Raw genomic sequence first — 115343 nt, forward strand, 5'->3', positions numbered from 1 at the left:
TGCTTCCTAAATTCTGCCGATTGGAAAAATAATGTTCCATCTTATCATGAAGTTCTTCTGCTTCATGTTGTATTTTAATCAACTCTTCTGTATCAAGCGGTTTCCGCTGCATATTATCCATTAAACTAGAAAATTTATCAAGTTTTTTCCATATATTCTCTTCTTTTTGAACTTGTTCTGATTCTAATAATTTCTTTAAATGTTCATTCCACACTAACACTTCTTTTACATAATCATTGTAGCTGCTCAATCTTTTCACACCTCATTTCAACAGTACTCTTCCTTAAATGATATGATGAAACGTACAAGAACATGTTATTTTTGTATGGAAAAGGGGACGGAGCTACGCCTACTTTATGGAAGGAAACAAGTAATCATGCTTTGTAATTAGTTTTTATCCTATATATAGCACCGCCTTTATTTGATTAGTATTTGCCTATTCTAGTTAGATAGTGCGGACGAGAGGTTAAGTCCCAATGTCATCAATCTAAACTTCAAAAAACAGGAAAATAAGCAACTAAATAGGAAATAAGGGTTTCCTTTCTGTTCTCCGAGGCTTACCGCTCGCTTTCCACGGGGGACACCTCTCCAAACAAATGAGGTATTTCTTTTAAATAAAGGGTATCCCATAAATAGGATCATAAATACTGAAAAAAATCAATGGATGGATATCCACGATCAAATAGGAAAAGATCCTTATTTGATTGGAACTTTTTAAAACCCTCCAACAATCGAATGGCGACGGAACGCTCACTATCATTACAATTTGTAATTAGGGCTTTCACAATTAGATTATTTTCGATATCATAAATACAGGATGCCATTGTACGGGCAAGTTCTACAGACGAGCCTTTCGCAACCCCAAAGGCATCCTTTAACCTTTTCGAATTGTTCATTTCAAGAATAGACGTATCAATCCAATTATTGTGGTGTTTTCGAAAAATCAAGTATCTTTATGCTTAAATTCTAACTATTTCATGACATTTTTAAAGTTTGCAATTTATGAATTTAAGTTGATGACATTGGGTTAAGTCCCCAGGTAAGTTTTATATAAAACTAGCATGAATCCCTATTTACAACCTGAATATATTTATAAATTCTTAAAAAGTCTGTTATTGTACTTTAACTAAAAAATTTGTGTTAAAATAATGAGCAAAGGAGGTAATACTTAATGAATAACGATTTAAAAGAAATCTTACGTTCAGTTTTAAAAGAAGAGTTGGAACCGATAAATAAACGTCTTGATGGATATGAACAACGTTTTGATGGATTTGAACAACGTTTCGATACTTTGTCAGAAGAAATAAAAGAACTTAAAGATGGACAAGCACGACTTCAGAAAAACATTATTGAAAGTCTTGGTCAATACACGGAGAAAATTGCTGAGCACGTTGATAATAAAACGGAAGCACTAAATAAAAGAGTTTATGCTTGTTAAACAGACATTCAACGATTAACTAGCAAATTCATTTGATTGGAATCAAGTATAGCACTTTCTCTTAATATAGGAATATCCGTTCTTTTTATCATTGTATTTCTTTCACCTCTCTCCTCCATTTATCATTCACAAACTATTTCTTCGCACTTTTCATCCCCCTATTCTTATTGTAAAAAAATAAAAGCATGAATTCTTATAGGAATCCACGCTAAAAACTTATTTTTCCCGTCTCGGAACCGGCTGATAAAAAGTTACTTACCTTTTATCAGCCATACCATTTTTACCAACTATTCTTCTATTTTTTGCTGAAATGTTTCAAAAAACAAATCGGCTTCTTCTTGGTTAAATTCTTCTTCTTTATCAGCGAGCGGCGGCAGTTCTGCTAAATCCTTTAAACCAAAGTGATCTAGAAATTCTTTTGTTGTTCCATATAATATCGCTCTTCCTGCCCCTTCTGCTCTGCCTACTTCTTTAATCAGCGCTTTAGCAGCTAAAGTATGAAGAGGCTTTTCTGTTTTTACGCCTCTCACTTCCTCTATTTCTGCTCGAGCTATTGGCTGTTTGTATGCAATAATTGCCAATGTTTCTAATGCTGCTTGTGACAACGTGGATGCATGTGGAGACTCTACCAACTTTTTCAAATAGTTGGAATGCTCTTTTTTTGTTGCCAATTGATACGTCCCGGCAATTTCAATAATCGTAATCCCACGATTTTGATTATCGTTATAATCGTCTTTTAGCTGCTGCAGAATTTGCTCTGCTTCGCCGCTTTCTATTGATAATACATGGGTTAATTGCTTTACAGTAATACCTTCATCTCCAGCCGCAAACATTAAGCTTTCAATGATTCCTTTCCATTTGTTAACCTTCAATTCTTGCTTCAACTTCCTTTCCAATAACAAAAATATTTGCAAAATTATGTTCTTGTTCTACAAATATTTGCTGACGTTTCATTAATTCTAAAATTGCTAGAAATGTAACCACAATATGTGTTTTATCATGGATGGGAAAAAGTTCTTCAAAGGATGTTCTTCCTTTTTTATTTCGTACTAACTTTAAGATGTCATCCATTCTATTTTCAATCGGTATTTCTTGTCGAGTAATTTTTGTTGTTAACGGTGCTTGGAGTTTTTTTCTTTTTATTAGCTTTTGAAAAGCAGCTAACATATCATATAATGTAACATCCAATTCCTTTTTGGAAGCTTCTTCGATTTCTGCCGCAAAGTCCGATAGGTCACTAGGAGGCTTTGTAAAGATTAAACCACGTTCTTGCTCCATTGCTTTTAAACCGCCGGCAACTTCTTTAAATTTTCGATACTCCACTAATCTTTCAATTAATTCATCTCTCGAGTCTTCTTCCGGTTCCATTAATATATCTTCATCTAATAATTCTTCATCATGTTTCGGCAATAACATTTTACTTTTAATTGCGAGCAAAGTTGCTGCCATCACAAGAAATTCACTGGCAATGTCGAGCTCCAGCTCTGTCATTGCATGAATATAATCTAAATACTGTTCAGTAATCTCCGCTACATTTATATCATATATATCTATTTCCAATTTATTGATTAAATGAAGAAGCAAGTCTAAAGGTCCTTCAAAACTATCAATTTTCACATTATACTGCATTTATCTCACCAAAATCCTAATAGAATAACAATAATGCTTGCCAAAAGTTTGCAGTTTTATACTTTGCCTACCTCTGAACTATGATAGTACTAGTATAGATGATTTAAAACCGTTATCCAACAGAAAAATCATCCAAACAGATTGGAAAACAAATATTTTACTGTACACCGAGCATTTTTTTGTATAATATAACCGTTAAAGTTGAATCTTAGCATGATTGATCATTTTCGATCACATGTTTAAGTACGTATTCAAAAAGGTGGACAAAAAGATCCGAGAAATTCAAGGAAGTGAAGCTTTAAGCACCACAGCGAATGCCATTAATATAATTCGACAGCTATTTATCCCGGACTTTTTGGACAACCTATTAAAAAAATAGGCTGTTTTCGTATAGATTGTTGCTTTTAAACCCGCAGCCTGAATACACTTCGTCCGTTTAGCGAGCGTCGAGCCTCCTCGTCGCATACGCTCCTGTGGGGTCTCGTCTTTCTCGCATTCCCACAGGAGTCTACGTGTATTCAGTCTGCTGAGTACTTCTTCTCCTATTTTTTTACGAAAAAAAAACAAAAAACTTTGAGAAAACAGCCAAAAAGTATTACAAAAAGAAAGTGTGGAAAGTATGTATTCAAAACCGTATATCCTTTTTTTAGTCCATTTTCATGCAGACCGTGATTACTTTGAATGTCACGAAATACTAGAAGAATATTGGAAAAAAGTTGATGCAAACAACAAAGAATCCATATGGGTTGCATTCATTTTATTAGCAGTTTCTTGTTATCATCATCGAAGAGAAAATTTTGCTGGAGCAATCAAAACGATAAAAAAAAGTTATTCCCTTTTTAAACAAAATAAACACCAACTTCCTTCATATGGTCTCGATACAGTTCTATTATTCTCTTTACTTGAAAGTAATCAGACAAATATAGAGAACTTACTTTCTTATAAATCGTTTATTCTTCCTATCGATGATGCTGAATTAGAAAAGCAATGCCAAAAATATTGTGAACAAATGGGATTAATATGGAAAAACAATAACTTAGCTGCTGATGATATCATTCACCGTCACCTGACAAGAGATCGCAGTATCGTCATACAAGAAAGAGAAGCAGCGATTATGGCTAGAATGCATCATAAATAGCCAGTATCCTTGTATAATTTGGTTGAGTAAAACGACTTTTATATTCACCCCAAAAAACCATCTCATTAATGGCTGTCTTTTCTGTTTTTCAAAAAAGACAAACAACGAGATGGTTTTTAAAATAAATATATACAATTTCTAAAGTCGGAAAGGATGTCTAGCTTCAGAGTCTTCCAAAACGATTGTGCTTTCTTATCCATATCTTTTTAAACGATATCTTGACATTTGGATAAAAAAGAGATAATTAAATCATTTGCTTCAATGTTTTTATCTGGATACATCCCTTTAATTCCTTGGACCATGGACTTCCCTACTCCTTGGAGTCGATGTGACGGATTAACGGAAATATGCTGAATTCGAATTGTATTTTCCTCTACAAAGACGATTCCGATTAAACCGATAATATCTTCATCCTCTTTCCATAATAAAAGCTGCCATTTTTCGTTTATTTCATACTCTTTCATCGTTTGCTGCAGTACTTTTAAATCTTTTTCAGCTGGCATAAAGGAAAGAAGTCCCATAGCAATTTTTTCAAATGATTTCTTATATCGAATGATCATGTATATCCCTCATTATTATTAAAACATATTTACTTATTATTTTTCCCATCTTCCAAAATTCTCAAACTAGGTAAAGCATAATATAGTAGATAATATCTTGCTTTGACGAATGATGTTATATCATTTATCATACAGAAATTATTCTTATACTTCAATGATAATGTTAGAAGCAATTATTTTCAATATATTCCCACAACTTATAATACCATCTATTTCCTATCTCACTGTACTCGCGGTAACATGTTTTGCTCTCTATATAAGTATGCAATTAAAACGAAATAAGCTACTTTTTTCTATTGTCCAATTTTTCTTTAAAAAAATACACTTAATTTATGTAGGTTGTTTTAAGTAAAGGCTGTTTTCGTATAGATTGTTGCTGTTAAACTCGCAGCCTGAATACACTCGCTTTCCGTGGGCGAGCGTCGAGCCTCCTCGTCGCATACGCTCCTGTGGGGTCTCGTCTTTCTTGCATTCCCACAGGAGTCTACGTGTATTCAGTCTGCTGAGTACTTCTTCTCCCATTTTTTTACGTAAAAAACAACAAACTTTGAGAAAATAGCCTAAGTAAAAAACTAAGTGCAGTTCATGCACTTAGTTAAAGTGTTGAAAAAGTATAATTTAGAAACTTTTCAGGCTGATTAGTTTTTTATTGTCGCCGTTTCCTTTAAAGGCAAATCTAATTTTATTAAATCTTCATAAGATTCTCTTTTTACAACAAGGGTTGCTTTTTTATTTTCTACAAATACAACAGGCGGTCTTGGAATTCTATTATAATTATTTGCCATAGAATAGCCGTATGCTCCAGTACAAAATACAGCTAAGACATCTTCATCACTTGCTTTTGGCAATGGAAGATCCCAAATAAGCATATCGCCTGATTCACAGCATTTCCCTGCTATAGATACGACCTCATCCGTTTTATGCAGGGGCTTATTTGCTAATACCGCTTCATATTTAGCCTGATATAAGGAAGGACGTAAATTATCTGTCATCCCACCGTCAATTGCTAAATAATTACGAACGTTTGGAACTTCTTTACGAGAGCCAATTTTATAAAGGGTCGTTCCTGCATCACCAACCAAGGATCTGCCTGGCTCAATCCAAATCTCTGGCATATTCATTTGATGTGCTGCTACTTGATTTTGTACTTCATGGATAATCTCTTTCACATATTCTTCCGGTTGAATCGGTTGATCTTCACTAGTATAGCGAATCCCAAATCCACCGCCAAGATTTAACACTTTCGTTTCAAAACCATGGTTTTGCTGCCATAATTTCAAATGATCAATAATTTTTTTCGCGGCAAGCACAAAGCCTGTTGTTTCAAAAATTTGTGAACCAATATGACAATGCAATCCTAGTACGTCAAGCCATTGCGAATCGATTCCTTTTAGTAAAGCTTCTTCTGCTTGACCATTTTGAAGGTCAAAACCAAATTTAGAATCTGCTTGACCTGTTAATATATAATCATGAGTATGCGCCTCAATACCTGGTGTCACACGCAATAAAATATTCATTTTCACTTGTTTCATTTCACATAATTCATGGAGTAATTGCAACTCATAAAAATTATCAACTACAATGCAGCCAATCTGATGATCAATTGCCATCAGCAATTCTTCGCGGCTTTTATTATTTCCATGAAAATGAATACGCTCAACTGGAAATTTTGCAGCAAGAGCAGTATATAATTCTCCACCTGAAACAACATCCAGTGATAATCCTTCTTCCTCAGCAAGCTGAACCATTGCAATCGTTGAAAAAGCTTTGCTTGCGTATGCTACTTGTGCAGTAACACCCATATTATCAAAAGTTTGTTTAAACCCTCTTGCTCTTTCACGAATTAACGCAACATCATACACATACACAGGAGTTCCAAATTTTTCGACTAATTGTAATGTATCCACCCCGCCGATTTCTAAATGACCTAATTCATTTACTGTAGACGTCCCATAATAATGCATCTTTTCCCCTCTATTCTCTATATTATATAAATTAGTAATCCCATATACTATCAATAGATGAAGGGATACTCCTATTTTTTTCATACAAGCTATAGCTAATTAATTAAAGACAGCTACCCATTTAGAGAGCTGTCTTTTCGTTTCATTATCATTAACAGCCCACTTAATTAAACAAATGTACCATAAAAAACTATATTTCTCAATCCTCTTTTTACCTCTTATTTTTAAAGAATGAGAAGTTTCCGCTTACTATAACAAACTCATTCGCTTGGCTGCTTATAGCGATTCTGCGGATGCAGATGACTAGGTCTTATTGTACTGCCAGGAACCGTTCTACGTAGCATAATTTGTGCTAATGCCCTTGGATAAAAAGGAATAAATGGCCATAGATACGGTACATTTAATGTACGAATACGGATTAATAACAAAAGATATAAGGTACATCCGATAAGGAAACCTGGGGTATGGAATATCGAAACCACTATTAATAATAGTAATCGAACTATTTTATTGGCAATTCCTAGTTCATAACTTGGTGTTGCAAAGTTTCCAATTGCTGCTACCGAAACATATAGGATAACTTCTGGTACAAACAAACCGACATCAATAGCTATTTGCCCTATCAATACGGCTGCTATTAGCCCCATTGCCGTTGATAATGGAGTTGGCGTATGAATCGCAGCAATTCTTAAGAATTCCAACCCGAGATCCGCAATAAACAACTGCACAACAATTGGGATATTTGTCCGCTCATTTGGGCCAATAAACGCTAATTTTTCAGGCAATAAAGAAGGTTCTAGTGTAACTAAAAACCATAATGGCAAAAAAAACAAAGATGCTATGACACCTATAAAACGAACCCATCGAATAAACGTTCCTACTACAGGTGCTTGTCGATACTCTTCGGCATGCTGCAAGTGATGAAAAAAAGTTGCCGGTGTAATAATAACACTTGGTGATGTATCGACATAAATAATGACATGTCCTTCTAGTATATGCGTTGCGGCTACATCTGCTCTTTCTGTATATCTTACTAAAGGATAGGGATTGCCGCCTTGTTGCAGGAGAAATTCTTCAATCGATTTATCTGCCATCGTAAGGCCATCTGTTTTAATCGCATTTAATTCTTTTTTGATTATTTCGATTAAATCAGGATCTGCAACATCTTCTAAATACCCGATGGCAATATCCGTTTTCGATCGTTCCCCTACTTTCATAATTTCAAATCGCAATCTTTCATCACGAATTCTTCTTCTTGTAATCGCAGTATTAATGATAATATTTTCGACAAAACCGTCTCTCGAACCTCTTACTACTTTTTCCGTATCTGGTTCTTGCGGTGATCTTCCTGGATAACTTCTAACATCAATAGCAAGACCTATTCCATAACCATTTACAACAATAACAATTAGACCAGAAAGAACTTGGTCTACAAGTTCATCCATTGTCTTGATTGGTTGAACAGACTGATGAACAAGTTGATTTTCCACCACTTCAAAAATATTGCTGCCTTGCAGTGTTCTATCAGTATCGTTAAGAAAAAGCAGATGTTCTAATAATTCCGCGATTAAAATACTATCACATAAACCATTTACATAATATAATTGAATTTCTTTATTTAAAACGGTCAGTTTTCGTACACCTAAATCAAAGCTTGTTCCTAAACCGACACGATCTTTCATATATTGTTCAATTGAATTGATATTATCATATATCGGGATCATATTGTTTTTTTGCTTTTCCATGATAAAAACCACTTCTTTCTAATATATATTCTACTGCTATTTTTGTTATTGGAGCACCTTTGTCATATGCATCTTTTTTGCCCATTTTTCCAATATCCCCAATGCCAACAACTAACGGTAAATCTAACTCATCTAGGTTATATACGGTATCTCCATTTAAACGGCCTATTTCATATTCTGGTACCCCATATTTATCTACGCCATATGGAGTTAATTCACCATCTTGATCGATGCTAACATCAATTCTCGTCCATTCTTCTCTTCTTGATTTGCTTGCAACAGCAATCACACCAAGTATTTCCACCTCTTCATGTGCTGCTATGTATCTTAATATCGTTTCTCCTGCTCCTTCTCCTATAAATCCACTATCATCAACCATCACTAATACTGGATCGTTTTTTGCTTTTTTGATGCTGTTGATCACTTCAGGGCCTGTATGATTACTTGGATTGCCAAAAGTCATACAACTTCCACCTACTTCTGTTGCTACAACTTCTACAGCACGTCTTGCATATTCATCACCATCTGTAATTAATATTACTTTTCTCCTTTTTTCCATTTTATTTATTTCCTTTCTTTTTTGAATACCTATGAAATAAAGAACATCCAATGAAACAAGGAGCCAAAGATTTTACCAAATACAATGGCCATCATTAGCATTAATAAACGATCATCCATTCCAATCCTTTTTGCTAATAAAGGGAAAACATTTAGTACTTCTGTTAATGCAGCTGCTATCATTCCAACATAAATTCCTTCTGCTATTCCCATAAAAATAAGCAGCGCTGATGGCAAAGAAAAGGTCGGTTCACTTAAAAAAGCGAATGTTCCACATACAGCACCAAAAACAACAGACCATTCATATGCATAAATTTTACTTCCTGTTTTCGTTAATTGTGTTAGGCGTGGAATAATGCCAAAAACGGTTAAAAAAGCAACATACCCAGCACCTACTGTTGTCCCCCATGCCAAAGCGATAAAAATAATCAGCAGGATATTAATGATCATCTAGATCTTTCATACTTTCTTTATTTTCATGCATAATGACGTACTGATCTAATGACTGTTGATAATTAAACACTTCCACCTCTAACGGGCTCGGCTCCTCATTTAAACGCTTTTTAAAAACATGATTAAAAAAGATAATCATGCCTAATCCTAATCCAATCGAATATGGAATTTGAAATAGAAGTGGTTTTTCGACTTCTTTCCCTGTTATCAACCTATATAGGCGCTGATGCACATATTGCATGCTTACATCTTCATGAAAGTTCATAATCGTTAATGCAGAACCAACAAATAAAAACAACCACACTAATAGAAACAAGGGTGTCGACACTCTTTTTTTCTTGTACACTACTTCAATAATCGTTTGGGCTGGACCAATCAGTTGAATTTCAATATCTTCGCTTATCGTTCGTATCTTCCTAATAAGCTGTGTACTATCAATAATGATAATATTTCGGTCTTTTTCAGAAATCTCATAAATACAGACATCTTTAAGGCTGTTGATCAAGGTATCAGTAGCGACTAATTGTGCGAGATCCTTTAACAATACTTGATCATGTAACTTCTTCTGAATGCGATGCCTCATGCGTATATAAATAATCTCCCCCATCGTTACCCCTTCCTATCACATTGTTTTACCTTTAAAGGTAGTATTTGTTTATATTGCAAAATATATAATGAACTATTCTATGGAAATTTTTCCAAACGCAAAAAAGCAAATGGATGACTAATCCATTTGCTCCCTCATCTGCTTCAATATCTTCTTCTCCAGCCGTGAAACCTGCACTTGAGAAATGCCAAGCCTTTCTGCAACTTCTGACTGTGTTTGGTCCTTATAGTACCTTAAATAAACAATAAGGCGTTCTCTTTCATCTAATTCTCTTATAGCCTCTTGCAAAGCAATTTTATCAAACCATTTCCCTTCTTCGCCATCATCGATCTGGTCTAAAAGGGTTATAGGATCTCCATCGTTTTCATAAACTGTTTCATGAATAGAGGAAGGTGTTCTGGATGCTTCTTGTGCAAGCACAATATCTTCTGGAGGTAGCTTTAAGTATTCTGATAGTTCTCCTACAGTTGGTGTTCTTCCGAATTGTTTAGAAAGCTCATCTTTTGCTTTCCGGATTTTATTGCTTAATTCTTTTAACGACCTGCTTACTTTCACTGTTCCATCGTCGCGAATAAAACGCTGAATCTCGCCAATTATCATAGGAACAGCATAAGTGGAAAATTTCACATCATAACTTAAATCAAATTTATCGACGGACTTTAACAAACCGATACAGCCGATTTGAAATAAGTCGTCAGGATCATAGCCTCTATTAAGAAACCTTTGGACTACAGACCATACAAGGCGCATATTTTTCTGAACAATCGTATCTCTTGCAGTTTGATCTCCATCTTGGCTTTTTTTAATTAATTCTTTCACTTCATGATCCTTTAAATACGGTTCTTTTTTGTCTTTTTTTACCTCCACATCCATAGACGATTCTCCTTAATTGCTTAGCATTTTGCTCTTAATTAAATGCTTGCGCAGACGGATCTCAGTTCCATTCTCAGGGCTTGACTGCACTTCAATTTCATCCATAAAGTTTTCCATAATGGTAAAGCCCATTCCGGATCTTTCTAATTCAGGTTTTGTTGTAAACAACGGTTGTCTCGCTTCCTCTACATCTAGGATTCCTTTGCCGTCATCTCTTATTATTAAGTCAGCGTATGAGTCATTAAGAATAACAGAAATATAAACAATTCCATTTGGATCGTTTTCATATCCATGAATAATACTGTTTGTAACAGCTTCGGAAACGACTGTTTTAATTTCTGTTAATTCATCCATCGTTGGATCTAATTGCGTAATAAATGCTGCAACCGTTACACGGGCAAACGATTCATTTTGGCTTATCGCACTAAATTGAAGATGCATCTCATTTTTCATGTTATGCTACCCCCAATCGTTGAAGGGCAAATTCCTCATTCATTTCGAGTCTCATAATTTTAAACATTCCTGACAAATCAAACAGCCTTTGTACACTTGGAGAAATAGCACAAATCACCATCTCTCCGCCTAATTGTTTAATTTGTTTATACCTGCCTAATATAACACCTAGACCAGAACTATCCATAAACGAAAGATTTTCTAAATTAAGCACTATATGACGAATATCATAATGTTCAATCGCATTCGTTGCTTTTGAGCGCAACTCTTCTGCGTAATGATGATCTAATTCCCCAGATAAACGAATACAAAGGACATTATTTTTCACTTCTAGATCAATACTCAGACTCACTATCCATAACCTCCTCATTTGGTTTAGTGAGTCAATTCTAGGCTGTTCCTTTCAATTCCTTCATGAAAGACAAAACTAGTGGTAATTCGCTAAAATAAGTAAAAATGATCATTCCTTCGACAAAAGCCGCTTCCGCTTTTCTTTGATCTAGCTCCAGCGTCTAGCCCCTGTGAAAGATAACCTCTTGTCTCTAAAAGTAAAAAACACTTTTTGAGTCAAGAGAACATTTTTCTTCGGGGCTGCCCAAGCCGCTTCCGCTTTTCTTTGATCTAGCTCCAGCGTCTAGCCCCTGTGAAAGATAACCTCTTGTCTCTAAAAGTAAAAAACACTTTTTGAGTCAAGAGAACATTTTTTTTCGGGGCTGCCCAAGCCGCTTCCGCTTTTCTTTTTAATTTGTTTTCGTGAACATTCCAGTAGCTCGTTTAAATAACTGCCACCAATTGGCTTCCTTAATATCTTTTTGAGCGACTAATGAACTTTCTACTAATATTTTGCCGTCTTTCGTAAACTTAATGGTTCCAATTTGCTGCCCTTTTTCAATAGGTGCTTTTAACTTTTTATTCATTGTTATTTCTTTGTTCACTTTGTCAACTTGTTCACCTTTTTTTGTCAGAAGAGAAATCGATTCACTCGTTACAGCAGTTACATGTTTTTGTTCACCTTTGCTTACCTTTACTTTTCCAATTGGCTCATTTCGTTTATACATAGGATGTGTTTCATATTGACTAAACGCATAATCCAGCATTTTTGTTACTTGTGCATTGCGTTCTTTTGAGGTTGGAGCACCAAAAACAACGGCAATTACACGCATGCCATTTTTTTCAGCAGTTGCCGTTAAACAGTACTTCGCTTCATTTGTAAAGCCTGTTTTTAATCCATCGACACCTGGATAAAATTTCACCAGTCGATTTGTGTTAACAAGCCAAAACTTTTTATCACTATTTTCTCGTAAATACGCTTCATATGTACCAGTGAATTTTGTAATATCTTCGTATTTAAGAAGTTCTTTCGCCATAATAGCCATATCATGTGCTGTACTATAATGATCTTCTATCGGCAAACCGGTTGTATTTTTAAACATTGTATTTTTCAACCCTAATTCTTTAGCTTTCGTATTCATCATTTCGACAAATGCTTCTTCTGAACCGGCAAGTCTTTCTGCCATTGCTACAGCAGCATCGTTGCCTGACCCAATGGCAATGCCTTTTAACATTTGCTCTGTTGTCATTTCTTCTCCAGGTTCTAAAAAGATTTGCGAGCCGCCCATTGAGGCTGCATATTCACTTGTTCGTATCTTTTCATCCATCTTAAGCTTTCCTTCATCAAGTGCTTCCATAATTAAAAGCATAGTCATTACCTTTGTCATACTTGCAGGAGGAAGTTTTTCGTTGCTGTTTTTTTCGTACAAAGTGGTTCCTGTATCTCTATCAATTAAGATCGCTGACTTCACATTTTCTACTAACTCACTTTTTTTTTCAGCTGCTAATGTTGGTGATGTCAGTGTTAAAGCAAATAAAAGCGTTGTTAATGCCATTGATATGATGCGTTTCATTTCTATGACCCTCCATTCTATATGACTCCATTTTTTCCAAAGGAGGATTTTTTATACAATCAACTATTGAATATTTTTTAGACAGCTTTTTAATCTGTTCCATCACTTATAATTCTAATTAAGTAGTAAAAATTGGTTTTCCCTTCGCAGCTAAAAGGAATATACTAATGGAAGGAGGGAAAGAACAGTCAAAGGTAGTTTATAAAAGTTCATAAAAACTTCTTATTTTATTATAAACATTATTTTTATAATAAAACTAAGAGGTGATATAAATGAGATATTATTTAATAAGTGTATTTGCTGAATGGATAGGAAAAATAACACAAACATTAAGAAATTGGGAAAAACAAAATACTTTCAAACCATATTATGTGATAGAAGGGTATTGTACAATTATTTCGCAACAAAAAGATGATAAAGAAGTTGATGGAAAGTGATTCTTGCAAAGAAAATAAGGATAAAACCAACGAAAGAACAGGAACATCAGCTTTGGAAATCAGCAGGAACAGCTCGCTGGGCGTATAACTGGACATTAGGGAAACAAGAAGAAAACTATAAGAACGGTAGTAAATTTTTATCTGATGAAACCCTGCGTAAAGAATTGACTGTTTTAAAACAAACGGAAGAATATGCTTGGTTGTATGATGTATCAAATAATATCACAAAACAAGCGATCAAAGATGCTTGTGATGCGTATAAGAAATTCTTTAAAAATCAAGCAGAGAAACCACGTTTTAAAAGCAGGAAGAAATCAAAACCGTCTTTTTATAATGATAACGTAAAACTCAAAGTTAAAAAGGATGAAGTCTTGATTGAAAAAGTTGGTTGGATTAAAACGTCTGAACTTTTGCCAATAGGTGTAAAGTACTTCAACCCAAGAATCAGTTTTAATGGTAAGTACTGGTATTTGTCTGTTGGAATGGAAAAAGGAATACAATCAACGGAATTAACAAATGTTTCACTTGGAATTGATGTTGGTGTGAAAGAATTAGCAATATGTTCAGATGGTAGAAAGTTTAAAAACATAAACAAAACAAATGTAGTAAAAAAGGCAGAGAAACGCCTTCGCAGGTTGCAGCGTCAAGTTTCTCGAAAATATCAAATGAACAAGGAGGGAGACCGTTTCGTCAAAACCAGCAACATTATAAAAATCGAAAGGAAAGTGCGGAACCTATATAGAAGATTATCGAATATCAGAACCAATTATCTTCATCAAACGACAAACGATATTGTGAAAACCAAACCATATCGAATTGTAATGGAAACCTTAAACATCAAAGGAATGATGAAGAATAAGCATTTATCAGAAGCGATTGCCAAACAAGGATTATACGAATTCAAACGGCAAATCCAGTATAAGTGTGAGAAGCATGGGATTGAATTTGTGGAGGCTGATAAATGGTATCCATCTTCTAAAATGTGTTCATGTTGTGGGACTGTTAAAAAGAATCTAAAGCTATCTGACCGATTATATCAATGTGATTGTGGTCTTGTAGTGGATAGGGATTTGAACGCTTCTATCAACTTATCACATTATCAATTAGCAAATTAACACCAAAACGTTAACTGCTAATATGTAGGATTCGTTGTATCCGAATTTACGCCCTCGGAGTGTTATATCAAACGAAAGTAGCTTCGGCAAAATCGGACACGAAAAACAGGGAAATAAACAAACTTTATAGATTTTTATAAGGTTTTGGCAACGGAGAAAAGATGATTATTATTAAAACACCTGAACAAATAAAAAAAATGAAAAAAGCTGGCGAAATATTGGCTGATTGCCATAAAGAAATAGCAGCAATAATCAAACCTGGCGTAACAACCGAAGCGATTAATGCGTTTGCAGAAAACTATATTCTTAAAAGAGGAGCAATTCCTGAACAAAAAGGATATCATGGTTATCCTTTTGCAACATGTGCATCTGTTAATGATGTTATTTGTCACGGATTTCCTAATAAAACCCCATTAAAAAATGGCGATATTGTGACCATTGATATGGTTGTCAATTTAGATGGCTGGCTCGCTGATTCCGCATGGTCTTATGCTGTCGGCACCATTTCTGAAGATGCAAAAAAATTATTAGAAACAACGGAGGCTGCTCTTTACAAAGGAATTGAGCAGGCTGTAGTAGGAAATCGAGTGGGAGATATTTCTCATGCTATTCAAACATTTGCTGAATCTCAAGGTTTTTCAGTAGTCCGTGATTTTGTAGGTCATGCGATTGGGAAAAATATGCATGAAGAACCGCAAATCCCACACTTCGGACCACCTAACTTTGGAAAAAGATTAAAAGAAGGGATGGTCATTACGATTGAACCAATGCTTAATATCGGTATGTATCATGCTAAAGTTGACTTAGATGGCTGGACAGCAAGAACTGTTGACGGGAGTCTATCTGCACAGTATGAACACACATTAGCTATCACTGCAAATGGGCCTGAAATATTAACTAAACAGTAATTTTTATTTTTGATTATTCTAAAGCGAGGAATAGTATTTTTTCTCGCTTTTTTATAGAAAAGGGGTCGGAGCTGCGTGATTTAGATGGAAATAAACACGATTCTGTCCTCATTACTTTGTTTTTTATTCGTATGAATAATGTGCTTTTTTCGCTCGCGCCGCCTTAATTAGGTTTTCTAAAATTGAAGGAGACGACATATATACGATTGCATAAACAATTTATTTTGAAAAATGACTTAAAATCAAAAAAATTGTATAGTAAAAGAGAACGGTGAAAAAGTTAAAAAAGAGGGGTATTTTATGGGTCGAAAAGAAAGGTTAAAAATGAAAGATGTTCAACTAGAGCATCTAGAACAATACAACCAATTACTTCGATATGTTTTTCAAGTAACAAATCATGATCTACAAAAAATCGGTTGGGAAGAACGAGAAATAATATTGGCGAAATCACCAGTATTAGAACAAGCAGATGTAATCGGTTGGTTTGATGGCGATAAATTAGTATCTCAGCTTTCCGTTTATCCTTTTCAAGTAAGAATATTTAATAATACATACGACATGGGCGGTGTAACAGGTGTCGGCACATTCCCAGAGTATTCAAACTTAGGATTAATGGACAAATTGTTGCGGAAAGCACTTGCCAACATGCGGGAAAAGAAACAATCCATCAGTTATCTTTTTCCATACTCTATACCTTATTATCGCCGAAAAGGGTGGGAAATTATTTCAGATAAAATGACCTTTGAAGTAAAAGACTATCAATTGCCGAAAATGAAGCAAGTTTCAGGAGAAGTGGAACGTGTTTCTACTGAAGACAAAATACTCAAAACTGTTTATGAACGATTTACATCACAAACCCATGGAGCCATGCTTAGAAATGATTTAGCATGGGATGAATATTGGCGCTGGGATTTTGAAGATCTTACTGCAGCTGTATATTACAGTGAAGACAGACAGCCAGATGGATATGTTCTTTATTGGATTGCGGATGAAATATTTCATATTAAAGAAATGGTATTTGTTAATGAAGAAGCAAGGATTGGACTATGGAATTTTATTAGTGCCCACTTTTCGATGGTATCACAAGTTGTCGGCAATACATTCACAGATGAGCCACTTGCTTTTCTATTGGAAGATGCTGACATCAAAGAAACGATTTCTCCTTATTATATGGCTCGTATTGTGGATCTGGAGCAGTTTATTTCTCAATATCCTTTTAAACCGCAAAGAATGGACCGAAAATTAACTTTTACATTAGATGATCCGTTGCTGGCATGGAACCAAGGTACTTTCACTCTTTATATATCTAAAGATGGACAAGGAAAATTAGTACGTGATGGCAGTCAAAGCGAATTAAAGCTGGATATTCAAACGATAACAACGATGCTTCTTAGTTACAAAAGCCCAGACTATCTTTATAAAATTGGACGACTTTCCTGCAGTCTGGAAACGGTTGAGCTCCTTGAAGATATTATTGAACAGCAAACTCCTTATTTTTCTGATTATTTTTAAGTGTATTTTAGATAAAAGATTTGGCAAATCCATTTGCTATTTATCGGATTCAATTAAACGTGCCAACTTCATCTAAAATTCATCGTAAAACAGAAGAGTTGTACGATTTTTATAGGTATCATACAACTCTTCTGAAATTTTATTTTGTTATTACTTCATGTATTAATACAGGTGCTTCTACCCGATCGCTGCTAATTTTTATATGCTTATAAAGCCTCTTTTTGACATCTTCTATATCTTCTGAATTACTATATATGGTGACAAGTGATTCACCTGCTTCTATTTGATCGCCGATTTTTTTACGGAGAACTAAGCCGACAGCTAAATCAATTTCTGATTCTTTTGTTGCTCGCCCTGCACCAAGCAACATTGCAGCAGTTCCAATGCTGTCTGCTGTTATTTCAGCCACATATCCAGCTTCCTTAGCAGGCAGTTCAGATATATACTTGCTTTGCGGCAGTTTATCTGGTTGGTCTACAACTGAATCATCTCCACCTTGCGAACGTAAAAACAGTTTAAACGTTTCAAGTGCTTTGCCATTGGCAATTGCTTCTTCCAGCATTTTTCTAGCATGTTCAATACTGTCCGCTTTTTCTGCTAGATAGACCATATGACTTCCAAGGGTTAAGCATAGCTCTGTTAAATCTTTTGGACCATTGCCTGTTAATGTATCGATTGCCTCTTTTACTTCTAATGCGTTGCCAACCGCAAATCCCAGCGGCTGGCTCATATCAGAAATAACAGCCATCGTTTTTCTGCCGACATTATTGCCTATCCGTACCATTGCTTCTGCTAACTCTCTTGAATCTTCTAATGTTTTCATAAATGCACCAGCGCCTGTTTTAACATCCAAACAAATAGCATCTGCACCTGCAGCAATTTTTTTGCTCATAATGCTGCTTGCAATTAAAGGAATATTATTAACCGTTGCTGTTACATCTCTTAAAGCATATAATTTTTTGTCCGCAGGCGTTAAATTCCCACTTTGGCCAATGACTGCAACTTTATTTTTATTCACAAGCTGAATAAACGCTTCTTTATCTATTTCGACATGAAATCCTTGAACTGATTCTAATTTATCAATGGTTCCACCAGTGTGCCCCAATCCTCGGCCGGACATTTTTGCCACTGGAACACCAAGTGATGCTACTAATGGCCCTAATACTAAAGTAGTAGTGTCGCCAACTCCACCTGTAGAATGCTTATCTACTTTTATTCCTTCTATTTCCGATAAATCAATGACATCACCGGAATGTACCATAGACATCGTTAAATCTGCACATTCCCTTTCTGTCATTCCCTGAAAAAAAACAGCCATCGTAAAGGCACTCATCTGATAATCTGGAATGGAGCCATCTGTATATCCGTTAATGATAAAAGAAATTTCTTCTTCCGTTAGTTCGAATCCATCTCTTTTTTTCTCGATTAAGTCAACCATTCGCATTTTCATAATTAGTATCCCCTTTGCGATATATTAGCCAATTTGTTTAATAAGTTCTTTTACATACAGAAGAAAATCATTTTTTACTTTTTCCGTTGTTTCGATTACTTCTTCATGATTTAGCGGTTGATCCAAAATGCCAGCTGCCATATTCGAAATACAAGATATTCCTAGCACCTTCATTCCCGCATGTCTTGCCACGATTACTTCCGGAACCGTTGACATCCCAACAGCATCACCGCCAAGTGTTCTTATCATGCGAACTTCAGCTGGTGTTTCATAAGAAGGACCTGTGTTGCCGACATATACTCCTTCTTGAATCGTCAATCCAATTTTAGTCGCTATTTCTCTAGCTGTTTTTCGTAATTCTTTGCAATACGCTTCTGACATATCAGGGAAACGTACGCCTAAGTTAGCATCATTCGGACCAATCAATGGATTGGTCCCCATATTATTTATGTGATCAGAAATTAGCATTAAATTTCCTGGCAAATATGTTTCATTCACTCCACCTGCTGCATTCGTAACAATTAATGTTTCTACCCCAAGTTCTTTCATTACACGAACAGGAAAAGTTACTTTATCAAAAGAATATCCTTCATAAAAATGAAAACGTCCTTGCATCGCTACAACATCAATGCCAAAAATACTGCCAAATACTAATTGACCAGCATGTCCTTCAACTGTACTTACAGGAAATTCAGGTATATCACTATATGGAATTTTCACAGCTTGATCAATTTCGTCAGCTAAAACGCCTAATCCAGATCCTAAAATAAGTCCGATTTTTGGTGAAACATTGTTGTTTTTCTTTAAAAAATCTGCAGCTTGTTTAATCTTTGTATAGTTCATATTATACTCTCCCCTACTTTAACTCATCTAAAAAGCTTTTTCCGTACTTTGGCAATGTGACATGAAAATTATCAGCAACTGTTGCACCAATATCGGCAAATGTTTCTCTTAGCGGCAGCTCGTTTCCAGCAGCCATCTTTTTGTTATACACTAATAAAGGTACATATTCTCGTGTATGATCTGTTCCGTGATGTACAGGGTCATTGCCATGATCGGCGGTAATAATTAATAAATCATCCTTAGTTAATAGTTCCAATACTTCCGGCAATCTTGCATCAAACTCTTCTAACGCTTTCCCATATCCGATTGGATCTCTGCGATGGCCATAAAGAGCATCAAAATCTACTAAGTTTAAAAAGCTTAGACCAGTAAAATCCATATTTAGTGTTTCTATTAATTTATCTATTCCATCCATATTGCTGACTGTTCTTAAAGACTTTGTAACACCTTCTCCATCATAAATATCCGAAATTTTCCCGATGGCAATGCAATCTAATTCGTTATCTTTTAATTCATTCATCACAGTCCGTTCAAATGGCTTTAAAGCATAGTCATGACGATTGGCTGTTCGTTTAAAGTTTCCTGGTTCTCCAACAAATGGCCTTGCAATAATTCTTCCAACCATATATTTTTCATCCAAGGTTAATTCTCTTGCCAACTCACAAATTTTATACAGTTCCTCTAATGGCACAATTTCTTCATGAGCAGCAATTTGTAACACAGAATCTGCTGAAGTATATACGATAAGAGCACCCGTTTTCATATGCTCTTCCCCTAACTCATCGAGAATTTCTGTTCCGCTCGCCGGTTTATTTCCGATAATTTTTCGACCTGTTTTTTCTTCTATTGTTTGCAATAGCTCATCTGGAAATCCATCTGGAAACACTTTAAATGGTGTGGCAATATGCAGACCCATAATCTCCCAATGACCTGTCATCGTGTCTTTGCCGTTAGAAGCTTCCTGCATTTTTGAATAATAAGCAAGTGGCTTTTCCGCCTTTTTTATCCCTTTTATTTCTTCAATATTACTTAATCCTAATTTACCTATATTCGGCATCAGAAGTCCATTCATTTTTTCTGCAATATGCCCCAACGTATGTGAACCGACATCCCCAAATTTTTCAGCATCCGGCGCTTCGCCAATACCAACTGAATCCATAACAATAAGAAATATTCTTTTATATGTATATGAAGACATGTTCCTTCCTCCTTCATAAAGAAATAATCAAACTATTTTACCCATAATTTAATATATTTAATCTTAAAAATTATATCATAATCGTTAGAAGTCTGACATCTTTTATCTTTCTTTTTTTGTGGAAAAGAGAACGAACATTCGTCTTCATTCTACTGTACTAACTCTAGCGTAACAAAAAATCAAAAGTTAAACGCTGGTTTCTGGTTCTTTTTTTAACGTTTCACAATTTGTATTGAAAATTGTAAGTTCTAGAAGTATCATATATATATATTCAAACATTTGAATATGTATATGATACTTCCTAATTATTTAAAATCAATGGAGGCGTTTTAATGGGAGACGAAATGCAACAATTTAAGGCTGATTTTTTTAAAGCCTTATCACATCCTTTACGAATACGTATTCTCGAATTATTGTCAGAGGGCGAAAAAAGTGTAAATGAAATTCAGAGCATTCTTAACAAGGAAGGTTCAGTTGTTTCCCAACAGTTAAGTGTACTACGTGCTAAAAATATTGTTGTTGGCACAAAAGATGGAAAACGAGTTTTATATTCTCTTCGAGATCCTATGATTATGAATTTACTGGCAGTTGCTCGAAAGATTTTTAATAACCATTTAATCGACACGATTTCAATGTTTGAAGAACTAGATGAAACAGAACGTGAAACGATAGTTAAGGAGGGTTAGGTTGAGCATTGAAGTTGAGAAAGAAGATATCATCCAACATGGAATTGAAATATTTCGCTCAATAGGAGCTCATCACGTTTGTAATGTTTGTATTAAAAGTGGAAATTCTTGTTGTTTATCATGTCAGCATTTACAGGATGGAGTAGGATGTCAAAAGAGAAATACAGCTTGGTTATGCGGAATTCAAAGTTTTTTATTTGATCAAAAGGGATTACTAAACGAATGGAATAGTTTCTGGAGTGAAATCCCAGGACAAATGTTTCGTAGAGACAATACCCCAGATAAAGTAAAGATTAAATCGTTTATAGATATGAAAAAGCTTGATAGTCGAGATGGATTACTTCTAGCAGAAGGGTTAAATTCTTATATACTCGAAGGCGGAGATATAAACAAATTAGAACGTCATTTAAGTAAAATGTATAACCAATATTAAGCTGATGCTCCTCTTGTAAAGAGATAAAATGGGGCTGTATAAGGGTATGGGAAATGTATTTGTAATTCAATTTCATCAAATGCTAATATTCTTACAAAAAAGCAAGATTTATTAAAAATAGAAAAGAAGGGTTTGTAATGAGAGGGTTATTTACGGGAAGGTTTGAAGGTTATTCGTTGGGATATTTTCAAAAGGATCTTCTTTCAGGAATGATTGTCGGAGTTGTTGCGATTCCACTTGCTATGTCTTTTGCTATAGCCTCTGGTGTTAAGCCGGAGTTTGGGATTTATACAACATGTATTGCTGGGATACTCATTTCGCTATTTGGTGGTTCGAAGTATCAAATTGGAGGGCCTACAGGTGCTTTTGTTCCTATTCTTTTAGGCATTGTAATTACATATGGGTATGAAAATTTACTACTTGCTGGTTTATTAGCTGGAATTATCTTATGCCTTATGGGAATTTTTAAACTGGGATCTTTAATTAAGTTTATCCCACGTCCTGTAACTATTGGCTTTACATCAGGGATTTCTGTCATTATCTTCACGGGACAAATTGCTAGTTTTTTGGGTCTAACAGGTATAAAAAAGCATGAGGAATTTATAGCAAACCTGAAGGAAATCTTCACTCATATCGGTACCACCAATTTTTACAGTCTTATAACTGCTATGATTTGCTTTATTGTTATAATCATAACACCAAAGATTTTGCCCAAAGTACCAGGTTCATTAGTAGGTGTTGTTATTTCAACTTTAATTGCTACCGTATTTTTCTCAGGTCATGTACCTACTATTGGTACAGCATTTGGTACGATTCCAAATACACTTCCTCAGTTTGATATACCAGAAATCACATTAGAGCGAATAAAACAATTAATTGGTCCTGCATGCGTTATTGCAATGTTGGGTGGTATTGAATCTCTTTTATCCGCTGTCGTGGCAGATGGTATGACAAATAGTAAACACAACAGTAACAAAGAGCTTATTGGTCAGGGAATTGCCAATATTGTTACACCGTTATTTGGAGGAATTCCGGCAACTGGAGCGATTGCTCGAACAGCAACCAATATAAAAGGTGGAGCTGTATCTCCGATGTCGGGTGTTATTCATGGAGGATTTGTGTTATTCACGCTTCTACTATTTGCTCCATATGCTTCACATATTCCGCTTGCTAGTATGGCTCCCATTTTAATGGTGGTAGCTTGGAATATGAGCGAACAAAAACATTTTGTTCACATACTTAAAATGAAGACAGGAGACTCTCTTGTATTACTTGTAACATTTTTACTCACTGTTTTTACTAGTTTAACAACGGCTGTGGAAATCGGACTTATTTTAGCTGTTATTTTATTTACAAAACGTATGAGCAATATGCTTGTCATATCTAAAGTGCTTCCAGATCATACAAGAAAGAACGAAAGAATGCTACCACATGTAGTAAATAAAGCTCATGATTGCCCACAAATTAGTATCTATACAATAGAAGGTCCATTGTTTTTTGGTGCCGCTCAAACGTTTGAACAAAACATTTTAACAACCATTCATTACAAACCCCAAGTTTTGATTTTACGTATGGGAAAAGTTCCTTTTATTGATACAACAGGAGAATCCTATTTTAGAAATATTGTTCAGCATTTAAAAAAACAAGGTGGCGTACTTCTTGTTTCTGAGATTCAATTTGAGTTAAAAATAACCCTAGATAAAAATGGATTGTACGATGAGATTGGAGAAGAAAACTTTTTTGATCATACAGGGGAAGCTATTAACTACGCGCTTGGACATTTAAATACAAAAAAATGTATGGGGTGTACACATTTCGCTTTTCATGAGTGTACCCAACTTTCTCAGCAATCCCAGAAAGCGAATACAGTAAATAATAAAGTAAATGCATTAGATTTTTAGAATGATAACAAGTGGAGGAAATAAATATATGTCTAATTTACCAAATTGCCCAAAATGCAAATCAGAATACACTTACGAAGATAGAAATCTTTTTGTATGTCCAGAATGTGCTCATGAGTGGACTTTAAAATCAGAAACTGAAAATAGTGAAGATACGAAGGTAATCAAAGATGCAAATGGAAATGTATTAAACGATGGTGATTCTGTAACAGTAATTAAAGATCTTAAAGTAAAGGGAACTTCATTAGTCGTAAAAATAGGTACAAAAGTAAAAAGTATCCGTTTAGTTGATGGAGACCATGATATTGATTGCAAAATAGATGGTTTTGGAGCTATGAAATTAAAATCTGAATTTGTTAAAAAGGTATAAATGCGATTTTAACGCAACAGAACTAATTTGATTTAATTATTTAAAGCCAATAAATGTACAACATTTTCAAGATAGAAAGTAAGCAACTTTTAAAATAGAAAGATCTCATTCAAGAATACTTATCATGAATGAGATCTTTCTATTTTTTGAACTTATCTCGAACATATCCATATATTTTTAAACCTGCCGTTTGCGACAGGAGTGCTCCAGTAAGATTGCAGCAGCTATGCTCTCGGATGAAACTTCGTATACACATCTTTTAATCTTGTTTTTGTTACATGTGTATATATTTGGGTTGTCGAAATATCCGCATGACCCAACATCTCTTGAACTGCCCGCAAGTCTGCCCCATTCTCTAATAAATGAGTGGCAAAAGAATGTCTTAATGTATGCGGAGTAATTTCTTTGTTTATTTCCGCCTCTTTGCCAAGACGTTTTAAAATTTTCCAAAACCCTTGTCGTGTTAATCTCTTTCCGTGATGATTGAGAAAAAGGGCATTGTCTTTTTCTTTTTTATTGATGAAAAGGGAGCGTCCCTCCTCTAAATAAAGCTGAAGCGCACTCGTAGCAGCTCCACCAATAGGTATGATGCGTTCTTTATTGCCTTTGCCAATACAACGAACAAATCCCATTGTTAAATGAATATCTTCTTCATTTAAACTAATAAGCTCACTAACTCGTATTCCCGTTGCATATAACAGCTCTAACATTGCTTTATCTCGTTTTCCATAATGATCGGTTATTTGCGGGGAATCTAACAATTTTTCTACATCCTGCATGGAGAGGACTTTTGGCAGCGTTCTTTCTGCTTGAGGAGTCTCAATATGTACAGTCGGATCTTCTTCTAAAACACGATCTCTTAATAAAAACTGATGAAATGCCCGAATAGAGGCAATATGTCGAGCAATTGTTTTCGACGATTTCCCTTGATCCTTTAAAAACGCTAAAAATCGAATAATATGCGCTCGATTTATTTGTTGCAAGGAACAATGTTCTATGTTTTTTATATATTTATAGTAAGCCTTTAAATCTCTTTCGTAAGAAACTAAAGTATTTTTTGCTAAGCCTTTTTCAACTAACAAAAAATGCATAAAGTCTTGTAATTGGTCGTCCATTTGCATTACTCCCCATTTAAATAAAACAATAATATTCGATCTTTCCAGGAATATTCCTCTTTCGCTACCGTACTATTTACTTTTACAGCTGCCCCTGAAGGTTCATCATAACGATGAAGATCCTGATATTCTTCATTAAACCATATTAGTGCATAATAAAAAAGAATCGTGCATCCTGTAAACAAAATAAACACTTTAATTGTGCGAAAAACGATTTTTGACCATTGTAGCATATTATTTCCTCCAAACTTGCATCTTACTAAAAGCTATGCCAGTTTGGACAGGTTTTATACCTTCTAAAATGAAAGGTTGAAAAAAACTTCTCAAAAAGAGAAGAGAATTGTTGAAAAGTTGCAGTTTCTTTTACCTTCAACCTATATTGAAAACCTTCTCCAAAAAGAGAAGGTTTCATTATTCTTCGACTGCACCCTCACTTTTTTCTGTGCAGCGATGACATATTCCATGAAAAGTTAAGCGGTGATCTTTTATTTTGAAATTCCAATCACGTTCGACTATTTTTTCAACATCCCCTAATAAATCCTCTTGAATTTCATCAACAGCACCACATTCTATGCATACTAAATGATGATGAAAGTGTGCCGCTCCTTCTTGTCGTAAATCGTATCTTGAAACACCGTCTCCGAAATTTATTTTATCAACAATTTTAAGTTCAGTTAACAATTCTAACGTACGATAAACGGTTGCTAATCCAATTTCTGGAGATTTATCTTTAACAAGGAGGTATACGTCTTCTGCACTTAAGTGGTCTTCTTCATTTTCTAGTAGTACTCTTACCGTTGCTTCCCTTTGGGGAGTTAGTTTATAACTCGATGAGTGCAACAGCTTTTTTATTCTATCAATTCTACTTTCCATTCCGAAAGTCCCTCCCTAGCCACTATCCATCTCATTATAACAGATGTAGGAAAAGAATCCTAATAAAAATTATTATAATTAAGAATCAATAATTATTATTAAATAATATTAATTATACCATTCCTTTTTTCGTTTTTCCACCATTTTATTCTCCCCCCTTGCTTACATTCCAAAGGGTATGATAAATGATTGAACCATATTAATGATGGACTTCATCAGCATAGGTGAAATATAGGCCTCAACTCCGGCAGCTGCAGCCAAAAAAAGAAAAGCAACCACTAAAAGAAACATATATCGTCCGAATAAAGGAAGTATCGGCTCCCCCCTTTTGTTTATAAACTGTTGTCTTATCATTTTAAATGAAAATGCTACGGAAAGTGTGGCAGAAATAATAAAAATCGGGATTACAATGATATTTTGTGGCAAGATAGACACAAAGGAAAGCAGAAATCCATTCCACCCCATCTGATTTACTAAAAAACCTACTGTAAAACCAACAACCATTCCTTTAATAAATAATAGAATAAGAATAACTGGCAATCCGATAATAGAAATACCGAGTAGCCACATTAAACCAATAAACTTACTATTATGTGAAAAGCTCTGTATAAACAGATCCTTACTACTTGCTATTTTTCCATCTGAAACTTGGCCAAAAAATTGGGATAAATAATCATATAAATCTTCCTTTTGCGTTAACGTTAAACTATTGACAACAACCGCACCAAAAATAACCCCCATCAGAAACAAAACAACGATAAATAAATAAATTGAGGAATGCTCCCGAAAATGATTGGCCACAATGTTCTGGTACTTTTTTTTCTTCATTGCTCTTCCTCCTACAAATCAGTTAGTTTATTCTATGCAAGAGAGGAAGGCATATGACTAGGAAATCTAGTATTTTTTCTAGTAAATTCTTTTTGCATAAGAAAAGCACAGGCGCCTTGCTCAGCCCCGAAGAAAAATGTTCTCTTGACTGAAAAAATGTTTTTTACTTTTAGAGGCAGAGGTTATCTTTCACAGGGGCTAGGCACCGGCTGGCTAAATGCGCACAGAGGAAAATCGACTAAGTAGTACGCCACGTCCTGTGGCAGCGTCGATTGACTCGCATCCTGCGAGCCTGTGGCAACGCCGGCACTAGACACTAAACTAGGTTCGAAATTTTATACTTTCTTATCTTTTGAAAAAAATAGTGCTGTTCCAAAAGAAAAAAGAATCTAATGGACAGCACTAGGTGCTATTTATGAAATAAATTTTCTGCAATCTTTCCATATTTCCCGCCGCCGCCAACAGAAATTAATAGCTTTCCATTTCTTGCAGCAGAAATATAATCTGCGATTTTTTTTGGCAAAACTTCTGCTAGTTTTTCGTATGGAACTTCATGAATAACTTGCATTTCTGTGGAAAAATGCTGCAAAAGCTTCTCTAGCGTTTTTCTCCCGAGGCCTGGGATAAATTCAAGGGGCACTTGGTAGATGTAAGGGGGTCTTTTCGTTTGTGTTACCGCATTTTTTAATTCCTCTATTCTTGCTGCAACACCCTTCACTCCTTTTTTACTACCACAAATAGAACAGGACTCTCCTATTTTTGAAAGTTGGTTCAAACATTTAGCACAAACAGTTTCATGATACTTCCCCAGTAAAGGATTCAATCCGTAATTTGCACGTATACCTCTTCCTTCTTCACCCTTTATTGCCTTTTTCAATTCTAAAAAGGAAGGTTCTTTCATCTCAATTATTTGATATTCACGAGCTATTTTTGCTAACGAATGAGCATCTGAGTTCGTAATATATGTATAACGATGCAATTCTTCGATACAATCTGCCATTTTTGAATCGGCACTCAAGCCAAGTTCCACTGCATCAATTAATTCAGGATCAAAGATTTCTGAAAGAGACTGCTTGACACCGCTGCCATAAAGGCTTTTAAAAGGTGTAAAAATATGTGCTGGAATAAATAATCCTCCCATGCTCTTTATCTTTTTTTGCAATTCAAATCCTGTTACATAAATTCTTTGTGAACTTAATGTAATGTTTTTTGTATTGGAAGAAAGCCAATAAGAAAATTCCTTCATTTTCTCTAATGTCGGCAAAAACACTAATACATGGACCGGACCGTTGCAATGGTCATCGTATAGTTCCAGTTCTGATCCTAAAATAATCGTTAATCCATTCATATCCAAACCGCCGTTTGTTTTTGGAGCAATCACACCTTCTTCCACCTTTTGTTCAATTTCGGCAAGCACTTCCGGTGAATGAGAATCAATGATGCCTATCATATGCATTCCTTTTTGAAATTTTGCATATTGAATTATATTCGAAAAAGTTAATGTGCGGGATCCGGTGATTTTTACTGGTTTTCCGCTTTTTGTACGGCCGATATGGATATGAAGATCTGTATAATATCGATTCATTATTTTTTCAAGGCCTGAACAAGCTGCATATACTGAACCGCATACATCGTTTTCGCATCAAAAATGCGTTGATTTTTGACCAATTCCTGTGCCTCTTCCAACGATACTTCCATTAAGTTGACAAATTCGTCTTCATCTAATCCTGCTGCGTCTTCGATTTTATGTAATCCTTTTGCAATATAAAGATGAACAATTTCATCTGCAAATCCGGGAGACGTGTAAAAAGATGTTAGCAATTCTAGGCTTTTACAGCCATAGCCTGTTTCTTCCTCTAACTCCCGTTTCGCACAAACTGCAGGATCTTCCCCTTTTTCCAGCTTCCCTGCTGGTATTTCGACAATTTCTTTTTCTAATGGTTTTCTAAATTGTTCCACCAATACTAATTTTTCTTCATCGGTTACCGCAATAACTGCAACGGCACCAGGATGTTTTACTAATTCTCTTGTTGATGTCTTTCCATTCGGAAGTTCTACCTCATCCACTTGGACCGTGATGATTCTGCCATCAAATATTTTTTCTGAACGAATTGTTTTTTCCTGTAAATTCATTTCAAACCCTCTCCTGTTCTCGTTCTATTCGCATCGTCTAACTACATATAGTTTTATTATCTGCCTGTCGAAAAAATTTTTTTATGTCTCCCAGAAAGATTATTCATTTCTTTTTTGTCTATCCTAAGATTATTATACTTTTTTTTCTTTTATAAAGACAGGAAAGGAGCTGCATATGAAGATTTACTTACATGATAAGGGCATCATTTGCACAGGAAAGGCGTGGCAAATTCGGCACCTTTTAAAAAAATACACTAAAGATTATACGTATGTAAAAGAGTGGCTGGAATATGTTGAAAAACAAACCAAAAAATATCCTTCTTCTAAAAAATAATAATCCAGATAGTAAAAAAATCAATTTTACTAAATAAGGCGATATTTTTGAAAAGCCGATTATTTTTTCGGTACAATGAAGGAATAAACGACAAAAAGAGGTGCCTTATTTTGAAAAAAAGACAGTTAGGATCATCTGATCTATATGTTTCAATACTTGGATTAGGATGCATGAGTTTAGGGACGGATGAAAAAACGGCATTCCCCATTTTAGAAGCTGCTCTTGAACAAGGAATTAATTATTTTGATACAGCAGATTTATATGATTTTGGAAAAAACGAGCAGTTATTGGGGCAATTTTTCAAACATAATCGGGAAGATATTATTATTGCAACAAAGGTGGGAAATAAATGGAAAGGTGGACAAACTAACTGGTCATGGGATGCGAGCAAAGACTATATAAAAGAAGCCGTTAAACAAAGTTTAAAGCGATTAAATACCGATTATATCGACTTGTATCAGTTACACGGTGGTACATTAGAGGATAATATAAAAAAAACGATTGAGGCCTTTGAAGAATTAAAGGAAGAAGGGTTTATCCGCTATTATGGCATTTCCTCTATTCGTCCAAATGTCATTCGTGAATATATAAAACATTCCTCGATTGTTTCTGTCATGATGCAATACAGTATGTTAGACAGACGACCAGAGGAAGAAGTGCTGTCACAATTATATCGAAACGGGATTAGTGTAGTTACAAGAGGGCCAGTTGCAAAAGGCTTATTAAGTGAAAACTTTCGAAACAAACTTACTGCTGGATATTTAGATTATACTTTAGAGGAATTACAAGATATCTTGCCAAAACTTAAAGACATTTTTGCAGATACTCACTCTTTAACGGAAGCAGCACTTCAATTTAATTTAGCCGCCCCAGCGGTTAGCTCTGTCATTGCCGGAGCAAGCAGTGTAAAACAGATCGTGGAAAATGCAAAAGCTATAAATAGTGAACAGTTATCACTTAAAGAAATAGAACTTGTACAAAAAATAACAAAAGCAAATACGTATCTTCAGCATCGTTAAAAGTTTGCGACCTTTTCCGTGAAAAAAAGGAAAGGTCGCGTTCTTTTTTATCTTCGTTCATTACTTAAATTCTTTCCAATTAAGAGGATTTTCATTTAATAATTCTTCAAAAGATTTATTTTTTTCTTTTAATCTTTTTTCTTCTTTCATTCTTTCTTCTTCCGCTTTTTGTTTTACTTGTTCTTCTGCCTTTAGTGCCTGTTTTTTGTCTTGCAGCTGTTTCATTAGCTGGTCATTAAGCAAGTCCTTTAATGTTGTCGGTTTATCTTGCTGGTTCTTAGTTACTGGTTTACGCTGTTTTTTCATCGTAAATTCCTCCTTGTGCTTATTCATTTATTTATCATCTAATTGCTTTCATCCTGGATGCAAATAGTTTCCACCAATTTCACTTCCACATTCCCTTTTATCGCTCTTGTAATCATACAAGATGCTTCCGCTTTATGTGCTAAACGGCGGACTAAAAGCTTGTCTCTGTCTGTTGCACCGATTGGCAAAACAATTTTAGGACGATGTATAATTTGCTTATAAGTAATTACGCCATTTGTAACATCTACAATTCCTTCAGACTTCAAGCTTAAACTTTCCTTTTTTATCTTACTTCTTTCCAGCATTGCTGCTAAAGTGATGATAAAACAAGTGGCTGCGGCTCCTAAGAGCATTTCATCCGGATTTGTGCCAATTCCTGGTCCATCCATTTCTTTAGGAATGGAAATTTCAGTTTTCAAATTTCCGCTTTGTATTGTACCAACATCATTTCTTAATCCAGGCCAGTCTGCATGTAAATAAAAGTGATGTTCTGCCATTCTTATATTCACCCTCTCCTTATGTTAATCCCCCAATTTAGTGGGATGAATAAAAATCGTGCTAATAACTTATGTTATGATTGTAGTTTATTTTGGAAAGGAGCATTAAAATGAGCCAAAAAAGAGACAAAGGATATAGCCAAGCAGGACAGCCAAATGGTGATACAGTAAAAGAAACGATTGCAGTAGAAGAATTAGAGAAAGCCATTCATCCAACAAAAAGACAAAACACAAAACAATGAACTCGTTTTAAAGCAAGCTAAAACTTCAACTAAGCAGGTAAAGTTATTATTTAACGTATTGGAAAAACCCCACCTATAATTCGCTTAAAGGTGGGGTCTTACCCCAATGTCATCAAGCTAACCTTCAAAAAACAGGAAAATAAGCAACTAAATAGGAAGTAAGGGTTTCCGCTCTGTTCTCCGAGGCTTACCGCTCGCTTTCCACGGGGCGAGCGCCGAGCCTCCTCGTCGCTTTGCTCCTGTGGGGTCTCGTCTTTCTCGCTAATCCCGTAGGAGTCGAGCGGACGCCTCTCCAAACAAATTGGGTATTTCTTTTACATAAAGGGTATCTAATTCCATGATATTAAAAAGTTTGTAATTTATGGAATCTTAAGTTGATGACATTGGGTCTTACCCACAGAATCTATTTTCCTTTTTTTCCTTTATTCTATACCAATAACGGTAGCTCTCTTGGAAACCACATGTTTGATATAAGGTTATTGCCGGTTTATTTTTTACCATAACTTGCAAGTAGGCATATTCTGCACCTTCGTTTTTTCCCCATTGCAGGATCGATTGAACTAAAGCTTTTCCATACCCTTTGCGGCGATAATCACTATTTGTAACAATATCAAATAATCCGATATACTTTCCTTGCCTTACACCTAAACCGCACGAGACTACTTCCGAACCTTCCTTTAGCAAAACATAACATGTGTCTGGAATAATAGTACGCAACATATGTACTAATGTCGAATGATTCGTCTTGTTTACTTTATTCAAGCGGCAATAATGCTCAAGCCACTCTTCTGTAAAATAATCATACATCTCTACAGCATTCGTTAAAGAGGAGACAGGAGATATATCGTGCAAAGATCTTGTTTGTACACTTGTTTCATCTAGGAATCCATATCCTTTTGTTTCAAGGATTCCATCTAGCTCCTTAGGACAAGCTTCTTCTGTCATCTTAAAAATAACAGGCATCTCTTTCTTTACATATATTTGTTCCACTTCCTGTATTTTTTCCTCAAGACTCATGGAAGAAAAATACAATGGCTGCACTGAATTGCCACGTTTTGTATAACCATCATTAAAACGAATAATCCACCCATCCAGCAGCATTGTAACTGCACAAGGCTGAGCATTCATCGCCAATTCCTCTAACATTGTCGTAGTATGTTTCACTTAGCCATTTCCCCTCTTCTTTTTTTCACTATTCTAACTTTTAACTCAATTACTATCAATAGTCTTTACCATTAGGTTTGAACCGATGAAAAATTAAAGAATCTATCCCTTTGCTTTCCTGAAAAAGAATGGTAAACTACAAATGATTTTTACAGATATAGGAATAGGTGGGATTTGATGAAAAGATTCTTTCGGTTCTTTCGTTATATCTTTTCATGTTTGCTTTTTTTAGCATCTATTGGTGTATATAGCACCAACCGATTAATGTACATGAAGACAAAAAAAGATCAATTTATTTATAATCGAGAACGAGATGCAGGGCGTTTCGATCCTGCGTCATTCGAAGCATTACGTAAGCAAGAAGTTACCATTCCTTCTCCCTATGGTTATCATTTAAAAACCATTATAGTGGAACCGTTTGAAAAAAAACACTATATTATTATTTCACATGGCGTTACCGAAAACAAAATCAATTCCATTAAATATATGAATCTTTTTCTAAAAAGAGGATATAATGTCCTAATTTACGACCATCGCAGACATGGAGAATCTGGAGGTAAAACAACTAGTTTTGGTCATTATGAAAAATTTGATTTAAAAGCAGTGGTTGATTGGGTTCATGAAAATAGAGGGAAAGATATTCTTCTCGGCATACATGGGGAATCAATGGGCGCTGCAACCATGATTCTTTATGCAGGCATGTTGGATGATGGGGCCGATTTTTATATTGCAGATTGTCCTTTTTCTGATTTTAAAGAGGAAATTCAACATTTAATTTCTTCTGAAGTAAAATTACCTGCAAAACTTCTATTGCCGATTGCTGATTTGTTTATCCGACTAAGAGAACATTATTCTCTTCGCGATGTTTCTCCTATCACCGTTATTGATAAAATAACAAAACCAATGTTGTTTATTCATAGTGAAAAAGATGATTTTATTTTGCCAAGTATGACCCAAAAGTTATTCGAAAAGAAAAAAGGACCCAAAAAATTGTTTTTTGCAAGCAACGGTCTGCACGCTCAATCCTATAATGAAAACAAGGAAGCCTATGAACAAGCAATTGATGATTTTTTACAAGAATATGTCCATGTTAAGGAAACATAATCGGGATTGTCTAATAGGAGCAATCCCGATTATGTTTCCTATTCTACTGCCATTTTTCTTTAATATATTCATCTCTTCCAGATTTTTGACGATCTTCTTTATAATGCTGTTTATTCTTTTTATGATAATCTTGATGATATTCTTCTGCCTCGTAAAAAGCGCTTGCTGGCTCAATAGCAGTGACAATTGGTTTATGAAAGCGTCCACTGTCAATGACTGCTTGCTTTGATTCTTCCGCAAGTTTTTTTTGTATTTCATTATGATAAAAAATAACCGTACGGTATTGCGATCCTCTGTCATGAAATTGACCACCAGCATCCGTTGGATCAATTTGCTGCCAATACAATTCTAATAACCTTTCATATGGAAAAAGATCTGGATTAAACGTAATTTGCACGACTTCCGAATGACCTGTATTTCCTGATTTCACTTCTTCATATGTTGGATTTTCTTTCGTTCCACCCATATATCCAGAAATAATCCCTTCAATCCCAGGCAGCTCGTCAAAAGGTGTTACCATACACCAAAAGCATCCCCCTGCAAATGTAGCTTTCTCCATAATTTCCATCCTCTTTCTTCGTTGAAATTCATCTTATCTATTTTCCCTGCTTTATGTAGGCAAATTTTCAAAATACTTTATTCTATTGAGATATAGTATATAATATTTTATAAAACCATTCTATCTTTTCATTTTTAAAAGTTCTAAATTAAAGTAGGTTATGTCATGAATAAAGTTTTTATTAACAAAATGATTAAAAATGCATTAAAACAATACCATACAGAAAGTACTATTCTGAACGATCATGATTTCGAAAACATGTATAAAAAAATTATATATAGTAAAAAAGAATCGCCTGAAGTAGATATTTATGATCTTGTTCAGGATGTTGTTTATGGGTATATTACAGATTCGCCTTATTTTTAGAAGAATCTGTTTTATTTTTTGGCTACCCTGAAAAGAAGTTCCGCAGCGTGAATACACTACGCTTCTTGCTTAGCGAGCGCCGAGCCGCTTCGTCGCTACGCTCCTGCAGGGTCTCGTCTGTCTCGCTTTCCCGCAGGAGTCTTCGTGTATTCACGCTGCTCTGCGCTATAAATGTGGAGACTGCTTCTTTCCATACGCCATGATGCGAATTTTATTAGCATGGGTGTCTACCCTGAAAAGTGTGGTGTTCTTGTGAGTAGTCCGCAGCCGGCATACACTTCGCTAAAAAATAGGGAGACTGCTTCTTTTCATGCGCCATGGTGCGAATTTTATTAGCATGGATGTCTACCCTGAAAATAAGCTCCTGATAAAAGGGGTTTTCCGAAGCTTATCGCTCGCTTTCCGTGGACGAACTGGCAATCCTCTTAGCTTGTACCCCCGTCTTGCGGGGTCTTGCCAGCCCATTTTCCCACAGGAATCTCGCATATTCCCTTCCAAAATCAACATAATCGTTTAACAGAGCCTATTTTTTATTAAACATTTTCGTCATTACTTTATCTGCAGTTTTTGGAAATAAATGATAAAGCATATTTCCCCAATTCATCCAGTTTGGTATATTCAACTCTCTTTTTGGTTTTAACATTAAGTTCGTTACCTTATTTGCCACATCATCAGAAGAAAGCATATGTTTTTTGATATTTTTTACATAATCCCCTGACTTATCAGCAATTGTAAAAAAATTAGTGGCAATTGGTCCCGGATTAACGGCTGAAACATGAATATTTGTTTTTGCGAGTTCCATGCGCAAGCTGTTAGTGAAACCTAATACGGCATGTTTTGTAGCAGAATAGCCGCTTGACTTCGCTGTCGCCAGTTTCCCTGCGATTGATGCAATATTGATGATATGCCCACTATTTCGTTTTAACATCGAAGGCAACACTTCTTTTGTACACGCCATTACACCTAAAACATTTACTTGAAACATTTTTTCTAAATGGTCAAAGCTTGCTTCATGCAAATAATCAAACACTCCAAATCCAGCATTATTTAATAAAATATCAATAAAGCCTACTTCTTCATAAATTTTTTTAAAAACTGCTTTTATTTCTGCTGAATTACCAACATCAAGCTGAAAAAAAATCGCATTTACATTTGAATGTTGATTAATTTCTCTACATATTTGCTCTAGCTTATCAACAGAACGAGCCAAAAGAATCGGTCTTGCTCCTAAAGCCGCTACATTGTGAGCGATTTTTTCTCCAATGCCAGACGAAGCTCCAGTAATGACGATATTTTTATTTTTTAATATTTGCATGATACACCTCTTATTACTTTCTCTTATCATTGATTTATTTCTTGATTTGAATAGGCTGTTTTCTTATGGATTATTGCTTTTAAATTCGCAGCCTGAATACACTTCGCTTTCCGCGGGCGAGCGTCGAGCCTCCTCGTCGTATACGCTCCTGCGGGGTCTCGTCTTTCTCGCATTCCCACAGGAGTCTACGTGTATTCAGTCTGCTGAGTATTTCATTTCCAATATTTCATGTGAAAAACAACAAACTTTGAAAAAACAGCCTTTGAATAAAATCATTTTCACATATCTTCCATTGATTCACAATATTATGTTTTTGTTTTGCATTGAGCATTCCTCTCAGCTTTCCCGTCATCACAATACATTTTTTTTAAATTGTCTCTTGACAGACAAGCCTTTTTTCTTGCATAATCAAAGCAATTTCATAGATAAATAAATGATGACTAAGAATAGTAAATGAGATAGATACATTAAGAGAGTGAAGTTCTTGGCTGGAAAACTTCATCGTCCCTCATCTCATTGAACCTACCTTACGAGTTGATAGGCAAACCTACACGTATTCCGTCGTTATCCGGATAAAAGAATAGTATGTAATAAATTTTATATACTGAACTAAGGTGGTACCGCGAAATAAAACCTTTCGTCCTTTATTGGATGAAAGGTTTTTTTATGATAATAATGAATATATAAAGAAAAATAGTTGGAGGCAAATATATGACAAAACTCACTTTTATTGGCGCTGGTTCTATGTGCGAAGCAATAATTTCCGGAATAGTAAACAGTAAAATGATTAATGGGGAAGATATTTTTGTTACAAACAGAGCTAATCAAGAAAGATTGGAAACACTTCAAAATCAGTATGGCGTGAACTATTCCTATAATATGGAAACACTTTCAGCAAATGCTGATGCAATAATCCTTGCTATGAAACCAAAAGATGTAAAAGAAGCTATTACAGAAATAAAACCATTTTTAGCCGATAACACACTGCTTATTTCGGTTTTAGCAGGTGTCAGCATCAAAAGTATGGAATTATTAGCCGATAAAGCACTGCCAATTGCCCGAGCGATGCCTAATACATCTGCAACGGTTGGCAAATCTGCAACGGGAATTGCAATGAATGCGTACGTTAATGAAAACCAAAAACAATTTGTATTAAAAATATTTGAAACGATTGGATTATCAACAGTAGTCGAGGAATCTCAGCTAGATGCAGTTACGGGACTTTCTGGAAGCGGTCCTGCTTATATTTATTATATTGTTGAAGCGATGGAAAAAAGTGCAGTCGAAATTGGACTAGACCATCAAATAGCAAAGGAGCTAATTGTGCAAACTTTAAATGGAGCGGCAGAAATGATTGCTACCTCTTCTAAAACTCCTGCTGAACTTCGCAAAAATGTAACAAGCCCTGGAGGCACAACAGAAGCCGGCATTAAAGTGTTAGACTCTTTTAACGTGCAAAATGCTTTCATCCAATGTATTCAAGAAGCAGCAGCCAAATCAAAGCAGCTTGGAAATACACTAAGTGAAGAGTTGAAAATCACTAATTAAGAAAAAGAAAGTCAAAAAGGATACATTCCATTTTGACTTTCTTTTTTTAACAAAACCATGTTAATTAGACGGAATATACATTAAAATCTTCTGCTATATCCGTGTTAGGAAAAACTTCTTGTGCTTCTGTTAACAACTCGTGAATATCATTACTATCATATCTGGCACTTATATGGGTTAAAATAAGCTGTTTTACATTAGCCTCTTTCGCAATTTTTGCAGCTTGTACCGTTGTTGAATGAAAATATTCCTTTGCAAGCGCTGCCTCATCTCTTGCAAAAGTCGCTTCATGAACGAGCACAGATGCATCTTGTGCTAAAAGACTCGCCGATTGACAAACCCTTGTATCCCCTAAAACGGCCACAATCCGCCCCTTTATTGGAGAACCGACAAAATCCTGGCTTTTTATAAAAGTGCCGTCCTCCAGCGTGACGTCTTCCCCATTTTTGATTTTTTTAAATAACGGGCCTGGTGTCAAGCCAATTTTTCGCAGCTTATCAATGAGTAATTTTCCAGGACGGTCTTTTTCCGTGACACGATAGCCAAAGCAGGGAACACCGTGCTCTAATGCCATCGCTTCGACTTGAAAGGATTCGTCTTCAAAAATGATGCCTTCTTCTATTTCAACTACTTGCAATTCATATTTTAAATGCGTTTGACTAATAGTAAAACTTGTTTCAATATAAGTCTTAACCCCTTTTGGACCATATACGGTCACTGAAGTCTCTCCTCCTTGAAAAGATCTGCTTGCAAGCAATCCAGGCAATCCATACAAATGATCACCATGCAGATGAGTGATAAATATTTTTTCAATCCTTTTTGGTTTAATAGACGTATGTAAAATTTGGTGCTGTGTCGCTTCTCCAACATCAAACAACCAGATGCTTCCTCTTTCTTCTAAAAGTTTTAATGCGATACAGGTAACATTCCTTAATTTTGCTGGAAGCCCAGCACCCGTTCCTAAAAACTGCAATTCCACTGTTATACACTTCTTTCTATCTATTTTTGCAATGCCAATTATTAGATAAAATCTAATTCAAACGAAAGCTTTTTTTAGATAAATGCTGTTAATCTATAAAATACTAATTAAATATACATGTTCCAAAAAAAAGAAAATTAAAGCGGAGAATGCCTTAAGTATAAGGGAAAAAGAACAACTTACCAAATTATTTTTTCTTTTTTTCCTAGTAAGTTTCTCGAATTTATTGTATTATCTACAATAACGAATAATAAAGTAAACACACTGCTAAAGTTTTAAAAATTAATTTTTCTAAAATTTCAGTAAAAAATGTTTTATTAAAACATTTTGTTTGCTTAATTAGCAGGAAACAGATAAAATTTTATATCTGAACAGATACTTTTTCACAACATAGTAGAAAAAAGAAAGAATATTATGTTTTCATCTTCTTTAATACCTGTTATTCTTTTATAAAGTTTGTTTTAAAGTGTCTTAAAAAAATTCAAAGCTAATTTGAACTATTTATACATACTTAATGAAAAGAGGTCCATGAAAGTGAATCAAAATCAACAACCCAATGCACTATTAATGATTTTTGGAGCAACAGGAGATTTAGCAAACCGCAAGCTGTTCCCTTCCCTATACCGACTATATGAAAAAGGCAAATTATCACGCTTTGCTGTGGTCGGAGTTGGAAGAAGAACATTAACAAATGAACAATTTAAAAAGAATGTTGAAAAATCTGTAGCAGAATCTATTGCGAATACAAATCCAACTGAAGTTGAGACATTTGCTTCCTATTTCTGCTACCATTCACATGATGTAACAGATTCTAATTCTTATCTTACATTAAAAAATATCGCAAATGAGTTAGATGAGAAATATAGCTTAGACGGCAACAGAATATTCTATTTGGCAATGGCTCCAGAATTTTTCGGTCCAATTGCGATCCATTTAAAAGAAGATGGTCTTACAGATGTCACTGGTTTCAAACGTCTGATTATCGAAAAGCCATTTGGACATGATCTGGAATCTGCTAAAGAGCTAAATGAGCAAATAAGAACAGCATTTTCTGAAGATGAAGTGTATCGAATTGATCATTATTTAGGAAAAGCAATGGTGCAAAATATTGAAACCATTCGTTTTTCTAATGCCATTTTTGAAAACTTATGGAATAACCGTTATATAAGCAATATTCAAGTGACTTCTAGTGAAACTTTAGGGGTTGAAGAGCGTGGCAGATACTATGAAACAAGCGGCGCGTTACGAGACATGTTTCAAAACCATATGCTGCAAATGGTCGCATTGCTTGCAATGGAACCGCCGATTCGATTAACACCTGATGAAATTCGTTCTGAAAAGGTAAAAGTCTTCCGAGCTATGCGCTCAATCAAAGGAGATGAAATAAACGAATATTTTGTTCGTGGACAGTATGGTAAAGGAACAGTAAATGATAAAGAACTGCCTAGTTACCGTGAAGAACAAATGGTAAATCCGGAATCGAATACAGAAACATATGTTGCTGGTAAAGTGATGATCGATAATTTCCGTTGGGCTGGTGTGCCATTTTATATTCGTACAGGTAAAAGAATGGAATCAAAATCAACAAAAATTGTTGTGCAATTTAAAGATATTCCAATGAATTTATATGATCATCCTGAAAAAGAATTAACGCCAAATCTTTTAGTAATTCACATTCAGCCGGAAGAAGGTATTACTTTACATTTAAATGCTAAAAAAGCTGGACAAAATATGGAAGCTACACCGATTAAACTAAGCTATGCAAATACAGGTGTTGCAGGCATTAATACACCTGAAGCATATGAAAAGTTAATTGATGACAGTTTAAATGGTGATGCAACAAACTTTACACACTGGGATGAAGTGGCTCTTTCTTGGAGTTTTGTAGATGAAATTTCTAAAGTTTGGGAAAATACAGCTGCTGCTAATTTTCCAAACTATGCATCTGGATCAATGGGACCAAAAGAGGCAGATGAATTATTAGAACAAGATGGTTTCTTCTGGTGGCCAATAAATCAATTTGATGTGGATGTTTGCTAACAACAATAAAAACGTGGGATCTTTATGATTTCACGTTTTTTATTTACGCTCTTTTCGTATAGATTGTTGTTATTTACCCCGCAGCCTGAATACACTTCGCTTTCCACAGACGAATGCCGATCCTCCTCGTCGTTTTGCTAAGGTCACTGAAAAAGTGGATGCTATGAAATATAGATAGTAAAAATCCAAGCATTCAGAGGTTTTCGTTCGGTTTTCCGAGGCTTACCACACGCTTTCCGCGGGGCGAGCGCCGAGCCTCCTCGTCGCTTTGCTCCTGTGGGGTCTCGCCTTTCTCGCTAATCCCGCAGGAGTCGTGCGGACGCCTCTCCTAACCAACAAGATGGTCGTTTTCAAATTCCTTATACCATTTTCATCCACTAAATATAAGGGTTTTACATATAATTTATATAATAAAACACTTCTACAGTGGCCACGCTATGCTCCTATGAGGTCTCGTCTCTCTCGCTTTTCTAAGCAGGAGTCTACGTGTATTCAGGCTGCTCAGTGCTTCAGCCATGTTTATTATTTTATTCAAAAACAACACACTTTGAGAAAACAGCCTTTTTTATTGATTATTTACAGCTTGGAAGAAGTAATCAAACTTTTTTATCAGAATACTATTTTAATATAAAGGTGATGCGTTGTAGTTTTTGTTCCAATCGGAAACTAAATAATACATAATCAAAAGGAGTACATTATGAAAAATTATTTCACTTAGTAAACATTCACATTATACCGCAAATAAAAAACATCCATTTTATTAAAAAGTTTAATCATATTCGGTTTATGTTATTGAATAATAATCCCTATAATCACAAATAAATAATGTTTAATTACCACCCTGAACGTTCTTTAAGTGAAGCAATTTGTGCGATATGATGTTGGCCATGCCAAACATATCTTTGAGTTGCAACATCAAGACTCATTTCGCCGTGAGTGGGACTCGTAAATGTCCTCTTAAAATCATTCGGACTTAATGAACAAAGTAATACTACAAATCGACTGTGAAGTGATTCAAGCAGAACCAATGATGTTTCAACGGGTGTATTTCGATAGTCGCTCAGCTCTGCCCATAAATCTTCTCTATACGTACTTGAAGTAGGGTTATGTTCAGTCAATGCTTTTTTGAAACGAATAAATGCGTTTATATCGTTATCAGCCATATGGTGAATTACCTGTTGGATAGTCCAACCACCAGGACGATATGGTGTAAGTAGTTGTTCCCTTGTTAGGTTTTGAACGGTCTGCCGAAGGATTTTTGATATCTCTGAAATATCCTTAATCCATCTGTTACGTTGTTCTGGAGTAGGATTATGTATTGGCTCGAATTGCCCGATAGGAAAGCTTAAATGGTCCATCTACTCACCCTCTTTGCAGTTATTTTTACTTAATAAATTCGAAAGCATCGATTTATTTCTTTTTTTCATGTTTTTTATCTAGCATTACTGCGGAGCTAATCCAATAAGAAAAATTAAATCCATATATACGTAAATGTGTTTCCGTTGAACTTTTTCAAAAAGGAACGACTTTTATTATGCTTTCTTATAATGAAAAAAGTCATTCTTAGACTTCCCTTCGTATAAACAAACTTGTTTATACAAATTGAAGCTAAAGAATGACTTTTATTATATAATTATTTCATCCAATTTGTATGGAATACGCCTTCTTTGTCAATACGATTATACGTATGTGCACCAAAGTAGTCACGTTGTGCTTGCAGAAGGTTCGCTGGAAGTGTTTCTGTACGATAGCTGTCATAATAAGATAATGCAGCAGCAAAGCTTGGTACAGGAATACCGTTCATAACAGCGCCTGCAATTACTTCACGTAATGCAGCTTGATAATTTTCTGCAATTTCACTGAAGTAAGGGTCTAATAATAAGTTGTTTAAGCCTGCATCACGATCGTATGCATCTTTAATTTTTTGTAAGAATTGTGCACGGATAATACAACCGCCACGGAAAATCATCGCGATTTCTCCATAATTTAAATCCCAGTTATATTCTTCAGAAGCTGCTTTCATTTGTGCAAATCCTTGAGCATAAGAAATAATTTTGCTTAAATAAAGTGCTTTACGAACAGATTCGATAAATGCAGCTTTATCGCCAGTAAATGCTTGAACAGCAGGACCAGATAAAACTTTGCTTGCAGCTACACGCTCTTCTTTAATAGCAGAAATGAAACGAGCAAATACAGACTCAGTAATCATTGGAAGCGGTACACCTAAGTCTAATGCACTTTGGCTTGTCCATTTTCCAGTTCCTTTTTGACCAGCAGTATCTAAAATTAAGTCTACTAATGGTTTTCCTGTTTCTTCGTCTACTTTCGTAAAGATATCTGCTGTGATTTCGATTAGATAGCTGTCAAGCTCTCCTTTATTCCAATCAGCAAATACTTCATGAAGTTCTTGTGCATCTAATCCAAGCACGTTTTTCATGATAAAATATGCTTCACAAATTAACTGCATATCCCCGTACTCGATACCGTTATGAACCATTTTTACATAATGTCCAGCTCCATCTGGACCAATGTATGTTGTACATGCTTCATCGTTTACTTTTGCAGAAATATCTTTAAAAATTGGCGCAACAAGCTCGTACGCTTCTTTTTGTCCACCAGGCATAATAGATGGTCCTTTAAGTGCTCCTTCTTCTCCTCCAGATACACCAGTACCGATAAAGTGAATGCCTAATTCACTTAATTCTTTGTTTCGTCTTTGCGTATCAACAAAGAAAGTGTTACCGCCATCAATAACAATATCCCCTTTATCTAATAAAGGCTTTAATTGTTCGATCGTTGCATCCGTTGCTGGACCTGCTTTTACCATTAACATAATTTTGCGTGGAACTTCTAAAGATTGAACGAATTCTTCTAATGTATAAGTTCCAACGATGTTTTTGCCTTCTGTTTCTTGAAGCATTTCTTCTGTTTTTTCTTTTGAGCGGTTAAAAACAGATACAGTGTAGCCTCTGCTTTCAATGTTCATTGCAAGGTTTTTCCCCATTACTGCTAAACCAATAACGCCAAATTGCTGTTTTGTCATTTTTCTTACGTCCCTTCTAACTTTATGTATATAGTAGAATTCACTTTACTTTAGCAAGATTCTGTTATATATGCAACTATTCTAACTGAAGTTGCATCACTTTTGCTACTAGTTTTATAAAAAATTTTTTCTTCTGCTTGTTTAATTTAAAAAAATTTATTTCTTTCGCAAAAAATCTTTGTTAAAGCTCGTTTGCGTACCAATATGATCCGTTGTGTTTACATTTTGAATATCGCTTGCGTGTTCAATTACGGATGTCCCATATTTTTCTTTTAGTGCGGCAATTGTCAGCCAAAGAGGCTCTTTTTCCACCTCTTTTTCAAACGAAAATAAATCCAATTGCTTTACTACAATATTATTGTCGATTAACTCCGTTGCTGTAATTCCAAGCAAACGAACGGGATTCCCATTCCATGCCTTCAAGAATATTTCCTTGCTTTTGTTTAGGATGTCTTGTTCTGTTTTGATCGGGTTGTCTAACTTCATACTTTTCGAATAATTTTTTCGATTTCCATAACGAATCGTAATACTTAGCCCTTTAGTATGAACATGCTTTTTCTTCATTCTTGTCGCCACTTTATATGATAAAGCTTGTAAAACTTGAAAAAGTTCCTGTTGATTGGATACGTCTTTCGGCAAAGTTGTAGAATTGCCAATGCTTTTAAACTCATTTGCTGCGTTAGGATCTACTTCTCTATTGTCTTCACCATTCGCTCTCGCTTTTAATCGTGCTCCATTTACCCCTAAAACAGCTTTTAACTGCAAAGTGTCAGCATTAGCCAAATCTTTTATCGTGGAAACACCGAGGGATCTTAGTTTTTCTCCCGTCTTTTTTCCAACTCCATGCATTTCTTCCACCTCTAAAGGCCATAAAATGGTGGGAACATCTCTTTTTCTTATGATCGAAATACCCATCGGTTTTTTTAAATTCGAAGCCATTTTTGCTAAAAATTTATTCGGTGCAATTCCAATGCTGCACGGCAAATCCAACCGTTCCACCATACATTTTTGAATCGTTTCGGCTATGGCAATCGGACTGCCCAAATCATAACTGTTTGTAATATCCAGATACCCTTCATCAATGGAAACAGGTTCGACTACTGTTGTAAACTCCTGTAAAATCGAAAACATGCCAAGAGATGCTTTTCGATATCGATCAAAATGTGGCTTCCTAATAATTAAATTTGGACAAAGCTTTTTGGCTTCCCATATTGGCATTGTCGTTTTGACCCCATACTTTCTTGCTTCATAACTACAAGTAATAATAATCCCTTTTCGCTCCATTTCATTGCCAGCAATGGCTAAAGCTTTTCCTTTTAATGTAGGGTCAAATGCCATTTCAACAGCAGCGAAAAAACAGTTCATATCTACATGTAAAATAACTCGTCCCGCTTTAGGATAAAACTCTTTCATAATAGCCCACATCCTAATATAAATGAAGTAGCTTATGCAGGTTGATTTTTCATATAATCTTTAATTTCTTTTAAACCTGCCAAAGAATGAATAAATATAGCAGGATCAATTACCATCATTAAACGGTTTTCTAATTGAATTACCTCGGTGAAATAGCTTGTTTTTTGGTAGGCAGATATTGCTGTCTGTTTCATTGACTCTTCTGGTACTACTAGTATTTCTTTTGCATCGCATACTGATACAGCAAATGTTAACTCGTCTGTTTTAAGAACAATCAATCTGTTCCGTTCATTTTTAGTCATAGCTCGATTGTAAAATACTTGTTCCAAATCAATTATCGGCAGCAATTCATCTCTCACTTTTTTAATTCCAACAACATGAGAAGGGAGCGCAGGAACTGCCGTAATTCCTTCTTCTTTTTCAATTGAAATGACATAATCTATAGAAATAGCGTATTCTCCTTCTGCTACTTGAAAAACAACCACTTTATTAGTATCTTTCATTTTCCTATCAACCCCTAATTTTTCCCACAGCTAATTCCCTATTTTTTCTCTTGGCTCCTTAAAGCAATTAATTATATTATACTAATTTTTTTTACAGTTCTCTATTAAAAAGGGAATCTCTTTAGAAAATATTCTATTTACGATTAGGCTGTTTTCGTATAGATTGTTGCTTTTAAACTCGCAGCCTGAATACACTTCGCTTTCCGTGGGCGAGCGTCGAGCCTCCTCGTCGCATACGCTCCTGTGGGGTCTCGTCTTTCTCGCATTCCCACAGGAGTCTACGTGTATTCAGTCTGCTGAGTACTTCTTCTCCCATTTTTTTTACGTAGGCTCTGTTAAACTTGCCTGTTGATTTCCACTCCAGGCGTTCGCTTTCCGCGGGCGGTCCGGGAGCCTCCTCGGCGCTGTGCGCCTGTGGGGTCTCCCTCCGACTCACTTTTCCCGCAGGAGTCTCACGCCTTCCACTCCAATCAACATAGTGCCAAAACCAACAATGAGCTTTAACATAGCCTTTACGTAAAAAACAACAAACTTTGAGAAAACAGCCTACGATAAAAAAAGCACTCTCCCTAATGATTGGAATGAGTGCCTTCAAATAGATTAGATTTAATTGTCTGCCGCTACTTCTTCAATAATTGCTATTACCATTTCTGCTAATTTATTTAATTCTTCAATTGGCATTTTTTCATTTGTTGTATGTATCTCTTCATAACCTACTGCAAGGTTTACGGTTGGAATGCCTAATCCACAAATAACATTGGCATCACTTCCACCGCCGCTTTGCTGCAATTCACAGCTTCTTCCGATTTTTGCAGCAGCTTTGCGGGCCACTTCCACTACATGATCCCCTTCTCCAAACTTAAAGCCAGGATACATCACTTCCACTTCAACAATCGCTTCGCCGCCCATTTCTTTTGCTGTGCTTTCAAATGCATCTTTCATTTTTGCCACTTGATTTTGCATTTTTTCTTCTATTAAAGAACGAGCTTCAGCCAAAATTTCCACATGATCACAAACAATATTTGTTTGCTTGCCGCCTTCAAAACGACCAATATTTGCTGTTGTTTCACTGTCTATTCTTCCTAATGGCATTTTAGCAATCGCTTTTGCAGCAATAGTAATAGCAGAAACCCCTTTTTCAGGTGCAACACCAGCATGTGCTGTTTTTCCTAATATAGTTGCTTTTACTTTTGCTTGTGTTGGAGCTGCCACAATAATATTGCCGACTTTTCCATCACTATCGAGTGCATAACCATATTTTGCTGTTAAAAGAGAAGGGTCTAATGCTTTCGCTCCAACTAACCCTGATTCTTCCCCAACAGTAATAACGTATTGAATCGTACCATGTGGGATATTATTTTCTTTTAAGACCTTAATCGTTTCCAATATAACTGCTAAACCAGCTTTATCATCCGCTCCTAAAATGGTCGTACCATCTGTTACAACATATCCATCTTGAATAGAGGGCTTCACCCCTACCCCAGGCACTACCGTATCCATATGAGACGTAAAATAAATAGGATCAGCACTCTCCACATTACCTTTTAATGTACAAATTAAATTGCCTGCCCCATGTCCGGTAACAGAGGTTGTATCGTCTTCAATAACTTCTAATCCTAACTCAGAAAATTTGCTTTTTAATAAAGCAGCTATTTCTTTTTCAAACTTTGTTTCAGAATCAATTTTCACTAGTTCTAAAAATTCGTTTAACAAACGTTCTTGATTAATCATTTATCATTCCTCCAAGTTAGACTCTCTATTTTAGTATAACGGTAGCAAGATTTAACAGCAAATGAAACCATTCACCTTTTCACAATCATTCGCATTTTTGAAAAAAATAATTCAATCTACTATTTTAGTTGTGACAATGCCTATTTCTTAGTAAAATGAAAGTAATAGTTAAGAAGTTAATGATGGAGGATAAAATGCGTAACCGTAATTTTAGAAAATTAGTTGTTTACTTAATGATTTTTATTATGCTAGTTTCGACCTTTTTAATGGGTTTAGAATTATTATTTTCTTAAAATAATAGTAAAACAACGGAAAATCATATACTTTTCCGTTGTTTTTTTCTATTGAGTTCTATAGTTAATGTATCTTTTTGTTCTTCTTAATATAAAAAAGAGCAATCCAGCAAAGTTTCTATAACTCAACCGAATAACTCTCTTCTCTTTATTATAACATTTTTTCCAAAAATTCTTTTGCTCTTTCACTTGTAGGATTCGTAAAAAATTGAGCAGGTGGCGCATCTTCTACTACCGCTCCTTGATCCAAAAATAACACTCTGTCTGCCGCTTCTCTAGCAAAGCCCATCTCATGTGTTACGATCAGCATCGTAATGCCTGTATTTGCTAATGATTTCATTACTTCCAACACTTCTTTGACCATTTCAGGATCAAGTGCAGATGTCGGTTCATCAAACAAAATGACATCTGGATTCATCGCTAATGCTCTTGCAATCGCAACCCTTTGTTTTTGACCACCGGATAATCTGTTTGGATACTCATTTGCTTTATTTGCTAGTCCAACTTTTTGCAGTAACTCTAAGCCGATTTTCTCTGCTTCTTGTTTGCTTAGTCCTTTTACTTTTACCGGAGCATATGTGATATTCTGAAGGACTGTTTTATGTGGAAATAGATGAAAATGTTGAAATACCATGCCGACATTTTCTCTTATTTTTTTAATATTCGTTTTTTTATCGGTTATTTCTACTTCTTCAATAAACACTTTGCCTGAAGTAGGAACTTCCAATAAATTCAAACACCGAAGAAATGTCGATTTACCAGAACCTGAAGGACCAATAATTGTAACAACTTCCCCTTTCGTTATTTCCGTTGTAATTCCTTTTAAAACTTGCAACGAACCAAATGACTTATGCAAATCTACCACTTTAATCACTGCGTCTCATTCTCCTTTCTAGAACCTTTGCCAACATCGTCAACAACATAACTAAAATATAATAAACTAGTCCTGCCAATAACAACGGTTCAAAATAAGAGAACTTTTCTCCACCCATAATATAAGCGCGTCTCATAACATCTGTTACACCAATTACCGTTACAATCGCAGATTCCTTTGTTAACGTTACCGCTTCATTTATAAGTGCAGGAAAAATATTTTTTAACGCTTGAGGCAAAATCAAATCAAACATTGCTTGTTTATTTGAAACACCAAGAGCTAATGCAGCTTCATTTTGCCCTTTATCGACGGCAAGAATTCCAGCTCGAATAATTTCTGAAATATAAGCAGCTGAATTAAGACCAAAAGATAAAATCGCAGCAACCGAAGGCTCGATTTCAATACCTGTAACCTGTGGCGTTCCATAATAAATTAACATTAACTGAAGTACTAATGGAGTACCTCTAAATATAGATGTATATGCATCAGCGATCCAGCTGAGGACAGGAAATTTGCTGATTTTGAATACGGATAGGATAATCCCTAACACAAACCCTAATACCCCTGCAACAAAAACAATTTTTAATGTTACAATAATTCCTTGTAATAAATAAGGAATAGATGGGATAAACTGGTGAAAATTCAACTCCATTCTTTAACAACCCTTTCAAAATTAGAAATACTATCAGAAAAGCGGAAGCGCCTTGTTCAGCCCTGAAGAAAAATGTTCATTTGACTCAAAAAGTGCTTTTTACTTTTAGAGGCGAAGGGTTATTTTTCACAAGGTCTAAGCGCTGAAGCTAGACTCTCGTATTACTTCAGAAATTTATACTTTCTTCACGCACTATAAAGCAAGAAAACGTTAAAGGAGGTTTTCCTTAAACGTTTCTTATTTACTACTATTTTTAATTGCCAAACCATTTAACAATTAGTTTGTCTAACTCGCCGTTTTCTTTCATTTTTTTAAGCTCTGCATTAAACTTTTCAGTCAGCTCACTGTTTTTTGGAAATGCAATAGCAGAACCTGCAGCATCAGTCGGCTCAGTAGCTGCAAAAGATGTTAAGCTGTCATCTTTTTTCAAATATCCTTGTGCTACCACATCTTCAACGATTGCTGCATCAAATCTTCCAGCTTTAATTTCTTGAATTAATTGAGGGATGCGATCTCTGTTTTCCACGTTTATTTTTACTGTTTTAGCAATTTCTTTAGCTGCATCTTCTTGAATAGATGATAATTGAACACCAACTGTTTTCCCTTTTAAATCTTCTACACTTTTAATGCTACTGTCTTTTTTTGTAATAATTAAATCTTTTGCTGAATAATAAACATCACTGAAGTCTACATTCTTTTTTCTTTCTTCTGTTGCAGACATACCAGCAAGCACTAAATCTACTTGTTTTGCTTGGATTGCAGGAATTAAACCACTAAAATCCATATCTTTTATTTTTATGGTATAACCTAATTTTTCGCCAAGAGCATTTGCTAAATCGATGTCAAATCCGATAATGTCCTCGCTTTTTGCTGAATCAATATATTCAAACGGTTTATAATCTGCTGATGTTCCCATTACTAATACTTTCTCATCAGATTTTGCTGTTTTATCTCCATTGCTTGTCCCACATGCTGCAAGTACTACTATCGCTAACAGCATCATTGCTATTAATTTTTTCATATTATATTCCTCCTATAATTTCTTACACGCTGTAATCTTTCTTAATATGCCTTTTTTTTCAAAAAAAAATATACTAAAATGACGATTATATTCATACAACACTATGCATTTTATCATATCCGAATAATTATTCAATAGAATTTATACAAATCCATACAATGAATTATTATTTTGAAAAAATATAATTATTTGATTTTTCTGACTACTTGGATGGATTAGATTATTTCTGAATAGTAAAACCCATTTTCCAGCGTAATAAAAAGGACAACAAAGATTTCGATCTTCATTGCCCTACATTAAAAAAGCTTTTTTAAGATAATTATTATTTATTCTTCACAATAAGTTTCAAATGCCTGCTGCAGCTTTTCCACTACTTGAATTGGTTCATGACCTTCGATTTCATGTCTTTCAATCATTGTAAGTATTTTCCCATCTTTTAATAAAGCAAATGATGGGGATGAAGGTGCGTAGCCAGTAAAATAAGATCTAGCTTTTTCTGTTGCTTCTTTATCTTGTCCTGCAAAGACAGTAACTAATTGATCTGGTTTTTTATTATATTGCAGAGAATATTTTGCAGCAGGACGAGCAATTCCTCCAGCACATCCGCATACAGAATTAATCATCACAAGGGTAGTTCCTTTTTGAGCAAGTGTTTCATCAACGGCTTCAGTTGTGGTTAATTCCTTATATCCTGCTTCCACTATCTCTTCACGGGCTCGGCGGACAACATCATTCATAAAAAAATTGAAATTCATATTCATATTCATTGGTTAGCTCCTTTGTCTGCATAATTATCGAAAAACACTTGTTCTGATTTGCAAAAATTTTATCTGTACATTCATTATTATCAATAATCGGAAAAGTTTCAATAAATCTGTTTTTAAATGAGACCTCTTTTATCATTAATAAATTGGAGTGCTTTTTTCATCGGTATTTTCTAATAATTCTTTTACTCTTTGTAAAAATCTCCCACAAACTAATCCGTCTAAGACGCGATGATCCAACGATAAACATAAATTTACCATATCACTTATCGCAATCATACCATTTTTTATCACTGGTCTTTTCACAATCGATTCTACTTGTAGAATTGCAGCTTGAGGATGATTAATGATTCCCATTGATTGGATAGAGCCGAAAGAGCCTGTATTATTGACCGTAAATGTACCACCTTGCATTTCATCTAATGAAAGATTGCCTGTCCGTGCTTTATTAGCAAGTTCTACAATTTCTTTCGCAATGCCTTTTATTGATTTTTCATCTGCATTTTTAATGACAGGTACAAATAAAGCATCTTCTGTTGCAACTGCGATAGAAATATTCACATCTTTTTTGCGGATAATTTTATCTCCTGCCCAAGTAGAATTCAATTCTGGAAATTCTTTTAAACTTCGTGCAACTGCTTTTACGAAAAAAGCAAAAAATGTTAAATTAAATCCTTCTGATGCTTTAAACGAATCTTTTATTTGATTCCGGTAATTTACGAGGCTAGTAACATCCACCTCTATCATCGTCCAAGCATGCGGAATATCATGTTTACTTTTCAGCATATTTGCAGCGATCGCTTTGCGCAAGCCTGTTACAGGGATTTCTGTATCTCCTGTGTTTAGCGGCTGTTGAATCACAGCTTCTTGTGGAGCTGGTGGTAATGATTCTACCTTTGTTTCATGTTGAGGTGCTTTTGGCGTGCTATCATTGGCAGGTTCTAGTGTTTTAGTCTCTATTGCCTTTAATACATCTTTACGAGTAATTCGTCCTCCTGCACCAGTGCCATTTACAGTCGTTAAATCAATACCTTCTTGCTGTGATAATCGTAAAACAGCCGGAGAATACCGAAGTTTATTATCTAACTTCTGTTCTGATTTTTCTTCTTTTGCCGCTACTTTTTCTTCCAGAACTTCTTCTACTTTCGTTTCTTCTTCTGCTACTTCCATTGTACAAATCACTTCTCCGACTTGTAGTGTTTCCTCTTCTTTAGCAATTAACTCTGTAATAACGCCCGTAAAAGAGGATGGAATTTCAGCAGTCACTTTATCTGTTATAACCTCAGCTAAAGGATCATACTTATTTACTTGATCTCCGCTTGAGACGAGCCATTTGCTAATCGTACCTTCTGTAACACTTTCCCCCAATTGAGGCATTGTTATTTTTTCAATCGACATCCTATTACCCTCCATGTTAGTTTTGTAAGAAAAGTGTAAGCACCCGTTTAGAGTCGTATGCTTTCCACTTTCTTTCCTATTTAAAATTCAGCTAACTTTCTCATGGCATGTTCGACTTTTTCCGGATTGACTAAAAAATATTTTTCCATTGTTGGAGCATATGGCATAGCTGGAACCTCATCTCCAGCAAGTCGCATAATCGGTGCATCTAAATCAAATAAACAATGTTCAGCAATGATTGCAGAGACTTCACTTATAATACTTCCTTCTTTATTGTCTTCTGTAATTAATAATACTTTCCCCGTTTTAGAAGCAGCTTCGATTATTGCTTCTTGATCAAGAGGATAAACAGTTCTTAAATCTAACACATGAACAGAAATACCATCATCTGCTAATTTTTCTGCTGCTTGAAGGGCAAAATGAACACATAAACCATATGTAATAACCGTAATATCTTCTCCATTACGTTTAACATCTGCTTTGCCGATTGGCAAAACGTAGTCTTCTTCTGGCACTTCCCCTTTTATTAAACGATAGGCACGTTTATGTTCAAAAAACAGGACAGGATCAGGATCACGAACTGCCGCCTTTAATAAACCTTTTACATCATAAGGTGTCGATGGCATCACGATTTTTAAACCAGGTGTATTCGCAAACATCGCTTCTACCGATTGTGAATGATACAATGCGCCATGAACCCCACCGCCATATGGTGCTCGAATAACGATTGGACATGTCCAATCATTATTGCTTCGATAGCGGATTTTTGCTGCTTCTGATACGATTTGGTTAACAGCGGGCATAATAAAATCAGCAAACTGCATTTCAGCGATTGGTTTAAGGCCATACATTGCCGCGCCTATTCCAACACCAGCAATCGCAGATTCTGCAAGTGGTGCATCTATTACTCTTTCTTCCCCAAATTTTTCATATAACCCCGCAGTCGCTTTAAACACGCCGCCTTTTACGCCAACATCTTCCCCTAAAACAAATACTTTTTCATCTCTTTCCATTTCTTCATGAATTGCCATTGTAACAGCATCAATATACGAAATTACTGCCATTTACCTTTCACCTTCTCCATAAACATATTTAAGTGTATCTTCCGGCTGTGCATACGGTGCCTTTTCTGCATACTCGGTTGCTTCATTAATTATTTGCATAAGCTTATCATTTAGTTCTTTGTCCATTTCTTCTGTCAACACGTTAGTATTTAATAAATATTCTTTAAATGTAATAACCGGATCATTCGCTTTTGCAGCTGCTACTTCTTCTCTGCCTCGATAGCTTCTATCATCATCATCCGAAGAATGAGGCGTTAACCGGTAAGAAACCGTTTCAATTAGTGTAGGCCCTTCTCCTCTTCTTGCCCTATCGACCGCTTCTTTTGTTACTCGGTATACTTCAATCGGATCATTTCCGTCCACCGTGAAACCTGGCATGCCATAACCTATTGCACGATCAGAAACTTTTTCACATGCTAGCTGCTTTTCGATTGGTACAGAAATGGCATATTTATTGTTTTCACAGACAAAGATTACTGGGAGTTTATGTACGCCAGCAAAATTTGCCCCTTCATGAAAATCGCCTTGGTTGGATGAACCTTCCCCAAAACTTACAAAAGTAACAAAATCTTTTTTTTCTATTTTTCCTGCAAGCGCAATGCCGACTGCATGAGGAACTTGTGTCGTTACAGGAGAAGATCCTGTTACGATTCGATTGCTTTTTTGTCCAAAATGACCAGGCATTTGCCTTCCACCTGAATTCGGGTCTTCCGCTTTGGCAAATCCAGATAACATAATATCTTTAGCCGTCATCCCAAATGATAAAACAACACCTAAATCACGATAATAAGGGAGGATATAATCTTTGCTGTTATCAAAAGCAAACGCCGCCCCAACTTGTGCAGCTTCTTGACCTTGGCAAGATACTACAAATGGAATTTTTCCTGAGCGGTTCAATAACCACATTCTTTCATCTATTCTGCGTGCAAGCAGCATTTTTTCATACATTGCTAAAACTTGCTCATCCGTTAATCCTATTTCTTTATGGCGATTTGTGACCATAACCATTTTAGTACCTCCTATTTTTTCCATACTTAATTTTTCACCCATGAATGGCATTACCATCGACTGCAAGTGCCGCTTCTCCAATTGCTTCTGTTAAGGTTGGATGGGCATGGATAGTGGAGCCGATTTCCCAAGCAGTTGCATCCAACACACTTGCCAAAGCTGCTTCTCCAATCATATCCGTTGCATGTGGGCCAATAATATGTACCCCAAGCAGATCATCTGTTTTACTATCTGAAATGATTTTGACAAATCCTTCATGCTCACCGTAAACTAACGCTTTACCTATCGCTTTAAATGAAAATTTTCCTTTTTTGATGTTATAGCCTTTTTCTTTTGCTTCTTCTTCAGTTAAACCAATGCTTGCAATTTCTGGGCTTGTATAAATACATTTCGGCACTTTTTTATCATCTATTTTCTCAGGATTCAGCCCAGCAATATGCTCGATTGCTTTTATCGCCTCATGAGAAGCAACATGGGCAAGCTGCAGACCACCAATAACATCTCCTACTGCATAAATATGGCTTTCTTTTGTTTGATAAAATTTATTTGTTTGAATGACATCTTTCTCTATGACAACCTCTGTATTTTCTAAACCAATGCCTTCAGTATTGGCTATACGTCCAACTGATACCAATAGCTTTTCTCCATAAAAAGTCTGCTGCTCTTGTTGATATTCTGCATGAATGGAGACGGAACCGTTTATTGATAATGTATCTGGCAAAACTTTTGCACCTGTTACAACTTTTACGCCTTTTTTCTCTAATAGTTTCTGAAGTTCCTTTGAAATCTCTTTATCTTCTGTAGGAATCAGATGACTACTGTATTCTAAAAGCGTAACCTGTACACCAAAGTCGGAAAGCATGGACGCCCACTCGACTCCAATCACACCACCGCCGACAATAATAACCGATTTAGGCAATGTTTCCATTTGCAGTGCTTCTTCGGAACTGATTACATATTCACCATCCACCTTAAGACCATTTAGTGTTTTTGGTCTTGAACCAGTTGCGATAATCACATTTTTTGGAACAAGCAATTCATTTTCTTCTCCATTGTTCATTTCAACAGATATCGTTCCAGGAATAGGAGAAAAAATAGACGGCCCTAATATTCTTCCTGTTCCTTCGTAAACATCGATTTTTCCTTTTTTCATTAAATATTGAACACCTTGAAACAATTGCTGAATGATGGCATTTTTACGCTCTTGTATTTTCGTAAAATTGATGCTTACATCTGACGTCAATACCCCAAAATCTGCACTGTTTTTTGCCGTACGGTATACTTCTGCACTGCGAAGCAACGCCTTACTAGGAATGCAGCCGTGATGCAAACAAGTTCCACCAAGCTTTCCTTTTTCAACAATCGCTGTTTTCAACCCTAATTGTGATGCTCGAATTGCAGCAACATATCCACCTGTTCCACCACCTAAAATTACTACATCGTATTCATTTGCCATTTTTCCCACACCCTTCTCTTATTTATGATGATACTTTTTGGCATCTTCTACTTTTCTTAACACTCGTAAACAGCCTTCCGCTAACGACTGCAATTCGTTTTCTCCAGGATATACAAAACAATCTGCAATCCACATTATTTTATTTATTATTTTTTTCACTAACACTTCACTATTTGCAAGCCTTCCTGTCAAAACAATCGCATCTACTTTTCCGTCTAGTACGGTGCTAATACTGCCAATCTCTTTTGCGATTTGATACGCCAACGCAGTTAGGATGAAAGAAGCATTTTGATCACCTTCCTCAACTGCCTTTTCTGCTGCTGTTAAATCATTTGTATATAAATAACCTTTTACTCCTCCATTATAAAGAAGCTCTTGTTTCATTTCTGAATAAGTAAAATTCCCTGAATAACATAAATCGATTAAATCACCTGGAGGAATGGTGCCAGTTCGTTCTAATGTGAAAGGTCCTTCTCCATTTAAACCATTATTCACATCGATGACTTTGCCATTTCGATGGGCACCCACTGTAATCCCTTCCCCTAAATGAGCAACTATCAGATTCACTTCCTCATAATGTTGGCCAAGTTCTGATGCAGCTCGTCTGCCGCATGCTTTATGATTAAGCGCATGAAAAACACTTCTTCTTTCAATACCCGGATATCCTGATATTCTAGCAACGTCTTCTAACTCATCGACTACGACAGGATCTACAATATAGGAAGGAATATTTAAGCCAGAAGCAATCTCATACGCAATAATCCCACCTAAGTTAGAAGGATGATCTCCTCCATAACCTGTTTTTAAATCTTCAAGCATTTTTTCATTTATGTGATAGGTTCCACCTTCCATTGCACATAACAAACCGCCTCTGCCACAAACTGCATCCAGCTTCGAAAGATTTATTTCTTTTTCAACCAAATAGTTTAAAATCATTTCTGTTCGATCTTTGTATTGTGCAGCAACAGGTGAATACGACTGCCCATGACTATTAGAATGATAAACAGTACCTGTTAATAAAGGAATTTCATTTTGATACAATGCTATATTGGTGGAAGACGTTTTCGGATTAATCACTAAGATTCGGAATTTATTTTGCGTCACCCCACTTCCTCCCTTTTAACCAAGTCCATATTTTTCTAACTTGTAATATAAATTACGTACAGACAGCCCTAATGACTTTGCCGTTAACGTTTTATTGCCATCATTTTTTCTTAACGCTTTTTCAATAATCACTTTTTCGTAGTTTTCCACTAAAATCGACAGCGGCTTGTCTTCTACACTTTCTTCCTCTTCGATAAATAAAAGATCTTTGTCTTTTGTAGGTTGTTGAGGAGCAAAACATAAATTGTTTTTCGTTAACACAGTTTCGGTTTTATCCATCTTTGCCATCGAAAGCTGAAGAATTGCCTTTAGCTCTTTCACATTGCTAGTAAAATGATATTGCTCAAGCGCTTGAAATACTTCTAGTTCTACCGAGATGGAACGGCCATATTCATGATTCAACTGCTGAACAAAGTTTTTTGTTAACAGTGGAATATCTTCTTTTCGGTTATTCAATAAAGGCAAGTGAATGCTTATTCTGTTCAACTCATAATATAATTGCTCTAAAAAATCGCCTTTTATCATTGATTTTTCCATATTTTCAGAAGATCCAGCTATAATTCTTATTCTGTCATTGCTTTGTAAAAATTGCAGTAATTTTTGCTGCAATTTTATTGGAAGGAAACTAATTTCATCTAAATATACGGTTCCATTCCATTCTTTTTGTAAAATAGTATTCGTTTCTTCCCTATCATTTCCATTAATTGTTCCGAATAATATGGATTCTAGTTCTTTTTCAGAAGTGTTGATGCAAGGAATGACAACAAATCTATTGTATTTTCGGTTACTTGCATGATGTATTACGCTTGCAAACATTTTTTTCCCCGTCCCAGCAGCTCCTCTAATAAGAACTGGGCAATCTGTATCACATGCGATTTTTCCTTGTTGAAGTGGGAGTTGCATGGTTAGAGCATCGCTAATGATATCATCAAATATGTATTTTTCTTCTAAGGCACGAATAAAACTTCGAACCATTTTCAGTTCATTTTGTAATTGCAATAGATGTGATTGATCTTGAATAATTTGCATGCTTCCTTTTAATTTCCCATCGATGATAACAGGGAAGTCATCCATTTTTATGGACTGTTGATGATTTTTTTTTACAATTTGTTGGCTTCTTCGTGTTTGTAGAACTTTTTGATGCATCGATTCTGAAAGCTTGCTGTATATTTCTGACTGCTTATCATCGCCATCTGCATTTGTATTTTCGGTTAATTGGCTGTATGCAGTATTTTTCATCATACTGTTTGCTTTTTCATCTGTTATTGATATGGCCGCTTCTGTATTTTGAATAAGCATTTCTACTATAGCTTGCAAATTTTCTTGATCATACCAATCTTCTTTATCGTTCCAAACATTTGTAAAGTAAGCAATCGCACCTATCGTTTGTTTCTGTTTATTAAATAAAGGAATTCTTGATATGCGTACTTTACAGTTAGATGCTAAAACAAATCCTTTTCCTATTTCCTTTTTTCCTGTTTGTAAAACACGTGGTAAACCACTGTTTGCTACAACCTCTAATATATGTTTTCCGAGCGCGTTGCTTTTTGTTGATCCAATTAGTTTTGCCGCTTCCTCATTTAAAAGAATGATTGTACCGTTTTTATTCACCAGAATAATACCTTGCTTTATTTCATTAAAAATACAATCTATTTGTAAAGAATATTGCATCGTGCAAAAGCCTCTCTTTTTGCATAGATTTTCTAATTCATTATCCACCGTGCAATTTATTTCATAGTTATACTATAATCACTTTCAAGCTTACATGCAAATTTTTTCTCAATTGCAAAATATTCAGTCTTATCAAGAAAAGTGCAGGTGCCTTGCTCAACCCCGAAACTAGGCACTAAACATAGGTTCGAATTTTTATACTTTTTTATCTTTACAAAAAAAACCTTCTTTTGATAAGAAGGTTTTACGTATTTTTTAGTCTACTCATGACATTCTTTGCAAGTACAGGATCGTCTGTTATCACAGCAGAGATGCCGCTTTCTAAAAGATATTGCAATCTTTTTTCATTATTTACGGTATATGCTCTAACTTTTATGCCATAATTCTCCGAGGCTTTTATTATTTGACTGTTTAATAAACGATGATTCGGGTGGATGCCTGTTGCTTTAATTGCCTCTGCATAAATCCAAGGTTGATATATACCGTCGGAAAATAATGGTGCTGTTTCGATTTCAGGTGCTAGTCGATAGCTATTAACAATACTGTAATGATTAAAAGATGAAAAAATTACTCGTTCACTAAGTCCATACCGTCTAACTAGTTCAATTGCTTTGTCTTCCATTCCCGCATAAACAAAAAGATTATTCTTAAATTCAATGTTGCAAGTTAGCGCTGTAGGCTTTATCCATTCCAAAAATTCCTCTAATGCAGGAATTTGCACTTTGTGTAGCTTTCCTTTATATTTATAAGCAGCATCTAGTGTTCGAATTTCTTTAAAAGAAAGCTCTTTCACATAACCGGATCCACTTGTTGTTCGATCCACTTTTTCATCATGAATTATTACTAACTCACCATCTTTTGTCATTTGAATATCTAATTCAATTCCATCAGCATTAGCTTCTTTTGCTTGCTGAAATGCAATCATTGTATTTTCAGGAAATTGAGCTGAATATCCACGATGAGCAAAAATAAGTGACATGAAGACACATCCTAACATTTTATTATCGGGGGAAATGTTTATGAAACCATTACAATTATCACCAGAAACAGCATTAAAACTTGCAGAAAAACTAAACGTACCTTTAGAACAGATTATGCACATGCCTCAGCATATACTTGTTCAAAAACTTATGCTGCTGCAAAAGGATGAAAATAAATAAATCATTTAAAACAAAGGATCTGTTAAATTCCATTGTTGATTTTCAAAAGGTCAGGGAATCCACTCCCTTAAACATTATTATCATTTAAAAGAGCAAAGACAAAAAAAAACAGACACTAACCAATGGATAGCGTCTGTTTTTTTGTTCAGATCAGTAAATTAAGCTTTAACAACGTTAGCAGCTTGAGGGCCACGTTGACCTTCTTCTATATCAAAAGATACTTCTTGACCTTCTTCTAATGTTTTAAATCCATCAGTTTGAATAGCGCTGAAATGTACAAATACATCGTTTCCTTCAGAAGATTCGATAAATCCGAAACCTTTTTCTGCATTAAACCATTTAACTTTACCTGTAGCCATGTTTATTTTCCTCCTATGTGTTTCACACACAATATAATAACACTATCCTTGTTCTTATGTAGAAAAGAAACCTTCTCTTATAATGGAACAAAAATAATACAATCTAATCATAACAGTTTAAAGTATGGAAAGCAAATTTTAACAGTCATTGTTTTGTAAAACATTTTTATAGAACTAGTGAATCGAACTCATTTCATCAATTTGAAACATCAGGAAATCAGGTGGGGATTTTATACCAGCTCCCTCTAAACCATAACAAATCATACCAAAGTATTATTTATCGTAAATTTCTCGAGGTAAAGGATAACTCCTTTTAGAAACATTGAAAAGATCTATCCGACCCTTCGCTGGCAAGGATCTAGCACGACACCTATGTCTTTCGGTCTCTAGAGGAGCTCACCATAGGGCTGGAGTTACCAGGGCTACCTGTGATCCCCTACGCAGCAATCCTTCCATTGGAATGTTCACATCTCTCTAGTGAGAGGTTGTCCGCGCAGAATCACAAGCTTAAAAATTACCGTTATAAAGGTATACCCATCGTTTTATAGGTAAATACGTCTTTAAAAGCCCGGGCATCCTATTGCCTTTTTTAATATCCTATTTATTGGATATCCTTTATGTCAAAGAAATACCCCATTTGTTTGGAGAGGCATCCGCTCGACTCCTACGGGATTAGCGAGAAAGACGAGACCCCACAGGAGCATAGCGACGAGGAGGCTCGGCGCTCGCCCCGTGGAAAGCGAGCGGTAAGCCTCGGAGAACAGAACGGAAACCCTTACTTCCTAATTAGCTACTTATTTTCCTGTTTTTTGAAACTTAACTTGATGACATTGCGCCACTAACCCTCTCAACTAGCCTTATGTTCCAGCCTTAATTTATCTGCAACCATTGCAATGAATTCACTATTTGTAGGTTTTGCTTTTGACATAGATACTGTATAGCCAAACAAAGAAGAGATGCTGTCGATATTGCCGCGACTCCAAGCAACTTCAATGGCATGGCGGATGGCACGTTCGACACGGCTTGCTGTTGTATTGTATTTTTTAGCGATATCCGGATACAATACTTTCGTGATCGATCCTAATAATTCAATATCATTATATACCATGGAAATAGCTTCTCTTAAATATAAATAACCTTTAATATGAGCAGGCACTCCTATTTCATGAATAATGCTTGTAATGCTTGCATCAAGATTTCGCGGTTTTGATTCTTGCTGCTGCGGTCTGTAAGATGGTTGACTTTTTCTTATAAATCCGTTTGATTTTCCGCTTACTTGACGGATATGACTTGCTAAATAATCCATATCAAATGGTTTTAGAATAAAATAGGATGCACCAAGCTCAACCGCTTTTTTCGTTACGTCTTCTTGGCCAAATGCTGTTAACATAATAACATTCGGAATACTGGCTAATTTCATCTCTCTCATTCTTTCCAATACTGCTAACCCGTCAAGATGAGGCATAATAATATCCAAAACCATCACATCTGGTTCAATCTGTTCAATCAACTCTAAGCATTCCTGGCCATTGTGCGCAACTCCTACAACTTCCATGTCGTCTTGAGAATCTATATATTCTTCTAATAATCCAACTAATTCTCTATTATCATCAACAACACATACTTTTATTTTTTTCAATTATAATTTCCTCCCTCAGTCCATCGTCACTTTTTTTTAAAAGGTAAGATAGTATAAAATTTTTCAATTTAGATGAGTGTTTAGCTACGACGTACAGGACGTACAAGTGCCGGCGTTGCCACAGGACGTGGCGTACTTAGTCGATTTTCCTCTGTGGGTATTTAGCCGGCCGGCGCCTAGCCCCTTTGAAAGATAACCTCTTGCCTCTAAGAGTTAAAAACACTTTTTGAGGCAAGAGAACATTTTTCCTCGGGGCTGATTAAGGCGTCTGTGCTTTTCTTTATTCTAATTGACAATTTCGACAAAGTAACTAAAATTCCTTTGCGTTTATTAAAATTTCTTGAAAAATTTAGAAAATCATTATTTTTCCCTTATTTTCTATTGTTTTCGACCTCATTCGATCATTTCATCTTTCTTCATAATCGTTTTTGTCGAATAATCTTTACGAGTATATTTTTATACTTTATTTCTATACAATATGCGAATAAAATACAACAATAACTTATAAAATATATTGTCATAAAAAAATTATGGCGAAATGATGAATAATTTCTTGTTGAAAAATAGATTCTTACGTTATTATAAGAGTTGGACTTTAATCACTATTTTTGTTTTAAATAATTATTTTTTACTTATATAGAAAGGATTTTTTTATGGAAAATGTTACAAGAGAACTTCAGCCTAGACGTAAAGTGCTGTGGCAGCTGACAAGGCCCCATACTTTAACCGCTTCCTTTATTCCTGTTTTAATTGGAACCGTATTAGCTATGCAATATGAACCGATTAATATAAGCATATTTCTAGCTATGTTATTTGCTTGTTTGTTTATTCAAATCGCCACAAACTTGTTTAATGAATATTATGATTTTATCAGGGGTTTAGATACAGTTGATTCAGTAGGTATTGGTGGAGCGATTGTTCGCCATGGGATGAAGCCCAGAACCGTATTACAATATGCACTGATGTTATATGGTGTCTCCTTATTGCTTGGCATTTATATATGTATAAGCAGCAGCTGGTGGATTGCCCTCGTTGGACTTTTCGGAATGGCTATCGGTTATTTATATACAGGAGGGCCGCTGCCAATTGCCTATACCCCTTTTGGTGAATTATTTTCAGGTGTTTGTATGGGATCTATATTTGTTTTAGTATCATTTTATATTCAAACAAATATGATTAATATACAAAGTATGCTTATTTCTGTACCGATTGCGTTTTTAGTTGGTTCCATAAACTTAGCTAATAACATTCGAGATATCGATGAAGATATTTTAGGTGGACGCAAAACAATTGCCATTTTGATTGGTTATGACAAAGCAGTCACTTTATTAGCTGTCCTTTTTGCCTTATCCTATATTTGGATTATTGCCCTAATTTTATTTGGTCTCTTTAGTCCTTGGGTACTGATTGTGTTATGCAGCATTAAAAAGCCAATTCAAGCTATTATCGGTTTTAAAGGAGACCGCAGTCAAACACCTGTTGCAATGAAATCCACTGCATTAACGAACACATTATTTGGTTTTTTTCTATCCATCGGGTTGATACTCCAATACTTGACTTTATAAAAACGGTATTAAAAAAGGTAAAAAGTGCTGGTATTCAGCATTTTTTACCTTTTTTATTGTGTTAAAGCTAATTGTTGATTTTGATACTTTGTTGATTGGAGCGGAAAGCGTGAGACTCCTGCGGGAAAAGCGAGTCAAAGGGAGAGCCCACAAGCGCACAGCGCCGAGGAGGCTCCCGGACTGCCAATGCCTCTCGCTGCAATCAACAGGCAAGTTTAACACAGCCATGATTTAAGAGGCTTTCTGCTTTCCATTTTCGTAAATATTAATGCCTGCTTCATTTAACATCCATTCAATATGAACGCCATATCCACTCGTTGGATCATTAACAAATACATGTGTAACAGCTCCAATTACTTTGCCGTCTTGAATGATCGGACTTCCACTCATTCCTTGCACGATTCCGCCAGTTTTTTTCAATAATTCTTTATCAGTTACTTTAATAACTAATCCTTTTGTTGCAGGGAATTTCTGCGGAATAGAACTAACTACTTCAATATCAAATAACTTTACTTGATCATTATCCACTACAGTTAATATTTGTGCTGGACCTTCTTTCACCTGATCTGCTAAAGTAATCGGCATTGGAGTATCCATTATGCCATTAGACATTTCTTTATTTAGTTCGCCAAAAATCCCGAAAGGACTATTTGTCGTAATATTCCCAATCACTTCTTTATCTGAGGAAAAACGGGCTAATTTTTCACCTGGGTTTCCACTGCTTCCTTTTTCAATGCTTGTTACAGTAGAACGTACAATCTCTCCGTCATCTACTACAATTGGTTTTTTCGTATCCATATCGGAAATAACATGTCCTAAAGCTCCATATTTTTTTGTTTCTGGATGATAAAACGTCATAGTTCCAATACCTGCAGCTGAATCCCGAATATATAATCCTAATTTATAGGAATTTTCACCTTTTTCTTTTAAAGGTAAAAGTTTTGTTTTTATTTGTTTATTATCTCTAATAATCGTTAAATTTAATGCATCTCCTGAATTTCCTGCACTTTGTACAAATGGAGCAACATCTGACATTTTTTCGATTTCTTTTCCATTGATTTCAGTAATCAAATCGCCTACTTTAATCCCTGCTTTATCTCCTGGGGATTCTTTGCCTTCTTCTGTATTCACTTGATGATGACCTACAACTAATACGCCAACTGTATTTAGTTTTACACCGATGGACTGTCCACCAGGGATTACTTTAAAATCTTTTAATACATTCACATCCACTTTTTTTATCGGAATGCCTGCAAGCTCTAATACCATTTCATTTTTGCCATTTTCTTCACCATGTAAAGAAAAGATATGTTCATCCTGACTTAAAGCTATAACAGAATTGTCATCTGTTAACTGCGCTGTAGCAGGAATTGCAGACATAGAGATTTCTGCATTCTGCCCTTCAAAAAGAGTGATGCTTTTTGGTATATGAAGATATGCTCGAAAGGAATTACTAAAACATAAAGAAATTAATGAAACAAGGAGAATTCCACCAATTATTTTTCTAAGGAAGTCTTTTTTCAAACCACTCACTCTCCTCGCTTCTTGTTCACCATGATTATTGGCTACATATATAACTTTGCCTTCATGAAGATCAATTATTACTTGAAAAACTATAAAAAACCTACCCACTTTGGATAGTAATAGAAATTTTTTAAATGGGATATATCTGAAACATCTTCAAACCAAAGTTTGTTTATTTATACCAATTCATTATTTCCAAAAAATGAATAAAACATAAAAATTGATTCAAAATAAAAATGAAATACATCAAAAATAAATAATAAAAACCTCTGATTTACAGAGGTTTTTATTATTTATTCTTTATTCTTAGCTTTTTGCGCTAATTTTAACAGCTCTTTTGCATGCTTTTTTGTTAATTCCGTTATTTCTGCTCCCGAAATCATCCGTGCAATTTCTTTCACTTTATCATGTTTTGATAATGGACAAACAGTTGTCGAGGTTCTGCCATCCTGAATGTTTTTTGCAATAAATAAATGCGTATCAGCTATTGCAGCTACTTGGGGCAAATGCGAGATGCAAAGTACTTGTGAATCGAAAGAAACATTCGCAATTTTTTCAGCAATCGCTTGAGCCACTCTACCGCTTACCCCTGTATCCACTTCATCAAAAATTATCGATGTAATGCCTTGGTGCTTGGAAAAAATGCTTTTTAACGCGAGCATCATTCTCGATAATTCTCCGCCTGATACAATTTTTGATAAAGGTTTTAATGGTTCACCTGGGTTTGTGGAAATATAAAATTCTACTTCATCTACACCATTTTTTGTTATATTGTCTTCAGCTGATATAAACCTTACTTCAAAAACAGTTTTTTCCATATATAGCTCTTTTAATTCTTTATGAATATCATCTGTCAACCGCTCTGCTGCTTGTTTTCGCAATGAGGTTAACTCATTTGCTTGCACGATTAAATCTTTATGGATGCTTGCTAGTTCTTTTTCTAGTTTCTCTATATGTGTTTCTTTATTTTGTAATGTCTCTAGCTCTTCTTCTATTTTTGCCGCATATTGCACAATCTCGTCTACCGTTTTTCCATATTTTCGCTTTAGCATGTTTATTTCATTTAAACGGGTTTCTATTTGATTTAAACGCTCTGGATCATATTCTAGAAAATCTAAGCTGCTGCGGAGTTTACTGGCAACATCTTCTAACAGATAATAGCTGTTAGACACCGATTCAGCCATCTCTTTATATTCTGTATCTAAACTAGCAGCTTCTTCTAAGTGCCCCATTACTTCGCCAATCCAGTCTAATCCTTTTTGATCTCCTTTTAACGCAGTGTAGCCCGTTTGAATGCTATCAAAAATACGTTCAAAGTTTAACAGCCTTTTTCTTTCTTCCAGTAGTTCTTCATCTTCATTTTTTTGCAAATTCGCATTTATAATCTCACTATGTTGAAATTGCAATAAATCCAATCGTTGAGCCATTTGCTGTTCATTTTCCGTTAAATTCAACAGCTTTTTATTTGTTTGATTATAAGAACGATATATATGTTCATACTTTTTAAACACTGGTGATATAACTTCCATTGCAAATGTATCTAATAGCGCTAGATGCTTTGTTTCATCCATCAGTTCTTGATGTTCATGCTGACCATGAATATCAATTAAGCTTGAGCCGATTTCCCGTAATATGGATATAGTAATCAGCTTCCCATTAATTCTACAAACACTTTTTCCGGATATAGAAATATCTCTTCTTAATATAATAGTACCTTCTTCAATATCAATTCCACATTCCTGCAGCTTGCGAAAACAGGGATGTCCCTCATCGATATAAAATAACCCTTCAATCTCTGCTTTATCTTCTCCATGACGAACAAATTCATAAGAACCTCTTCCTCCTACTAAAAGATTAATGGCATCGATGATAATCGATTTTCCTGCACCAGTTTCTCCTGTTAGCACCGTTAATCCTTTAGTAAAAGAAATAGCCAGACTTTCAATTATTGCAAAATTTTTAATGGATAATTCACTTAACAAAAGATGTCACCTCTTTTAAAGCATATCAAGAAAACGATTTGTTATCGTTTTTCCGTCCTCTGTCGTTCTGCAAATGATTAAACATGTATCATCTCCACAAATCGTCCCTAAAATTTCATCCCAGTCTAAATTATCAATTAAAGCCCCAATAGCTTGTGCATTTCCTGGAAGGGACTTTAATACTAATAAATTTTCTGCTGAATCTATTTTTACAAAAGAGTCCACCATGATTCTTTTCAGCTTTTGCAGCGGATTAAATCGTTGATCTGCAGGCAAACTGTATTTGTATCTTCCATCTATCAACGGGACTTTTACTAAATGTAATTCTTTAATATCCCTGGATACGGTCGCTTGTGTTACATTAAAGCCTGCATTCTTTAACTCATCCACTAATTCATCTTGTGTTTCTATTTCATTATTTGTTATGATTTCACGTATTTTTATATGCCTCTGGCCTTTATTCATTCTTTTCACCCTTTAATAATAATTGCACTGTTGTTTTTTGCTCTACCTTTATTTCGCTGTTTTTTGACAAAAATCCTCTTTATTCTTTTCATTGTATATTTATTAATGAATATTATACATGTTTTTTCATTTAATTTTATGTATTGCAAAAAGGAATAAGTAAAAGCTTATTCCTCAGAGTGTCGAAAAAGTAAGACTACAAACTTTCAGGCTGATTGAAAACGTTTGTCTATCGAGGAACGACCCTTTTTGAGGAGCGGCGGCTAACAGGATGTTGGTCAGAACGACGTTGCAACAGGACGTTGCGAATTTAGTCGTTCATCCTCTTTTACCGGGTAATGAGCACCGCAAAAAACGGGGAGTGACAAAGAGAGCGAACGTTTTTCAACAGCCTGAGGAATAAGTAAAAGCTTATTCCTCAGAGTGTCAATAAAGCTTATTCTTCTTCTTTTTCCTTTTTAGATTTCAATTCTTCATGCGCTTGATCAACCGTTTCTTTAATAGGGTATGTCTTTTCCTGTACGGCCATCGACTGCTCGGCATCCCAATGCAAATGAAGCAAAAACTCAATATTTCCATCTCCGCCTGTTATAGGAGAAAATGACATATTTTTCACTTCATATCCTTCATTTACTGCAAAATCAATTATTTTTTCTAATACTGCTTCATGTACTTTACGGTCTCTCACAATGCCTTTTTTGCCAACTTGTTCACGGCCAGCCTCAAACTGTGGTTTTACAAGGGCAATGACATCACTTTTAGGCACTAGAAGTGTCTTTAATACGGGCAGTATTAATTTTAATGAAATAAAGGAAACATCAATGGACGCAATATTTGGCATTTCTCCTGCTAAGTCGGCAGGTGTAACATATCTGAAGTTTGTTCTTTCCATTACATGAACCCGTTCATCCTGTCTTAACTTCCATGCAAGCTGGTTATAGCCGACATCAACCGCATAAGACATTTTCGCTCCATTTTGCAAGGCGCAATCGGTGAATCCACCTGTGGAAGAACCGATATCAAGCAGTACTTTATTTTCCATATTTACATCAAATACTTGAAGTGCTTTTTCTAGTTTTAATCCGCCTCGGCTAACATATTTTAACGCTTTTCCTTTTACTGTTAAGGTTACATCACTGCTGATTTTTTCCCCTGGCTTATCTAATCTTGTTTCTTGACAATAAACAATGCCAGCCATAATCGCTCTTTTTGCTTTTTCCCTTGTTTCAAATAATCCTTGTTCTACTAATAAAACATCTACACGTTCTTTCTTCATCCTGTTTTTATGCCCTTTTTTGTTTTTTTCTTGCAATAGTTGCAATTCTTTTTACTACTTCTTCTGTATTAAAGTTGATTTCATTTAAAAGGGAAGTTACATCTCCATGTTCAATAAATTCATCTGGAATTCCCATTCGATCAATCACACTAGAAACAAATCCTTGCTCATGTGCAAATTCTAATACATAACTTCCAAATCCACCTTGAAGAACCGCTTCTTCAATCGTTAAGATTGGCATTTGCATGTTTAATAATTCAAACAGCATTTTTTCATCCAACGGTTTAATAAATCTTGCATTGATTATTTTTACAGATACCCCTTGCTTTTCTAACATGCTGCTCGCCTGCAAGGCCATTTCAATGGTTGTGCCGAATGTTAAAATAGCTGCATCTGTTCCCTCTTTTACTACTTCCCATGATCCGATTGGAATGGTTTTTAATGTTTTATCCATTTTAACACCTAACCCGTTGCCTCGAGGAAAACGCATCGCAATGGGACCATCATTATATTGAATAGCGGTATGAACCATATGCTGACCTTCGTTTTCATCCTTTGGCATCATCAACACTAAATTAGGCATATGACGTAAAAAGGCAATATCATAAACACCTTGATGTGTTTCTCCATCAGCGCCGACTAAACCAGCTCGATCAATGCCAATAAACACATTTAATTTTTGGCGACAAACATCATGAAGCACTTGATCATAAGCTCTTTGAAGGAAAGTAGAATAAATCGCCAAAAACGGCTTCATTTTCTGTGTTGCAAGACCGGCAGCCAAAGTTACAGCATGCTGTTCGGCAATTCCGACATCCAACATACGGTCTGGGAACTCTTTCGCAAAGCTTTCTAATTTTGACCCGACAGGCATAGCAGGTGTTATCGCAACAATTCTTTCATCTTTACGCGCTAATCGCAATACAGTATCACTTACCAACTTACTCCAAGCTATCGGTGGATTAATCGGTTTAATTAAATCACCTGTTTCAATTTTATAAGGCCCTGTTCCATGCCATGTACCAATTTTATCTTTTTCAGCAGGAGAAAAACCTTTTCCTTTTTTGGTAAGAACATGCAATAATACCGGTCCTTCTGTTTTTTTCGCATAATTTAATTGTTCAATTAAGTCTTCATAATTATGTCCATCTACTGGCCCCAAATACGTAAAACCTAATTCTTCAAAAAACACACCTGAAACAAGTAAATACTTTAAACTGTCTTTTATTCTTTCTGCTGTTGCTGCAAGCTTGCCGCCGACAGCCGGTATTTTTTTCATAAGCATTTCTAATTCATCTTTTACCCATTGGTATTTGCCAGCTGTTCTTAATCTGCCTAAAACTTGATGCAGTGCTCCTACATTTGGAGCAATCGACATTTCATTATCATTTAAGATGACAATCATATTCTTTTTTTCATCGCCAATATGGTTCAATGCTTCTAGTGCCATTCCACCTGTTAACGCACCATCCCCAATAATTGGAATAATATAAGAATCTTCTTTTTTTAAATCTCTGGCAACTGCCATGCCCATTGCAGCAGATAAGGAAGTAGAGCTATGGCCAGTTTCCCATACATCATGTTCACTTTCATTCATTTTAGGGAATCCAGATAAGCCTTTATATTGTCGCAGCGTATTAAAATCTTTTGCACGTCCAGTTAATATTTTATGCACATAAGATTGATGGCCTACATCCCAAATCATTTTATCTTTTGGACTATCAAAACATTTATGCAAAGCAATCGTCAGTTCAACAACGCCCAGATTTGGACCAATATGTCCTCCAGTCTCTGACAGCTGATTGATTAAAAAATGACGAATATCTTCACTTAGTTCTTCCAGCTCCTCAATCGATAATGTTTTTAAAAAAGATGGATTCTTTATAGACAATAAATCCATTTTTAACAACTCACTTTCCTCTTGTAATAAAGCGTCCATATATCATGTTCATAGTACGTCTTCAAAAAGGTAACAAATTAACAGTACGCCAACAAAGAGTTTCGCCACTTATCATTTGGTGCCTTTTTGAATATCCTCTTATACAGGATCTATTTATTAATAACTTCCCTTTTGTTATTTCAATTAATTATTCGTCCTTTAACAATACCGCATTTTTAACTTGAATCCTAATTTTACTACACTAAATATGTATTATACCATTGTATTCACCTAACAGTAAGTCATTTCCTATGAATCAAAAGAAAAAGAAAGGAACTGGAACGTACTCAGGCTGGAATGTTCTATTTATATTTTTTCGACACTCTGTGTACAGTAATGTACTATTCTTTATTTTAGTTGTTTTTAAACAGATATATGAAGAAAATATAACGCCTACAAAAAAAGATGATCAGCTTAGTTGTTCAACACTATTGCTTCTTTACAAAAATCTCTCCGCAAACAAACGAATGAATCGCTTTTTGTGGAGAGATTTTTTCCTTGTATCTGTATATATGATTTGACATCCTCCCCCACCTAAAATCTTAACGTTTTTTGAGGAAGGGGATTCCAAAGGGATTTCACTGCGTTACAAACCGTCAGTGCCTTTGGTGTTACCGTTACTTCCTCCCATTCCGCACGTTGTTTCCAACAACAAAGAACGGTAGGGAATCATCAGTTAGGTGTACAGCTCAGTCAGGAGCCTTGTAAAGGACATTAAATCCTTTACAGCGGTTTTAAGCCGCAGTTATATCTTTTGATGGTCGTGTAGAAATAACAAAACTTGCATTGACATCTGCATTTTGTTTATGTCCACACGAACATGTATACAAAGAGCCTCGACGGTTCTTTTTTTGTGTATGTCCACATATGGAGCATTCTTGACTCGTTTTGTACGGATCTACTTTTTGCACTTCCAGCTCGGCTAATTGTGCTTTGTAGATAAGTTTTGTTTCTAAGTCAAAGAATGCCCAGGAATGAATATTTCTGTCGCTTTTTTTCCAATATTTTTTCATAGAACGAATAGAAGAGAGGTCTTCGATTTTAATGATAGAAGCACCACAATCTTTAGCAAACTGAACTATTTTCTTTGAGATGACATGATTCCAGTATTGAATGATACGTTGTTCTTTATTTTCTAATCGTTTCAACGCTTTCGTATTTTTCGCTTTTTGTAATTTTCTGCGAAGTTTAAAAAACTTCGTACGAATATGACCAACCTGTTTTCCGTTAAAATGAATATACTGACTTGTTTCCCTATCTCCGGCTACCGCAATATATTTTAGTCCTCTATCAACCCCAATAGATTTTGTACCTGTAGACTTTTTCTCTAATTCAAACGAAAGTGCAAAAGAAAAATACCATTTTCCTTTCTTATTGAACAATTGTCCGTTTCCCTTTTTTAATTTGGAGATATTATCATAGGATGTTTGAAAGAATGAAGAGTTTTTGTCCATTTCTCCCGTCAAAAGAAAACCAATCCAAAAAAGAGTATACGCATTGGTCTTTAAAGGAACGTATTTATCTATTGTAAGATTTCCCTTCTCCATTGTAGGAATTCCCAACTTAAGATAACCATTATCCTGTCTTAACCTCCAATTCTGGTTATTAAATAGAATGGATATTCTTCTGCGAAAAGAAGGAAAGCCTTTCGTTTTCTTATTCTTTTTCCAGTCTTCGTATCGACTAAGTGCCAGTTTTCTAGCTTCTTGAATGAGGGTAGAAGGAAGTTCAATAGGAGCTAATCTTTTATCTAATTCCGACTTTGTTACTGCAGGATTTTCTTTTTTGTATTGAATAGCTATATTACAAGCTTCCGAAAAGTTTTGTCGCATCATTTCATACATCTTTTCTTTCACTTTTGTTGGTTGAAACAAGGGCAGTTTAATCGTAATGGTTGGCATTTGTTTCACCTCCTTCTTTTGATAAGAATATTTTACCAAAACAAGAACAAGCGTTCCAGTTATATCTTCTTTTAAACAAAAAAAAGAAGGCGATTCATCTCCCACCTACTCTCTTCGTTCCTTGAGGAAGGAGTCTTCTCGCTCAACTATGATAAATAATTAATTATTACGACGTGCAACTAAATCAGTAATCGCATCTAACAAGTCTGTTTCCAGCGTAAGCTCTTTTAAAATATTTTTCGCTTTCTCAATATGGATTTCCAGCTCTTTTTTTGCCCCTGTCAACGTTAATAACGCAGGATACGTACTTTTTTGATTATTTTCATCACTGCCAACAGGTTTACCGATAAGTTCTTCATCGCCTTCAAGATCTAAAATATCATCTCTTATTTGAAAAGCCAACCCTAGATGGTGAGCAAAATCAGTTAACTTCTCTATTTGCTTATTATCCGCTTTACAAAGAATCGCACCTGTTATGACGCTTGCGATCAATAATTTTCCTGTTTTATGTATATGAATATATTCTAATTCTTGTTGGTTAAGCTTTTTCTCTTCGCCTTCCATGTCTGCCACTTGTCCGCCAACCATACCTTCAGGACCGGCAGCTTTTGAAATAACCTCTATCACCTTTAATTTAACATCTGCAGAAATAGAGTCATCTTGCATTTGCGCTATTAATTGAAAGCTATAAGTTAAAAGCGCATCTCCAGATAAGATAGCCATTGCTTCTCCAAATACTTTATGATTTGTCGGCATCCCTCTTCGTAAATCATCATCATCCATACTTGGCAAATCATCATGGATAAGGGAATACGTATGAATCATTTCTAACGCTGCAGCAGGAAAAATTCCTTTTTCAGGATTTTCTCCAAAAGCATTCATGGTGGCGAATAATAATAATGGACGAATGCGCTTTCCACCAGCACTAAGTGAATAATGCATGGATTCTTTTATAATAGATGGTGCTGAAAGTTTATCTACACTTTCTTTTAACAGTTTTTCTAACAATGTTTTATATTTTGCTGCAAAAGAGTCCAAGGAAATAGGCTGCAAAATATTATTCCTCCTCTGACATGGAAAAAATCTCTTTTTGTCCGTTTTCCAGCATAATTTCAGCAAGCTGTTCTTCTACATTTTTCAGTTTATCGTGACAAAATTTTGAAAGTTCCATCCCTTTTTTATATGTATTTATTGCTTCCTCTAATGGTACATCTCCTTCTTCTAGTTTATCTACTATTTTTTCTAATTCATCCATTGCTTCTTCAAACGAAAGCGTTGTTTTTTCTGCCACTATTAATCACTCCTTTATAGATATAACCTTTGCATCTACCGAACCATCCGCTAGCTTTACTTCTATCGTATCATTTTCCTTTACTTGGTGAACGCTACTAATTAATGTCCCACCTTTTAAATAAGCGACATTATATCCCCTTTCCATAATTTTCAAAGGGCTTAACGCATCCATCGTTCCAATCATGGACTGAAATGCTTGTTGTTTTTGCTGATAAATAAGCGCGATATTTCTTTTTAGATTCTTTTCTAATAAGGCTAAGTCTTTTTCCGCTTTATTTACTAATTCATGTGGATGATTTCGCTCCAACTGTTTTGTCAACTGATTTAATTTGTCTGTTTTTGACTCGGATAATTTGTTTATATGACGCAACAGCTGCTCCTTTTGCTTATCTAACTGCTCCATCTTTTGTTCAAACAACACTTTTGGATATCGAAATGCATAAGATTTTTTCAAACGATTTAATCGTATTCGTCGATGTTCTATTTTTTCTTTCATTGCCCGTATTAATCTTGTTTTTCTTATCATAATTCGTTCTAGCACATCTTCTAAATTAGGTACAGCTAATTCTGCAGCACCCGTTGGTGTTGGAGCACGTAAATCTGCGACAAAATCTGCAATCGTAAAATCTGTTTCATGACCAACTGCTGAAATAATGGGAATGGCAGAAGTATAAATCTCTCTTGCAACCGCTTCTTCATTAAAAGCCCAAAGTTCCTCAATCGAGCCGCCACCTCTACCAACAATTAATACATCAATAGACGGTTCTTGCATTAAATTTGCTTTTGTAATGGCATTTACGATGGAAGGGGCTGCTGTATCTCCTTGTACGAGGGCAGGGAATAGAATGACTTTTGCTATCGGATACCTTCTTTTAATTGTGGTGAGAATATCACGAATAGCTGCGCCGGTTGGTGACGTAATCACACCAATTGTTTTTGGGTATTTAGGAATGGATTTCTTGTAGTCTGGTGAAAATAAACCTTCTTGTTCTAATTTTGCTTTAAGTTGTTCATATGCTAAATATAAATCACCAATACCATCTGGTTTCATTTCTTCTACATACATTTGATATTGCCCACTAGGCTCATAAACGGTAACACTTGCCTTTATTAATACTTTCATGCCGTTTTCCGGCATAAATTTCATCGCTTGGTTATTTCGCGCAAACATAATAGCCAATATTCTTGCTTTATCGTCTTTTAATGTAAAGTACATATGCCCACTGCTATGTTGTTTAAAGTTGGATAGTTCTCCTTTTACATATACATGATGCAAATGAGGATCTGCATCAAATTTTCTTTTTATGTATTTCGTTAAAGCTTGTACAGATAAATACTTTGACTCCATCGTAATACTACTCCTTGTTCAGGATTAGAAAGGAACAATGGATAGCCCCATTATTCCCTTCTCTAAACCAGACCGAAAAACTATTGATTTTGTTTCATTTTGGATAATACGCCATTAATAAATTTGCTGGATTTATCGTCTCCGTACAGCTTGGCAATTTCTATTGCTTCATCAATTACGACGTTTGCCGGGACATCCTCTGCATTATATAATAGTTCAAAAGTCGCTAATCTTAATATATTTCTATCTACATTTGCGATTCTTTCTATCGTCCAATTTTCTAAATATTTTTTTATTGTTTCATCGATTTTATGCTGGTGCTCGATAACGCCATCTACAAGTTTTACTAAGTAAGCATCTCTTTTTTCCCCTTCTAAAACATGTTGAATGGCTTCTTCTTTTTCTGTTTTACTAAGGTCGATTTGAAATAATGCTTGTAATGCTTTTTCTCTTGCCGTTCTTCTTTTCATTTATTGTCTTAAGCTCCTTTAAAATCTTCACAGTTTATAATAACTATCATACAGCAGGAAGTCTGTAAACTGCTTTTCTATACATTTCACAAAGAAATCTCTAGCTATGTCATTTGCTTTTATAAACGCTCTTTTCGTATAGATTGTTGTTATTTAACCAGTGCTTCAGCCATGTTTATTATTTTATTCAAAAACAACAAACTTTTAGAATACATCCTTTATAAAAAAATAATAGCATAAATAAGAAGAAACTTCTATGTACTCTCTTTCCTTTTTCCTATGAAAAAGAAGGCAGATAATGTTCAAAAAAACAAAAGACTGACTCATGGAAAAAAGGCTCCTTTGTGTTTCACCAAACAGCTAATATGCTGTTTGGTGAAACATATGCCTATCCCCGAGCAGTCTTTTCAATAAATTTATTAAATTTCCTGATCATATTCTGATTCAGTTGCTTTTGCTGTTTCAAACTGAATTCCGACAACATGAATATTTACTTCTTCCGCAACTAAAGCTGTCATATTAATGAGTGTTTGACGAATATTATCTTGAATTTGTTGGGCAACTTGTGGAATGGATACACCAAAATTCAATACGCAGTACACATCCACTTTAATGCCTTCTTCTGTTAATTCTACTTTCACACCTTTGTTATGAAGTTTTTTTCCTAATTTCTCTACCACACCAGCTGCAAAATTGCCTCGCATTTGCGCAACGCCTTCTACTTCTGATGCAGCAATTCCTGCTATTACTTCAATTACTTCTGGTGCAATTTCTACTTTGCCCAAACCATCATGTTCTTGATTCATTTCTAGAATAGTCGTTTCTGTCATCATAAATTCCTCCTTCTATTCCTCTGATTTCATCAAATCATACATCTCTAAAAATTTTGTGTTGAAATTACCTTCCACAAACTTTTCATGATTAAGGAGCTTCAAATGAAATGGAATGGTTGTGTGAACACCTTCAATTACAAATTCACTAAGAGCCCGTTTCATACGAGATATAGCTTCTTCTCTTGTACTTCCATACGTGATAACCTTTGCGATCATACTATCATAGTATGGAGGAATAGAATAACCTGGATATGCTGCCGAATCGATTCGAACCCCTAAACCTCCTGGTGGAAGATACATATTGATTTTTCCTGGTGAAGGCATAAAGTTTTTCGCAGGATTTTCCGCATTTATTCGACATTCAATTGCCCAACCAGTAAATGTAACATCCTTTTGTGTTATTTCCATTGGTTTTCCTGATGCAACTAGTATTTGTTGTTTTATCAAATCAATACCAGTAACCATCTCTGTAACTGGGTGTTCTACTTGAATCCGCGTATTCATTTCCATAAAATAGAATTCTTGCTGACGATAATCATAAATAAATTCTACTGTACCTGCACCAGTGTAATTAACCGCTGCCGCAGCTTTTACTGCAGCTTCTCCCATTTTACTACGCATTTCTTCAGTAATAACAGGTGATGGCGTTTCTTCTAATAACTTTTGCAGCCTTCTTTGAATAGAGCAATCTCTCTCACCTAAATGTATAACATGGCCATAGTTATCTGCAAGAACTTGCACTTCGACATGACGAAAATCTTCAATAAATTTCTCTAGATAAACACCTGCATTTCCAAATGCAGTAAGCGCTTCTTGTTGTGTTATTTTAATCCCTTTAACAAGCTCTTCTTCTGTTTTTGCCACACGGATTCCTTTTCCGCCGCCCCCAGCAGTTGCTTTAATGATAACAGGATAGCCAATTTTTTGCGCTAATGCCATTCCTTCTTCTATATCTTGAATAATTCCTTGTGATCCAGGTACAATTGGCACGCCCGCTTCTCTCATCGTTTCTCTAGCAATATCTTTTGTTCCCATTTTATTGATTGCTTCTGGACTTGGACCAACAAATGTAATATTACAGTCTCTGCATAATTCAGCAAAGTCAGCATTTTCTGCCAAAAATCCGTAACCTGGATGTATAGCATCACTGCCTGTTAACGTTGCTACGCTTATTATGTTAGTAAAATTCAAATAGCTGTCTTTCGATGCAGTAGGTCCAATACAGTATGCTTCATCTGCAATTTGGACATGCAGTGATTCTTTATCAGCTTGTGAGTAGACAGCGACGGTTTCTATATTTAGTTCACGACATGCTCTTATAATACGAACAGCAATTTCCCCTCTGTTTGCAATTAACAGTTTTTTAATCATTGGTTAATCCTCTCTTTATTAAGCCTTTACTAAAAATAATGGTTCTCCATACTCAACAAGTTCCCCATCTTTAACAAGAATTTCGACAATTTCACCGTCAACTTCTGCAGTGATTTCATTAAATAATTTCATCGCTTCCACTATACATACAACAGAATCTTTATTGACTTTATCGCCTACTTTTACATATGCATCGGTATCAGGCGAAGAAGACTGATAAAAAGTCCCTACCATCGGAGATGTGATTTTATGTAAGTTTTCATCAGATGGTGCAGCAGCTTTTTCTGTGGATGCTGGTGCAGTCTCCACTGCTTGTGGACTTGGTGCTTGCGTTTGTGTGCTAGTACTTTGTACTGGTGCAGCCATTACCACTTGCCCATTATTTTTTTTAATTTCAATCTTCATTCCACCTTGCTCATACGAAAAATCATTAATTGTAGATTCATCTATCACTTTTATTAATTCTTTTATGTCTTGTATTTTAAACATTATCAAAAACACTCCTTAAATCATTTCATTTATGACTAGATACTAATATCATACGATAAGACCTTATTACAGTTCAACATTCTTCTTGCACGAATAGGCGTATTCCTTTTTTTCTGACTTTTCTGGTTATGTATCGTATCTTTTATGTCTGCCCTTCTATCATACCATTTTCCCTTTAAAATAACTAACTGTTGCTTATAAGAAAAGCGCAGGCGTCTTGCTCAGCCCCGAAGAAAAATGTTCTCTTGACTCAAAAAGTGTTTTTTACTTTTAGAGGCATGGGGTTATTTTTCACAAGAGCTAGGCGCTGGAGCTAGACACTAAACTAGGTTCGAAATTTTATACTTTCTTATCTTATAAGAGAAGCGCAAGCGCCTTGACCAGCCCCGAAGAAAAAGTTTTTCTTGGCTCAAAAAGTGTCTTTTACTTTTAGAGACAAGAGGTTATCTTTCAAAGGGGCTAGGCGCTGGAGGTAGACACCAGTCTAATTTCAAAAAGTTTATACATTTTTTTGTTTTTTCTTAATATTGCCCGCTTTTAAGTTTTCTACTATTTTTTACTCGATAAAAAATATGGCAGAAAGAAGAAACCACTTCTTTTCTGCCATCTAAACTGTTTTATTTACTTGGATCGAATTTAACTGCTACATAAGCTCCTGGCTGTTCTAAATTTTTGCGAACTAATTGTATAATATCGTTTGCTGCTTCTGGTGAAAGTTTATCTGCTTTAACCGTAACATTAACGACACCATCTACTGATCGAACTAGTACATCATCATAATTTTCTGCTTTTATCATCGTTTCCAACACTTTTTCCTTATCCGCTAAATCTCTTAATTTTTCAATTTTATCTTGGGCTGCACTTTTTTCTTCTGCCGTAGATTCAGCTGAACCCATTACATCTGTAAGCTTTTCTTCGTCAGCACTTCTTTTATCTTGCAAATCTAACCGCATTGACTCAAATACTTCATCCGAATCGACTGTAGAAACCGTACTTCCATCTTTTGCTTCTGCCTTCGCGTTTTCTTTATTGTCTGTTTTTGTTACCTTCGCGTTATCCTTTACATTTTCCGTTGTTTTTCCTTCTTCAACTGCAGCGAATTCATTCGTTTGTTCAGGTGAGGTAATATAATACACCGATAACACAACTACTAAACTTAACATCGTTAATAACCAGACAGTTTGTTTTTTTAATAGCATGAGAATATATCCCCCTTAATTTTGTTTTGGCATAACAGAAACTCGATGGCTTGGAACATCCAAAGCTCTTGTCACCGCTTCAATAATCATGCTTTTAATTTTTATATTTTCTGCACCTTTTGCCACGATGAGAACACCCCTTATCGTTGGTTTTTTCGTTTCTACCACTACTGGCACTTGTTTATCGCCATTTTGGACAACAACGAGCTGTTGTTCTGTAGAAGAATCTTCTACTTGTCTTTTTCCACCTTGTGGATCGGTTTCTTCCGTTGTTTGTGTTTGAGAGTTTGTATTTTTTTCATATACTTTTTTTTCAGTAGCATCGACATTGACATATACAGTTGCATCTTTTACCCCAACGATATGATTAATTGCTTCTTTTATTTGCGCTTTGTATGCTTCTTCATAATTGGTAATGCCACTGTTGTTTCCACCAGATTTTTGTCCAAATGTTTCTTCCGCCGCATTACCTGATGCTTCACTTGCATTGCTGAATGCTTGAACATCAGTTCGTGAGTTGTCTTTTCCAAACATATTGCTTAACAGCATAATTGCTGCCCCGAACAATACAATAATGATTAAATATTGCATTTTTCCTTGTTTCTTTCCCTCTGCTCCATCTTTTGTCATCCATTTCTTCAACCAGCTAATTGGACCTTTATCATTATCCATTTGCAGCATCCTCCCCTCCTTCAATAAGGATGTTGATATTACTGCTCGCAACATCCCATTTCTTTGCTAAAAAGGATGTAATATCTTTTGTATCAACTTGTATTGATTCATTATTTGATGGAAGAGGGTTTTGGGTATTAATGTCTACTTGTTCAATCACTTCCACAGCGCTTTCTGTTTCTTCCTGTTTTTTTAATGAAATAACAAGCTTATCTAAATTATCAGGAAAGCTTTTCGGATTATTTTTATCAACAGCTATATGGACTTTATCAATCTCTACTCCGTACTTTTCTATCAACTCCTTATTCGCATCCTCTTTCAATTGGACAGCCATTTTATTTAATGTATATTCATCTAATGAAGCTTGTATTTCTTTTTTCTGAAATTCCATTGAATTTTTTATATTTTTTTGTTCAGGTGTTTTCCAGGCGGCAGTTGCCATCACCTTGTCAAAATCACTTGTGAATAGCTTAAATACTGGCGTTAAGATCACACTAATCAGCAATAATCCTGCAACCATTTTTGCATATTTTTGAAAAGTCGAATTTGGCAAAAGCATATCAACAACTGTAGCCAATAAAACAAATAAGATAATATTGGTTACCCATTCGGTAATAAAACTCATTTGCTTGCCACCTTTCCTACTTCACCATCATCGTTAAATTTCCAGCTGCAATAATAACCGTTATACTTAAGAAAAACATGAGCGAAACAATCGCAAGGGCTGCAAAAACGTACATTATACTTTTACTAATAATATCCAGGCATGTGATAACAGGGCCTCCTCCTAACGGCTGTAATAACGCTGCTGCAAATTTATAAATAAAGGCAATCATTAATATTTTGACTGCAGGAAATGCTACAATGAAAAGCAATATCGCAACACCGGCAATGCCGACTGAATTTTTCAAAAGCAAACTAGCATTAATCACCGTATCTGCCGCATCGGTAAACATTCTCCCAATTACAGGGATAAAATTCCCTGTCACAAACTTTGCGGTTTTGAGGGTAATGCCATCGGTTATCGCCGTTGATGCTCCTTGAACGGATAAAACACCAAGAAACACGGTTAAAAACAAACCTAAAATTCCAATGCTAATATTTCGTAATAAATTAGCTAGCTGCGTCACTTTATATTGTTCTGACAAACTGCTGACAATATGGAGCAATGTCGATAAAAACAATAAGGGAAGGACAATATATTCAATCAACATTCCGCTTGTGTTCATTAAAAAAATGATAACCGGATGAAAAAAAGCTGCCGACACAACACCACCTGATGCAGCCATCAATGCCAACAGCAATGGTACGAGGGCTATAATAAATCCTGTCATCGTCGATATTGCGTCGCTGGCAAATGTAATGCTGACGTGAAAACTGTTTAACGCAATAATAATTAACACCATAAACACAATCGAATAAGCAACTTTGCTTATGGAGCTTTTCTCAAAAGAATTTTGCAATGTTTGTAAAAACATACTAAAAGTCGTTAACAAAATAAGCGACCCTAACAATTTGCCGTTTACAATAATCTCATGAAATGCAAATTTTACCATCCCGGAAAAAATCCCTTGTAAATCAATGGATTTTTCTCCTTTAATAAAATCATATAAACTGCCTTTTTGGCTTTCTGGTAAAAAACCGCCATATTCTTGTAAGATGTCTTGCCAAAAGCCTTTTAAATCATCTAAATTTAAATTCTCCACTTGAGAATCCACCATTTCCTGTGGATCTAATAGTTTGTTGTTCGAACTTGCTTCTTCCTCTTGAGGCGATGCTTGTACAGTTGGAATAAACAAAAAAAAGATCACTGCCATAAATAGTAGGACGACTTTAAGTTTCATTTTCATTTTTTCACCTCATAAGAAATGCGCAGCGCCTTGCTCAGCGCCGAAGAAAAATGTTCTCTTAACTCAAAAAGTGTTTTTTACTTTTAGAGGCAAGAGGTTATCTTTCACAGGGGCTAGGCGCTGGAGCTAGACACTAAACTAGATTTGAAATTTTATACTTTCTTATCTTTTAAGAAATGCGCAGGCGCCTGTGCATTTTATCTAATTCGGAATCATATTAATAATCGTTTCTACCAATACGGTTAAGATAGGGACCGCCATGGCAAGGATCAATATTTTCCCTGCGAGTTCAATTTTAGAGGCAATGGCACCTTGTCCAGCGTCTTTTGTTATTTGAACAGCAAATTCTGCAATATAAGCAATGCCGATTATTTTTAAAATGGTTTCTACATAAACCGTATTCACTTTTGCATTTAAAGCGATTTTTTCAATCATATGAATAATAGAAGCAATTTGATCTACTAAAAAAAGAAAAATGGTACATCCTACAAAGACAACGAGTAAAAAAGCGATATTTGGCTTTTGTTCTTTGATAACTAGAGCTAGAAATGTTGAGATTAGGGCTATTCCTACAATTTGAAGAATTTCAATGACGTTATCCTCCTTTACCCTTGAAATAAAAACACAGATTTAATTTTTTGAAACAAATCATCGACAATATTTGCCACTAGAAATAAAATATATATAAACCCAAATAGCGTAACCCATTGTGCATATTCTTTTTTGCCGACTTGATCGAGAATAGTGTGTAAAAAAGCGACAACGATTCCTACACCCGCTATTTTGAAAATAATATCGACCTCTAAACCCATCATTGTCTCCTCCTAAAACTACATCAATAAAATAATGATTAATAAGCCCGAAAGGATGCCTAAGCTTTTTAACATTTTTTCATATTTTGTTTGTATATCTCTTGCTTCAACTTCTTCTCTTTCTAGATGGGAAAGTGTTAACATAATTTGTTTTTGTTGAGAAAAACGATCATGTCGACCCAATGTTTCACCGAATTGCTTCATAATTTCTAACTCAGGCTGCTTCATCGCTGTTTTTTTCCATATATCTTCCAAACTGGTTGTCCAAGCGTTTTTTACCGTTGTTTCCTCATACGTTAATTTATGAGCAAAATGAGCAAAAAAAACCGATAATGGATTGCCTAATTGTTCAGCCAACCTTCTCGAAGCCTCATGTAAAGGGGTATGTCCATACATAATTTCTGCTTCTAAAGACTGCAGCGCTGATTTCAACTGTCTTAATTGTTTTGGTCGTTCACTTAACGCTTTAGATAGCTCCATTCCAGCCCAACTTGTGCTGGCAAAAATGATGATTGCACCTAGTATTTTTAACAAGATGTCACCTTCATTTCCCGCACGATTACTTTCCCGAGATTATTTTTTATGGCGCTGACTGTTCCAGGACCATGCAGTCTGTTTAATTCAATAAAACGTTCAAACAGCCCCATTTTCATTATTTGCTTTAATGTTGGTCTATTTTGAATTTCTTCTACTGTTCTTCCATGTGTTGTCATGATTAACTGGATTCCTGCATTTACTGCTTCCAAAATCGCATCTTCATCCTCTGTTCGTCCAATTTCATCAACGATCAAGACATCAGGGCTCATAGAACGAATCATCATCATCATGCCTTCCGCTTTTGGACATGCATCCAGAACATCTAACCGAGGTCCAAATGTCATTTGTGGAACGCCGTTTATACATCCGGCTATTTCGGATCTTTCATCGACAATGCCAACCTTCATTGCTTTTATATTATTTTTTTTATCCCCTGTTGAGATAAACCGAGCAATATCACGTAAAAGAGTCGTTTTTCCCGTTTGCGGCGGACCGATTATCATCGTATGAAACCATTTATTTTTATCATGCAAAAATGGAATAAAGGATTCTGCAAGGCCAATTTTTTCTTTTGCGATTCGAATATTAAAGGAAGCTACATCACTTATCGCTTTTACTTTACTGCCTTCTAAGACAACTTTTCCTGCAAGTCCAACCCGGTGTCCACCTTCGATTGTGATATAACCCCGTTTTAATTCTTCTTCCATCGTATAAACAGAATATTGACTAATCTTGTTTAATAAATGAATACAATCTTCTCTAGTTACAATCCGTGAAAAAAAATAAGGATTGCCATTTATACATACTTCTAATGGACGTTCCATACGAATTCTTATTTCTTCCATGTTCTCTCTTTCGGATGGAGGGATTGTGAGAACTTGGTCGGAAATTGTTTTAGGCAAAAATGAATAGATGGAATTCACAAACTTTTCCTCCTTATAATTAGATGGTTGTCCAACATCATTACGTTAATTGGATGTTCAAAGAGCAAGCCAACGAAGAGAACCTCCGCTTATCATTTGGTCACATTTTGACAACCTCTATTAGAATGTATGCATAGAAAAACGATTTATTCCACCCGCTTTACCAAATTATTGGTCATTTAAAATTGGAGGTGTAAAAGGAGGAACTCTTTCAAAAACTAATAAAAAAAGTACAACTAGTAAAACGGAGGAAATGATCATGAAAAAAATAATCATCAGTTTTTTATTTATTGAGCTTTTTTTTATTCCATTTAATCTTGCAACAGCAGCGGAACAAAGGATCAAGCCGAAAAATATTATTTTTTTAATTGGAGACGGAATGGGATTAGGGCAAATCGAAATTGCCAGAACCTTTGAATATGGGAAGGAAGGAAATTTATTTCTAGAAAGCTTGCCATATACCGCACTCGCTCATACTTATTCTGCCAATAACAAAGTAACAGACTCTGCAGCAGGCGGAACAGCGCTTGCTATTGGAAAAAAAACAAATAATGGCATGATCGGTGTCACAGCTGATGGAAAAACATCACCCAGCATTTTGGACGTTTTTAAAAAAAATGGTTTAAAAACAGGAATTGTAACAACCAATTCAGTGACGGATGCTACTCCTGCCAGTTTTACAGCAAGCGTAAAAAATAGATGGACAGGACAAAAGGAGATTGCCAAACAGCAATTGAGAAACAAGGTTGATGTCATCCTTGGAGGTGGGCAAAAATATTTCACCACTACCAATACACATGGAACAAAACTTCTTGATCAATACAAACAGGCCGGATATGAATACGTTACAACGGCCAAGGAACTTCAAAATGCAAACAGCGGAAAACTAATAGGTCTATTTGGACCAAAACACTTAAACTTTAAACTCGATCGAGATGATGTAAAAAGCCAAGAACCTTCTTTATCCGAAATGGCCGCTAAAGCCTTAGAAACGCTTTCAAAAGACAATAAAGGCTTTTTTACGATGATAGAAGGAGCAAGGATCGATCAAGCATCCCACGCTGGTGATATTACAAGTATATGGAAAGAAACAATCGAATTTGATGAAGCAGTAAAATATTGTGTGAAGTGGGCAAAAAACCACCCAGATACATTAGTTGTCGTTGCAGCTGACCATGAAACAATGGGTGTATCGGCAACGGAACCAATGGATGTGACAGAGTTAAAGAAAATTACCGTTACCCCACATTATATGGCCAGTCAATTACAAAAAAATCCAACAGGTAACGGGTTTACGAATGATAGCATTAAACATGTTTTTCAAAAATATGCCCATATTACGTTAACGAACAAGGATGTTGCGTCCTTTAATTCCCAGACAATTCCTTCAACTGGACAAGTATATCCAGAACAGCATGTAGCATGGGAAATTGGCAATATCATTGCAAAACATTATCATGCAGGAATATTAGATCGCTCTACAGAAGAGCTCAGCAGTACAGGTGGACATACAAGCAATATGATCCCTGTTTTCGCCTATGGAACAGGAGCGGAGAATTTTCATGGCGTTATCGATAATACAGATATTCCCAAAATGCTTGTTCATTTAATGGGCTATTCTTTTTAGCAAGACTGCCCTGAAAAGAAGTTCCGCAGCGTGAATACACTACGCTTTCCGCGGGCGGGCATCGAGCCGTTTCGTCGTTTTGCTCCGACTCTTGCGGAAAAATATACAAAATTTCGTATTGATAGGGAAATATCCAAGCCTCCATTTACCATTTGCATATACTGTATGGAGGTGATTTATATATGTTTATTATGCCAACAACTGCAACTACCATCAGTAATCCATTTCAAATAACAGGCACACATAAACATTATGGCATTGACTTCGCCCAAAACGGAACAAACAATATTTATGCAAGCGCTGATGGTACGGTATCTCAATCTTTTTATTCGAACAGCTACGGAGAATGCATTATGATCCTACACAATATTAATGGACAAGTTTATGAAACAGTGTACGCTCATTTACGAAAAGGTACGCGGAAGGTAAACACAGGCCAAAAAGTGAAGCAAGGTCAAGTAATAGGAATCATGGGAAGTACAGGAGATTCAACTGGACAACATTTACATTTTGAACTTCATAAAGGAAGATGGAATGGATCTAAATCAAATGCTGTTAACCCCATGAACTATATAAATGGTAAAACTACACACCAACTCCTGGTTCTTCCAATCAAGTTATCTATACGGTGAAAGCCGGCGATACGGTAACAAAAATCAGTCAAAAATATAACACAACTGTTGCAGAAATAACAAAATGGAACGGTTTAAAAAATCCAAATAAAATATATCCTGGCCAACGTCTAAGAGTAAAATAATAGAAGAAAAGCGCAGGCGCCTTGCTCAGCCCCGAAGAAAAATGTTCTTTTGGCTGTTTTCGTATAGATTGTTGCTTTTAAACTCGCAGCCTGAATACTCTTCGTCCGTTAGCGAGCGTCGAGCCTCCTCGTCGCATAGGGTCTCGTCTTTCTCGCATTCCCACAGCAGTCTACGTGTATTCAACCTGCTGAGTACTTCTTTTCCCATTTTTTTACGTAAAAAACAACAAACTTTGAGAAAACTGCCTTACTTTTATAGACAAGAGGTTATCTTTCACAGGGGCTAGGCGCCAGTCTAACTTCAGAAAACTTATACTTTCTTACCTTTAAATATGTAATAACCAAAAAAAATACCGATTTATAAGTGCACAAAAAAAGGTAACCTAATGGTTACCTTTTTTCAGCCGCATTTGCCGCTTTAGTGTATGGAGTTTCAAAACCTGCTCCACCAGGTGGGTGTTCGCAAAAGATTTCTTCATATGTCTTTATGAGATTCATAAAGCCTGCTGATCCGTCTTTCATATAGAACTCCCTAATTATCGATAAAGGTTGAAACTTCATACGATAACGTACAACGCAGCGTTTATATTTATATAATACAGGAAAAGACCGTTAAACGCAAATAGAAAAAACCTGTAAATATTTTTTCACAATAATTAATTATGCACGAGAAACATAACTAGCTTCTGTTGTATTAATAATTAACTTATCACCTTGGTTAATGAAGAAAGGAACTTGTACGATTAAACCAGTTTCTAATGTAGCTGGTTTTGTACCACCAGAAGCAGTATCCCCTTTAATACCCGGTTCAGTTTCTGCCACTTCTAATACCACTGTGTTTGGAAGCTCCACTCCAAGTGTTTCTGATTGGTACATGATAATTTGAACTTCCATATTTTCTTGTAAGAATTTCAATTCATATTCAATTGCACTTGAAGCAAGTTCAATTTGATCATATGATTCACTATCCATGAATACATGTTGATCGCCGCTAGCATATAAATATTGCATTTTACGGTTGTCAATTTGAGCTTTTGCTACTTTTTCACCAGCTCTAAATGTTTTTTCCTGCACAGCACCTGTACGAAGATTTTTTAATTTAGAGCGAACAAACGCAGCTCCTTTTCCAGGCTTAACATGTTGGAAATCTAAAACACGCCAGATCCCATTATCCACTTCAATCGTTAAACCTGTTTTAAAATCATTTACTGAAATCATCCAATAATCCTCCTATATATCCTATAAAATAAGCAATTCTTTTGTTGAATGTGTTAAAGCTTCATTATGATCATCTGTTATGATTATATCATCTTCAATACGAACTCCACCAAGACCTGGAATATAAATACCTGGCTCTACTGTCACCACCATGCCAGGTTCTAAAACCGTTTCTGATCTATAAGAAAGACCTGGACCTTCATGTATTTCTAACCCAATGCCATGACCGGTTGAATGACCAAAATACGCCCCATACCCTTTTGCACTGATGTAATCTCTCGTTAGAGCATCTGCCTGAATCCCAGTAAGGCCTGGTTTTATTCCTTCCATTCCCTTCAGCTGTGCATTTAGAACAACATTATATATTTCTTTTAACTTATCATCAGGATTGCCTACAGCAATTGTTCTAGTAATATCAGAAACATATCCTTTATAATAAGCGCCGTAGTCCAATGTGACAAAATCGCCTGTTTCAATCACTTTGTCTGTTGCAACACCATGAGGTAATGCGGATCTTTTTCCTGATGCCACAATGGTATCAAAGGAAGATGAAGTTGCACCTGCTTTTCTCATAAAAAACTCTAATTCATTCGATACTTCTAATTCTGTTTTCCCAACTCTAATAAAGTCAAGAATATGTGTAAAGGCTGCATCGGCAATTTCAGCAGCTTCCTTTAATATCTTAATCTCTGCTGCACTCTTAATCAAGCGTAACTTTTCAATAATACCCGAAACAGGAACCAATTCAGCCTTTACCGTATTTTCATAAATTTTATATTCTGTATACGTCATATGGTCTTGCTCGAATGCCAGCTTTTTTATACCTAATTTTTTCGCTTGTTCTGCTACTTCTTTATAAATTGGTCCTGTATGTTGAACGATATCAAAGCCTTCACACTGATTTGCTGCCTGTTCCATATATCGGAAATCTGTAATGAATTTCGCATCTTCTCCACTAATTAATACGACACCAGCGGAACCAGTAAAGTTACTTATGTAGCGGCGGTTGAATTTGCTAGTAATGACTATTCCATCCACATTAGCTTCTATTAATGCATTTCTTAATTTTTTTAATTTCTCCATACTAACCTCTCCCTGAGATTCTATTTATTTCTTTTTTATATAATTATGTCAAGAAAAACCATTTATTTCAAATACTTAGCCATTAAAAATATTCTATCATAAATAAAATTATCCTTCACTACCCGAAATATCTGAAGTGGATTTCTTTTGCTTTATTTGTATTTCATTCTCTTCATATGAAATGGTATATCCAACAAACACCCCATATAGTACATACAGACAAACAGATGTAATGAGGGTGTCTCTTTTCAATTTTAAAAATGGATCCATACTCGGGAAAATTGGATTGAATAGTATAAAAACAATCACAAATAAAGCAATGCCAAAACCTATTCCACCCCACATATTTTTACATTTTCTTAGGATTAAATAATATATAAACGCAGCTCCAGTTGAAAAGATGCCAATGATAATTATACTAATAAGCGTTCCTAATCCGCTTCTTTTCCAATCTCCAAGTGCCCATGGTTCTAAAATGACATTTGGTCTAATATCCGTAAAATTTAAATAGTATGCTGCAAAACCAACTGATGACCAAAAGATCCCTCCAAACAACCCAGTCCATATAACAAGTGCAATAAAAGACATTGGTTTTGTATGTTTACTTTCAATTGATTCACAATCTTGATTTGGATTTTCCTTACTCATTTATTTGACACCTCCATAAAATATTATGTCCCTAGTCATTTATTTATTTGCTTCGAATAAACTAAAAAAACAAGAGACTTTATGTATGATTTGTTTAGAATGGAACAATAGTTTTAGTATCACCGATATCCTAATCTTCATTCCTAAAATCCAAACAGGAACAATGTATGGCAGTTAATGTGTTATGCTAGTTGTTTCGCGAAATTTTTAGTAATATAGAAATAGGGTAATTTACAGCAATAGTAAACAACTTCTTTTTTATTCATAAGATTTAAAAAAAAGATTCTTGAAATAATATCGCTGTTTCGACCTAATTTTAGCTGAGGTTGGTGTACGTATTCATGGCAAATGAGCAAAAATCCATTTATGGAGGGCAAGCTGTAGTAGAGGGCGTAATGTTTGGAGGAAAACATCATTATGTAACCGCTATTAGGCGCAAAGATCAATCAATCGATTATTTTCACCTTCCACGAAAACAAAATGCAAAACTGGCAAAATTAAAAAAAATCCCTTTTTTAAGAGGTATTGTTGCAATTCTTGAGGCAAGTGGTAATGGAACCAAGCATTTAAATTTCTCAACCGAGCGATATGATGTAGATCCTGGAGAGGATTATAAAATAGAAGCACAAGAACCAACAAAATTCTCGATGATACTCGGAGTTGCGACAATCGGGATTCTTTCCTTCTTATTCGGGAAATTTATTTTTACATTAGTCCCTGCATTTCTAGCTGCACTTCTGCAGCCTGTTATCAGTGGGCATTTTGCACAAATATTATTAGAAACCTTTTTTAAATTAATTCTGCTTATCGGCTATATTTATTTTGTTTCGTTAACCCCTCTTATAAAACGGGTATTTCAGTATCATGGAGCGGAACATAAAGTAATTAATTGTTTTGAAAATGGTCACGAATTAACGGTTAAAAATGTTCAAGCAGCGTCGCGTCTGCATTATCGATGTGGCAGCAGTTTTATCTTATTTACTGTTTTTGTCGGTCTATTTTTATATTTATTATTTCCAACAGATTCTCTCTTGGAACGAATGCTAAGCAGAATTGCATTAATTCCGGTTGTATTAGGTATAGCTTTTGAAGTCTTGCAATGGACAAATAAGCTAAGAGATATACCAGTATTAAAATATTTAGGTTTGCCAGGGTTATGGCTCCAGTTATTAACAACAAAAGAACCGAATGATGATCAAGTAGAAGTAGCGATTCTTTCCTTTAATGAACTGTTAAGACGGGAACAAGAAACAGAAGCACTTTCTACCGTAAATCATTTTGAAACAAAAGGTCAAATATAATTATATTCTTTGTTTCCATTCTAATGGATGGTTACAAATTCGTTTAATATTGCATAAACTTTTTGTAATCAATCGTTTAAAAGTTAAAAAAAATGCTCATCATGCTCTTAGGGAGGTGGCTTTTTGAAGAATCGAATTTCATTATTAGTCATCAGTATTGTGATGTTATTTGCTTTATATGGGTTAATATCAAGGATTGTGATGGATCCTGTTGGATTGTTAAAAAACCTAGCTGTATTTTTAGTAGTCGGGTTGGCTATTTGGCTCATTATTCGAAGTTTCTATAAAGTTAATCCTGAAAAGAAAGAACAGCGGGCATTTTTAAAAGCTGCAAAAAAATCAAAAAAAAGATTGCAGAACAAAGATAAATCCTCTCATAAACAAGTAAACGGAAAAAATACTCCTACGTTAAAAGCAAAAAAACATAAACGGAGTACGAGCGCCGCTCATTTAACGGTTATTGAAGGAAAAAAGGGCAAAAAAAAGAATCGAGCTTCTTTTTAAGAAGCTCCCAGGCTGTTGAAAAACGTTCGCTCTCTTCGTCACTCCCCGTTTTTTGCGGTGCTCATTACCCAAAAACGGTAACTCCGCTCCTCAAAAAGGGTCGTTCCTCGATAGACAAACGTTTTCAATCAGCCTGAAAGTTTGTAGTCTTACTTTTTCGACACTCTCAGAGCTTCTTTTTAAGAAGCTCTTTTTTTTATGCATGTAAATTTAATACGTCCACTGTTTAAAAAATGCAATGGCACATTTTCTTCCTAATTGAATCAATTCCTCTTTTTTTTCTTTTGTTAACGTAAATTCAGTAGCAGCAATTCCTTCTGTTGGAATAAAGATAATATTTTTTTCGTGTTTTCTTGATATATAACGAGAATCATGGGCATCTTTCATTGTTTCAAACATTGCTCCAAATAATTGGACCGCATTTTTTATCACATGCTGTGGATGCTCAGCCAAATGAGGGCTTAGTTTTATTCCTAAAACTGGTCTCGTTTTTTTGTCATTGTCTTGATCAAACAGCCACATCGGAAAGTTGCTTAATACGCCGCCATCCACAATAACGCTTTTGCTAGCTCCTAATTTAACTGGTTCAAAAAAATACGGTAAACTGCAGCTCATGCGGATCGCCTTTGCAATAGAAAAAGAACGCGGCTCAATCCCATATTTAGGAAGATCATCCGGTAATACTACCATTTCTCCATTTGTTAAATCGGATGCAATAAACCTTAATGTCTGCGGAGGTAAATCAGCAAATGTTCTCAACCCTTTTATCGCCAATTTTCCCTCTAACCATTTTTCTAATTCATTTCCTTTATATAAACCTAATTTCCAATAGATAAATAACCATTTTGCTAAAGGAAATGGGAGAAGCAGTTTTCTTTCATCCATAAACTTCGTTAAATCTAAATCTTCTAATAATTCCGTTATTTCTTCACTTGAATATTTTGCAGCAATTAGAGCTGAAATGATGCTTCCCGCACTTGTACCTGCAAGTCTTGCAAACTGTAAACCTTTTTGTTCCACCACTTCATATGCACCGATTAATGCCAGCCCTTTAATTCCACCACCCGAAAACACACCGTCTATGTACATTTAGTCACTCCCCTTTATCGTGCATTGATACACTTTAAGCAGAAGGACTACAAAATAGTACAGATTTATCCTACTTTTTTCTAGACGTTTTCCCCAATCCAATTTAGGTATTCGTACATATACTACGATGAATAAGAAAAGCGGAAGCGCCTTGCTCAGCCCCGAAGAAAAATGTTCACATGACTCAAAAAGTGCTTTTTACTTTTAGAGGCATGGGGTTATTTTTCACAGGGGCTAGGCGCTGGAGCTAGACATTCATCTAAGTTCAAAAATTTTATGCTTTATCTTTCAATAAAACAAGAGGAGGCTTATAACATGACCCAACCGTTAAATTATCAAGAAGATATAAGAATTATTGGCAGACCTGGATTTGGTATTGGTCGTCCTGGGTTCGGTTTTGGTAGACCTGGATTTGGATTTGGTCGTCCTGGATTTGGGTTAGGATTTCTTGGAGGATTAGCTGCTGGGGCTCTTTTAGCTCCACGCCCTTATTATCCTTATTATCCTTACTATCCTTATTACCCTTATCCTTACTATCCATATCCTTACTATCCATACCCTTATTAAAATAAGTTTATTGAAATAAAAAATAGACAGAAGATATATTTTTCTTCTGTCTTTCTTATTAAGTAAAATACGAAACTTCTGCTTGCGGAAAAAAATCCTTTATATACTGACGAATGGTGGTTTCTAAATCTTTCGCCTCTTCCTCTGGATAAATATATTTTCCAATTCCATATCTTCCCCATTTATATTTTCTTCTTTCTTCATTCATTTCTAATTTTGTTTTAGGGTAACGCTTTGTAATTACCTTTTTTGCAGGATTTGTAAAACGATGTTGGATTAGCTCAAACGTCAAGTCGTTTATTCTTGCATATTTTAAACTATCAACCAAACGTTCGAATAGTTCGTAATATCCTTCCCTCCATCCGTCATGCATATAAATAGGCGCTACAATAAAACCTAAAGGATATCCTGCATCTGCCACTTTTCTTGCCGCTTCTAACCTCTCGTCAAAAGTAGAAGTGCCTGGCTCAAAATTTTTAATCACATATCGTGAATTCACACTAAACCGAAACCTCGTCTTTCCATTATGATCCGCATCTAATAAATGATCTACATGATGATACTTTGTTACAAAACGCAAGCGTCCTGTTTCTGATTTTCCAAAATGCTCAATTGCTTTTTTTAACGAATGGGTCAAGTGATCTATACCAACGATATCAGATGTACAGGCAGCTTCAAAGCGTGTAATTTGATTTCCTCGTTCTTTCATGTACAAATCCGCTTGCGTAAATATTTCTTCTAAATTTACATATGTCCGAATATATGGCTTGCTTCCCAACGTTGTTTGCAAATAGCAATAATGACAATGGCCCATACAGCCGGTTGCTAAAGGGATGGCATATTCAGCTGAAGGCTTGGATGTATCAAATTTTAACGTTTTTCGTACTCCAACTACTAATGTTGATTTTGCATTTCGATATTGCTGCAGCTCATTATCCCCAGGTATCCCCCGTACTTGATTATGGGAAGTTGTTTCTCTAATCTCCAAATCCATTTTTTCAAATTTGTCTTTTAATTCTATTCCTAAAGGATACTCTAAAGCTTTTGGTTCTATATAAACTAATTGGGGTACAAATGGTTTCATCTAAGAATTGCTGCCCCTTTCTTCTATACTAATTTGACCTCTGAAAACAACTATGTATGATTATTGTTAGCTAAAATTAAAAAAAGAAGACAGGGAAATTTCCCCATCCTCGTTTATTATAAACACGTGTTCAAAAAGGTGACAAATTAGAAGCAAGCCAACGAAAATATTCGAACCTTTAGTTGGGTGCCTTTTTGAACATCCTCTATAATCCACATTTTAATTGCGTATTACAATTCGTACATGTATTGCAGCCGCCAATTTCTTCTACAACCCCTTTTCGACAAACAGGGCAAGTATCTCCAATTTCTGAACCAATTGTTACTTTAGTGGAAGTTAATTCTTGGATTGTATCAACTAATACCACTTGAGGTTTTTGTGCCACCTCTTCACTTTTCACTTCATCAAACGTATTTTCTTCTGCTTTTAATGTTAATACTTGGCTATCACGAGAGCCGTCTACATATACCGTTCCACCTTTTGCTCCGCCACGGTATAATCTTTCATACACTTTCTGCACTTGCTCCACACTATAGCCCTTTGGCGCATTCACCGTTTTACTTATGGAGCTGTCAATCCATCTTTGAATAATACATTGTACATCAGCATGTGCTTCTGGAGCTAGATCCATTGCTGCAATAAACCAATCTGGAAGGTTATTTGGGTCAGCATCCGGATTTTCATCTAAATATTCTTGTACAATGTCTGCTTTTACCTCGATAAATTTGCCAAGTCTCCCGCTTCTAAAATAAGAAAAAGAGAAATATGGTTCTAGACCAGTTGATACCCCGACCATAGTGCCTGTGCTTCCTGTTGGTGCAACTGTTAATAAGTGAGAATTGCGAATTCCGTACTGCAAAATTGCTTGACGAATATCTTCCGGCATTTTTTTCATAAAGCCTGTGTCAATAAATGCTTGACGAAGGTTGTTTTCTGCTTCTTCTGATTCTGCAGTTAAAAACGGGAAGCTTCCTTTTTCTTTCGCTAGCTCCACAGATGCTCTATAAGCTGTAGTTGCAATCGTTTCAAACACTTTATCTACAAGGTTATTTCCTTCTTCAGAGCCGTACTCTGTTTCACAATAAATAAGTAAATCATGGAGACCCATAACACCTAAACCAACACGGCGTTCACCAAGTGCCTGCTTTTTATTTTCAGCAAGGAAGTAAGGTGTTGCATCTATGACATTATCTTGCATCCGTACGCCCACTTCAACCGTTTGTTTTAACTTTTCAAAATCAACTGTTTTCGTTTTTTTATCTGCCATTTCTGCGAGGTTAACTGCTGCAAGGTTACATACACTAAACGGTGCAAGCGGCTGCTCGCCGCAAGGGTTGGTCGCAACTACCTTTTGCCCGTAGCTTTTTGCATTGGTCATGTCATTGGCATTATCGAGAAAGAAAACTCCCGGTTCAGCAGAATATGTTGCACATATATTGACTAGATTCCATAATTCTTTTGCTTTTATTTTACGATAAACTCTTATCGCATACCCCTTCGCTTCCCACTCTCGAACATCGCCAATCTTATGCCATTCTTCATTATAATACGTCATTTCCTCTGGGCTATAGCTTTCTACATCCGGAAAACGAAGTTCATATTCTCCATCATTTTCGACTGCATCCATAAATTCCTTCGTTAAACAAACAGAAATATTTGCTCCTGTTAAAAATTCTGACTGATGAACAGAATAATTTCCGCCAGCTGCTAATTTCCCCTCTGCTTCTTTAATAATTTGTTCGTTAAAACCGCCTTGTCCAGGAATTTCTTTGTAACGGATGATACCTTGGTACATTGCTTTTTCCGATTCTGTCAACGGAGTGAATTTCAATTTTTCTTTCGCATACTTTTTAATTGCTTCATCATTTGTATTTTCTATTAAAAATCGTAAAATACGAGGATTTTGCATTTTAGAAATAATAAACTCGATAATATCAGGATGCCACGTTACTACCGTCCTTTTCAGGATACTTTAACTCTGTTAATAACAGACGGACTAGACTATATCTTCACCCTCAGCATCATCTGTTAGGGGTTGGGCACTTCGGGAATTCTTCCCTACTCTACTTCTTTGCAAAGTGCAAATTTTCGATAGTCGTTGAACCTTCACCTATAAACGGCGCTTGGCTGCGAATTGTCCAATTCAATCAATTTTTAAGCATTCACGCCCACCGTTTCCAGTCACGTTGTAGCTTGATTGACTCTAAGGAGTTCCTCGCAATTCACCCAATTTTCTTGTCATTCATTTCTGAACAACGCGGACTAACATATACAAAAATATTTTTTAATCCGCCAACATTATCATTTGTGCACCCCTGCGCGAACCTCCTTGCTCAACTAGATGTGTCAATTTTGCAATATCATCCAGCCAAGATACAGAACCAGAAGACTTGCCATTTACCCCTTTAGCTAACGTATTTCGAGGTCGTAATGTCGATCCATTTGTACCAACTCCGCCGCCGCGGCTCATAATTTCCATGACTTGCTTGCGGTGTTCTGAAATTCCTTCTCTGGAATCTTGAACAAATGGCATCACGTAGCAATTGAAATACGTAACGTCTGTTCCAGCACCTGCACCGTACAGCACTCTTCCTGCTGGAATAAAATTCAAATTAACTAATTCTTGATAAAATTTTTCAAACCATTCTTTTCTTTTTGCTTCTGTTTTTTCAACAGAAGCAAGTCCTGTCGCATTTCTTTTAGCAATTTGCTCATAGAAAATTTCCAATGGTTTTTCAATAACATCCAATGAACGAAGAATAATGCCAGTTTCTCCTTCCTCTCCTTCCAACACACCTCTAAACTCTTCATCAACAAGTACACTTGCCATTTTGGTATCCGTGTTTATTTCTTGAACAATCCCAAGCCCTCTGGCAGGAAACTTTGGATCTTCTTTAATTGTCAATACAACAAAATCCCCTGATGCAAGCGTAACCTTTTCTGTATCTTTAAAGGTATAGCGGTCAAGCATGACAAGTCGGGAAACTCCTTTAAAGCCAGTGTTCATATCTGGAGTGATCGGATGAACCTCCGGAAATAATTTAATATCTTCATTTAATTTTTCAATATTTATTTTTACATCTTGTCTAAGCATAACGGACATGCACACAGCTCCTTCATTTTTTATCCTATTGATTAAAAGTAACTAGCATCACTCCTATTTAAATAATATGTACAATTAAAGTATCATACCAACCCACCAAAATCAACATATAGTACTTACGTAGAAAAATAACAACAACATATAGTGTTTCAATCTGTCGAATTTCATTTTGTCAAACTAGAAAAAAAATAGATATCGAAGAAAAACAGAGAATAAAAAAGATATTTCAGCATAAAGGACAAAAATTCGACATTCTTCATACTTGCACTTTTTTGTTATGGATAATGATTGATACAACTGGATTCTTGCTAAAGACCTGAAGTGAAAATATTTTTCGACAAGACTTTCAGTTCATTTTTTTAGTAGTACTTCTTACTTCATTATGTGTAATCAAAGCGAAAAAGAGCGCTGCTAGAGCACTCTTTTGATCTATTCATTCTTTTTTTATAATAGAAAACATTCCCTATTACCTGCGAAAATTCCATTCATCGCTTTCATATTTTTCTTTTGCTAATCTTTCAACATAGTTCAACTGTTCTTCAGTTAATTCATAAGGTTCTAAATTGATTTGAAGCCCTTCTTCAAATCCTTGTTTAAAAGCAGTTTTCGCCATATCAATCGTAATATTTTTAGTTGTTAAGTTATTAATGGCTACCGCTTTTTCTTTAAATGCTTTTTGCATTCTTTCTTTCACACGCTCATTTGGATACTTAAATAACTGAAATAGTTTATCTTCGTCTAAATCTAATAAAATCGAGCCATGCTGCAAAATAACTCCTTTTTGCCTCGTTTGTGCGCTTCCTGCTACTTTTCTGCCTTCAACAACTAATTCATACCAGCTTGGGGCATCAAAACAAACGGCTGACCGAGGATTTTTTAAACTATTTTTTTGTTCCTCTGTTTTTGGTACAGCAAAGTATGCTTCGAGTCCTAGCAAATGAAAACCTTTCAGAATGCCTTCTGAAATCACACGATAGGCTTCCGTAACAGTTTGCGGCATTTCAGGATGATCCTCTGAAACAATCACACTATATGTTAATTCATGTTCATGAAGAACGCCTCTTCCTCCTGTTGGTCTCCTTACAAATCCAAGGTTCAACTCTTTCACTGCATCCATATTAATTTCTTTTTCTACTTTTTGAAAATATCCGATGGATAATGTTGCAGGATTCCATCCATAAAAACGGATGATTGGTGGAAAATCGCCGGTAGAATGCCATTCTAATAACGCTTCATCTAATGCCATATTAAATGCAGGCGAGCAATTTCCTGTATCTATAAACCTCCAAGTTTCTCGTGTCATCTAGATCCCTTCTTTACTGTAATATAAGTTTGTTTAGGTCAATGTTTAAGTCTATCAAAAAGCAGGAAAGAAGAAAAGCATGTCGACTTCTTTTTCAATGGTGAATAAAAGTATTCTCTTTACTACTAGAATGGTTCACTTATATAATAGAAAGAGTGCAAGTTATGAAAGGAGAAATGAGCATTGCAATCGATTTATACACTTCTAGTGATAGTCGCAGCAGTTATCGTTTATTCGGTATCTAAATGGCTTTATCAACGGAGAATAGTAAAAACAGTAACAGAAGAAGAATTTCGCGAAGGATACAGAAAGGCACAATTAATCGATGTAAGAGAGCCTAATGAATTCGAAGCAGGTCATATTCTCGGTGCAAGAAATATTCCATTGTCTCAATTAAAAATGAGAAAAGGAGAATTACGACCTGATAAACCAGTGTATTTATATTGCCAAAACGGGTTGCGCAGCGGCAGAGCAGCTGAATTCCTGCATCGCAAAGGCTATAGACAGCTTACCCAGTTACAAGGCGGCTTTAAAAAATGGTCTGGAAAAATAAAAGCGAAATAATAATAGCCAGTTAAAGTGGTTATACGATATAGAAACAGAAATAGAGGGAATTCCATCAAGGATAATCCCTCTATTTTTTTATATTTACGGACTTATTAACTTTTCACGTACCGTAAAACAGGTTTCCGGGCAGCAAGCGTCTCATCTAATCTGCCAATAACCGTTGTATGAGGTGCTTCTTGCACCACTTCCGGTGTTTCTTCTGCTTCTTTTGCAATTTGTATCATCGCATCAATAAATTGATCTAATGTTTCTTTTGATTCCGTTTCTGTCGGTTCAATCATAATACACTCTTCTACATTAAGCGGGAAATAAATGGTTGGCGGATGATACCCGAAGTCCAGCAGCCTTTTCGCAATATCCAGCGTACGAACACCAAGCTTTTTCTGCCTTTTTCCGCTTAGTACAAACTCATGCTTACAATGACGATCAAATGGCAAGTCATAATATTCTGCTAATCGTCTCATCATATAATTTGCATTTAAAACTGCATTTTCCGTTACTGCTTTTAATCCGTCTGGCCCCATAGAACGGATATAAGTGTATGCACGGACATTAATTCCAAAGTTTCCGTAGAAAGGTTTTACTCTGCCAATTGACTGTGGACGGTTATAATCATAGACATACTCTTCCCCGATCTTTGTAATAACCGGTTTAGGCAAAAATGGAATTAAATCAGCTTTTACGCCAACTGGACCTGATCCTGGTCCACCACCGCCATGCGGTCCTGTAAAGGTTTTATGCAAATTCAAATGAACAACATCAAATCCCATATCTCCAGGTCTTGCTTTCGATAATACGGCATTTAAATTAGCACCATCATAATATAATTTTCCACCCGCATTATGAACAATCTCCGCCATTTCAAGAATATCTTCTTCAAATAATCCTAGTGTATTCGGATTTGTTAACATAAGAGCAGCAGTGTCATCTCCAACCACTCGTTTTAAATCCTCTAAATCTACTAATCCATTTTCATTTGACTTAACGGTGATCGTTTCAAATCCGGCAACTGTTGCAGACGCTGGATTTGTACCGTGAGCAGAATCTGGGACAATCACTTTTGTACGATTCGTGTCACCATTCGCTTCATGGTATGCACGAATCATCATTAATCCAGTCCATTCCCCATGTGCTCCCGCAGCAGGCTGAAGGGTAACTTCATCCATTCCTGTAATCTCCGTTAAATGCTGCTGCAAGTCATACATAAGTTCCAAAGCACCTTGTACAGAGCTTTCATCTTGTAGTGGATGAATATGAGCAAACCCATTAAAACGTGCCACATTTTCATTAATTTTTGGATTATACTTCATTGTACAAGAACCTAAAGGATAAAAACCAGAATCTAAACCATGGTTTCTTTTCGATAAGGCAGTATAATGACGCATAATATCTAATTCGGAAACTTCAGGCAGTTCAGGGCTGGCCTCCCGTACATAATCGTTTGGCAAAAGATCAGATAATGCTGCTTCCGGAACGTCCATTTCCGGCAGACTATAACCGATTCGTCCAGGTGTACTGCTTTCAAATATAAGTGCTTGATGTTGATTATGCATGGTAATCCTCCAATTCATTCACAAATTCATCTATTTCCTCTTTTGTTCTAAGCTCTGTTACGGCAACTAGCATATGATGATCTAATCCATCAAAATCTCTGCCTAAATCGTATCCGCCAATTATCCCTTTTTGAAGCAGAGACTTGTTGATATTAGAGACAGGAGCTTTGCATTTTATAACAAATTCATTAAATGAATGTCCATCAAACTCTATTTGAAAGCCTGCTTCTTTTAATTTCGTTTTCGCATAATGAGCTTTTTGCAAATTAGCGACAGCCATTTCTTTCACACCATTTTTCCCAAGTGCTGTCATAGCTACTGATGCTGCTAGTGCATTAAGTGCTTGATTGGAACAAATATTGGATGTTGCCTTATCGCGACGAATATGCTGTTCCCTAGCCTGCAGCGTAAGAACAAATCCTCTTTTCCCCTCTTCATCAACCGTTTGTCCAACCAATCTTCCAGGCACCTTACGCATTAGTTTAGAGGTTACCGCAAAATATCCACAATGAGGACCTCCAAATGCCGCTGGAATTCCAAATGGTTGTGCATCCCCAACGACGATATCTGCATTAAATTTTCCTGGAGGAGTTAACACTCCTAAAGCAAGTGGATTGCTCGAAATAACAAACATCGCTTTATTAGAATGAATAAGTTCTTCCAATTCTTTTAATGGCTCTATTCTCCCAAAAAAGTTAGGATATTGTATCATAACAGATGCCACATTCTCATCTATTAATTCTTTTAATTGATCGATATCTGTGATCCCATCTTTATGAGGCACTTCTACTACTTCGATGTATTGCCCTTTTGCATATGTTTTGACCACTTCTTTTGCTTCCGGGTGAACTGCGCTTGAGATAAGAATCTTTTTTCTTCTTGTAGAACCAGCGCTAAGCATTCCTGCTTCAGCGAGCGCTGTAGCTCCATCGTACATAGAAGAGTTCGCTACATCCATACCCGTTAATTCACAAATCATTGTTTGAAATTCAAAAATTGCTTGTAATTCCCCTTGTGAAATTTCTGGTTGATAAGGCGTATAAGCGGTATAAAATTCGGAACGAGAAATGACATGGTCGACAATGACAGGCGTGTAATGATCATATACACCTGCGCCTAAAAAAGAAACATTTGATTTAGCGTCCATATTTTTTTGAGCAAGTTTGTTTAATTCCTTTAATAATGCAGATTCACTTTTAGCAGGCTTAATCTTGTATTCTCCTTGAAAACGAATCTTTTCTGGAATATCTGTAAAAAGTTCATCCACAGAGTCTACTCCGATACTCTTTAACATAGCTTGTTGATCTTCTTGTGTCATTGGTAAGTAGCGATGTTTCATCCTGTTTAACTCCTCCTAATTTAAGCTTGATTCCTTTTATAAAATGGGGTTGCAACAACTTTCGCTCTCATATATTTCCCTCTAATTTCCACATCTACTTCTTGAGCAAGCACGGCAAATTCTTTTTGTAATAATGCAAGCCCGATATTTTTCTTTAATGTAGGAGATTGTGTTCCAGTTGTTACTTCCCCTATTAATTCTCCATTTGCATATACTTTGTAGCCATGTCTTGGAATGCCTCTATCTACCATTTCAATGCCTACTAATTTACGGGAAACACCCTGTTCTTTTTGTTCCATTAATGCGGCTTTGCCTATGAAGTTGTCCTCTTTATTTAATTTTACAGCAAAGCCAATTCCAACCTCTAAAGGAGAAATATCAGCTGATAATTCTTGACCATAAAGAGCAAGCGTTGCTTCAAAACGCAACGTGTCTCTTGCGCCTAAACCACATGGCAGCACACCTTCTTCTTTCCCGGCTGCTAATATTTCGCTCCATAATAAAGGAGCATCTTTGCTGTCGCAATAAATTTCAAATCCATCTTCTCCTGTATATCCTGTACGTGACAACAGTACTTCTTTCCCAGCAAGCATCTGTTTTTGCTGAAATTGAAAATAACCGATAGAAGCAGTATCAATATTTGGATTCATTTTATTAATGATAGTTTCAGCCAATGGACCTTGAAGAGCTAATTGCGCATAATCTTCTGATAAATTAGTTAATTCCACTTGCCCATCGGCATATTTACATAACCAATCGTAATCTTTTGCAATATTAGATGCATTCACTATTAATAAATAGTGGTTTTCCGCTAATTTATAGGTTAGTAAATCGTCTACTGTTCCGCCATTTTCATAACACATAGCAGAATATTGAGCACCGCCAACCTTTATTTTTGACACATCATTCGTTAATACTTTTTGTAAAAAAGCTAAGCTCTCTGCTCCCTTTACTTCAATTTCTCCCATGTGGGAAACATCAAATAAGCCTGCTTTTGTACGAACTGCTTCATGTTCTTCTTTTATACTGGAAAATTGAACAGGCAAATCCCATCCACCAAAATCAATTGTTTTTGCTCCATATTCTTTATAGCACTCAAATAAAGGTGTACGCTTTAGTGTCGTCATTTTCTTCAGCTCCTCTTATTTTCAATTTTTTTATTATGTGAATTAATTACTATATTTAACGAGAAGTTTCTAGCTATTCTGAAAAATCCCTACAAAAAAAGGACAGAAACCTCCCATTTAAATGAAGAAAGGTCTCTGTCCTGGCACCTGAAAGTTTACCGATATCGGCTGTCCCCTTTGGTGGCTGTCTTTTATACAGCGCTCTCCAGAGCTGCGTCAAAATAGAGTTCTTTTGCCTGAGAGATTCACAATAAGAATTGTTTGCTCCTTCGGCGCTACAAATGTAGTCTCTCCCCTATTTCTCATCCGCGTATTATAAAATTATATCTATTGGTCATACTATTACTAAATATAATTATCGTCTCGAAAAAGACGATTAATAATAAATACTTATGTAGTTTTTGTTCACTTTTTATAAAAAAATCGATATTTTGTGACAAAATTCAAAACTTTTACACATTAATCCTAACATCATGATGAAATTCAGGCAATAATTATTTTCTAATAAAAAAATATTTTATTTATCAATACACGAAATTATTATTTTTATATAACATTTTTTCATCTATTCACTAAACCCTTCACTTGTTTTTACGACAAATTTATGCCTTACAGAATGAGAAAGGACGACTACGAATGACGATTGAAATCAACTTAGATCATTCATGGAATGATGAATTATTAAAAAGAATGACTGAGGATGGTCCATGGGCTAATTGGGAACTATTTAAACTCTCCCTTGAGGTAGAACAGCATACGATTATTCGTGAATTCGAAGGACTTCAGGCACCAAATCATTTATCGGATTTAACACCCCTTCCTCATCAATTGGAAGTAGCAAAAAAAGTAATTGAAGATATGAACGGTAAAGCGATTTTAGCAGATGAAGTTGGTCTAGGCAAAACAATTGAAGCAGGTCTTATATTAAAAGAATATATGATTCGCGGACTAGTAAAAAAAGTGCTGATCTTAGTGCCAGCTTCTCTTGTCACACAATGGGCAACTGAGCTTAATGTAAAATTTTATATTCCGGCTGTTATTCAAAGAAAAAGCTATGTGTGGGAGCAATGTGATATTGTCGTATCATCCATTGATACAGCAAAAAGAGAACCACATCGGAAGATTATTTACGATCAAGATTATGATTTAGTTATTATCGATGAAGCACATAAATTAAAAAATAATAAAACAAAAAACTATGAATTTGTACAAAACCTAAAAAAGAAATTTTGCCTTCTGTTAACGGCAACACCTATTCAAAATCGCATCAGTGAAATCTTTAATCTTGTTTCCTTGCTTAAACCTGGCCACTTAGGTAATGAATCTACTTTTTATGAAAAATATAAAAAAGACTCTCGTTCTATTAATGACGATGAACATTTAAAAGAACTTGTAAATAAAGTCATGATACGGAATCGCAGACATAATACGGGAATTGAATGGACAAAACGGGTTGTGGAAGCGGTAACCATTGATTTTTCTAAAGAGGAAAAAGATCTTTATGATACGATTGAACAATTAAAAAGCAGCCATCAAAACGAAGCAAATGGCAGAAATCCATTCTCGATGATTACATTGCAGCGGGAAGCGTGCAGCAGCAGAGAAGCTGTTTACTACACCTTGCAAAATATGTTAAAAAAATCAGAAAATCCATCTGCTCAATTAACCAATAATATTCATTTACTGTTGAAGAAAGTGGAAGCTGTTACTTCGAACTCAAAAGCAGAAAAAGCGTTAGAACTCATCCAAAAAATTAATGATAAAGTCATTATTTTTACCGAATACCGTGCTACTCAGCTGTATCTGCAGTGGTTTTTAAAACAGCATGGAATCACTTCTGTACCATTTCGAGGCGGCTTTAAAAGAGGAAAAAAAGATTGGATGAGGGATTTATTTCAAAACCACGCTCAAGTATTGATCGCAACGGAAGCTGGCGGCGAGGGAATTAATCTGCAATTTTGCAACCATATTATTAACTTTGATTTGCCATGGAATCCTATGCGCCTCGAACAACGGATTGGCAGGATTCACCGTTTTGGCCAGAAGAAAAATGTCATGATTTATAATTTTGCTGTGAAACATACAGTCGAGGACCATATTTTAACATTATTATATGAAAAAATTCATTTATTTGAGAAAGTAATTGGCGAATTGGATGATATTTTAACAAAATTAGATTTTGGCAATATGGATGATTACATGGTGGACATTTTTTCTAATTCCCGCTCAGAAGGAGAAATGAAAATAAAAATGGATAATTTAACGAGTATGATTGAATTTGCACAGACTCTTAAGGAGGTGAATAACAGTTAAAAATATTTTGTAAAAGTTCATAAAAACTTCTTATTTTATTATAATCTTTATTTTTATAATAAAACTAAGAGGTGATATAAATGAGATACTATTCAATAGATGAATTTACTAAATGGATAGGAAAAACAACACAAACATTAAGTAAATGGGATAAACAAAATACTTTCAAACCATCATGTGATTGAAGGGGATTGTACAATTAGTTCAAAACAAGAAGAAAACTATAAGAACAGTAGTAAATTTTTATCTGATGAAACCCTGCGTAAAGAATTGACTGTTTTAAAACAAACGGAAGAATATGCTTGGTTGTATGATGTATCAAATAATATCACAAAACAAGTGATCAAAGATGCTTGTGATGCGTATAAGAAATTCTTTAAAAAACAAGCAGAGAAACCACGTTTTAAAAGCAGGAAGAAATCAAAACCGTCTTTTTATAATGATAACGTCAAACTCAAAGTTAAAAAGGATGAAGTCTTGATTGAAAAAGTTGGTTGGATTAAAACGTCTGAACTTTTGCCAATAGGTGTAAAGTACTTCAACCCAAGAATCAGTTTTAATGGTAAGTACTGGTATTTGTCTGTTGGAATGGAAGAAGGAATACAATCAACGGAATTAACAAATGTTTCACTTGGAATTGATGTTGGTGTGAAAGAATTAGCAATATGTTCAGATGGTAGAAAGTTTAAAAACATAAACAAAACAAATGTAGTAAAAAAGGCAGAAAAACGCCTTCGCAGGTTGCAGCGTCAAGTTTCTCGAAAATATCAAATGAACAAGGAGGGAGACCGTTTCGTCAAAACCAGCAACATTATAAAAATCGAAAGGAAAGTGCGGAACCTATATAGAAGATTATCGAATATCAGAACCAATTATCTTCATCAAACGACAAACGATATTGTGAAAACCAAACCATATCGAATTGTAATGGAAAGCTTAAACATCAAAGGAATGATGAAGAATAAGCATTTATCAGAAGCGATTGCCAAACAAGGATTATACGAATTCAAACAGCAAATCCAGTATAAGAAGCATGGGATTGAATTTGTGGAGGCTGATAAATGGTATCCATCTTCTAAAATGTGTTCATGTTGTGGAACGGTTAAAAAGAATCTAAAGCTATCTGACCGAATATATCAATGTGATTGTGGTCTTGTAATAGATAGAGATTTGAACGCTTCTATCAACTTATCACATTATCAATTAGCAAATTAACACCTTAAACGTTATTGCTAATATGTAGGATTCGTTGTATCCGAATTTACGCCCTCGGAGTGTCATATCAAACGAAAGTAGCTTCGGCAAAATCGGACACGAAGAACAGGGAAATAAACAAGCTTTATAGATTTTTATGAGGTTTTGACAACGGATGAACCATATGAAGCAGCAGGAAATTCATCAATTTCTTGAAAAATTTTTCCAAGCAACGGATTGCGAGATAATCGAAAATAATAAAGGCTATTTGATTGTGCAATTAACAATTGATTTGGATAAAGAGCTGATGAACCGCCCATTTTATTGGCATTATCTCGAAAAAACTGGCGGCACCCCAAATCCAGCAAAGTTGACATTAATAACGGATCCGAACATTGCCCCCAACGAGATAAAGGGCGAATTAATTCATTTCGGTTCACCACGGCTTCATCAATTATTTGCTTGTGCAAAAAAACTATCTCGGTATATTCGTTTATACGAAAATGTAGTAGGACAAACCCAGCAGCATACGGCATTAAAACCTTGGTTAAATATCAATATGAAAATATCTTATCAATGCGATCGCAAAAAGGATGTGTATCGTTCTATCGGTCTTCAGTTAATAAATGGACAAATAGTCGATGATTTTCAAACAAAAATGCAAAAACTATCTTTATCTGCGAAAATCCCCGATTATGCTTTTACCTTATCGCCATTAATTATGCCAAAGAGCGGGATGATAAGAATTGAAAATACAATTCAACAATCATTAACGCAAGAAGATCATACTTGGGCAGAAGAAGCGAAACAACGATGGACAAAGGATTTACAATTATTAGAACATTTTTATGAAGATATAGAGGAACCATCAGAAAGCTTACAGAATGAAAAGTTGGCATTAAAGGAACAATACGAACCAAAAATAAATATTTCGATTATTAACGGCGGCTTTTTTTATATAGCTTCAGAAGCTATATAAAAAGGCTGCTTGTTCGGAGTTATCATCCCTACAAGCAGCCTTTTTATGTTATCTTTTTATTTTAGTTCTTCTATTTTTGACACTTGCAGCAATTACATAAGGCAATATGCCAAACCAACGCAGCATAAAGGGTTCTTTGTTACCTTTACGTTCCGCTTTTAATTTTTTTCGCTGATCTTTAGGCTGATCCATATATTGCACAAATGTTTGCGTTAAATATTTTACATAATCATTCGTGTTCATCTTATCACCACAGCTTTTTATTAATAGGATGACCAACTCCTCTCCTATTTATTCAAGTAAATGAAGATGCTATTTATTTACCTCGACCCATTTGGTCATTTTTTTCTTTTCTTTATCATAATAACTCAACGCCCAAAGTCGGTAATTTGGAGGTGCAAGAAGGGAATATTCTACTTTTTCAACTGTAGGAGAATCCTTGGTTATCGTGTAATCAATCGTTGTATTGAAGTAATTGTATTGACCCGTTTCTGGAATTTCTTCTCCATTTGACAGCTTTTTTTCTAAGTCTTTTACCGTACTCATGAAATAATATTCTTGCCTGTACATAGCTTTCGTTTCTTGAAAAATGTGTTTTTTATTGACATAAAGCTGAATCATTACTAGAAAGAAGAGAATAAATAAGATAAAAATACAAAAAGTAATTGGATAAATAACCCCTTTTTCATTTCGAATCATTATTACTCCCTTCAAGCTGTACATACGACAAAATATTTACTTCTTTTTGCTGGTTATAAACATTTTTCACTTCCACTTTTACACCATTGTGAATTTCAGAAAATTGTACAGAAGCTACACCTTGTAAAGTTACTTCATGTCCAGTTGCATTAACTCTCCTTCTTATTTTCGTTAAATATAATTCATACATAATATTCTCCCCGTCCACATATAACAACAGCTTATTGTTTTCGACATGAATGGATTCAGACATTCTCACTTCTTTTTTTAATTGACCGACAAAAACTTGCCATTCCATCTCTTTTAATTGAACAGCGACCATTTGTTTTTCTATAATTATGTGTAAAATGGGAGGGAGGAAGGCAATGATTAACAAAAAAAGGAATAACGAAAACAGCATGTCCAATAACATAAATCCCTTATCATTGAACATTTTCACAAATTTGCTGTTTTTTCTGGAAAACATTCTCATAATATAAACATACTTCCTCCTCCCTTATCCACTTTATAGAATATCGTGTCCCATTCTTTTCTACTTCCATTCCCTTTTTTTCTTTTTCTTCTACACGAAACTGCATCAAATATTCGTATAAAAGTTGAGTAGATGTTAACTCCTGATCTAATTGCTGATACTGTTTTAACAAATGGGTATAAGCAGGAATAAAGAAAAGGGTTAAAAGAGACCAAATAGTTAAAGCTAAAAACATTTCTAGTAAGGAAAAACCTTTACAATTTTGCAACATAAAATCTTCCTTGTCCTATTTGAACAGTAAATTTGTAATTTTTATCTTCTATAGAAATGTAATAAGTGGCAAATTCCGACACATTGCCATTTCGAACGATGGAGAAAGAAATTGGGGTTAAATCTTGATTGATTTTTATACTTTCATCATAATAACGATCAACAATGTAGCCAGTCTGCATATCCCCACTAATATAATACCGCTTATGTTTAGGATAAAAATACACATACATCTTCATTTGATGAGATAAAGCATAGCTTTGGGCGTAATACAAATCCGACTGTAAAGTTGAAAAAAACAACTTTTCTTTAACCATAACATGCTGCGGTCTAAATAGTAGAAATGATATGGAAAGGAGAATCATAAAAACGGAAAGTGAAACCAACATTTCAATTAATGTAAAGCCTTTTTGATTATTTATCATGGTGTACTTGCAACCGACACCTCGCCACTACTACTAATGACAACTGCCTTTCCATTTGGACAGGTTGTTTGACCTTCTTGGACATAACCAGCATCTGCAAGAGCTTCCATATCTGTTGGATATTTTTGATTATCCATATAATAGGACTGGACTTCTGCTTGAGCCATTTTTACAAATGCATCACAACCTGTTTTATTAATTTTAGAATTATGTTTTGTAACATTTGGAATCGTAATAAGAAGCAATATCGAAATAACGAGAAGAACTATCATCATTTCAATTAACGTAAACCCTTTTTCATTTTTCATTCTTTTCTCCTTTCAAAAACCGTCTAACAACTGAAACATCGGTAATAATACAGCTAAATACAAACTAATAATGAGCAAACCAACCAATGCATACAAACTTGGCTGAATTATTTTTATTGTTTTGTTCGCTCCTTCCTGAAACGTATTTATACAAAAACTGCTAAAATAGTGAAGTTCTTGATCTAATCTTCCATTTTCTTGCCCATGCTGCAGTATTCTCCGTAATTCTTTTTCAAAAAAAGGAATGACGCTAAAAGCTTGTTCTAATCGTTCTCCCTTTCGCAAATGTTCCATGACTATTAATCCTACCTCAGCATATAAACGCTGCTGTTTATTTTGTTGGAAAAATTGTAGACTTTCATAAATCGAAAATCCGCTTGACACTAAATAACTTAATTGAAGTGTAATGATGTGGGTATAATAAAGAGAGAAGTATCTACCAATCAGAGGCAGTTGAACAAACATAGTACATCTTGTAATCATATCTTGTTTTTTAAAATAAAGATGATAATAAAGAATCAATAGGAGGATACATATGACAAGCAGCATGGAAATAATGGGGATTACTTTTCCAGCCCCAATAACAAAAACCATAAATATATTTTTCTTTAAATCCATGGATACAAAAAGACTTGTGAATTTTGGGAGTAGAATCTGTTGTACAAAAAAGAATAGGATGCATGTAAAACTAATTAAAAAAAGTGGATAGTAGAGGAGTTTTTTCAATTTTGCAACCGTTTCTTGTCTAGTTAATATCATTTTGCTGCCATCTTGAAAGGCTGCTGCAAAGCCGCCATGTTTCTCAGCAAAAAATACATAGCTGATCAACTGTTCATTAAATTGCATTTTTTTTAAGTTTTCATAAAACGATTCACCTCCTTGTAAGGCACCAATGCATGCCCGTATATCTTCCTGCTTTTGATCGGACAAATAATAAAGAGTAGAATGTGCTGCTTCTGCTAGTGAATAACCTCTTTCTAATAGCTCCCCAATACTTTTTAATAACAATGCTTGCTCTGTAAGTGACCATTTATTTTGTTTCTTCATCATATACCCAACGTTCATATTCATCTTCTTTAATAAAACCTAAAGCTATTCCTTTATTAATATTTTGAGCTAATGTTTTGTACTTGCTTGTTTCCTTGTAAACATTATTATGGAGAATGGGGAGAATCGTTTTTCCTGTTATAATCTCAAAAACACTTGCCCTTTTCACCCGGTCTTTTAAGCTAAAACAATAGGTAGAACAATCGCCGCTGCAATATGGACAAACTAGTTCTACTAATCTTTGTGCTGTTACTGCAATCAATGTTTGTTCTATTTCCAGCTTATTCACACCAAATTCCAGTAAACGATGAACCGCCCCTTTTGCATCTCGTGTATGCATCGTTGTGATGACAAGATGTCCAGTTAAAGCTGCACGTATAGCTATATGCGCCGTTTCTGCATCTCTTATTTCTCCAACCATAATAATATCTGGATCATGGCGTAAGATCGCTTTTAAACCTGTTGAATACGTAATGCCTGCTTTTTCATTCACTTGTATTTGCAGAACATTTTCTTGTGTTTTTTCAATTGGGTCTTCTAAACTAATAACATTACGATGATATAAATGGGCGTTTTCGTTAAGCAAAGAATATAATGTAGTTGTTTTACCTGATCCGGTCGGTCCTGTAAAAATGACAAGCCCGTGTGCATGCTTTAATAATGCAATTAATTTTCGTGAAGTATCTGGAAATAAACTAATGTGATAAATGGGGATTTCGTTTTTATCTTGCAAGATGCGGATGACTAAACTTTCATGTGGAATAGACGGCAGAGTGGAAAGCCGGAGTCCTATTTGCTCCCCTTTAATAGTAGTCGAATAAGAACCATTCTGAGGTCGCCTTCGTTCTCCAATATCCATAAATGCTGAAAATTTAAAATGGGAAATTAGTTTGTCACAATCTTTTGAGGAAAGAATATGTTTTGACTGTAGTTTGTTGGAAATGCGGAATTGAAGATGTGATTCTTTCTGTTTCGGGATAATATGAATATCTGTTGCTTCCTCTTCAACAGCTTCCCGAATAATACGGTTTGCAAATGCCTCAATCGACATCATGCTGCATTAAGCACCACCTTTCATTTGTTTAACAACTATTTCGATATTTCTTTCGCTATTCCTTCTAAAATATTTAAATTTTTTTATTTTTTTTCAATAATTGCAGAAAAAAAGCAAATTATTTTCTAGGATGGAGAATAAGGAAGCTTTCTTCATAAGATTTTCAAAAAGAGATGTATAAAAACCACCTTTTCATTCCATACTATATTTTGTGGCAATTAATTTATTGGGCTATAGCCAAGCGGTAAGGCAACGGACTTTGACTCCGTCACTCGTTGGTTCGAATCCAGCTAGCCCAGTCCAAACCAACTTTTTTTCTTCATTAAAAAGAAGCAGGCCCGTCAATGAACGGAGCATGCTTCTTTTTCTTTGGCTGTTTTCTCAAAGTTTGTTGTTTTTTACGTAAAAAAAATAGGAGAAGAAGTACTCAGCAGACTGAATACACGTAGACTCCTGTGGGAATGCGAGAAAGACGAGACCCCACAGGAGCGTATGCGACGAGGAGGCTCGGCGCTCGCCCACGGAAAGCGAAGTGTATTCGGGCTGCGAGTTTATAAGCAACAGTCTATAGGTAAACAGCCTTTTCTTTTTATCCTTTTATTAACTTGTTTACCCTAAAAATACTGAATATGTATATTTTTTGAACAAACTTATGGGCAAGATGTGAACATTTTATAAACTTATTGTTTTTACAGTGTTTATGGTAGATTGCTATATTATAATAAAGAAAATTAAATACGGAGGGGAAAAGCGATGGAAAATACGTTAAAAATCACCAATGTATTATCTGATCCAACTCGTTTTTATATTTATCAGTATATTACGAACCGTCATCAAGATGTTACTGTTCAGGAAATTGCCGATGAATTTACAATACATCCTAATGTTGCAAGATTACATTTATCCAAACTAGAAGATGTCCGAATGCTTTACTCTGAAACAAAAAAGACAGGTAAAGGCGGACGTCCAAGCAGATTATACCGCCTCTCAAATGAAGTCATTCAATTTAGTTTTCCATTTAGGGATTACCAATTATTAAGTAAAATTTTATTAAAATCGATGAATACACTTGGATTAGAAGGAAAACAAGCTCTATATAAGTGTGGCAAGCAATTTGGCAGAGAAATGATGGAACAAGAAATTGTTCGTTTTACAAATAACTCTGATACTCTTTCAAAAGATGATAAGCTCCGTTTATTACAAAATGCTAGTTTAATGACCGGTCAAATGCCTGTTCTAGAATGGAATGAAGATCAAACGTCTCTATATTTTGAAATTTTCAACTGCCCTTATAAAGAAATCGCTATGGAGCATAAAGAAAAAGTATGCAATATGCATCAACAATTTTTTGTCGGAATGTTTGAAGCACTGTTCCAAGATGTACAATTGATTGAAAAGCAAAATATTATTGCAGGCTGCCATCAGTGCGCTTATAAAGTAACAGTTTAATATATTGCTAGAAATCGATGTATATTTGTGAAAACAATCACATAAAGTGGAAAGCCCAAAAACAAAAAAAGTCTAGATTTTCTTATTCTAGACTTTTTTCCATTTAAAAACCATTTAAATATGGATTATGATCCATTTCATGAGCGATGGTTGTACTTCTGCCATGTCCTGATAAAATAATCGTTTCTTCTGGTAATGTCAGCAGTTTATCATGAATGCTAGCAAGAAGTGTACGTGCATTCCCACCTGTCAAATCAGTACGTCCAACACTTTCGTAAAATAACGCATCTCCTACAAATGCCAGACCTACTTTTTCAAAATAAAACGTAACGCCCCCCAGGGAATGACCTGGTGTTTCTAGAACAGCAAATGTAAACTCCCCAACTGCCATCGCGGGATTTTCATCTAGAAAATAATCAGCTGGTTTTGCAACAACAGGATTCGGCAATCTAAATGCAGCACTGCCATTTAACTTCGGATTGACCAACCATTCTTCTTCCTTATTATGTAGGTATACAGGTATGCTGTACTCCGTTCTGACAGACTCTACTGCACCAATATGATCAAAATGTGCATGTGTTAATAGTATTGCTACTGGTGTTAAATCTAGTTTCGAGATAATAGAAATAAGTTTTTCTCCATTATCCCCTGGATCAATTACTAAACAATTTTTGTTTTCGTTCCATACTAAATAACAATTTGTTTGCAAAGGGCCAAGAGGAATTTGTTTATATTCCATCTATCTCCACCTCCTGATGAATTTCCTTTATTTTTCGTTATTGGCAGACAAATGACTCATCACACGATCCACTTTATCTTCCATTTTTCTTTTGATATCTCGGCGGTCATCAATTCGAATATTCGTTGCTACTCGCACTAAACCTTTTGAAAAAGGAACCTCATGCATCGCCTGAATGACTTCAAACAGCTTAGATAACTCTCCTTCAATAATTGTATTCATTGGAGTAAGCTGATAGCGAATTTCTCCCTTTTCTTCATAACCTTGCAAGACTTGATGAATATCAGCAACATATTTACTTACACTTGGAGTTTCAGTTCCAATTGGAATAATGGTTACATCAACAATTGCCATATTTAACCTCTCCTTAAAAACCTGTTTTCTTTATCTTGTCATATTTACAAAAGATTCTCAACTAATAAGAAAGGCCCAAGACACCTGGATCTAGACATTTATACTTATCAATATAAATTTTATACAATAAAAAAAAGAAAGGGTCCTATTTTATGATATCTCTGGTGTTCATTGGGCTTCATCTTCTAATTAACCATTTTATAAAACATCAATTATTTGACAAAGAAATAATCTCTCCTGTTTTTACATTTATCATCTTTTCTTGATAGTGCCCATACAAACACCAGTCATTATTTGGAGATAGCTGTATTGGCTGGTTGTCTATAGGCTGCTGTACTATTTTTTTTCGCAATCCCGTTTTCGAATCAATCGAAATAAAATCAAACCCTTCATTATAGGACTCCGCATGGCCGCTTTTTTTCGGGATAAACGTATAAAAAGCATCATCCTTTAAATCAAAAAACGGAACAAGCCAATCGGCAAACTTTGATAAATGTGGAATCGTAAAGCTGCTAGTTTTGTGAAAGTCATGCTGATAAAAAGTATAAACAGCATTTTCAATATTTTGTGGATCTGTCGAAATCGTTAACACCAATCTTTCAAATACATGCATAGAATAAACATCATCTAAGTTATAAACGGTTTCATTTTTAGTTTGTAAATTTTTTGTTTTAATCGGAGCATGAAAGGAAGTATCATCCTTTTCCCAGTCTAAATAGGCAAGCTCCTCTTTTTGAAGCCATTGAGAAAATGGATTCATGCCCTGCAATGGGATTAGTTGTTTTTGTGAAAGCGATAACAAATATACATCACTTTTCCAGTCATCTGTAAAAGTCGAAACAAATAGTTCCATCTCATTATATGGATTCCAAACAAAATCAGCATCGTAACTTGCAAGAGATGTTGTATAAAGCTGCTTCCCGCTATTATCAATGATCGTTATTTCTCCAGCATCATCGGATGTAGCTGTA

Annotated in this window: 118 protein-coding genes, 1 tRNA gene, 1 other RNA gene, 3 pseudogenes, 1 riboswitch and 1 other annotated feature (2 of these 125 only partly in view); of the genes and pseudogenes, 32 read left to right on the forward strand and 91 right to left on the reverse strand. The window is 35.4% G+C overall.

What is annotated here, in order from left to right; translation table 11 throughout:
- On the reverse strand, positions 1-250 hold the 5' portion of the coding sequence (locus ACTXGU_RS03050) for a superoxide dismutase (protein ID WP_443480023.1). Its footprint begins 644 nt before the window's first position; 250 of the gene's 894 nt are visible here — the first part of the coding sequence; the start codon lies at positions 248-250; its stop codon lies beyond the left edge, outside the window.
- 388 nt (positions 251-638) lie between these two features.
- Positions 639-947: a transposase gene (locus tag ACTXGU_RS03055; RefSeq protein WP_443480024.1), complete on the reverse strand. Its 309-nt coding sequence runs from the start codon at positions 945-947 to the stop codon at positions 639-641.
- Between the two features lie 224 nt (positions 948-1171).
- Here ACTXGU_RS03055 and ACTXGU_RS03060 point away from each other — a divergent pair, with 224 nt between their 5' ends.
- Positions 1172-1438: a hypothetical protein gene (locus ACTXGU_RS03060; protein WP_443480025.1), complete on the forward strand. Its 267-nt coding sequence runs from the start codon at positions 1172-1174 to the stop codon at positions 1436-1438.
- 287 nt (positions 1439-1725) lie between these two features.
- Here the strand turns inward: ACTXGU_RS03060 and scpB are convergent, their stop codons facing one another.
- Positions 1726-2310 carry an SMC-Scp complex subunit ScpB gene (gene scpB / locus ACTXGU_RS03065; protein WP_443480026.1) on the reverse strand — a complete coding sequence of 195 codons (585 nt, stop codon included), beginning with the start codon at positions 2308-2310 and terminating at the stop codon, positions 1726-1728.
- Positions 2300-3067 (reverse strand): segregation/condensation protein A, encoded by a 768-nt coding sequence (locus ACTXGU_RS03070; RefSeq protein ID WP_443480027.1) that lies wholly within the window; start codon positions 3065-3067, stop codon positions 2300-2302. The genes scpB and ACTXGU_RS03070 overlap by 11 nt, the downstream gene beginning before the upstream one ends.
- 619 nt (positions 3068-3686) lie before the next feature.
- Between ACTXGU_RS03070 and ACTXGU_RS03075 the strand changes: the two genes are divergently transcribed.
- On the forward strand, positions 3687-4205 hold the full coding sequence (locus ACTXGU_RS03075) for a DUF309 domain-containing protein (RefSeq protein WP_443480028.1): 519 nt from the start codon (positions 3687-3689) through the stop codon (positions 4203-4205).
- A 206-nt stretch (positions 4206-4411) separates the two neighbouring features.
- Here the strand turns inward: ACTXGU_RS03075 and ACTXGU_RS03080 are convergent, their stop codons facing one another.
- The 10 genes from ACTXGU_RS03080 to ACTXGU_RS03125 form a co-directional block, all read right to left on the reverse strand.
- Positions 4412-4765 carry a GNAT family N-acetyltransferase gene (locus tag ACTXGU_RS03080; RefSeq protein ID WP_443480029.1) on the reverse strand — a complete coding sequence of 118 codons (354 nt, stop codon included), beginning with the start codon at positions 4763-4765 and terminating at the stop codon, positions 4412-4414.
- A gap of 638 nt (positions 4766-5403) precedes the next feature.
- Complete coding sequence (gene lysA / locus ACTXGU_RS03085; protein WP_443480030.1) at positions 5404-6729, reverse strand: diaminopimelate decarboxylase; 1326 nt, start codon at positions 6727-6729, stop codon at positions 5404-5406.
- A 260-nt stretch (positions 6730-6989) separates the two neighbouring features.
- Positions 6990-8474: a spore germination protein gene (locus tag ACTXGU_RS03090; protein ID WP_443480031.1), complete on the reverse strand. Its 1485-nt coding sequence runs from the start codon at positions 8472-8474 to the stop codon at positions 6990-6992.
- Positions 8437-9033, reverse strand: a complete 597-nt coding sequence (locus tag ACTXGU_RS03095; protein ID WP_443480032.1) for a stage V sporulation protein AE — start codon at positions 9031-9033, stop codon at positions 8437-8439. The genes ACTXGU_RS03090 and ACTXGU_RS03095 overlap by 38 nt, the downstream gene beginning before the upstream one ends.
- 29 nt (positions 9034-9062) lie before the next feature.
- Complete coding sequence (locus ACTXGU_RS03100; RefSeq protein ID WP_443480033.1) at positions 9063-9482, reverse strand: stage V sporulation protein AB; 420 nt, start codon at positions 9480-9482, stop codon at positions 9063-9065.
- Positions 9472-10092 (reverse strand): stage V sporulation protein AA, encoded by a 621-nt coding sequence (locus ACTXGU_RS03105; RefSeq protein ID WP_443480034.1) that lies wholly within the window; start codon positions 10090-10092, stop codon positions 9472-9474. The genes ACTXGU_RS03100 and ACTXGU_RS03105 overlap by 11 nt, the downstream gene beginning before the upstream one ends.
- 117 nt (positions 10093-10209) lie before the next feature.
- Positions 10210-10965, reverse strand: a complete 756-nt coding sequence (gene sigF / locus ACTXGU_RS03110) for an RNA polymerase sporulation sigma factor SigF (protein WP_443480035.1) — start codon at positions 10963-10965, stop codon at positions 10210-10212.
- Between the two features lie 12 nt (positions 10966-10977).
- Positions 10978-11418 (reverse strand): anti-sigma F factor, encoded by a 441-nt coding sequence (gene spoIIAB, locus ACTXGU_RS03115; RefSeq protein ID WP_443480036.1) that lies wholly within the window; start codon positions 11416-11418, stop codon positions 10978-10980.
- 1 nt (position 11419) lies between these two features.
- The gene (gene spoIIAA / locus ACTXGU_RS03120) at positions 11420-11770 is read right to left on the reverse strand and encodes an anti-sigma F factor antagonist (protein WP_443480037.1); all 351 of its coding nucleotides are present in this window, start codon (positions 11768-11770) and stop codon (positions 11420-11422) included.
- A 388-nt stretch (positions 11771-12158) separates the two neighbouring features.
- The gene (locus tag ACTXGU_RS03125; RefSeq protein ID WP_443480038.1) at positions 12159-13322 is read right to left on the reverse strand and encodes a D-alanyl-D-alanine carboxypeptidase family protein; all 1164 of its coding nucleotides are present in this window, start codon (positions 13320-13322) and stop codon (positions 12159-12161) included.
- Positions 13323-13594: 272 nt separating this feature from the next.
- Here ACTXGU_RS03125 and ACTXGU_RS03130 point away from each other — a divergent pair, with 272 nt between their 5' ends.
- From ACTXGU_RS03130 to ACTXGU_RS03145, 4 genes are all read left to right on the forward strand, one after another.
- Positions 13595-13759: a hypothetical protein gene (locus tag ACTXGU_RS03130; protein ID WP_443480039.1), complete on the forward strand. Its 165-nt coding sequence runs from the start codon at positions 13595-13597 to the stop codon at positions 13757-13759.
- A complete protein-coding gene (locus ACTXGU_RS03135) occupies positions 13756-14874 on the forward strand; it encodes an RNA-guided endonuclease InsQ/TnpB family protein (protein WP_443480040.1) in 1119 nt (372 codons plus the stop codon). Before ACTXGU_RS03130 ends, ACTXGU_RS03135 begins: the two co-directional genes overlap by 4 nt.
- Before the next feature lie 161 nt (positions 14875-15035).
- Positions 15036-15782, forward strand: a complete 747-nt coding sequence (gene map / locus ACTXGU_RS03140) for a type I methionyl aminopeptidase (RefSeq protein ID WP_443480041.1) — start codon at positions 15036-15038, stop codon at positions 15780-15782.
- A gap of 300 nt (positions 15783-16082) precedes the next feature.
- Positions 16083-17294: a GNAT family N-acetyltransferase gene (locus tag ACTXGU_RS03145; protein ID WP_443480042.1), complete on the forward strand. Its 1212-nt coding sequence runs from the start codon at positions 16083-16085 to the stop codon at positions 17292-17294.
- A 139-nt stretch (positions 17295-17433) separates the two neighbouring features.
- On the opposite strand, the gene ACTXGU_RS03150 is transcribed toward ACTXGU_RS03145, so the two are convergent.
- From ACTXGU_RS03150 to deoB, 3 genes are read right to left on the reverse strand one after another with little or no spacing between them, the layout of a single operon-like run.
- Entirely contained in the window at positions 17434-18738 is a 1305-nt protein-coding gene (locus ACTXGU_RS03150; RefSeq protein WP_443480166.1) for a pyrimidine-nucleoside phosphorylase, read from the reverse strand.
- A gap of 30 nt (positions 18739-18768) precedes the next feature.
- A complete protein-coding gene (locus ACTXGU_RS03155; protein WP_443480043.1) occupies positions 18769-19587 on the reverse strand; it encodes a purine-nucleoside phosphorylase in 819 nt (272 codons plus the stop codon).
- Positions 19588-19600: 13 nt separating this feature from the next.
- On the reverse strand, positions 19601-20785 hold the full coding sequence (gene deoB / locus ACTXGU_RS03160; protein WP_443480044.1) for a phosphopentomutase: 1185 nt from the start codon (positions 20783-20785) through the stop codon (positions 19601-19603).
- A 332-nt stretch (positions 20786-21117) separates the two neighbouring features.
- Between deoB and ACTXGU_RS03165 the strand changes: the two genes are divergently transcribed.
- From ACTXGU_RS03165 to ACTXGU_RS03180, 4 genes are all read left to right on the forward strand, one after another.
- Entirely contained in the window at positions 21118-21471 is a 354-nt protein-coding gene (locus ACTXGU_RS03165) for an ArsR/SmtB family transcription factor (protein ID WP_443480045.1), read from the forward strand.
- 1 nt (position 21472) lies between these two features.
- Complete coding sequence (locus ACTXGU_RS03170) at positions 21473-21904, forward strand: DNA mismatch repair protein (protein WP_443480046.1); 432 nt, start codon at positions 21473-21475, stop codon at positions 21902-21904.
- Between the two features lie 137 nt (positions 21905-22041).
- Positions 22042-23805: a SulP family inorganic anion transporter gene (locus tag ACTXGU_RS03175; protein WP_443480047.1), complete on the forward strand. Its 1764-nt coding sequence runs from the start codon at positions 22042-22044 to the stop codon at positions 23803-23805.
- Positions 23806-23833: 28 nt separating this feature from the next.
- Positions 23834-24175, forward strand: coding sequence for a zinc ribbon domain-containing protein YjdM (locus ACTXGU_RS03180; protein WP_443480048.1), 342 nt, complete (start codon positions 23834-23836; stop codon positions 24173-24175).
- Between the two features lie 224 nt (positions 24176-24399).
- On the opposite strand, the gene xerD is transcribed toward ACTXGU_RS03180, so the two are convergent.
- From xerD to ACTXGU_RS03210, 6 genes are all read right to left on the reverse strand, one after another.
- Positions 24400-25290 carry a site-specific tyrosine recombinase XerD gene (xerD, locus tag ACTXGU_RS03185; protein WP_443480049.1) on the reverse strand — a complete coding sequence of 297 codons (891 nt, stop codon included), beginning with the start codon at positions 25288-25290 and terminating at the stop codon, positions 24400-24402.
- A gap of 5 nt (positions 25291-25295) precedes the next feature.
- Positions 25296-25523 carry a YqzK family protein gene (locus ACTXGU_RS03190; protein ID WP_443480050.1) on the reverse strand — a complete coding sequence of 76 codons (228 nt, stop codon included), beginning with the start codon at positions 25521-25523 and terminating at the stop codon, positions 25296-25298.
- Positions 25524-25701: 178 nt separating this feature from the next.
- Entirely contained in the window at positions 25702-26163 is a 462-nt protein-coding gene (fur, locus tag ACTXGU_RS03195; RefSeq protein WP_443480051.1) for a ferric iron uptake transcriptional regulator, read from the reverse strand.
- Positions 26164-26325: 162 nt separating this feature from the next.
- Positions 26326-26991, reverse strand: a complete 666-nt coding sequence (gene spoIIM / locus ACTXGU_RS03200; protein WP_443480052.1) for a stage II sporulation protein M — start codon at positions 26989-26991, stop codon at positions 26326-26328.
- Positions 26992-27400: 409 nt separating this feature from the next.
- On the reverse strand, positions 27401-28576 hold the full coding sequence (locus ACTXGU_RS03205) for an endonuclease Q family protein (RefSeq protein WP_443480053.1): 1176 nt from the start codon (positions 28574-28576) through the stop codon (positions 27401-27403).
- On the reverse strand, positions 28576-29124 hold the full coding sequence (locus ACTXGU_RS03210; protein WP_443480054.1) for an NUDIX hydrolase: 549 nt from the start codon (positions 29122-29124) through the stop codon (positions 28576-28578). Before ACTXGU_RS03210 ends, ACTXGU_RS03205 begins: the two co-directional genes overlap by 1 nt.
- A gap of 175 nt (positions 29125-29299) precedes the next feature.
- Between ACTXGU_RS03210 and mciZ the strand changes: the two genes are divergently transcribed.
- A complete protein-coding gene (gene mciZ, locus ACTXGU_RS03215) occupies positions 29300-29458 on the forward strand; it encodes a Z-ring formation inhibitor MciZ (RefSeq protein ID WP_443480055.1) in 159 nt (52 codons plus the stop codon).
- Positions 29459-29568: 110 nt separating this feature from the next.
- Complete coding sequence (locus ACTXGU_RS03220; RefSeq protein WP_443480056.1) at positions 29569-30477, forward strand: aldo/keto reductase; 909 nt, start codon at positions 29569-29571, stop codon at positions 30475-30477.
- 60 nt (positions 30478-30537) lie between these two features.
- On the opposite strand, the gene ACTXGU_RS03225 is transcribed toward ACTXGU_RS03220, so the two are convergent.
- Together ACTXGU_RS03225 and ACTXGU_RS03230 are read right to left on the reverse strand one after the other, a co-directional pair.
- Positions 30538-30783 (reverse strand): YqkE family protein, encoded by a 246-nt coding sequence (locus tag ACTXGU_RS03225; RefSeq protein ID WP_443480057.1) that lies wholly within the window; start codon positions 30781-30783, stop codon positions 30538-30540.
- A gap of 38 nt (positions 30784-30821) precedes the next feature.
- Entirely contained in the window at positions 30822-31280 is a 459-nt protein-coding gene (locus tag ACTXGU_RS03230) for an OsmC family protein (RefSeq protein ID WP_443480058.1), read from the reverse strand.
- Positions 31281-31390: 110 nt separating this feature from the next.
- Between ACTXGU_RS03230 and ACTXGU_RS03235 the strand changes: the two genes are divergently transcribed.
- Entirely contained in the window at positions 31391-31522 is a 132-nt protein-coding gene (locus ACTXGU_RS03235) for a hypothetical protein (RefSeq protein ID WP_443480059.1), read from the forward strand.
- 390 nt (positions 31523-31912) lie between these two features.
- Here ACTXGU_RS03235 and ACTXGU_RS03240 read toward each other — a convergent pair whose 3' ends face one another.
- Positions 31913-32686 carry a GNAT family N-acetyltransferase gene (locus ACTXGU_RS03240; protein WP_443480060.1) on the reverse strand — a complete coding sequence of 258 codons (774 nt, stop codon included), beginning with the start codon at positions 32684-32686 and terminating at the stop codon, positions 31913-31915.
- A 177-nt stretch (positions 32687-32863) separates the two neighbouring features.
- On the opposite strand from ACTXGU_RS03240, the gene ACTXGU_RS03245 reads away from it, so the two are divergent.
- On the forward strand, positions 32864-33790 hold the full coding sequence (locus tag ACTXGU_RS03245; RefSeq protein ID WP_443480061.1) for an alpha/beta hydrolase: 927 nt from the start codon (positions 32864-32866) through the stop codon (positions 33788-33790).
- A 43-nt stretch (positions 33791-33833) separates the two neighbouring features.
- Here the strand turns inward: ACTXGU_RS03245 and msrA are convergent, their stop codons facing one another.
- A complete protein-coding gene (gene msrA, locus ACTXGU_RS03250; RefSeq protein WP_443480062.1) occupies positions 33834-34349 on the reverse strand; it encodes a peptide-methionine (S)-S-oxide reductase MsrA in 516 nt (171 codons plus the stop codon).
- A gap of 165 nt (positions 34350-34514) precedes the next feature.
- On the opposite strand from msrA, the gene ACTXGU_RS03255 reads away from it, so the two are divergent.
- Positions 34515-34715: a YqzH family protein gene (locus ACTXGU_RS03255; protein ID WP_443480063.1), complete on the forward strand. Its 201-nt coding sequence runs from the start codon at positions 34515-34517 to the stop codon at positions 34713-34715.
- Between the two features lie 523 nt (positions 34716-35238).
- Here the strand turns inward: ACTXGU_RS03255 and ACTXGU_RS03260 are convergent.
- On the reverse strand, positions 35239-36030 hold the full coding sequence (locus ACTXGU_RS03260; protein ID WP_443480064.1) for an SDR family NAD(P)-dependent oxidoreductase: 792 nt from the start codon (positions 36028-36030) through the stop codon (positions 35239-35241).
- A gap of 427 nt (positions 36031-36457) precedes the next feature.
- Positions 36458-36678 (forward strand) — a binding site (T-box leader).
- Between the two features lie 63 nt (positions 36679-36741).
- Between ACTXGU_RS03260 and proC the strand changes: the two genes are divergently transcribed.
- Positions 36742-37578, forward strand: a complete 837-nt coding sequence (gene proC, locus ACTXGU_RS03265) for a pyrroline-5-carboxylate reductase (protein WP_443480065.1) — start codon at positions 36742-36744, stop codon at positions 37576-37578.
- Between the two features lie 64 nt (positions 37579-37642).
- On the opposite strand, the gene rnz is transcribed toward proC, so the two are convergent.
- Positions 37643-38557, reverse strand: coding sequence for a ribonuclease Z (gene rnz, locus ACTXGU_RS03270; RefSeq protein ID WP_443480066.1), 915 nt, complete (start codon positions 38555-38557; stop codon positions 37643-37645).
- Between the two features lie 528 nt (positions 38558-39085).
- Between rnz and zwf the strand changes: the two genes are divergently transcribed.
- Positions 39086-40597 (forward strand): glucose-6-phosphate dehydrogenase, encoded by a 1512-nt coding sequence (zwf, locus tag ACTXGU_RS03275; RefSeq protein WP_443480067.1) that lies wholly within the window; start codon positions 39086-39088, stop codon positions 40595-40597.
- An 833-nt stretch (positions 40598-41430) separates the two neighbouring features.
- Here zwf and ACTXGU_RS03280 read toward each other — a convergent pair.
- From ACTXGU_RS03280 to ACTXGU_RS03300, 5 genes are all read right to left on the reverse strand, one after another.
- Positions 41431-41955: a YfiT family bacillithiol transferase gene (locus tag ACTXGU_RS03280; RefSeq protein WP_443480068.1), complete on the reverse strand. Its 525-nt coding sequence runs from the start codon at positions 41953-41955 to the stop codon at positions 41431-41433.
- A 275-nt stretch (positions 41956-42230) separates the two neighbouring features.
- Entirely contained in the window at positions 42231-43640 is a 1410-nt protein-coding gene (gene gndA / locus ACTXGU_RS03285) for an NADP-dependent phosphogluconate dehydrogenase (RefSeq protein ID WP_443480069.1), read from the reverse strand.
- Between the two features lie 156 nt (positions 43641-43796).
- Positions 43797-45053, reverse strand: a complete 1257-nt coding sequence (locus ACTXGU_RS03290) for a DNA polymerase IV (protein WP_443480070.1) — start codon at positions 45051-45053, stop codon at positions 43797-43799.
- 32 nt (positions 45054-45085) lie between these two features.
- Entirely contained in the window at positions 45086-45556 is a 471-nt protein-coding gene (locus ACTXGU_RS03295; RefSeq protein WP_443480071.1) for a chemotaxis protein CheW, read from the reverse strand.
- A 606-nt stretch (positions 45557-46162) separates the two neighbouring features.
- Positions 46163-47287: a M20/M25/M40 family metallo-hydrolase gene (locus tag ACTXGU_RS03300; RefSeq protein WP_443480072.1), complete on the reverse strand. Its 1125-nt coding sequence runs from the start codon at positions 47285-47287 to the stop codon at positions 46163-46165.
- Positions 47288-47481: 194 nt separating this feature from the next.
- Here ACTXGU_RS03300 and prli42 point away from each other — a divergent pair, with 194 nt between their 5' ends.
- Positions 47482-47580 carry a stressosome-associated protein Prli42 gene (prli42, locus tag ACTXGU_RS03305; protein WP_443480073.1) on the forward strand — a complete coding sequence of 33 codons (99 nt, stop codon included), beginning with the start codon at positions 47482-47484 and terminating at the stop codon, positions 47578-47580.
- 151 nt (positions 47581-47731) lie between these two features.
- On the opposite strand, the gene ACTXGU_RS03310 is transcribed toward prli42, so the two are convergent.
- From ACTXGU_RS03310 to ACTXGU_RS03360, 11 genes are all read right to left on the reverse strand, one after another.
- Positions 47732-48454 (reverse strand): amino acid ABC transporter ATP-binding protein, encoded by a 723-nt coding sequence (locus ACTXGU_RS03310; RefSeq protein WP_443480074.1) that lies wholly within the window; start codon positions 48452-48454, stop codon positions 47732-47734.
- Positions 48447-49106, reverse strand: coding sequence for an amino acid ABC transporter permease (locus tag ACTXGU_RS03315; protein ID WP_443480075.1), 660 nt, complete (start codon positions 49104-49106; stop codon positions 48447-48449). The genes ACTXGU_RS03310 and ACTXGU_RS03315 overlap by 8 nt, the downstream gene beginning before the upstream one ends.
- 253 nt (positions 49107-49359) lie before the next feature.
- On the reverse strand, positions 49360-50127 hold the full coding sequence (locus ACTXGU_RS03320) for a transporter substrate-binding domain-containing protein (protein ID WP_443480076.1): 768 nt from the start codon (positions 50125-50127) through the stop codon (positions 49360-49362).
- A gap of 326 nt (positions 50128-50453) precedes the next feature.
- A complete protein-coding gene (locus tag ACTXGU_RS03325) occupies positions 50454-50888 on the reverse strand; it encodes a BrxA/BrxB family bacilliredoxin (protein ID WP_443480167.1) in 435 nt (144 codons plus the stop codon).
- 141 nt (positions 50889-51029) lie between these two features.
- Positions 51030-52289, reverse strand: coding sequence for a dihydrolipoamide acetyltransferase family protein (locus tag ACTXGU_RS03330; RefSeq protein WP_443480077.1), 1260 nt, complete (start codon positions 52287-52289; stop codon positions 51030-51032).
- 80 nt (positions 52290-52369) lie between these two features.
- The gene (locus ACTXGU_RS03335) at positions 52370-53353 is read right to left on the reverse strand and encodes an alpha-ketoacid dehydrogenase subunit beta (RefSeq protein WP_443480078.1); all 984 of its coding nucleotides are present in this window, start codon (positions 53351-53353) and stop codon (positions 52370-52372) included.
- A complete protein-coding gene (locus tag ACTXGU_RS03340) occupies positions 53354-54355 on the reverse strand; it encodes a thiamine pyrophosphate-dependent dehydrogenase E1 component subunit alpha (protein ID WP_443480168.1) in 1002 nt (333 codons plus the stop codon).
- A gap of 40 nt (positions 54356-54395) precedes the next feature.
- The gene (gene lpdA, locus ACTXGU_RS03345) at positions 54396-55817 is read right to left on the reverse strand and encodes a dihydrolipoyl dehydrogenase (protein WP_443480079.1); all 1422 of its coding nucleotides are present in this window, start codon (positions 55815-55817) and stop codon (positions 54396-54398) included.
- A gap of 18 nt (positions 55818-55835) precedes the next feature.
- A complete protein-coding gene (buk, locus tag ACTXGU_RS03350) occupies positions 55836-56921 on the reverse strand; it encodes a butyrate kinase (RefSeq protein WP_443480080.1) in 1086 nt (361 codons plus the stop codon).
- 15 nt (positions 56922-56936) lie between these two features.
- Positions 56937-58592 (reverse strand): sigma 54-interacting transcriptional regulator, encoded by a 1656-nt coding sequence (locus ACTXGU_RS03355; RefSeq protein ID WP_443480081.1) that lies wholly within the window; start codon positions 58590-58592, stop codon positions 56937-56939.
- A gap of 244 nt (positions 58593-58836) precedes the next feature.
- Positions 58837-59571, reverse strand: a complete 735-nt coding sequence (locus ACTXGU_RS03360; RefSeq protein ID WP_443480082.1) for a glycerophosphodiester phosphodiesterase — start codon at positions 59569-59571, stop codon at positions 58837-58839.
- Positions 59572-59611: 40 nt separating this feature from the next.
- Between ACTXGU_RS03360 and ACTXGU_RS03365 the strand changes: the two genes are divergently transcribed.
- Complete coding sequence (locus tag ACTXGU_RS03365; RefSeq protein WP_443480083.1) at positions 59612-59752, forward strand: YycC family protein; 141 nt, start codon at positions 59612-59614, stop codon at positions 59750-59752.
- Positions 59753-59910: 158 nt separating this feature from the next.
- Here ACTXGU_RS03365 and ACTXGU_RS03370 read toward each other — a convergent pair whose 3' ends face one another.
- The gene (locus ACTXGU_RS03370; protein WP_443480084.1) at positions 59911-60111 is read right to left on the reverse strand and encodes a cold-shock protein; all 201 of its coding nucleotides are present in this window, start codon (positions 60109-60111) and stop codon (positions 59911-59913) included.
- Positions 60112-60958: 847 nt separating this feature from the next.
- Positions 60959-61750: a sporulation transcription factor Spo0A gene (gene spo0A / locus ACTXGU_RS03375; protein WP_443480085.1), complete on the reverse strand. Its 792-nt coding sequence runs from the start codon at positions 61748-61750 to the stop codon at positions 60959-60961.
- Between the two features lie 653 nt (positions 61751-62403).
- Between spo0A and ACTXGU_RS03380 the strand changes: the two genes are divergently transcribed.
- Entirely contained in the window at positions 62404-63315 is a 912-nt protein-coding gene (locus ACTXGU_RS03380; protein WP_443480086.1) for a 1,4-dihydroxy-2-naphthoate polyprenyltransferase, read from the forward strand.
- Positions 63316-63546: 231 nt separating this feature from the next.
- Here the strand turns inward: ACTXGU_RS03380 and spoIVB are convergent, their stop codons facing one another.
- The 21 genes from spoIVB to spoIIIAA all read right to left on the reverse strand — a co-directional run bounded on the left by spoIVB (position 63547) and on the right by spoIIIAA (position 84199).
- Positions 63547-64839, reverse strand: a complete 1293-nt coding sequence (gene spoIVB / locus ACTXGU_RS03385; protein ID WP_443480087.1) for a SpoIVB peptidase — start codon at positions 64837-64839, stop codon at positions 63547-63549.
- A gap of 293 nt (positions 64840-65132) precedes the next feature.
- Positions 65133-66821, reverse strand: coding sequence for a DNA repair protein RecN (gene recN / locus ACTXGU_RS03390; RefSeq protein ID WP_443480088.1), 1689 nt, complete (start codon positions 66819-66821; stop codon positions 65133-65135).
- A 15-nt stretch (positions 66822-66836) separates the two neighbouring features.
- On the reverse strand, positions 66837-67286 hold the full coding sequence (gene ahrC, locus ACTXGU_RS03395) for a transcriptional regulator AhrC/ArgR (protein ID WP_443480089.1): 450 nt from the start codon (positions 67284-67286) through the stop codon (positions 66837-66839).
- A 436-nt stretch (positions 67287-67722) separates the two neighbouring features.
- Complete coding sequence (locus ACTXGU_RS03400) at positions 67723-68562, reverse strand: TlyA family RNA methyltransferase (protein WP_443480090.1); 840 nt, start codon at positions 68560-68562, stop codon at positions 67723-67725.
- A gap of 7 nt (positions 68563-68569) precedes the next feature.
- Complete coding sequence (gene dxs, locus ACTXGU_RS03405) at positions 68570-70462, reverse strand: 1-deoxy-D-xylulose-5-phosphate synthase (RefSeq protein WP_443480169.1); 1893 nt, start codon at positions 70460-70462, stop codon at positions 68570-68572.
- 773 nt (positions 70463-71235) lie between these two features.
- Positions 71236-72507 carry an RNA-guided endonuclease InsQ/TnpB family protein gene (locus tag ACTXGU_RS03410; RefSeq protein ID WP_443480091.1) on the reverse strand — a complete coding sequence of 424 codons (1272 nt, stop codon included), beginning with the start codon at positions 72505-72507 and terminating at the stop codon, positions 71236-71238.
- Positions 72508-72561: 54 nt separating this feature from the next.
- The gene (locus ACTXGU_RS03415) at positions 72562-73455 is read right to left on the reverse strand and encodes a polyprenyl synthetase family protein (RefSeq protein WP_443480092.1); all 894 of its coding nucleotides are present in this window, start codon (positions 73453-73455) and stop codon (positions 72562-72564) included.
- 4 nt (positions 73456-73459) lie between these two features.
- Positions 73460-73693 carry an exodeoxyribonuclease VII small subunit gene (gene xseB, locus ACTXGU_RS03420; protein ID WP_443480093.1) on the reverse strand — a complete coding sequence of 78 codons (234 nt, stop codon included), beginning with the start codon at positions 73691-73693 and terminating at the stop codon, positions 73460-73462.
- Positions 73694-73699: 6 nt separating this feature from the next.
- Positions 73700-75043 carry an exodeoxyribonuclease VII large subunit gene (gene xseA, locus ACTXGU_RS03425; protein WP_443480094.1) on the reverse strand — a complete coding sequence of 448 codons (1344 nt, stop codon included), beginning with the start codon at positions 75041-75043 and terminating at the stop codon, positions 73700-73702.
- An 80-nt stretch (positions 75044-75123) separates the two neighbouring features.
- A complete protein-coding gene (gene nusB / locus ACTXGU_RS03430; protein WP_443480095.1) occupies positions 75124-75513 on the reverse strand; it encodes a transcription antitermination factor NusB in 390 nt (129 codons plus the stop codon).
- Between the two features lie 419 nt (positions 75514-75932).
- Positions 75933-76343, reverse strand: a complete 411-nt coding sequence (locus ACTXGU_RS03435; RefSeq protein ID WP_443480170.1) for an Asp23/Gls24 family envelope stress response protein — start codon at positions 76341-76343, stop codon at positions 75933-75935.
- 15 nt (positions 76344-76358) lie between these two features.
- Entirely contained in the window at positions 76359-77717 is a 1359-nt protein-coding gene (gene accC, locus ACTXGU_RS03440; RefSeq protein ID WP_443480096.1) for an acetyl-CoA carboxylase biotin carboxylase subunit, read from the reverse strand.
- An 18-nt stretch (positions 77718-77735) separates the two neighbouring features.
- Positions 77736-78206, reverse strand: coding sequence for an acetyl-CoA carboxylase biotin carboxyl carrier protein (gene accB, locus ACTXGU_RS03445; RefSeq protein ID WP_443480097.1), 471 nt, complete (start codon positions 78204-78206; stop codon positions 77736-77738).
- Positions 78207-78823: 617 nt separating this feature from the next.
- Positions 78824-79405, reverse strand: a complete 582-nt coding sequence (locus tag ACTXGU_RS03450) for a SpoIIIAH-like family protein (RefSeq protein ID WP_443480098.1) — start codon at positions 79403-79405, stop codon at positions 78824-78826.
- Between the two features lie 15 nt (positions 79406-79420).
- Complete coding sequence (gene spoIIIAG, locus ACTXGU_RS03455) at positions 79421-80077, reverse strand: stage III sporulation protein AG (protein WP_443480099.1); 657 nt, start codon at positions 80075-80077, stop codon at positions 79421-79423.
- On the reverse strand, positions 80070-80702 hold the full coding sequence (gene spoIIIAF / locus ACTXGU_RS03460) for a stage III sporulation protein AF (protein ID WP_443480100.1): 633 nt from the start codon (positions 80700-80702) through the stop codon (positions 80070-80072). Before spoIIIAF ends, spoIIIAG begins: the two co-directional genes overlap by 8 nt.
- A gap of 16 nt (positions 80703-80718) precedes the next feature.
- Entirely contained in the window at positions 80719-81927 is a 1209-nt protein-coding gene (gene spoIIIAE, locus ACTXGU_RS03465) for a stage III sporulation protein AE (RefSeq protein ID WP_443480101.1), read from the reverse strand.
- A gap of 201 nt (positions 81928-82128) precedes the next feature.
- The gene (gene spoIIIAD, locus ACTXGU_RS03470; protein WP_443480171.1) at positions 82129-82518 is read right to left on the reverse strand and encodes a stage III sporulation protein AD; all 390 of its coding nucleotides are present in this window, start codon (positions 82516-82518) and stop codon (positions 82129-82131) included.
- Positions 82519-82532: 14 nt separating this feature from the next.
- A complete protein-coding gene (gene spoIIIAC, locus ACTXGU_RS03475; RefSeq protein ID WP_443480172.1) occupies positions 82533-82739 on the reverse strand; it encodes a stage III sporulation protein AC in 207 nt (68 codons plus the stop codon).
- A gap of 18 nt (positions 82740-82757) precedes the next feature.
- A complete protein-coding gene (spoIIIAB, locus tag ACTXGU_RS03480) occupies positions 82758-83273 on the reverse strand; it encodes a stage III sporulation protein SpoIIIAB (RefSeq protein ID WP_443480102.1) in 516 nt (171 codons plus the stop codon).
- Positions 83267-84199: a stage III sporulation protein AA gene (spoIIIAA, locus tag ACTXGU_RS03485; RefSeq protein ID WP_443480103.1), complete on the reverse strand. Its 933-nt coding sequence runs from the start codon at positions 84197-84199 to the stop codon at positions 83267-83269. Before spoIIIAA ends, spoIIIAB begins: the two co-directional genes overlap by 7 nt.
- A gap of 259 nt (positions 84200-84458) precedes the next feature.
- On the opposite strand from spoIIIAA, the gene ACTXGU_RS03490 reads away from it, so the two are divergent.
- Both ACTXGU_RS03490 and ACTXGU_RS03495 read left to right on the forward strand, forming a co-directional pair.
- Positions 84459-85826: an alkaline phosphatase gene (locus ACTXGU_RS03490; RefSeq protein ID WP_443480104.1), complete on the forward strand. Its 1368-nt coding sequence runs from the start codon at positions 84459-84461 to the stop codon at positions 85824-85826.
- 182 nt (positions 85827-86008) lie between these two features.
- Complete coding sequence (locus tag ACTXGU_RS03495; RefSeq protein WP_443480105.1) at positions 86009-86458, forward strand: M23 family metallopeptidase; 450 nt, start codon at positions 86009-86011, stop codon at positions 86456-86458.
- A 522-nt stretch (positions 86459-86980) separates the two neighbouring features.
- Here the strand turns inward: ACTXGU_RS03495 and ssrS are convergent.
- The 4 genes from ssrS to ACTXGU_RS03515 form a co-directional block, all read right to left on the reverse strand.
- Positions 86981-87169: non-coding RNA, 6S RNA (ssrS, locus tag ACTXGU_RS03500), on the reverse strand.
- A 74-nt stretch (positions 87170-87243) separates the two neighbouring features.
- Positions 87244-87801, reverse strand: a complete 558-nt coding sequence (gene efp / locus ACTXGU_RS03505) for an elongation factor P (protein WP_443480106.1) — start codon at positions 87799-87801, stop codon at positions 87244-87246.
- A gap of 21 nt (positions 87802-87822) precedes the next feature.
- Complete coding sequence (locus ACTXGU_RS03510) at positions 87823-88884, reverse strand: aminopeptidase P family protein (RefSeq protein WP_443480107.1); 1062 nt, start codon at positions 88882-88884, stop codon at positions 87823-87825.
- A gap of 108 nt (positions 88885-88992) precedes the next feature.
- Positions 88993-89532, reverse strand: coding sequence for a YqhR family membrane protein (locus ACTXGU_RS03515; protein ID WP_443480108.1), 540 nt, complete (start codon positions 89530-89532; stop codon positions 88993-88995).
- A 341-nt stretch (positions 89533-89873) separates the two neighbouring features.
- On the opposite strand from ACTXGU_RS03515, the gene ACTXGU_RS03520 reads away from it, so the two are divergent.
- On the forward strand, positions 89874-90833 hold the full coding sequence (locus ACTXGU_RS03520) for a DUF1385 domain-containing protein (protein WP_443480109.1): 960 nt from the start codon (positions 89874-89876) through the stop codon (positions 90831-90833).
- A gap of 123 nt (positions 90834-90956) precedes the next feature.
- The gene (locus ACTXGU_RS03525; RefSeq protein WP_443480110.1) at positions 90957-91337 is read left to right on the forward strand and encodes an SA1362 family protein; all 381 of its coding nucleotides are present in this window, start codon (positions 90957-90959) and stop codon (positions 91335-91337) included.
- Between the two features lie 210 nt (positions 91338-91547).
- Here the strand turns inward: ACTXGU_RS03525 and ACTXGU_RS03530 are convergent, their stop codons facing one another.
- Positions 91548-92426 carry a patatin-like phospholipase family protein gene (locus ACTXGU_RS03530; RefSeq protein ID WP_443480111.1) on the reverse strand — a complete coding sequence of 293 codons (879 nt, stop codon included), beginning with the start codon at positions 92424-92426 and terminating at the stop codon, positions 91548-91550.
- 315 nt (positions 92427-92741) lie between these two features.
- Here ACTXGU_RS03530 and ACTXGU_RS03535 point away from each other — a divergent pair, with 315 nt between their 5' ends.
- A complete protein-coding gene (locus ACTXGU_RS03535; RefSeq protein WP_443480112.1) occupies positions 92742-92993 on the forward strand; it encodes a hypothetical protein in 252 nt (83 codons plus the stop codon).
- Between the two features lie 58 nt (positions 92994-93051).
- On the opposite strand, the gene splB is transcribed toward ACTXGU_RS03535, so the two are convergent.
- From splB to ACTXGU_RS03555, 4 genes and pseudogenes are all read right to left on the reverse strand, one after another.
- Complete coding sequence (gene splB, locus ACTXGU_RS03540; protein ID WP_443480113.1) at positions 93052-94077, reverse strand: spore photoproduct lyase; 1026 nt, start codon at positions 94075-94077, stop codon at positions 93052-93054.
- Positions 94078-94282: 205 nt separating this feature from the next.
- Positions 94283-96022: pseudogene (locus tag ACTXGU_RS03545) on the reverse strand (vitamin B12-dependent ribonucleotide reductase); the annotation flags it as partial.
- Between the two features lie 342 nt (positions 96023-96364).
- A pseudogene (locus ACTXGU_RS03550) lies at positions 96365-97180 on the reverse strand (ribonucleotide reductase N-terminal alpha domain-containing protein); the annotation flags it as partial.
- A gap of 466 nt (positions 97181-97646) precedes the next feature.
- Complete coding sequence (locus tag ACTXGU_RS03555) at positions 97647-98483, reverse strand: lipoate--protein ligase family protein (protein ID WP_443480114.1); 837 nt, start codon at positions 98481-98483, stop codon at positions 97647-97649.
- 183 nt (positions 98484-98666) lie between these two features.
- Between ACTXGU_RS03555 and ACTXGU_RS03560 the strand changes: the two genes are divergently transcribed.
- Complete coding sequence (locus tag ACTXGU_RS03560) at positions 98667-99047, forward strand: rhodanese-like domain-containing protein (RefSeq protein ID WP_443480115.1); 381 nt, start codon at positions 98667-98669, stop codon at positions 99045-99047.
- A 95-nt stretch (positions 99048-99142) separates the two neighbouring features.
- On the opposite strand, the gene gcvPB is transcribed toward ACTXGU_RS03560, so the two are convergent.
- Genes gcvPB through gcvT form a run of 3 tightly spaced genes read right to left on the reverse strand, consistent with a single transcriptional unit; the run spans position 99143 to position 103069 of the window.
- Entirely contained in the window at positions 99143-100603 is a 1461-nt protein-coding gene (gcvPB, locus tag ACTXGU_RS03565; RefSeq protein ID WP_443480116.1) for an aminomethyl-transferring glycine dehydrogenase subunit GcvPB, read from the reverse strand.
- Positions 100596-101942 carry an aminomethyl-transferring glycine dehydrogenase subunit GcvPA gene (gene gcvPA, locus ACTXGU_RS03570; protein WP_443480117.1) on the reverse strand — a complete coding sequence of 449 codons (1347 nt, stop codon included), beginning with the start codon at positions 101940-101942 and terminating at the stop codon, positions 100596-100598. Before gcvPA ends, gcvPB begins: the two co-directional genes overlap by 8 nt.
- A gap of 20 nt (positions 101943-101962) precedes the next feature.
- Positions 101963-103069 carry a glycine cleavage system aminomethyltransferase GcvT gene (gcvT, locus tag ACTXGU_RS03575; RefSeq protein WP_443480118.1) on the reverse strand — a complete coding sequence of 369 codons (1107 nt, stop codon included), beginning with the start codon at positions 103067-103069 and terminating at the stop codon, positions 101963-101965.
- Between the two features lie 214 nt (positions 103070-103283).
- Positions 103284-103375, reverse strand: a riboswitch (glycine riboswitch).
- A 330-nt stretch (positions 103376-103705) separates the two neighbouring features.
- Between gcvT and ACTXGU_RS03580 the strand changes: the two genes are divergently transcribed.
- The 4 genes and pseudogenes from ACTXGU_RS03580 (at position 103706) to ACTXGU_RS03595 (ending at position 107555) form a co-directional block, all read left to right on the forward strand.
- Positions 103706-105382 carry a DEAD/DEAH box helicase gene (locus ACTXGU_RS03580; RefSeq protein ID WP_443480119.1) on the forward strand — a complete coding sequence of 559 codons (1677 nt, stop codon included), beginning with the start codon at positions 103706-103708 and terminating at the stop codon, positions 105380-105382.
- Between the two features lie 80 nt (positions 105383-105462).
- Positions 105463-105555, forward strand: a pseudogene (locus tag ACTXGU_RS03585) (IS607 family transposase); the annotation flags it as partial.
- 4 nt (positions 105556-105559) lie between these two features.
- The gene (locus ACTXGU_RS03590; RefSeq protein ID WP_443480120.1) at positions 105560-106597 is read left to right on the forward strand and encodes an RNA-guided endonuclease InsQ/TnpB family protein; all 1038 of its coding nucleotides are present in this window, start codon (positions 105560-105562) and stop codon (positions 106595-106597) included.
- 163 nt (positions 106598-106760) lie between these two features.
- Positions 106761-107555, forward strand: coding sequence for a YqhG family protein (locus tag ACTXGU_RS03595; protein ID WP_443480121.1), 795 nt, complete (start codon positions 106761-106763; stop codon positions 107553-107555).
- Positions 107556-107603: 48 nt separating this feature from the next.
- Here ACTXGU_RS03595 and ACTXGU_RS03600 read toward each other — a convergent pair whose 3' ends face one another.
- Genes ACTXGU_RS03600 through comGA form a run of 8 tightly spaced genes read right to left on the reverse strand, consistent with a single transcriptional unit; the run spans position 107604 to position 111830 of the window.
- Positions 107604-107834, reverse strand: a complete 231-nt coding sequence (locus ACTXGU_RS03600; protein WP_443480122.1) for a YqzE family protein — start codon at positions 107832-107834, stop codon at positions 107604-107606.
- 33 nt (positions 107835-107867) lie between these two features.
- Entirely contained in the window at positions 107868-108254 is a 387-nt protein-coding gene (gene comGG / locus ACTXGU_RS03605; RefSeq protein WP_443480123.1) for a competence type IV pilus minor pilin ComGG, read from the reverse strand.
- Positions 108241-108726 (reverse strand): competence type IV pilus minor pilin ComGF, encoded by a 486-nt coding sequence (gene comGF / locus ACTXGU_RS03610; protein ID WP_443480124.1) that lies wholly within the window; start codon positions 108724-108726, stop codon positions 108241-108243. The genes comGG and comGF overlap by 14 nt, the downstream gene beginning before the upstream one ends.
- Positions 108677-108997, reverse strand: coding sequence for a competence type IV pilus minor pilin ComGE (gene comGE, locus ACTXGU_RS03615; RefSeq protein WP_443480125.1), 321 nt, complete (start codon positions 108995-108997; stop codon positions 108677-108679). Before comGE ends, comGF begins: the two co-directional genes overlap by 50 nt.
- Entirely contained in the window at positions 108981-109421 is a 441-nt protein-coding gene (comGD, locus tag ACTXGU_RS03620) for a competence type IV pilus minor pilin ComGD (protein WP_443480126.1), read from the reverse strand. The genes comGE and comGD overlap by 17 nt, the downstream gene beginning before the upstream one ends.
- Positions 109418-109729 carry a competence type IV pilus major pilin ComGC gene (gene comGC / locus ACTXGU_RS03625; protein ID WP_443480127.1) on the reverse strand — a complete coding sequence of 104 codons (312 nt, stop codon included), beginning with the start codon at positions 109727-109729 and terminating at the stop codon, positions 109418-109420. The genes comGD and comGC overlap by 4 nt, the downstream gene beginning before the upstream one ends.
- A gap of 12 nt (positions 109730-109741) precedes the next feature.
- On the reverse strand, positions 109742-110794 hold the full coding sequence (comGB, locus tag ACTXGU_RS03630; RefSeq protein ID WP_443480128.1) for a competence type IV pilus assembly protein ComGB: 1053 nt from the start codon (positions 110792-110794) through the stop codon (positions 109742-109744).
- Positions 110760-111830 carry a competence type IV pilus ATPase ComGA gene (gene comGA, locus ACTXGU_RS03635; protein ID WP_443480129.1) on the reverse strand — a complete coding sequence of 357 codons (1071 nt, stop codon included), beginning with the start codon at positions 111828-111830 and terminating at the stop codon, positions 110760-110762. The genes comGB and comGA overlap by 35 nt, the downstream gene beginning before the upstream one ends.
- A gap of 227 nt (positions 111831-112057) precedes the next feature.
- Between comGA and ACTXGU_RS03640 the strand changes: the two genes are divergently transcribed.
- Together ACTXGU_RS03640 and ACTXGU_RS03645 are read left to right on the forward strand one after the other, a co-directional pair.
- Positions 112058-112129: transfer RNA gene (locus ACTXGU_RS03640), tRNA-Gln, on the forward strand.
- A 454-nt stretch (positions 112130-112583) separates the two neighbouring features.
- Positions 112584-113279 carry a helix-turn-helix transcriptional regulator gene (locus tag ACTXGU_RS03645; RefSeq protein WP_443480130.1) on the forward strand — a complete coding sequence of 232 codons (696 nt, stop codon included), beginning with the start codon at positions 112584-112586 and terminating at the stop codon, positions 113277-113279.
- 103 nt (positions 113280-113382) lie between these two features.
- Here the strand turns inward: ACTXGU_RS03645 and ACTXGU_RS03650 are convergent, their stop codons facing one another.
- The 3 genes from ACTXGU_RS03650 to ACTXGU_RS03660 all read right to left on the reverse strand — a co-directional run.
- The gene (locus tag ACTXGU_RS03650) at positions 113383-114018 is read right to left on the reverse strand and encodes an MBL fold metallo-hydrolase (RefSeq protein WP_443480131.1); all 636 of its coding nucleotides are present in this window, start codon (positions 114016-114018) and stop codon (positions 113383-113385) included.
- 27 nt (positions 114019-114045) lie between these two features.
- A complete protein-coding gene (locus ACTXGU_RS03655; protein WP_443480132.1) occupies positions 114046-114372 on the reverse strand; it encodes an MTH1187 family thiamine-binding protein in 327 nt (108 codons plus the stop codon).
- Positions 114373-114580: 208 nt separating this feature from the next.
- Positions 114581-115343, reverse strand: partial view of a YqgU-like beta propeller domain-containing protein gene (locus ACTXGU_RS03660; RefSeq protein ID WP_443480133.1) — the 3' portion only. It continues 365 nt past the right edge of the window; only the last 763 of its 1128 coding nucleotides appear in the window; the start codon falls outside the window, past its right edge; the stop codon is at positions 114581-114583.

The organism is Niallia sp. 01092, from assembly GCF_052318935.1.
Taxonomy (GTDB): domain Bacteria; phylum Bacillota; class Bacilli; order Bacillales; family Cytobacillaceae; genus Niallia.

Bases quoted from the DNA above. Each gene is read 5' to 3' on its own strand.
- ACTXGU_RS03145 (WP_443480042.1), top strand. From the start codon at position 16,083: ATGGGTCGAAAAGAAAGGTTAAAAATGAAAGATGTTCAACTAGAGCAT.
- comGB (WP_443480128.1), bottom strand. From the start codon at position 110,794: ATGAACGTTGGGTATATGATGAAGAAACAAAATAAATGGTCACTTACA.
- ACTXGU_RS03360 (WP_443480082.1), bottom strand. From the start codon at position 59,571: ATGTCACTTATTTTTGCTCATCGTGGATATTCAGCTCAATTTCCTGAA.
- spoIIM (WP_443480052.1), bottom strand. From the start codon at position 26,991: ATGAAGAAAAAAAAGTACCAGAACATTGTGGCCAATCATTTTCGGGAG.
- comGE (WP_443480125.1), bottom strand. From the start codon at position 108,997: ATGTTGCAAAATTGTAAAGGTTTTTCCTTACTAGAAATGTTTTTAGCT.
- ACTXGU_RS03060 (WP_443480025.1), top strand. From the start codon at position 1,172: ATGAATAACGATTTAAAAGAAATCTTACGTTCAGTTTTAAAAGAAGAG.
- ACTXGU_RS03155 (WP_443480043.1), bottom strand. From the start codon at position 19,587: ATGAACTATACAAAGATTAAACAAGCTGCAGATTTTTTAAAGAAAAAC.
- lpdA (WP_443480079.1), bottom strand. From the start codon at position 55,817: ATGGCAAATGAATACGATGTAGTAATTTTAGGTGGTGGAACAGGTGGA.
- ACTXGU_RS03370 (WP_443480084.1), bottom strand. From the start codon at position 60,111: ATGGCTACAGGTAAAGTTAAATGGTTTAATGCAGAAAAAGGTTTCGGA.
- ACTXGU_RS03210 (WP_443480054.1), bottom strand. From the start codon at position 29,124: ATGAATTTACAGGAAAAAACAATTCGTTCAGAAAAAATATTTGATGGC.
- ACTXGU_RS03100 (WP_443480033.1), bottom strand. From the start codon at position 9,482: ATGATCATTAATATCCTGCTGATTATTTTTATCGCTTTGGCATGGGGG.
- gcvT (WP_443480118.1), bottom strand. From the start codon at position 103,069: ATGACGACACTAAAGCGTACACCTTTATTTGAGTGCTATAAAGAATAT.
- ACTXGU_RS03530 (WP_443480111.1), bottom strand. From the start codon at position 92,426: ATGTACATAGACGGTGTGTTTTCGGGTGGTGGAATTAAAGGGCTGGCA.
- ACTXGU_RS03230 (WP_443480058.1), bottom strand. From the start codon at position 31,280: ATGGCAGAACATCACTTTTATTTACATGCAGACTGGCCTGGATTAAGA.
- ACTXGU_RS03180 (WP_443480048.1), top strand. From the start codon at position 23,834: ATGTCTAATTTACCAAATTGCCCAAAATGCAAATCAGAATACACTTAC.
- ACTXGU_RS03340 (WP_443480168.1), bottom strand. From the start codon at position 54,355: ATGGTCACAAATCGCCATAAAGAAATAGGATTAACGGATGAGCAAGTT.
- dxs (WP_443480169.1), bottom strand. From the start codon at position 70,462: ATGGATTTATTGTCTATAAAGAATCCATCTTTTTTAAAAACATTATCG.
- ACTXGU_RS03290 (WP_443480070.1), bottom strand. From the start codon at position 45,053: ATGAAAGAGTTTTATCCTAAAGCGGGACGAGTTATTTTACATGTAGAT.
- ACTXGU_RS03105 (WP_443480034.1), bottom strand. From the start codon at position 10,092: ATGGGGGAGATTATTTATATACGCATGAGGCATCGCATTCAGAAGAAG.
- ACTXGU_RS03335 (WP_443480078.1), bottom strand. From the start codon at position 53,353: ATGGCAGTAATTTCGTATATTGATGCTGTTACAATGGCAATTCATGAA.
- ACTXGU_RS03510 (WP_443480107.1), bottom strand. From the start codon at position 88,884: ATGGAGAAATTAAAAAAATTAAGAAATGCATTAATAGAAGCTAATGTG.
- mciZ (WP_443480055.1), top strand. From the start codon at position 29,300: ATGAAGATTTACTTACATGATAAGGGCATCATTTGCACAGGAAAGGCG.
- ACTXGU_RS03320 (WP_443480076.1), bottom strand. From the start codon at position 50,127: ATGAAAAAATTAATAGCAATGATGCTGTTAGCGATAGTAGTACTTGCA.
- ACTXGU_RS03090 (WP_443480031.1), bottom strand. From the start codon at position 8,474: ATGGAAAAGCAAAAAAACAATATGATCCCGATATATGATAATATCAAT.
- spoIIAB (WP_443480036.1), bottom strand. From the start codon at position 11,418: ATGAAAAATGAGATGCATCTTCAATTTAGTGCGATAAGCCAAAATGAA.
- accB (WP_443480097.1), bottom strand. From the start codon at position 78,206: ATGTTTAAAATACAAGACATAAAAGAATTAATAAAAGTGATAGATGAA.
- ACTXGU_RS03330 (WP_443480077.1), bottom strand. From the start codon at position 52,289: ATGTCGATTGAAAAAATAACAATGCCTCAATTGGGGGAAAGTGTTACA.
- spoIIIAE (WP_443480101.1), bottom strand. From the start codon at position 81,927: ATGAAAATGAAACTTAAAGTCGTCCTACTATTTATGGCAGTGATCTTT.
- ACTXGU_RS03650 (WP_443480131.1), bottom strand. From the start codon at position 114,018: ATGGAATATAAACAAATTCCTCTTGGCCCTTTGCAAACAAATTGTTAT.
- accC (WP_443480096.1), bottom strand. From the start codon at position 77,717: ATGATTAAAAAACTGTTAATTGCAAACAGAGGGGAAATTGCTGTTCGT.
- ACTXGU_RS03235 (WP_443480059.1), top strand. From the start codon at position 31,391: ATGAGCCAAAAAAGAGACAAAGGATATAGCCAAGCAGGACAGCCAAAT.
- ACTXGU_RS03130 (WP_443480039.1), top strand. From the start codon at position 13,595: ATGAGATATTATTTAATAAGTGTATTTGCTGAATGGATAGGAAAAATA.
- ACTXGU_RS03190 (WP_443480050.1), bottom strand. From the start codon at position 25,523: ATGCTACAATGGTCAAAAATCGTTTTTCGCACAATTAAAGTGTTTATT.
- comGC (WP_443480127.1), bottom strand. From the start codon at position 109,729: ATGAAAAATGAAAAAGGGTTTACGTTAATTGAAATGATGATAGTTCTT.
- ACTXGU_RS03245 (WP_443480061.1), top strand. From the start codon at position 32,864: ATGAAAAGATTCTTTCGGTTCTTTCGTTATATCTTTTCATGTTTGCTT.
- ACTXGU_RS03655 (WP_443480132.1), bottom strand. From the start codon at position 114,372: ATGGCAATTGTTGATGTAACCATTATTCCAATTGGAACTGAAACTCCA.
- proC (WP_443480065.1), top strand. From the start codon at position 36,742: ATGACAAAACTCACTTTTATTGGCGCTGGTTCTATGTGCGAAGCAATA.
- ACTXGU_RS03080 (WP_443480029.1), bottom strand. From the start codon at position 4,765: ATGATCATTCGATATAAGAAATCATTTGAAAAAATTGCTATGGGACTT.
- prli42 (WP_443480073.1), top strand. From the start codon at position 47,482: ATGCGTAACCGTAATTTTAGAAAATTAGTTGTTTACTTAATGATTTTT.
- ACTXGU_RS03595 (WP_443480121.1), top strand. From the start codon at position 106,761: ATGAAGCAGCAGGAAATTCATCAATTTCTTGAAAAATTTTTCCAAGCA.
- ACTXGU_RS03535 (WP_443480112.1), top strand. From the start codon at position 92,742: ATGACCCAACCGTTAAATTATCAAGAAGATATAAGAATTATTGGCAGA.
- splB (WP_443480113.1), bottom strand. From the start codon at position 94,077: ATGAAACCATTTGTACCCCAATTAGTTTATATAGAACCAAAAGCTTTA.
- ACTXGU_RS03515 (WP_443480108.1), bottom strand. From the start codon at position 89,532: ATGAGTAAGGAAAATCCAAATCAAGATTGTGAATCAATTGAAAGTAAA.
- ACTXGU_RS03295 (WP_443480071.1), bottom strand. From the start codon at position 45,556: ATGAAAGATACTAATAAAGTGGTTGTTTTTCAAGTAGCAGAAGGAGAA.
- ACTXGU_RS03125 (WP_443480038.1), bottom strand. From the start codon at position 13,322: ATGAAACGCATCATATCAATGGCATTAACAACGCTTTTATTTGCTTTA.
- ACTXGU_RS03225 (WP_443480057.1), bottom strand. From the start codon at position 30,783: ATGAAAAAACAGCGTAAACCAGTAACTAAGAACCAGCAAGATAAACCG.
- sigF (WP_443480035.1), bottom strand. From the start codon at position 10,965: ATGGATGTGGAGGTAAAAAAAGACAAAAAAGAACCGTATTTAAAGGAT.
- ACTXGU_RS03315 (WP_443480075.1), bottom strand. From the start codon at position 49,106: ATGGAGTTGAATTTTCACCAGTTTATCCCATCTATTCCTTATTTATTA.
- ACTXGU_RS03490 (WP_443480104.1), top strand. From the start codon at position 84,459: ATGAAAAAAATAATCATCAGTTTTTTATTTATTGAGCTTTTTTTTATT.
- xseA (WP_443480094.1), bottom strand. From the start codon at position 75,043: ATGGAGTCAAAGTATTTATCTGTACAAGCTTTAACGAAATACATAAAA.
- ACTXGU_RS03555 (WP_443480114.1), bottom strand. From the start codon at position 98,483: ATGACACGAGAAACTTGGAGGTTTATAGATACAGGAAATTGCTCGCCT.
- ACTXGU_RS03150 (WP_443480166.1), bottom strand. From the start codon at position 18,738: ATGCGAATGGTTGACTTAATCGAGAAAAAAAGAGATGGATTCGAACTA.
- gcvPB (WP_443480116.1), bottom strand. From the start codon at position 100,603: ATGCATAATCAACATCAAGCACTTATATTTGAAAGCAGTACACCTGGA.
- ACTXGU_RS03355 (WP_443480081.1), bottom strand. From the start codon at position 58,592: ATGCAATATTCTTTACAAATAGATTGTATTTTTAATGAAATAAAGCAA.
- ACTXGU_RS03205 (WP_443480053.1), bottom strand. From the start codon at position 28,576: ATGAATCGATATTATACAGATCTTCATATCCATATCGGCCGTACAAAA.
- comGF (WP_443480124.1), bottom strand. From the start codon at position 108,726: ATGAGAATGTTTTCCAGAAAAAACAGCAAATTTGTGAAAATGTTCAAT.
- fur (WP_443480051.1), bottom strand. From the start codon at position 26,163: ATGGAAAGTAGAATTGATAGAATAAAAAAGCTGTTGCACTCATCGAGT.
- comGG (WP_443480123.1), bottom strand. From the start codon at position 108,254: ATGATTCGAAATGAAAAAGGGGTTATTTATCCAATTACTTTTTGTATT.
- ACTXGU_RS03450 (WP_443480098.1), bottom strand. From the start codon at position 79,405: ATGCTATTAAAAAAACAAACTGTCTGGTTATTAACGATGTTAAGTTTA.
- ACTXGU_RS03645 (WP_443480130.1), top strand. From the start codon at position 112,584: ATGGAAAATACGTTAAAAATCACCAATGTATTATCTGATCCAACTCGT.
- ACTXGU_RS03400 (WP_443480090.1), bottom strand. From the start codon at position 68,562: ATGAAGAAAGAACGTGTAGATGTTTTATTAGTAGAACAAGGATTATTT.
- comGA (WP_443480129.1), bottom strand. From the start codon at position 111,830: ATGATGTCGATTGAGGCATTTGCAAACCGTATTATTCGGGAAGCTGTT.
- ACTXGU_RS03580 (WP_443480119.1), top strand. From the start codon at position 103,706: ATGACGATTGAAATCAACTTAGATCATTCATGGAATGATGAATTATTA.
- ACTXGU_RS03280 (WP_443480068.1), bottom strand. From the start codon at position 41,955: ATGGACCATTTAAGCTTTCCTATCGGGCAATTCGAGCCAATACATAAT.
- ahrC (WP_443480089.1), bottom strand. From the start codon at position 67,286: ATGAATAAAGGCCAGAGGCATATAAAAATACGTGAAATCATAACAAAT.
- comGD (WP_443480126.1), bottom strand. From the start codon at position 109,421: ATGATAAATAATCAAAAAGGCTTTACATTAATTGAAATGTTGGTTTCA.
- ACTXGU_RS03325 (WP_443480167.1), bottom strand. From the start codon at position 50,888: ATGAATATGAATTTCAATTTTTTTATGAATGATGTTGTCCGCCGAGCC.
- nusB (WP_443480095.1), bottom strand. From the start codon at position 75,513: ATGAAAAGAAGAACGGCAAGAGAAAAAGCATTACAAGCATTATTTCAA.
- ACTXGU_RS03165 (WP_443480045.1), top strand. From the start codon at position 21,118: ATGGGAGACGAAATGCAACAATTTAAGGCTGATTTTTTTAAAGCCTTA.
- xerD (WP_443480049.1), bottom strand. From the start codon at position 25,290: ATGGACGACCAATTACAAGACTTTATGCATTTTTTGTTAGTTGAAAAA.
- ACTXGU_RS03075 (WP_443480028.1), top strand. From the start codon at position 3,687: ATGTATTCAAAACCGTATATCCTTTTTTTAGTCCATTTTCATGCAGAC.
- spoIIIAG (WP_443480099.1), bottom strand. From the start codon at position 80,077: ATGGATAATGATAAAGGTCCAATTAGCTGGTTGAAGAAATGGATGACA.
- ACTXGU_RS03380 (WP_443480086.1), top strand. From the start codon at position 62,404: ATGGAAAATGTTACAAGAGAACTTCAGCCTAGACGTAAAGTGCTGTGG.
- ACTXGU_RS03365 (WP_443480083.1), top strand. From the start codon at position 59,612: ATGAAACCATTACAATTATCACCAGAAACAGCATTAAAACTTGCAGAA.
- gndA (WP_443480069.1), bottom strand. From the start codon at position 43,640: ATGACAAAACAGCAATTTGGCGTTATTGGTTTAGCAGTAATGGGGAAA.
- ACTXGU_RS03520 (WP_443480109.1), top strand. From the start codon at position 89,874: ATGGCAAATGAGCAAAAATCCATTTATGGAGGGCAAGCTGTAGTAGAG.
- spoIIIAF (WP_443480100.1), bottom strand. From the start codon at position 80,702: ATGAGTTTTATTACCGAATGGGTAACCAATATTATCTTATTTGTTTTA.
- gcvPA (WP_443480117.1), bottom strand. From the start codon at position 101,942: ATGAAACATCGCTACTTACCAATGACACAAGAAGATCAACAAGCTATG.
- ACTXGU_RS03255 (WP_443480063.1), top strand. From the start codon at position 34,515: ATGAATAAAGTTTTTATTAACAAAATGATTAAAAATGCATTAAAACAA.
- ACTXGU_RS03495 (WP_443480105.1), top strand. From the start codon at position 86,009: ATGTTTATTATGCCAACAACTGCAACTACCATCAGTAATCCATTTCAA.
- ACTXGU_RS03070 (WP_443480027.1), bottom strand. From the start codon at position 3,067: ATGCAGTATAATGTGAAAATTGATAGTTTTGAAGGACCTTTAGACTTG.
- ACTXGU_RS03260 (WP_443480064.1), bottom strand. From the start codon at position 36,030: ATGCAAATATTAAAAAATAAAAATATCGTCATTACTGGAGCTTCGTCT.
- deoB (WP_443480044.1), bottom strand. From the start codon at position 20,785: ATGTCTTCATATACATATAAAAGAATATTTCTTATTGTTATGGATTCA.
- lysA (WP_443480030.1), bottom strand. From the start codon at position 6,729: ATGCATTATTATGGGACGTCTACAGTAAATGAATTAGGTCATTTAGAA.
- zwf (WP_443480067.1), top strand. From the start codon at position 39,086: ATGAAAGTGAATCAAAATCAACAACCCAATGCACTATTAATGATTTTT.
- efp (WP_443480106.1), bottom strand. From the start codon at position 87,801: ATGATTTCAGTAAATGATTTTAAAACAGGTTTAACGATTGAAGTGGAT.
- ACTXGU_RS03435 (WP_443480170.1), bottom strand. From the start codon at position 76,343: ATGACAGAAACGACTATTCTAGAAATGAATCAAGAACATGATGGTTTG.
- map (WP_443480041.1), top strand. From the start codon at position 15,036: ATGATTATTATTAAAACACCTGAACAAATAAAAAAAATGAAAAAAGCT.
- msrA (WP_443480062.1), bottom strand. From the start codon at position 34,349: ATGGAGAAAGCTACATTTGCAGGGGGATGCTTTTGGTGTATGGTAACA.
- ACTXGU_RS03300 (WP_443480072.1), bottom strand. From the start codon at position 47,287: ATGATTAATCAAGAACGTTTGTTAAACGAATTTTTAGAACTAGTGAAA.
- ACTXGU_RS03175 (WP_443480047.1), top strand. From the start codon at position 22,042: ATGAGAGGGTTATTTACGGGAAGGTTTGAAGGTTATTCGTTGGGATAT.
- spoIIIAC (WP_443480172.1), bottom strand. From the start codon at position 82,739: ATGGGTTTAGAGGTCGATATTATTTTCAAAATAGCGGGTGTAGGAATC.
- ACTXGU_RS03095 (WP_443480032.1), bottom strand. From the start codon at position 9,033: ATGGAAAAAAGGAGAAAAGTAATATTAATTACAGATGGTGATGAATAT.